Raw genomic sequence first — 84398 nt, 5'->3', positions numbered from 1 at the left:
AAACTTGACCGTGAATAAAAACCCGAACATTAATTAAAAGGCGGGTCAATTCTCGGTGGAAAAACCGGGTCACTTCTCAGCGGCAATCAACACTCCTCCCATCGCTCGCACGAAGATCTCGGCACCTCTATCTTTGTCAAAAAAGACAGCTTTCGGCGTTGGACTGACACGCATTGCTTGGGCCAGCAAGAATGTCAGAGCGACGGTCTTGCCGGAACCAGTTGGCCCAGTGACCAAAAAATGGCCAATATCGCGACGGTGAAAATTGAACCAGTATGGTGTTTGCGAGGTGGTTTCGAGTATCGTGATCGGCAAGCCCCAATGAAGATTGTCCGATTGCCCGATCGCGAAATTATGCATCGATGACAGGCCGGAGAAATTAGCCGATGACAGCATGGCCTTACGCGCACGATAGCTGTGGTTGCCTGGCAATTGCGCCCAGAAGGACGCTTCAAGATTCATATCCTCCCGCAGCCAGTTGATGTTCATATCTGTCAGGCAGCTACCGAGCTCGGAAACTGCCTTGCTCAAACCGTCAAGGTCGCGAGACAGGCAAAGCAAAGAGAAATGGTGAATGCCAAAAACAGCCTCCTGGTTCATGAGACTGTTCAGAGCAAAGTCGATATCGCTTTCGACCGCGCTACCGGATTCATCCGACGCGGCAATCTGGCGCTGAAGCCGGGTAATACGCTCTTGCGCAATCGGCTTGTCCGAGATTGTGAAGCTTTGCGTCAGTATAAACTCGTGATTTACCTGTAGCAGACCGTCCAGCATTCCCGGACCGGTGTACGGCGGATATTCCTTTATGGAGAGCATTGCGCCAAAGCGATTGTCTTCATCGACAGCAGCTTGTGTTTGCATTGCTCGCTTGCCGAAATGCAGGCGTGATGTTCCGACGTAATTTCGAATCCCCATCCGCGGCAGTCGCATTTTGCGCGGTACACCGCAGGTAAGGATTGTATTGATGAGTTCGCACGGTTCAGAATATGGCTCCCCATCGCGATAGGTGATACCAAGCTCGCGTGCGCCATACTTTTGCAGCTCACGGGTCATATTGGCGACGAGCTCTTCGAGCTCGGTCACTATTTCCCGCGTTTGCTGATCTCGAACCTCAGCCCCGCCGGAACGCGTGAAAGCACGGCTTACCACGTCGCTGAGGCCGAGGGCGCCGCGCATATTGGTTCGCACGATGGAGAGGTAAATTTCGTTGGCGAACATGCGTTTATGGCGCAACTGGCTCATATACCGGCTGTTTAGTTGATCGCAAAACGGGTCATCGAAAGCGCCACCAATTTCGGAATCGACCTGTCGGCGAATTACAGTCGACCAGACAGAAAAACGGCTCGATCCAAGCGCTCGAATGATCGTATTCTGAACATTCGAGCGCATATTGAGTTCGGCTTGATCTTCCGTTTGGAAAAAGAGGCCATCTAGCTTAATGACCGACATTAGAGCGCCGTTTTCCAAGCCAATCACAGTATCGGACAGATGCCGCAGATACGGGATATGTGTTGCCATAGGCCGCTCATTGTGAGCGACCTTGCCAAATCCGAGTTCTTCCCTGACGACTTTCAACATTTGCTATGGTCCGTACGAATTAGTTCCCCAGAAGGACTTGTTGCGTGTGCGGGGCGTTTTGCGCGCGGTGACTTCGAGAACATCGAGGATTTTGTTGTCCCAGGCGCAAAGGGAGAACAGGACCACATAGCTGATCGGGGCCAGCAGCAGCGTCCAGAAGGACTTGCTGACCAGCCATGCTATGATTGTGATCCCGATAACAACGACGACCGCCATATACGGAACACCCCACATGGTAGGAGATCGGGTAAGTCCGATCACCAACGGGGTCAGTTGCGGCTTTACATCCTCGTATTCGGCCATCGCTAGTTTCCGACCGTGCTGATCAGCTCGTCGACGATTGACGGAGCGCCGAAAACCAATCCAATGCCGAGGATGACACCGCCTGCAAGAAACCAAGACAGTCGGCCTGCAAAGGCGAGGAAACCGAGCGCCATGACGGCTATGATTGCAAACAGGCGTCCGATAGGGCCGCTAATGAAATCAACGATAGCTTGGAACACGGTCTGAACCGGCGCGAAGGCACCGCCAACGCCACCTGATTGTGCCATCGCCAAATCTGCCCCGGCAATTTGCGCCGCGGCCAGCAAACCAAGGCAAATAGCCAGCTTTGAAGCGCTGATATGCCAAACCTTATTTTGTTCGTTGATCATCCTTCTCTCCTTTAAAAATGCATCACGCCACCAACGAAGGTGCCGGTTTTCTTGACTGCAATGACCCCGGATTCAGTTTCGCTCGCTATGACCGGCGAGGATCTCCGACCGACGCCAACGGGCTTCTTTTTCGGCGCTGGCATAGCCACGCCGAGTTGGTAATTGACGACCTTGGCCACGTAGCCAACTGTTTCCTTGAAGGGTGGAACGCCGCCATACTCATAGATGCGGCCTTCGCCTGCGTTATAAGCGGCGGCAACAAGCAGCGGGTTTTGGAACTCGTCCAAAAGTACACGTAGGTACCTAACGCCGCCTTCAATATTCGACGCCGGATCGCAGACGTCGCGGACGCCGAAACGCTCAGCGGTTTTCGGCATGAGCTGCATCGGACCGCGAGCGCCCTTGTCTGAATTGCGAGAACGGTCGAATTGGCTTTCCGCCCAAGTGATTGCCGTCGCAAACAGAACGTCAACTTGATGTCGACGAGCAGCCTGTTCGACGAGTGATTTGATTTCGTCAGGCGTTAGGGGGGAGGGGCCGCATTCCGGGACGGATATTGCGGCCTGTTTATCGAGGGATAAATTACCGAAACGGGACGATTCATTCGGATTAGAAATATCCGTATTGGTAATCTCTGATAGAGAGCCAGTGGAAAAATAGGCGCTCTGTATATTGCCAATATGATTACTCGTTTTGGGCTCGTTTCCGCTTTTATCCTCGATGGCGACGACGCCATCGGCGCCCACAACAAATTCTTTGCTTTCGCTTGGCCAGCGGCGATTGAAAACCGTCAAAACAGATGGCGATCCGGATGCATTCTGAGCGGACGACTTGTCGCCATTATCTTGCACAAATGGCGCAATTCCGCCGGTTTCTTCTGCGCAAGCGGCGGCAATCCCGAGCGGAGCGTACAGTGCGGCGCTTAGTAGTAGCGCTTTGATTGATAACTTTTCCATTCTAGCCCTTTAGCGCCTGTCGCAGGCCTCAAAAACGCTGTTGAGGTTGCAGCGAAAACAGATTAAGTTCGCAAGAGTATAATACCGATTTGGCTAAGTGATACATTCTTTTTTACAAATCACAAACCCCTTTTGAGTAAGGTAAGAAAATTATCAATATGGTGAGATCTACAAATTGAAGAGAACCATAGCAATCGCAATGAGCAGTTGTTTGTTGGCGACAGCTGCAATCGCAGCGCCTGCAATCAATAAGGATTACATCAAGTCGATGGCATCGCCGGGGAAGTCCGTGCTTGTCATCGAGTATTATGACGGAGACGGAAAAGTTTCGGCTCGAAAGGGGTTTGCATCGGCTTCCGGCTATAAGGCGACTTCACCGACCGAATTTAGGGTTGATGATAAGACCGTACTTAATCTGTACGGGCTAGAAGCGTGCAAAGGCGAAATGGTGAACCGCAAGGATGATTTTGCTGGTTCTTGCGCTGACTACGCCACGCAGCAGCTTCAGATCATGTTGCAGTCGCCGAAGGTGCTGTTTTGTCGGGCATTTGTAAGTGAAGACCGCGCGCCCAAACAAAATGTGACGTGCTTCGGCTATTACAATTACCCCGGCAGCCTTGACACCGTTGATATGCTCGAAGAGCAACTGCTCTCTCTCGGCGCGCTCCGTATTGCGAAATCGAAAGATGGGAAGCTAGAGCGTCCCGATATGGAGAAGGCGCAGAAAATTGGAGAAGACGGCTTCTATGGAATGTGGGCCGATCCTCGGGTGAAGGGCCAATGAAGCCATCCCTAGTATTGCTATGCATGGTCCTTTTTTCGCCAATGGCTTTTGCAGCACCGGAGGGATATTTTGACTTCCAGCCGGGCGTCACTTTGGAATCTGGCGATACATGGGTCTCAGAAGGTCAGCGCTATCGTCTCTATGGTTTACAGTCATGCCTTCGTGGAACTGCTTTCACTGATACGACCGGAAGAAAGAAGGACTGCGGCGAGGCATCGCTTGCCGTATTCGCCGCTTATGTCAGAGACACCAAACCTGTGTGCGCTCCCGTAGCGCAAACTGCCGATACTTCCTACGTTATTTGCTACGCGACAATCGGCGGAAATCGCCTCGATTTATCGACGGTGTTGATTACGAGCGGCTATGCCTTTGCCGCGCTGAAGGCTGACGGGCTTCCCTACTATCCAGCATACGCAGTGGCCGAACAGGAAGCTCGTGAGAAGCGGGCAGGCCTCTGGCAATTCGAAGACGTTCAGCATCCTGCCATCCTGTTGAGCAAATCGGCAAACGAACGGACGAGGAATGCCCAACAATGAAATATCTGATCGTAGCAATGTCATTTGCCGTCGCATCGACACCAGCATTCGCAGCTGATGCTATTAAACGCGCGCCAGCTGCCAGCGTATCGGTTCAACCTAGCCAGCCGGTACCGCTTCCAATCTTCAAGGGTCGTGTCGCGGTTATTGATGGTCGGACCCTCTGGTTTCCCACTTATGCCCAACGAGTTCGGCTCGCGGACATTGACGCGTGCGAATTGCCTCAATGGGCGCTTGATCCGAAATGGACGAACAGGGACGTCACGAAAGCACCGCCGCCTGTACCCTGTGGCCCCTTTGCAAAAGCTTGGCTCAAAAGAGCGATCGGGGCGTCCGCCGTCTCCTGCGGTGTCGTCGGCTATGATGCTGAAGGCATGGCGCGAGCGAGATGCACATCGCGGGGACGCGACCTAGCTCTCGAAATGCTTCGTGTGGGTTGGGCGAGGGTGGATTCACCCTACCTCAGCCACCCTCAATATATAGGCTATCAGCGTACCGCCATGTCGGCGCGATATGGCATGTGGGCGACCTATGTTCTGGATATGAATGAGTGGCGGCGCAAGGCCGTCGACAAAACGCTCGATCGTCAGCCTATCGCGGATTTCAACCTACTCGTAGAGCGCAAAAGCGAAATCTCTCCCCCGTTTGCCAACGCGCGCAGAAAACCAAGAAGGACAGACCGATAGTTGTCGGAAATCGCTCATATTGCGCTCAATTTCGCGCGCGATCCTATGGCCTGCTTGTTGCTGGCCATCCTGCTATCGTTTTTGCTTATCATCCCGTCGTCGAAAATCTGGTGGGTCCACGGCATAATCGCGGCCCTATTCCTCACCGTATCGCTGTTTTTCCACGAACAACGGCAAATGTCGTTCGATGCGTTCTTGATCGGCGTCTTTGCCTATCCAGCGGTATGCCGCGATATTCCAAATCAGCTCCTGGTCTATCGCATTGGAATCTAATGGTTTTCCGCGTTCACACTTATCGCACTATGCAGCTACGCGGCCGGAGATCTCATCACACGGTCCCCATTTCACGCCCGAGACATGTTGCCTACCGGGTTGGTTTCAACCGCTACAATATGAGGATGACCTGAAATGAAGCAGTTTCTGTTTGCACTCGCTGGCCTTGGCACTATCGCCGTGATGCCATCCGCTGCAATAGCGCAGGACACGGGAGGGACGCCATCTTGGGGCTGCCAGGTCCTGTTGTGCGCAGCATCATCAAATCCCTCGTGGCATGGTGTCCCTTATTGCGTTCCGCCAATGACCAAGTTGATCAAGGCCATGGCAAAACCGGGTTTCTCATGGCCCATTTGCCATGAAGCTAAGTCTGGCAAACCCGGATATCAGCCTTACGAGGATTGCCCATCTGGATTCAAGGAAGCCAGCAATATGAGTGATCGCGGCGCAAAGCTGTCCAACCGCTGCGAAAAGACAATCAACACCTGCACCAACAAGATCAGGGAACAGAACAAAGAGCTTCAGCAGTACAAGGATGTTCAATATAGAGACATTGGCAACTCGGATCGCGGAAATAGTTGTCGAAAGGTCGTCTCCATTGCCCGTCCAATGCGAAAAGACCCTTACTTTTTCGACATTCCCGATTATCAAGGTTTGAAGGGGCGCTATTGGTTCAATTTGAAACTTTAAGGAGCTCTAATGAATCAGAACGCACTTCTCGCACTGGCAGCAAGCGCCGGCATCGCTGTTGGCGCGGGCGGTACTTGGTTTGTAGTCTCCAACGCTTCGAGCAACGCAACAGCCATTGCAAAAGCCGATATCGTTGCAGCGATCAAGGCCGACCCTACACTTTGTCCCGTTCCCGATGAGCCAGCGGCGAGCGCCAAGCTCGATGTGCCAACTCAAGCTGAAGCATTGCTTGCCGTGAGGAAGCTGGAAGAAAAAAATCCGCTATTGTGGGATAGGAGTGAACTTGAAATGCTTTCCGTCTCACTAGCGAATTGTTGGCCTGTTGACGGTGCCAACGGCATGGTCGAGTGCGTTACCAACGTCAAAAAAAATCCGTCAGCGCAAGCTATTGCGAGGACGGTTGGATTTGCCAAGGATCAATCCTCTGGCGAATGGATTGCGACAGACCGCAAATAGAAGAAGCCCGCTGGCGGGCTTCCAAAGCAATCATAATTTCTTATCGACGCTTTTCAAAACTGATGCCATTTCGCCCCGTGCGAGCGTAATCCGCCCGGAGATAAGAGAAGCGGCGAGATAGACCAGTTTTCCGATGGCGTCATCCACATCTTGCGGCTCATAATCTACGATCCGGCGCGGATCTTCCGCTAGCGATGACATATCCAGCAGTCGTTTTGTCGGGCCATTGTCGCCTAGGTCAACGACATTGGTTTCATCCCGCCAATCCAATGTATCTGCAATAGCATCCATAATGGCCTCCGAAATTCATTTTCAGAAGATGGGTGATGCTCGTAAGTGCAATCCTCGAAACTGATGCCTAGTTGATAGCAGCACGATACACGATCATTAGTAGATCAATGCTTCTTACTGCCCGATGCACAGTTTCTCGTCTCCATACACCAATTTTCTGATGAAACAGTCATCCCAAAATCCAAGTGATAAAAATGTTGATTAAGGCATCCCACACGATAGGATAAGAAACACTGCGAAACGAAACGAAATCTGAGCCGCTAAGCTATTGACAAAGAATGGAAAGTTTTTTCTCCCGCCACCGAGGGATGGGAGCGACTTCAAAGAATTGTTCAAGCTCATTGTCGCCGCCGGTGCTGGTCGCCCGCTACGATCCGACGGTCATACGGCAGGTCCATGGACGCCAGAGCTTCTGGCGGAGGCCATAACGCATGTAGATCCTAAGCGGATTGGCGTCGATCTTCGAACGGTTCAGCTCTGGTTTCAGGAGAATGAAAAAGGCATAAGCACGACCAACATCGGGTTGTTGGCAAGAGTTTTAAGTTGTGGTGATACGGTTGCTACAAGCGAATGGAGTATGGAACTCAGCGCTGCACACTCTCGACTTGTCGCTAAAAGACGTGAGCAGAAGAAGACTGAAACAGCCGAACCGTCGGTGCCAGCCCAACTTGAAACCCGCCTTGCAACATCGGACTCCGCAAACGATAACGATGGTAAGCGATGGAATCTGACTAGATGGTCAGAGAAGCTTTTCGGTGAGGGGTCTCCACTGAATCTGTCTGCCTCGGTTTTTGCTGGAATGTCGGCTCTCGGGTTCCTTTCGTACATCATTGGCATTCACAACGTAACATTCACCCGATCAGATGGCGTGATCAAGCAGGTCGGATTCCTTTGGGCGGCGAACTGGACCCTCGTGTTCATGGTGTTTCTTCCGGTCTTCCTGGCCTTCGTTTCCGAACTGGTGCATTCGTGGAAGCAGGAGGAACGTCGTCGGCATTTCGATGGCACACCCGAGTACAGCGACCGGGCATGGCGTGATATTATCGACGCCTCATCGGGTTCGTTTTGGGCGGTCTTCCTAATCTGTTTGCTTTTTGCTGGTGTGTTCCAGTGGATCGGCGTTTGTCTGGTCCCTCTCATAAGTGGAGGAGGAAATTACGCAACCGATTGGGGCACAATCGCGATAGTCCGGCCCGAAATCGTGACGATACCTGTTGCGATCGGTTTTACGGCATTTGCCTATCTTTATATGAGTTTTTCATTTTATCTCTTCTTCGCCGGCCTCATACTGCTTTACTCGGTCATCAATGACCTTCGAAAGTTACGCGAAGGACCAACAGCGCAGACGAACGCAGGTACGGGCTTTAGAAGCGAGACCGCAATCTGGGTTATGCAGGGGGTTTTTCGCTGCACGGTTTTAGGCATTTTGATCGCTACCGTGATGAAGCTACAAAGCTCGTATTTAGCCTCTAACGGCGCGAGCATTGTAGCCTGGGTGATCAACGACCTTTCATCTATCTTGTACGATCAAGCGACGGCGCACAGCCGTATCAGCTATCGAATGCCCACACACTACAGCAGTCTGCTAATCGCAATATCGACCTGTTTTGTTTTCCTTTATGGAGTGACCCGCACTGGAGCAGGAAATCATTTTAAAGTCACCTTGTGGAAAATGACCGCCGTTGTGATGCTTCTATTTGCAAGCTATCTGTCAATCGACACGTTTTCTGGCTTTACAGTCTTGATGTTTGTCGGGCTCCTAATCGCTATTTATGGCTTATTTGATCCGGCCCTTGGGTCCCGGCGCGCGAGTGAGGTGAGTAATCAAAGTGTTTCATAGTTGGCTTGATCAATGGGATGAGAAACGGGCACGACGCGGAGAAGATGCTAAAAAAGTAACAGCCGTCATTCTCGATGCAGAACGTGCGTTTCCGGGCGCCCCAAAGGTTTCCACTATCGATGAATTCTGCCAGCTCGGGGTGCAGGCAGCTGCCACGCCATCGTACTTCAGAGCGCCACTCGGTAGCGATAGAGATTTTGAGCGGGCAGGGGACTACCTCAAATTTCCATCTGAAATTTCGACAGACGTTGAGGAAAACAACCAGGTCTGGGCTAAGATCACGGATAGCGGGTCACGGGACAAGGCACTGGTGATATTTCATCATTGGAACGCACGTTCCCGTAATAGTCAGATCGCACGATATTTCTCGAAAAGAGGCATTACGGTTGTCGAGATCGCAATGCCTTATCATTTTGAACGAAGCCGTCCGGGGTCCGACTACGCTGATTATATGCTTAGCGCAAATCTCGGCCGAACGATCCAATCGCTACGGCAGGCCGTGTGGGATGGACAAAAGCTCATTCGCTGGCTCAAAAGCCAAGGCTATCGAGAAATTTCCGTACTTGGAATGAGCCTCGGTTCATGGGTTGCAGGACTGGTCGCGGCTCATGATACCAATGTTAAGAAAGCTTCGCTGTTTCTCACAGCCGGAAGTCTGGCCGAGATGGTCTGGACCGGGCGCGCAACGCGCGCCATACGCGAGAGCTTTGAGCCCACGATAGACCTTTCTCATCTACACAGGGCTTGGGCACCGCTCGATCTGGGAAATTACGCCTACAGTCTCGCCCGTCCAGATTTGGATATACAGATTGTTTTGGCAAAAAGAGACAAGGTTGTATTGCCAGAATTGTCAATTGCTCTGTTGGAAAGTCTGAATAATGCTGGCGTAAATCCGAATGTTCAGCAATTAAACTGTGGTCACTATTCACTTGCCATTCCGCCGTACATTTTTAGGGCTGGAGCCAATTTGAAGCGATTTGTTGCTTCAACATCGTTGCGAGAGAATGTTCCATAATTAATATTACGCGATTTTTGCTAAGATATTGATTTTCTTATTTTTTTGTTATATAGCCTCTGCCTTCGTTGCCATTCATGCGCCCGGGATTTCCCATCACGGATAACTCCCTTATTGTTTTGCATTTATAATTGCGAAGAATGGCGTCTCCACTGTGCACTCCCACCGCCGACGATGCCATCCCACATCTTGGTTTGGTGCCCACTATGAACCGCTACAACATCGCTGAACGACGTACAATTGCGCGCTAGCGACCCCGCTCCGCTTGAAATTTATCCTGCTACGATGTATATACTCTTGTATATACAAAGGAGACCGATATGCCACAGCTCCGACACTCCGAATCTACACCAGCCCGCGAAGCAAAACTCTTCCGTAACAATAAGAGTCAGGCGGTACGCATTCCAGCTGACTTCGAACTTCCCGGCGACCGGGTGATGATCCATCGCGATGGAGATCGACTTATCATAGAGCCGGTGCGTCGCCAGAACCTGTTGGAAGTGCTTGCCGGGCTGGAACCGCTTGGGCCGGAAGATCAGTTCCCTGATATTGACGATACCCTGCTACCGTTGAAAGAAATCGACCTGTGAGCGCGCTGTACATGCTTGACACCAATGTCGTGTCCGAGCTTGCACGAAACCCCAAGGGCGCTGTCGCCAGACGCATCGCCGAGGTTGGACCAGAAGCAGTTTGCGTCAGTATCATCACGGCAGCGGAGTTACGCTTTGGATGCGCCAAGAAAGGATCGCCGAAGCTGCTGGCGCACATCGAGGCCATTCTTGGAAGTATACAAGTGCTCGCACTTGATACGCCTGCCGACGCCGAATACGGGCGAATCCGAGCCGAATTAGAAGCCGTTGGCAAGCCCATCGGTCCGAATGACCTCCTCATCGCTGCCCATGCTTATGCGCTCGGGATGGCGTTAGTCACGGCCAATACCGGAGAATTCTCACGTATCCGTGCTCTGAGGGTCGAAAACTGGCTACGCGACTGAGCGGTGCTGTTGTTCGTTCAAAGAGAATCTGCCGCTGAAGGGGCAGATCACTAAAAACTGCATTTATGATCGGTAGATTGTCCCTTTGTCTGCTCATGCCTCGGATAAAGACTGGTTTTCCGCTGAGGTCTGCTATGAATGTGGCTGTCGAATCTATACAACAAGCGATGACATGACGACTGATGACGACCGACCCGCTCCACATTCTCAAAACCATTTATGGATATGATGCCTTCCGCGGGCGGCAAGTTGAAATCATATCGCACGCGATAGCAGGCAATAATGCATTCGTCCTGATGCCGACAGGCGGCGGCAAATCGCTATGCTATCAGATTCCCGCCCTTGTGCGGCCGGGCATGGGGTTAGTGATTTCACCGCTTCTGGCGCTGATGGCCGATCAGGTCTCCGCGCTCCGGCAGGCGGGTGTGAAAGCTGCAGCGCTTAATTCCGACCTTGCTGGCGATGACAGACTGGCCTTGTGGCGAGGTATCCATGCCGGGGCGCTTGATCTGCTCTATGTCGCGCCTGAAACACTGCTCAGGCCGGATACGTTGCAACGCCTGAGCGATGTGCCTCTCTCGCTGATCGCTATTGACGAAGCACATTGCCTGTCGCAATGGGGGCATGATTTCAGGCCGTCTTATCGGCAGCTTGATGTGTTGATGGCGCAGTTTCCCAACACGCCACGCATGGCATTGACCGCAACCGCTGACGAGCCGACACGTGCCGAAATCCTGTCGCATCTGCAGATTGATGAGCGCGATGCCTTCATCGCCGGTTTCGACCGTCCCAATATTCGCTATGCGATCATGGAGAAGGACAATCCCCGCACGCAGTTGAAACGTTTTCTACAGGATCACCAAGGCGAAAGCGGCATCGTTTACTGTCTTTCGAAACGGAAGACAGAAGAAACGGCCGAATGGCTGCGCAGCCTGGGCTACGACGCCCTCTCCTATCACGGCGGTATGGAAAAGTCCGCGCGCGAGGCGAACCAGGCACGATTCCAGCACGACGAGGCGGTCATCATGGTGGCGACGATTGCCTTTGGGATGGGCATCGACAAGCCGGATGTTCGCTTCGTCGCCCATATCGATCTGCCGGGGAGCATCGAAGCCTATTATCAGGAGACAGGTCGTGCGGGACGTGACGGACTGCCAGCCGAGGCGATGATGCTCTACGGTTATGACGATATCGTCCTGCGCAGCCGCTTCATCGAGGAATCCGACGCGCCCGATCAGCGCAAGCGGATGGAGCGGCAGAAACTCGACATTCTCCTCGGGTTGGCCGAAACGGCGAACTGTCGCAGACAGGTGCTGCTTTCTTATTTCGGTGATCGATGCGAACCATGCGGCAATTGCGATACCTGCGCTGAACCACCAACCCTCTTCGATGGGACAATAGCCGCGCAGAAAATATTGTCCTGCATTCACAGAACCGGGGAGCGGTTCGGGCAATCCTATATTGTCGATGTCCTTCTTGGCGTCGACGATGAGCGCATCAGCCGCTTTGGCCACGACCGGATTTCGACTTTCGGAATTGGCCGCGAGCATGACAATCACACCTGGCGCGCGATCGTACGGCAGTTGGTCGCACAGCGGCTGATTGATGTCGACTTTGCCGGGCACGGCGGTTTGTCGATCTCGGAGACAGGCAGGCAGTTTTTGCGCGCAAAGCAGGCGCTCATGTTGCGTGTCCCGCGGAAATCGAAGCCATCACGTGGGACTGTTTCGCGTGGAAAATCGGTAACATCCGCCCTTTCGGAGCGTGATGAGGCGCTGTTTCAGGCGCTACGTGAGAAGCGGCTAGAGATCGCGCGCACGCAAAATGTCCCGCCTTACGTCATTTTTCACGATCGGACACTGATCGAACTGGCCACAGCCAGACCAGCCTCCCGCGCCCAAATGGCCGACGTGCCCGGTGTCGGCGATGCAAAACTCGAACGCTATGGCCCGGCCTTTTTGGCCGTCATCAACGCACACGGGTAAATCCGTCGCAGCTTTTGGAATTCAACAATACCGGCCTTAGAGTCTGTCAGCGCTACCCGGGATCGCCAGGTTCCGTCGGGTTTGATTTTGTGTTTCTTAAGATCATTGCTGGATTCTCATCATGGATAAATTCGTGATATCAGTTTTCTCATAACCGATCCCGACCGTTCATTCTTCTCCGGGTCAAATGCCACCGATCTTCTTTCACGGCCGTCTATCGTCAGTCAGACATTCACCCTCGGCTGCGATTTCTATCGCCCGACGCACCGCCTCCTCTGCGGCAAAGGTGGCGATTTCAGCTTCGTGCGCGGAACAAGGACGAATTCCGAAACCCCACACTGTGTACATCTCATTTTGAGCAAGCGTCGTGTTACCTGGATCTACCACTTTTAGTGCGTACTTGGTTGCCGGTGGGGTCATGGGGGCAGCTCCGTAGAAGCTCCCACTACTGACTTCGAGCTGACCGACCTGGCAGCGCACGCCGTCGAATTCTTTGAGCGCCGGCGGCAAGCTACCAGCAAGGACGATCGCATTAATTTTCGAAAAATGACCGTACAGCGAATAGCAGTATTCGGTATCCAGATCGAAAATGCGCAGCCGTGAGATCAACCGATCGACACCTGCATATTGCAAGATACAATAATACGCACACCCGTCACAAACCGGAATGTCCGCTTCATCAAGCACCTGCGCGTTCTCGCCGAATATGTCCCATGGAATTTCTTTAAACATTTCATCATCTCTAACAAGCCAATAGACATATTGTGAGACCAATCAGCCACCGGCGCAAACGGATCATGAACGCCGATGAAAATTTCTAACTGGGCGCTGAACAGTATTATGTGACTGGATAGATACGACCGTTGCGACAAGCACAATTGGCAGGTTTGGGACGTTAAAGTTTGACAAACAGCCAAGAGCGCAAACCCTGAGGCAATCGGCCGACCATCTGGATCGCGCTCGAAGAAGCCTGTCGTCACACCCGCCAGGTCTGCGACGACCGTGCTGAATGGCTGATTCCGGGTTTCACCAGACCTGACGAATTGAAGCCGACAACCCAAATAAGAAAACCGGGAGCACGTATGACGCGTGCTGCCGGTTTCATATTTCGATAGACTATGGGTTCCTAAATGGCCGCTTACGCGAGTGCCATTCTCATTTCGCCAATATATTCTCCACGCTCCCAGAAATGGCCCCATGCGGTGTTTTCGTAGTTGGCCCGGGGAAGTCTGTAGAGCGTCAACCGGACAGGACCTTGCTTTCCAAGTGCGAGCAACCGCTCGCGATAGGTTGGGGCTGCGCGACGAGCGAATTCATTCGCGAAATCGAATTCGTACTCACCATGGATATCAACGCTATCGACAAAACACTGGTTCGTGTCATCAACAATCACCACACATCCATTGAGCGTGGAATAAGCGCGACAGGCTCGCTTGAAATCATGCCAGACCGAGCCTTGTGCTGATTGATTATAGCGTTTTTCAACGGTGGCCTCATCAGCGAGGAACGAAAAATGTCCCTCCTCAAAATCCTTGAGCATACGTGCTGCGATGCCATTGCTGGCTTTGTCGATACCGTAGTCGAGTGGTGAAGTTCCAATCATTGAAAAATCCTTTCTTGAAAATGATTGTCTGTCAGCTTCAAAAAGCGCTGACTTTTATATTAGAGCACAATATCGCAATAATATCAAATGCTTATGCTGTGTCCGCCATTCAAATAGTGCCAAATATGCCCCAAAATGGCTGCATTTCGATCCGATTTAATGCCTGCTTCATGACATAATGTCGCATGTTGGGGCGCGTCAGTGGCATCCGCAATCAAATCGCGGATTTTTAATATCTGGAGAAGCCGAAAGCCCTATTTATCCGGGCAATGCCAGAAATACCCCAGACTAAAACATCGGGCTCGATGGACCTCGGCTTAGATCTGGATGCAAACACGACGTTTGCCCCTGTCCGCCAATCACCATTTTTCCTTCTCGCTCAGCGACCACGACGAAAAGCGGCCTGGAGATCGGAATGCTACCGTATCGTGGGCAAATCGATGGTAGCAGACACGAGAGGCGTTCATGTGATTGGCTTTGGCCCTCCTTTTGCTACAGACTTCCTTGTCGCCCAATACTTGTAAGCTCCTTGTCAGTCAGGATTCTGTACTGTGCAGAGGCGGTTATTCAATAGTCATCACCCAGTCCCACCGAAATCCGTTTCTACCCTGTTCCCACCTGTAACCGTAAGGGTTACAGACAATGCGGCTTCGGCCGATCTGAACGTCAAAGGCATGATGCGTATGACCACATATCCATAAATCCGGAGCCTGTTCGGAATGCAGGATGTCATTGAAAGCCTCTGCGCCACAGGCAAACAGAAAATTTGCCTCTTGCCCCGCATAAGCCGGCGGCGTGCAATCGGGATGCGGCATGTGATGGGTCAATACCACAGTGGAGCCGTCAAATGGTTCTGCCAGCTTTTGTCGGATGTAAGCTGCATCTGAACGATGCAGTTCCAGCATATCCTCCGGCGTGAACCGTTTGCCATCCTGCATGGAGATTGCATGAAAATCATTGAGCATCTGACGCGCCATCCACATTCGCTGCGGCAAATCAGACTTCACGGGGAGTTTCATCAGGAAATCGACCCATAGGCTTGCGCCAATGAAGCGCGTATTGTCGATAACCACCTCATCCGCATCAAGACAATAAAACTGTTGCGGCCATTGCAGAGAAAGCGCCTCGATTGCCTTGATCGTCTGCCTGTCGCTCTCAAGCGAACGGTCCCGGTCGTTCATCATCCACTTGTTCTGATAAAATTCGTGATTCCCGGGGACATAGATAATAGGCTTCTCGTAGCGCCTGATCAGGAATTCCAGCGTCAAATGGAGATCTGGCGCCGCATTGAGATCGCCGGCAATCATGATCAGATCACAATCCGACGCTTGTTCACGTGGTGGATAAACGACTTCCTGCAGTTCATTATGCACATCAGACCAAATCCAGAGTTTCATGCCAATCTATCCCAGCTCTATTATTCGAACAATTTTCATGTCAGATTTTCCATGACAGGTAGTCGCGCCCTTCGGCAGCAGCGCAGAAGGCATCAGACAGCTATGCTGATTGATGATCTGCGGCCTGATCAGTTGGATCTTCCTCAATTGCCGATGTCTTTCTGGCCAAGCCGGTAAAAGCGGCTGAATGTACGGGCGTAGTTTCTGTCGAGATCAAGAAGCCAGAGCTCGGACGTGATGCCATTCGGCACGATGGGGCCGAGCCGGGGATGCTCGAACAATACTCCTTCGAGGCAGGTTGCCCGCCGTGCGCTCAGCTTCCAGCTGGTGATCGCCGGCGAATTTGTCAGTTCGCGCTCATCTGGATAATGACCTTGGAATATCCGCTCGAGATCGGCGACCAGAGATTTCAGCATCCTGATTTCGAGTTCGAGCTGTTCGCGATTGTATTTTCCGTTTTTGATTATGACCGCCATGAAGTGTTCCTGATGAATGAAGAAAATGAAGGATCGTTCGGGCGCGTATCAACGCGCCCCGGAATAGGTGTTTCGTGAAATTCAACGCATCTGATTGTTATTGAGAGCAAAGCTGAATGCGTTCAGCGTGACAGATGCATCCACCCTGACTATCTGGGCAGAAGATTCTCCGCTACCTGATCTATTGCCTTTGCTCCCATCGGTTGGTCTTTAGCTCGCCGTTGAGAATGGCAGATACCCCTGTTCGTCTGCATCGCAGTGAACGTCCGCTCTACGGCATAACGGATAAGTCCGTGACACGTAGATTCACAAGCTTCGCACGACTCATCGGCTGATTGGCCCCTGTCTGCTCAGCGCAACACGTTATCCGGCGTCAAAATCTGAATCTTGGGAGTAGGCATCTGGTCGAGCGCTTCGACCGCCATCTTCGCGATCTCTTCATCAATCAGCCGCGCTTGCTCCTCTTCGGTTTTCGCGAAGGTATCGCCGAGCCAAATGACGAGCTCTTCTCGGAGAGCGTCTTGCACGCCCAACACTTTTTCTGCGACACCCGGTGCACCGATCAGTCGGTCAAGATCAGCCAGTGCCCAGACCCTATCCTGACCTTGGCTTTGGCTAAGCAGTGGGTCGATCAGAGCGAATTCACATTGCTCGACATCTATGCCGTAGTATTGTTGTGCCAGCCGCCCCCACAATGCTGAGGCGGTCGATGTTTCAATGCGCCATTGATCCAGAGCCCCTTTATGGGCGCTGATGCCATAAATCAGACTGAACACACGGAGACATCTGCGTTCCTGTTCATAGAACATCAATTCGAATGTGTAAGGGCCTGTCGGAAATTCCAAGGCGCTCCGGTCTATATCGGTTTCATCTGCGGGGGATTTCGATGCGGTAGTTTCTATGACACTATTAAAAGTATCGCGTGTCAGTGGCATAGAATGAGACGAGCGCAAATCCTTAAAGCCGGTCTTCACCGTGGCTTTCGCCAACGCTTCTTCAATAAGGCCGATGATTTTCTCGCCCTTATTCCATACGGCATAACGGAAGATTTGCTCTGATAAAGCTCGTTTCCGGCTACTTCTGTCATGAGCACGGTCAATCAAATGAAAACATAACGACAGGTGTAGCGCTGCGTTTAATTCGCGCTTGTAGCTTCGCTGCGGGAATTTGTGTTCAATGAGATCAATGTAGCCAATTACGGTTTCTGCAAACATGATTTCTCCATCTCCAAAGCGACTGTTCGTCGCCGGAGTCAAATGGGTGTGAAGGTAGGTCGCCATTGCGAGTGGCCACAGATTTTGAAGACAGCGAAGATCGTAGCGTTGCGCGCGAACGCACACGACCGGACTGACAGAATGGGAAATTGGGAGTTCGTGCCTTAAAGAGCACCGAACGCGTCAGAAGCGGAAATTATCTCCGCTAGGGAGCCGCTATGTCGACATGGAATTCTGATAGTGGATCTTTTAATCCGCCACGAATATCGATAAGAGTTGTCATAAGCTTGGCTCCTGTGTTGGCAGGCTAAGTCAGTCTCCATTCAGGTGTTACCAGCACCGGGATGGAGGCGCCTGATCACTCAGGCAAGGCGACTATTGCAGGATCTGAATTGAGCTGCAAGGATCCGGAACAAAAAAAGATCCCAATCGAGCATTTTTATCTAAGCCCCGGATATCACCGGCTTTTTTGGCTTCACCAAAACAGTGATAAAACGTAGTGGCCATCAGGCTTTTGCGCTGTGATGCATACCTGAGGAAGCCGAAATGTGGAGCTTGAAAGTTATCCACAGGCTGGCCGTAGAACCTGTTTCAGTAGCGGAATATCCTGCACATGTGTCATGAATAGCACTGACGACCCCGAGCAACCGTGTCATTTCCCTGCTTAAGCTTCGACGATATTCCGCTTCAACGCCGACGTCGAACAATCCGATTCATCTGCAAACGACGTTTCATGGAGTAATGGGGGGACGACAGACAAAAAGCACAAACTGCGTTTGTAAAATTGTCAGGTTGAAATCGGCGCAATATGGTTTGGAAAACGATCCTCAATGTTCGGTGTCGTCAAGAACCCCACCGGGCCTCAGATGCATCTTGCGACGGAAATCCCAGCCGCTTTTTGTGTATCTGACAATCAGGTCATCAATGACTTCCAATGAAGCATCTTTATCGAAGCCCTGATCCGCCAGCGCATCAAGAAGCATATCAATCAGCTTCTCCGTCCCGTCCTGATTGCCAGATTTCACCGCTTTGACAATCATAAAATGCAGCAGCACTCGTGCTATGTCGTCACGCGTCGGTTTGCGCTGTATCCTCAAACGATCGCGATAGTCCTTCTGCCGTTCGCGCTGCTTGCGCAAACGTTCCGACTGCTGCCTACTCGACGTCATGGCTTCTCCAGATTACGTGCCAGTAATCAAAGCTTGAGCTCGAAAACCGTCGGCGCAAAGCATTTTTTCACCACCCCGCGTCTGCCCGCAAATGGCGTTCATCCCTGAATCGGAAATCTCGAATCCAGCAACGTTTGTCCAGAACCCCGCAACGCGCTTCTCGAAATTCGAATCGGATTATTGCAAATTATTGCGATTTGAAATGCGTTGCTGGCAAATTGGAACGACATGTCAACACGTTGCGATGCGATACACGCAATATATGATGAATTGCCCGCACTACATATCCATTTTAGAAGCTTTATTTGCCGCTCTATGAAAGTTTATAGCCTCAAACGGCGTTTCCATCTGACACGCAAATCTGGAAAAGTGCCCGTCGACCATACTCTTCTACCTCCCGCGCCCCTGAGCTCCCTCAGATACGGCAGTCCTGCACGTGTTTCTCGGCCTTCAAACGTCGTTTGCCGATGAATCGGATATGTCCTGTTTCGTAACGGTTTTCTGGAAGCCAGCAACCTGAATCCAGAAGCTGGAATCGCAAGATTGCAAATCATCCTGACTTGATACGCTTCGTAGGCTCGCTGAAAACCGGTAGCAGCACATCACGTTGCCACACCGGCAAATCATATCAGCGCATCCCAAGGCATCACGACCCGAAATGCCCTCCCTTTACCGCCAGTCCGGAAATATGAGCGTGGCAAGTGGCGCTTCAGCCTGGTTCGCAGCCCGGGCAGGCATTTCGTCCTGTCGCGTGACCAATGCAATAAATTTCCCACACGCTCACTCACCGCACTGCGATCACATCAGCAACATGAATCAATCAGTGAGGATCGATTCATAAAATGCATTGGACGCCCTCGCCTCGATGTCGGAGTCTGCTGGTATGTCGAACCAGAACTCGTTTCCGATACATTTTCGTAAAATCCAGCCGCACAACAATATGCGGCGTTTCTATACATTATCGGTTCAGCCGAATTTATTCGGTGAATGGTGCGTCATGCGTTCCTGGGGGCGGATCGGCACACTCGGACAATCCGTGCAGCAAACAGTTCTTGACGAAGCATCGGCCACCACTCTTCTTCATCGACTTGTCGCGGTTCGTCACAAACGCGGTTATGAAGAAGTCCCATGACTTCTCATCATAGACGACCATAGATCCTTCGGTCTCAGCTTGCGGAATGCTATGGATATGTGTCCCCAAGCAGTCATTCTTGAACCGTCAGATATCCCCGGCTAGAGGGCGTCAACAGGGCAGCAGGATGCATTTGAACATTGGTTGCTCACTGGTGTGACAATCTGTCCATTTTTGAGCGGCTTTGATCACGATTCTAAGCTATTTTACTGCCGTTCTGGTGCGTTTTTGATGTGCTGGCGCGACGAAAAAACTTACAAACTATTGTTTTTATTGCAATAATATGCTTTACTGATTAAGTCAGCATTGTTTGAAGCTGACAAGCAATCATTTTACCAGAAAGGCATTTTTATGATTGAAAGTACACCAACCACACATGCCCTGAAACCTATGTCTGGCGCGCAGCTACAAGCCGCTCGCCGCGCTGCCGCAGATAGATTCTATCAAATCGGCATGTCATATGTTCCTGAAGATTATACCGTAAAATTCAGGAAAAGCTTAACCGGGGTTGCTCGTGGTCATGTCCGGCAAATTGAGGCCCCACGACCTGTCACACGCAAAAGCCTTTACATCTTTTTACACGAATGCGCCCATGCTCATCTTCACTTCGGCGGAACAAGGTTGCCACGTCACGTAGAGGAATTACAGGCTGAAAAATGGGCGCATAGCAAAATGAGAGAACACGGCATTCCCGTCCCTCGTACTATGACAGAGCGTGCCAAGAAGTATGTTGCCAGGAAGATTGTGCAAGCCGAAAAGCGAGGCGCAAAATCAATCGACCCCGAAGCCCGACGCTTCGCTTCTTCTCGCTGATTTCCACGAAAGCAGGACCAGTCAAAAAGCAGCGGTGTGAGGTGTAAAACACCGTTGCGTTTGCAGTCGTCTTACGTTGAAGATAATGATGATCTTCTCCATGATAGTCACGATTGCGCGTTAGAGCGTCGGGCGATTAATGTGCAACGCAACCTGCAGCCTTGAAATAGTTCCAGCATTCCTGCGGTGAGAATAGTCCGCAGACTTTTCCGACGGCTTTCCAGAGATCGTCGTAGGTCCTTGCCTTCGCCTTGCGCAACAAGGACTTGAGCTTTGAAAAAGCCATCTCAATTGGATTTTTGTCCGGTAAATATTGCGGGAGGAACAGGATCCAAGCGCCCTTTTCAGCGATGGCCGCAGCCGCTCTGGGGCTTTTGTGGACGTTGAGATTGTCCCAGATCACCACATCGCCCGGCGTGAGCGTCGGTGCAAGTTGGGTGCGTACGTAGATGTCGAACTTCTCGCCGTCCATGGTACCATCAACGACGAAGGGCGCGGTGATGGCATCGCATCGCAGACCGGCGATAAAGGTCTGGGTATTCCATTTACCAAATGGTGCATCAGCTTGAAGGCGTTGGCCTTTTCTGCTCCTGCCGCGTATCGGTGTCATGTTGGTCTTGATGGACGTTTCATCGACAAAGACGAGACGACCGGGGTTCTTTTGCATGGCGGGCTGGCGATGCTCACGCCACTCATCACACTCCTTGCGCACGTCGGCGCGTGCGCGTTCGGCTGCCATCAGCGTTTTTTTATAGGTAAAGCCCGCTCGGCAGAGCAGCTTCGACAGGTTCGAGGTGTCGGCCTTTAGTGCGTGATGCTCCTCCAGCCACATCGCCAGGTCAGGCATGGTGATATCCGGCTGCACTTCCACCTTGGCAATGATGACATCCCGGCAAAGACCCAGTTTACCGCTACCACCGGGCCGTCCACGGCGGGAAGGATCGACCGAGCCCGTTCGATCCAGCCGCTGCTTGAGCCGAACCGCTGTGGCGGGGGAAACCTTGAAAGTAGCCGCAGCAGCCCGCCGCGACTGGCCCTCTGATATCGCATCGACAATTCGTTGACGAAGGTCCAAAGAGTAGGCGTGAGACATGGCAAATCCTCCTGCCATGTTGAATCACAAATCTGCAGCCGATGGAATCGGCAGATTCACAAAATCAACCCGACGCTCTAGCTGAGCTTGAATCGAGAAAACCATGCCGTTTGCCCGCGGTCGAATAACCTGACATGGCAGCCCGCACTGAGAATATCTTTCAGATCATGTTTGTGAACACGTGACCCCGGCCAGTTCGATACCGACACGTTTCAACCCATGGACAAGTCCCTACCCCGCAATCTGACCGCAGAAAATTTGCGACAGAACTCCACAGTGTGATGCAGATCATTATGTCATTCGGATACCGTAAATTTCGTGGTATAAGCCTCAAATAAATCGAGGACGATGAAAATGCCAAGACCGTCAACTTTGCTGAAGAGAAATCGCAAGTTCATTCACCAACTTGCCGAAAAATATCGCGTTCGCAATCCGCGTGTATTCGGATCGATCGCGGCTGGTACAGATACGGAAGAAAGCGATATCGATATTTTGGTCGATGAAACTCCAGAAACCACATTCTTCAAGCTCGGTGGCCTTCAAATCGAACTTGAAGAAAGGCTTGGCGTCAAGGTTGATGTATGTACACCGGGAGATTTACCTGAGAAGTTCCGCCAGGATGTGATCAACAGGGCCATCGCCATATGAGCCAACCGGAATTGCGTCTGTCCGACTACCTGGCTCACATCAGAGAAGCCTGCCAGGAAGCCATCAACTTTACAGATGGCATGAAATTCGAAGACTTTACACTTGATATCAAGAGCCAGCGGGCTGTCATGATGGATTTCATCATGATCGGAGAGGCTTCGTCCCGCATAGCAAAAGAGTACCCCGAGTTTATTGCCAGCCGCTCGGATATCCCATGGATCCAAATGCGCGGCATGCGCAATCGCGTGGCGCACGGATATTTTGACCTGAACCTCAGCACAGTATGGAAATCAATCCAGGTAGAATTGCCGGAGCTCCTGACCGCTCGTTCGAAATAATCAACGACCGCCAAGAGCGCCGCGCCAGTATGATCGATATCTGCTCCTAACAACAACGCCATATCGACGGCCTATTCTTCCTTGCCTTGGAAGGTGTGAACCGTTCCGGCACCGACCTTCAGCCAATCCGAGAGTTCATCGGTTTCAGTGCAACACTTTATGAGAGACCGCTTCTTCGGGGACACACCTATCAAAGCTCAGTGTAGCTACACCGCGAATTCGAAGGGTGCCAGGCAGGCGCCGTAAGGGACGCGCACTGTCAATAGTGCGGGTACGGCTGGGTTCGCAACGATGTTGACCATGCAAGGCACTAACTCACAAACTTTCGTAAGCGGGTAGGCTACCCACGTATCTTTCGTCGGTATGATGGGCGATTTTCTGCGTGAATCATGCGGAGAATCCTATGAGCGACACTGTGAATCAGGCCCGGACATTCGAGGTTTTGACGGCGGAACCTGTGCGGAGCCGACGGCCGCCGCGTGACTGGTCGGATGACGCTGAATGCTTTGTTGGCTGCGGAAATAAAGCTGGCAGCATCATGTGTCGTGACGCCGGCGAGCCTTGCGACCTGCCCGCCTGCAAGGGGGACTTCTATCGTGGTGAAACCCAGCGTGCTGGTAATCTTTGCCGGGCCAGCCCAGGAAGAAAAGGGCGCCTGATGGTGGCTACCAAGGAAGTTGATTCCTGTGGCAGTCAGCTCCGCGGCCCATGACGCGTGACCGAGGGAACGAAGGAATACTCCCTTCCATGCGCGTCTTTTGAGCTGCTTTGGCGCTGTCATTTTTCGGCGCCTCCGCTTGCTATCAGAATGTCCTGGGTAGCGCGAAATGCGTCTTGCAGCGACTTGTGGTTATCGAGACCTTCGAGAGCATAGCTGTTGAGGAACTGGCGCCCGGCGAACAGCTTGCGGTCGACGGGGTTCAGGTCTGCTTCGTCGCAGACGCCTTGCCAGTGCTCGGCGATGGTTGTGATCTGATGTTCGATCAGCGCGGCGGCTTCGGTTTCTTTCAGGTGATAATCCGGCGCGGCGGCGAGCAGAGTGGCGAGCGTGCTGGCGCGGCTATCGCCCTTGATGAGCATGGCCTGCGTGGCTTCGTTGCCGGTACGGCCTTGCGGGCAGATGTCATAGGCAGGCGTCAGCGTCAGCATCCTGCCATCCCAGAAGGCGGCATGATTGCGGGCATGGTCGTCGGTGTTACCGCACAGCACATTGAAGCAGATCCGTCCGTAGAGCTCCTTAAGAGTGTCCTTAGGGTCAGTGAAGCGGTGGCGGATGAGTTCGGCCAAGTCTTCGTAGGAGGCATAGCGGGCCATCATCTCATCGAGGCCCAGCATGGTCAGGGCAGAAACCATGGCGTGCCGCGTCCAGCCATCTTTTGTATGCGTGCGGTCAAAGCGCTCGATAAGCAGCACGTCCTTATGGGCGGCGCGGGTCATCGACACGGGCGCTGCGCTCAGTTCGCAGGCCGCTGCCAGCTTCATCGCGATGAATTCGGCCTTCACGACGCTGTAAGTGTCGTTGGCGGCCGAGAATTTAGCGATGAATTTCTTTGCGCCGTCGTCGATGAGAGCCTTGGGGCGTGCACCACCAATCGACGTGCCGTGATTGAGGGCCTGATCGAGTGCCGGGGTCAGAGGCACGCCTTTTTCGATAAGGGCGGCCGCTTCCATGAGTTCGGCGAGCGATGCTTGTGCGGCAAGGCGGGGGACATACTCTGTGGCCGATGCCTGGAAATCGAGGGCGCCAATGCGGTCAGAGCCCGATTGGAGCAGAAAGGTCAGCTCGCTGATCTCCGGCACGCCAGCAGCGTCGGGCTTTTTGCCCGTCAGCCTATTGATGATGACGCGGCGACCCCAAGCGTCCGGCGAGGCGTCGCGAATGCAGCTTGCCATTTGTAAGCCGTTGATGGGCGCGATGACTCCTTCCTGGAGGGGGAGTTCAGGTTCATAGAGGGAAATGGCGCTCCTACGGCGCCGGTAGCTCGTACCGTAGGTAAAGAGCAGGCGTTCGCCATCCTGGTCCAGGCGGCCCGCGACGACCGGTTCCGTCGCCCCCGGCAGCCACATCCAGACAAAAGCTTCGGTAGCGTCCGCCTTAGAAGTCATCATCGATTTCCTTCACACTGTGGCGGACGCTCTTAGGCAGAAGGGTCAGTTTTTCGTCAAGGCGGGCATTGTGCATCTGGAGGGTGCGCTCGTCATAGTCGAACAGGCGTACGCCGACGATGGAGGCGACCTCAAAGGCGATGCCGATCTCGGGGCCCGGCGCGCCTTTTTCGATGCTGGAAAGGGTCGTGCGGCTGATGCCGGCGCGGTCGGCCAGTTCTTGCGCGGTCAGGCCGCGCTCGGCACGGCCGACGCGGATCAGCTTGCCGAGCATGGCGAGCGCCTGGTGTGTGACTCTGGAGTAGCTTCTCTGACGGGGCACGGTTATACCTGATTTGTTCATTTGAGTGGACGTGATGCCTTCTCATGTCCGGAATTTTGCACATTATGCCATAGGGCTGACGTCTAGTCAAGCTTTGTTCATTTGATTGATCATAAGAGTTGTTCGTGCCCAGAATTTTGTACAAACTAAAAGTCTTGCGCGCCCGCGAGCGGTCAGGCTCTAGTCTTTGCCCGGAGCCCCGCAACGGGTGGCACCGTTACCTTAATCAGAGCGTAAACATCAGCGGCGATAACAGGGTATGACGGAACCTCGCGCCTCACTTTATCACCGCCATCGTTTTCCAGCCGAAATCATCGCCGAAGCTGTGTGGCTGTATTTCCGCTTTCCCTTGAGCTTTCGCATGGTTGAAGACATGCTGGCCTACCGGGGGATTATTGTTACCCGCAAAACGGTCCGCGAATGGGCTGAGAAGTTCGGGCGAGACTATACCAACAAAATCCGTCGCCGTACCCCACGCCTTGGTGATAAATGGCACTTGGATGAAGTCGTTATTACGATAAAAGGCAAACGCCATTTTCTGTGGCGCGCTGTTGATCAGGATGGCTTTGTGTTGGAAGTTTTGGTTCAAAAACGCCGTGATACCAAGGCTTCCAAGCGTTTCATGCGTAAACTGCTATCCAGTCAGGGTGCTTCTCCTCGTATCATGGTCACAGATAAGCTTGGCTCTTATGGAACGGCCAAGCGGGAGATCGGTCTCACTCTATGTGATCATCGTCAGCATAAGAGGCTGAACAATCGGGCTGAGAATTCCCACCAGCCCATACGGCGGCGCGAGCGGGTGATGAAGCGATTCAAATCAGCACGACATTTGCAACGCTTCGCATCAGTCCACGACCCGATTTACAACCTTCGTCACTTTCCCCGCAATCAATTCAACGCCACTGATCATCGCGAACTACGACAAACCGCCACCAGCATGTGGCGTGAAATCGCATGCCTGAAAGCCAAGTAGGAACAACAATATAGGCCGAGTTACGCTCGCGCTCCGATTAAGGTAACGGTGCCCGCCCCATATTCTCACGGACATATCCGTTACATCAGAGAAAAGCGGATCACATCTGGCTTCTGCTTTATTCCGCACCCAAAACATAATCCACCCAAGCAGGCCTATGTTCCGGCATCATCAATAAAGATGCCGAGATGCCATGGCGCAACAATGCAATTAGCTTGAACGCATCATGCCAGATCGGGCAATCCATTTGCATTCCCGCGGCTCATTTCGTTTATGGTCTTACGGTAACGGGTCTTGCGACCAGTAAGGAGGACAAATGACTGTCATACTTCCTAGCAGCGGACGTAGCATAGTGACTGCCGCTGTCACGCCGTGCGAACATCTCCGATGAATTCCTCGAGTGTGATCAGATGTGGGCGCACCGCTTGTAGATAGGCGTCATGGATTCCAGCCGGGACGACAAGACGCACGCCTACTTCGGTCATTTCACGGAATTGCGCTTCTGAAACATCTTCCTGAAGGGTCAGACGATGTTTCGTTCGAATGCGTTCGACTTCATTTATAATCTGCCGCCATCTGTCCTTGCATGTTGTTTTTGCGCCAAGCATACGTAATCGATGCGCTGGAAATGATGCGTCCTCATAGGCTGTAATGTTCGGGACCAACCCATCAGATTCAATATCAGTTGCCGGGTCAATATTGACATGGACCATAACATGGACCATTTATTATGCAAAGTATGTGCGAAACACAAAGGAACATGGACCATGCGCGTATCTGTCAGTGACGCGAAAGGCCAGCTCACCGAACTGGTAAAGCGAGCTGAAGCCGGGGATGAAGTCATTTTGACCCGTCGCGGCCATGAGATCGCACGGCTTGTAGCCGTTGCGACAGCGCCCGGCCCTAAGGGCCGACGCGCACTGATGGAAAGGGTGAGGGCAACGGCGGCGGCGAAAGCATTACCCGGGGCTAATGCTGCGCGTAGTCAGGACTTTCTTTATGACGACGATGGGATGCCCATATGATCGCCGTCGATACATCCGCGCTCATGGCGATCGTCCTCAATGAGCCCAAAGGCGAAGCTTGCATGACCGCAATCGAACAGTCTGATGAGCTATTGATTTCCGCAGGAACAGTTACTGAAGCCCTCATTGTTGCTGCGCGACGTAATGTCGGTGAAGAGGTTGACGCATTGATTTCCGGGCTCGGCTTCGAAATCGTATCCGTGACAGCCGCTTCCGCACGCCGGGTCGCTAACGCTTACGCCAGATGGGGCAAAGGCATTCACCCAGCTTCGCTCAACTATGGTGACTGCTTTTCCTATGAAGTTGCTCACGAGCATGGCTGTCCCTTGCTCTATGTAGGAGACGACTTCGTTCAAACAGACCTGCGCTCGGTTCTATAATGGTTGACTCCAGCCAATGCGATATCCGGTTAACCGGCGATGCAATGTTTCTCACCGCTATGACTTCTTCGAGAAAGCAGCGTCGGTATTGTCTCGACCAAATGAAATAAGCTGGTTGCGCGCCTAGGATGCATTATTTTCCCATCGGTTCCAGAATAACGCGCCTGCTAATAACACCATTTCGGCACCAGAACCCTTTTCTTTCACGATGACTCATATCCGCATGATGCGAAGTAGTTTTGAGCATTTTGTGAATCGATATAGGCTCTAACGGTGAATGAACCGCAATACTATCCGATTCCTGGACACGCTGCCCCGGACGCCTACCAAATTCCCGATGCGTGTTTTCGGATATTGTTTCCTGCACACTTCAAATTTGAGATCGTGCTTGATAGGATCCGCCGCGTGTAAACATCACCGATAACGTGACCGGAGATGTCTGCATATCCCCGGCGGTCCGGGAAGAGCGTCGGGGATTTAAATGATTTGGGCAATTACGATGACTGTCGCAACACAGCACATGCACACCATAATGACGTATCGTACAGAAAACAGTTCGCTGAACCAATCATCGAAACGATGATCCTGTGCTGATTCCGCCTGTTCGTTGGCTTCAGTGGTGAAAAGCGCGTTTAACACTTTTGATTTATGATAATCGAGACGACCATGCATGACCCCGCTCCTGCATATTGAGAGTGGTATTTATCATAAAGTCAAATTTCGATCATCTTTGACTTTCGTTGATCGACATAAGTTTACAACCGTACCGTCGTCAAACGGTAGCGGGCTGTAAAACCGTGAACAGCGCCCCACCATCGCGGTCCAGATCCTGAATATCCAGGAGAAGCAAGCCATCGGATTCGGGCACCACGAGTTCCGTCTTTGTGGCGTTCATTGCGGCTGCAACGGCCTTTTTGTTTCCCCACGCTTTTCCACGCCTGGTCACATCCGGACCATCTTCAGGCCTAGCGATGCTGAATTCAACGCCGCCCACATCAATGCCGTCGCAGATGAGATTTCCGGTTCCATGCAATAATGTAACAGCCATCACTACTCCCTGTTTCTTAATCAAAATCATCCAAAGTTTAGCAGCTTGTCAGTTTTCAGAACCATCCTGCTTCGCTTTTAACCGCTCATTCAATAGGAGCTTGAGCCGCGCATTTTCCGCTTCCAGCTCTTCCAGTTCTTCGTCTGTCACCGGTCCGTCTTCAGGCTTGGGATTTGGCCTTTTCGCACGAGGCCGCTTTTGCGGTGATTTGAGAACGGGAGGCGAGGCTAGAATTTCATCTATCCCCTCCTCTTTCCGCTCGGGCTCCACAACAACTGGCCCTTCTTGAGGGACCTTCGGCTCTTCAGCGGACGATAACACCTCAGAAGAAGCGACGGGCTCGACCTTTGGGGCTGCTGCCTTGCCATTTATTTCATCGGGATCTGTGGTCGTAACTTTGATGGATAGTCGCGTTGGCAATATAGGTTCAGGCTGCTCAGAGCTTTCGCCGGCTGTGGGTTCAGCATCTGGCTTTTCGTTCGGCAAAGCCGACCTCTTCCGCGATCGCCAACTCTTCAACCGCGCAACGAGACGTTCCCCCAGTGACTTCATCGTGATCGACCTCCCTATCTGGTGTGCCGAGATGCTGTCAGCTTGAGCCTGACAACACAATAGTTTTGGCAACCATGGGCCCTTACACATGTCACCAGAACGCTTGAACAGATCAGTTATCGAGGCTGGCAGAGCAGTCTTAGCGATCGTTTCTCTACTGCTGTTCCAATCGTCGAAGCATTTTGAGCAACTGTCTGTTCTCCATGCGCAATCTGGCGGCCAGTTCACGTTTCAGATCGGCATTCTCTATTTCAAGAGCTGACAATTCAGCCTGAATATCGGGCTCGGCAACCACCCGATTTGCCGCTTCTTGTTTCTGTGAAGCTGATTTTTTCAAACTGCGTCGAACAGATGGCTTTTTCTTCCTGACAATAGCATCCGCCACCATGTTTGCTGTTTGCAGCTCTTCCATTGCGATTAGCGCCTCTTCAGGCCCTGAGGCGTCAATGTTGGAAAGTTCTGGCTCGCTCAGAGCCTCTTCAACTTGCTTGATGACCGGCTCAGTTTGCGGCACAGCATTTATGGTCGTGGTCTCAGATTTGCGTTCAATCGGCTTGGATAGATCAGGCTGGACCCGAACCTCCACTGGAGATTGGGGCGCATCGGCCTCCACTTGCCGGGCAATCGACTTCAGATCCAGATTTCCCCACAAAGATGACGAGCCCTTGCGAGTACGCTTGTTCTTATATTCAACGACAATATTACGGTTTGGATTTTTCATCCGTGAGTAGCTTTCCAGAGGAGATTTGAAGGTACGCTCCACGCGCGTCAAAGGGCCTTTTACCAGTAGCTACATATTACGCGGCGGATTTTCAACACTCAACAGAATGTCCGACCTGCTCGATATGTCCTGAAAGCAAGTTCATCTCATCTTGAACACATGATGTACACGGCCTTATTGTTACATCAACCATTGACCTGTATTTTTGACGCCTAAATGAATTTCCAAACATCGATCTGGAGAAGCATACCATGGCAGACGAAACCATTGTAGCAGTAAACGAGACACCAGTTGAGGTGAGAAGCGCCGAGCCTGTGGGTGCCACGAAGAAAACCCGTGCACCACGCAAAAAAGCTGAGCCTAGGCCCGCAAAGGCGGCTGCAGCACCTGCCGCTAAAACCACGAGGGCCGCATCCAGACCAGAGAAAGCGGCCAAAGCTGCTTCAAAAGCAGCACCCGCTGCAACACCACCGGTAGAGAACAAGCGCAACAAGTACACGCCGGCCCAGCGCGCCTCCATCCTTGCTTCGATCGAAAAAGCAACAAAAGACGGCAAGACCACTCTCAAGGCTGCATTGCAGCAGACTAAAGTGAGTGAGCAGACCTACTATAACTGGAAGAACGCTGCTACAAAGAAAGCGCCCGCGCCGTCGGCAGGGTCGTCCAGCGATGATCTTTCCAGCTTGGTTGCACTGGAAGCAGAGAACCTCAAGCTACGCCAGGAACTTGCTGCAAAGCTGCGTGCTGAGAATGAAGAGTTGCGTAGACGTCTGGGTCGAACCTGAGGCGAATTGCTCCGCAGCATCTGCACCAGGGTGCTGACAAAACAGATGACTTCCCACGTGTAAGTCATCTGTTGGCCTTTCGATGATGAAAATTCGAAGCCTTTGTTCTCTCCTTCCAAAGGCTCTCTAATAAGGCCAAGAGTGAGGATTACCATTCCGCACAACTTCTGGTCTGGATTAGTGCATGACGACTACCAAGCGTCACGGGCAGGATTATGCTGACTGCCAATACCAAGATGGAGTCACATCATGATTTTGGATCCCGCTCAGGCCGAGGCACTCTACAAAGCGATACAAGCCCTGAATGAAGGGGGCGGCCAGCTACTTAACGCTTCCTTTGACGCATTCGTCCTCGGTGAGGCAATCATTGATGTTTGCACCCACACTGATGATCGCATCGAACTGCGATCTGCCGACAATGTAACTGAAATACACGACGACCTATCCGCTTTCGCAGTTGCCTATCGTTTGCAAGCACTGTGATTGCTCAAGCGAAGGATGACACTGCGTTCGATTTCAGTTTTTTATCTATGAAATCTTCGTACGGACCGCTGGGCTGAAACTTAACAGAAGACAATTGAATAATGCGCTTAACCCATAGACCGGGTCATCGTCCAATGACGTGCTTTTTTGCTATTTCCAAGGCCTTCCGCGCATTGTTCTCAGCGGTCTCCTCGGTCGGCGCGACAGACTGGATTGTGAGCCTGTCTCCGCCCTCCACGACAAAAATATTCACCCCCTTCAAGCCACCGACATTCGGGAGGCGGATAAGTCGTCCAACTGCAGGGGAGACATCGATTTTCTCGATTTTAAACCCGATTTTTTCGGAATTGACGTCCAGCTCTGTGAGATAACCTTCGTCCGTTCTGTTTTCTTGCCCTTGCTCGTCGACATGGCGATCGATAGCGATCATCAAATGTTGATCGTCATCTGTTCCGCAGCAGGACATCCGAAAGTTAGTCGGTTCTTCCGCATGATACGCAGAGGCATCGAAAATCGACCAGAACTCCTGCTTGATGGGCGTGAACTCGTGGATTTTGAAACCGTCGGCCCGCACGGGGACATTAATTCCGGCAAGTGCAATCGCGATGACGACCGCTATGAAAGATCTATTTTTCATTCAGGGCACCATTACATTAAGTTAAGCACGACCACAGTGAATCTGGACCGCTACGCTTGATAAAATAGTCAAAACTTGCGTCATGATAGCGTTCATGCAGCCAAATCAGTTCAGTCACAGTGGTCCGGCGCAGGACAGCTCGACGCGGACATCTTTACCTGCAATCAGATTCTGATCGGATGCGAGGATCAGTGTTCTGTCGCCCTCTCGTGCAAGCGAAATGATGCCTTGCTGCAGTTTCTGGCGTATGCCGTTGATGTCCACGCTGGCGGTGTAATTGACCAATGCAGACATGCATCCACACATTCCGATCGACCGGTGCAAATTCAACCTCGCGTCGAAGGAAACAATGTTTGCCTGCCTCTTCACCTGCCCGGGCTTCAGATCGGCGCAGGCCGATAGTCCGTTCTGCAAATCAATTTCGACGGCATCGCTGGAAGCTGCTTGTCCCGCGGAGATAGCGCAAAGGAACACAGCCACGAATGATCTGAATAAGGACCTTCTTCTCCGTGCAGAAATCCTGATGACCTCGTCTGCTTCAGGAAGCATTTGACCCGAAACACTAATCATTTTTCGTTTTGATCCGTTCGTCGTTAGCCTCATCTGTCTTTAACGGAGCAATGTGCTGTTTCAAATTGCCGATCAAACCAGTTTCTCGCCCCGCATCTTTTTCTGATTTCGGTCCGTCGTCGATTGCCAACGCACTTAGGAGCGCTCTGGTCTCATAATTTCCAGCATGCGCATCTCCTGTAACCAACACTGTTTTTCCTCCGTGAGACGCAGCGTCCCTTAGCGCCTCGAGCCGATTGATTTCCATCATAAATGCCATGGCGTCGGCATCTGTCAGTGTCGTATCTGCTCGAAAGGCCGCAAGGGCTCTCGCATTGCCTTCTGCGATAATGCTACGACTGGCTGCGATCCCCCGCGCCGTAATTGACATCGCAGCAGCAGAAGCCTCCGCACTCTTTGTCCGCTTTATCTTCTCAGCCTCCCCATCGTTGTGCGCCGCTTCCAATCTGCGCTGAGACGCAAGCACTTCGTTGAAGGCTGAAATCATCTCCGGCGTTGGCCGTGGATCATCAATCAACACGGCACGGATCTCATAACCATATGCATTAATAGCTTCGTCCAGAGATTCACGGACAGTACGCGTGAACTCATCGCGATCGGTATAAAGTTGGTCGAATGTTCTCGCCGCCGCGACGGCGCGCGCATCTGTTGCGACGTAGGATTCGATTTGCTCTTCTGGATTATGCAATTCGTAAAAGGCCGCCTCTACCGCGGAAGGAATAACCCGATATTGCAGGCTGATCGGCATGGTGACAAAAGCATTGTCTTTGGATTTGACGCCAAGTTGAAGAGATATCTGTTTCGTCTGCAAGGAAAACGGCGAGCGGGCGCGCTGAAATGGCCAGGGAAATTTGATCGACAGACCCGCTTTACGATAACCAGTGAAGCGCCCAAACGTTTCAACAATTCTCACGTGCTGCTGAGGCGTCATGACAAAGAAGCTCTTAAGCCAACGCAATCCCAGATATATCGCCAGTATGACAATGATAACCGAAACAGGCGTTGTAATAAAGGAACTAGAAAATTCGAATCCGAGTAAATTAAACATTCCAATCCTTCTAACTTTCGACTTCACTATTTTCAGTTGCTCACTGAAGGGCGCAGTTCCTCATCGTTCAACGCAGAACATTATAATTGGCGGCATTCGCTATTCTAACCAAAGCTCTTTGACTGGCAAGACGCTCTGGTATGTGTGTCACCGACAGTAGCCTGCTTCATGCGATAAATGACCTTATGGACTGCAGAAAGCTGCTCATTCCCACCGAGTGGGTGCCACAGGCTGCGACATATATTGAGTTTGGACAATTATGCTGGCGACGCGGACAAGTATATGGGCGCGCCAAACTCTATTCACATTCCCTCAATAGGACAGCGAACTACCAGAGTGCAGGGATTAGGAAAGGGAAACTCAAAAAGGGTGCAGAATGTCCGTATTGCGGAAAACTTTTCGGCCCTGGAGCAGATGTCCCTGATCACATATATCCGGTCGCACGCGGAGGCTTATCAGTAGCAGAAAACATGGCTTACATCTGCGCACGCTTTAATCAAAAGAAGAGCAACCGCACGCTTAATGAATATATTTACGAATATCGATTAGACATGAAGGATATACATATTAGATTGAGAAAACGAGGGAAAATCTTTTGATATCGTTTTCCCCAGAGCGACGGCTATTCTAAAAATCCAGCTTACTAAACATCAACTCTTTTGTTTTAGACGAAAAGTCAATTATTTGCTGTCGATCAGCAAGTTGGGATATATTTACGGACATGGCAACGCTGGTTATGCTGCCATCAAGCTGTGTAAATATCTCACCATCGGAATCCAAAGGTGGCCGTTCTAAGCTGCGCCAAACATCCTGAAACCAGGTTGAGCCACCTGGATACTCACTATCGCATTTCCATGCCCACTTCTCGCAGATTTCTGGAATTGTGCGATAGCAAACTGGCCCTTCTCGGCCCTCAGATCTCGTCAACGATGCTGACGATCCTGCCATCCTCGATACGGAACGACGACGCACCGGAGAAGGCCAGTTCCTGCCCAGCTTTCCATCCGTTCGGAAGGTCAATCGCCACCACAGCGGAATATGCGATCTCAACTAGTGTCGTGTCCGCGACGGTGATTGCGTTTGTGACGGTCTGCCGCCGCGTTTCAAACGCCGATGCTCCGAATTTCGCCATCTCTTCAAGGCTCTGCTTGTCCGATGTCTCGGCCGTAACCTGACCACCCGAAATGTTCCGGAAAGACACTTTGTCGGAGAGGCAGACTAGCATCCCGTCGACATCCTTGTTGTTGTAGGCATTAATATAGGCTTGGATTAGGTCGGGCAGGCTTGCCATAAATCACACTCCATCTGCATCGGCATTTGTATAATCACCGTTCCCGTCGCAAAAGTCCCAAAACTTGCGACGCTCAAGAGTATGACACCGGTAAAATATCGTATCAAAAAAGCAATTTGGGTGCGGAACAAGATTTAACGATCAAGGCAAAGATTAAAACAGATCCCCGACCCAATCTTCAAATGCATGACGTACCCGAATTACAAAAACTGTTCCGTCTACTTCAATTTGATAAATAATGAGGTGGGCTTTAAACGGGTGCACCCGCACAGGTGGAGAAATTTCTTCCCGTGCACGTGCCATTTGTGGGTTCTTTGCAATTAAATCCAGAGTGTTAAACAACTCTGCATGATAGCGTTTCGCCTGCACAGGCCCAAACATTGCTATACCCTGCTCGGCGATAGCAATGATATCGTCTTCCGCAAGACCAGAGAGTTAAATTCCATCAGTTGCGTTTCAGAGATTTTTCGGTGTTAGCGAGTGCCACTGCGAAGAGTTCGTCCTGTGAACGACTTCCTGGGCCACTTTGTAAACCCTCGTCAACAAAGCGCTGCATCGCTGCGATCTTATCGCTGCGCATTTGATCTTTACGGATCAAATCGCGTACATAGTCACTCGCATTCGAATAGCGTCCCGTTTTGGCCTGAGCCTCAACCCATTCTTTCATAGGATGAGGGAGCGATACGTTCATCGTTACCATCAAATTCTCCCTTCACTGCAATTAAAATCGCAGATTGGCAAAGTTTGTCAATGTTATTATCACTACCTGTCCATTTAACATTCTCGGCCAGACCGTTGATTATGATTGCCAGTCAACAACGGGCCTTCGCAACCATCCGGTGTTCAATATCGTGTGTGTTAAACGTGGCCCCGCCGGCTCTAAAAAGTGCTGTACAGATATTGGGCAGTAAACAGATCGAGATGCCCGCCACCGACATTCTTGTAGACCGTGATCTGGCGATCATCGCTGCGGCCCGGATGTTTTGACTGACATAGCTCAATCAAATCAGCTTCGATCTGCTCAAGCTTGATCAGTCCAGTGGCGAGCGGAATTCCGAGTTCGCCCGAACCATCACAGCAATGGCGCGTATCAACAAATACCCGTCCGGCACGACGGAACACGTCATCATCGGCTTCACGCATGTCCGGCATATAGGCACCGATCAGATCGACATGAGCGCCCTCTTTGAGGAGTTTACCCTTAACCAGCGGATTGGTCGACATGGTGACACACGATATGATGTCCGCCATCGATACTGTGTTATCGAGATTCTCCACGGCAACGATGTCGACGCCAGCAATGTCAAGTCGGCTGGCAAGTTTTTCCGCCCTGTCGAAGTTGCGGTTCCAGATAAAGACTTGATCGATCGACGGTCGGCTGGCGCAATGAGCCTGCACCACATGGGGCGCTAGCCCCCCGGCACCAACCACCAGCAAGGTACGGGCGTCCTTGCGCGCCAGCAGGCTGGCGCCAAGTGCCGAATCTGCCGCCGTCTTCTTGAAGGTTTCAATGGCGCCATCACAGACCATGAGTGCTTCGCCGGTCTGACCGCTGAACAGCGTTACCGTGCCTTGGATCGAAGGTTGGGCCACAGGAAGTTTGACATTCGCAGGGAAAACACCGACCAGCTTGACGGCAACCGCCTCCCCTTCGAGCCAAGCTACCAGGGACACAAACTGGTTGTCTGCGCTTTTCCGATCCTGAAGCACGGTAGTGTCGCTTTGCGGTCGTTTGCCGCTCGCATGCGCTTGACGCAAGGCTTCGATCAATCCCGGATAATCGAGCGCGGCTTCGGTTTGCTGTGCATTGAGAATTATCATCATTCGTTCCTGTCACGCCACGCGCTTCAAAAAACTTTTAGTACGCGGATGTTGTGGATTGCCCATAACCTTTTTAGGCGGGCCGGATTCAACAATCACGCCACCATCCATGAAAATCAGGTGGTCGGCGACTTCGCGGGCGAAGTTCATTTCATGCGTGACGACAATCATGGTCACGCCGTCTTCGGCCAACTGGCGCATCACCGCCAGAACCTCACCGACCAGTTCCGGATCAAGAGCTGATGTGGGTTCATCAAAAAGCATCAGCCGAGGCTGCATGGCCAATGAACGGGCAATCGCCACGCGTTGCTGCTGCCCACCGGAGAGCTGGTCGGGATAATAATTCGCGCGCTCGGTAAGGCCGACTTTTTCCAGCAACTTCATCGCCGCAGCAATGGCCGCCTGACGGCTAATCTTACGCACGATCATAGGCGCCTCGATGATGTTTTCCACCACGGTCTTATGGGGGAAGAGATGGAAGCCCTGGAACACCATGCCCATTTTCTGGCGCTGGCGTGCCAGTTCGTTGAAGGACATCGTATAAAGCCGCTCACCCTGCCAACGCATGCCGATCGGCTCGCCTTCCAGCAACACGGCACCCGAATCCGGCACTTCGAGATAGTTCAGACAGCGCAGCAATGTGCTTTTGCCGGAGCCGGATGGGCCGACAATGCAGGTCACGTCCCCCTTTTCCACCGTTATGTCGATGCCGTCGAGCACCCGGTGATTGCCAAAAGATTTGGTCAGTCTTTCCACCTGCAGCAGTGGCAAGCTCGCGGGCGTTTCATTCATTTTTGATATCCAAGCGCAAATTTGAAGGGCAGCAGTCTGGACAGGAATGACGCGGAACGGGTGATCTGCCGGGATTTCAGGTGGTTCTCGATATGGTGTTCGATGATAGTCAGGGCGGTTGACAGGATGAGATACCAGATCGTAGCCACGATCAGCAGCGGAATGGTCTGATATGTGCGCGAATAAATCATCTGCGCCGAATAGAGCAGATCGGGCAAGGCAAGCACGCTGACCAGCGACGTGAATTTCAGCATTGAAATGGTGTCATTGCCGATCGGCGGAATGATAATACGGATTGCCTGCGGCAGCACGATGCGCTTCATGATCTGAAACCGCGTCATGCCAAGTGTCGCGGCGGCCTCGGTCTGGCCCGGATTGATCGCCTGGATGCCAGCGCGGATGGTTTCGGCGGCATAGGCGCTTTCTGTAAAGGACAGGCCAAGCAGTGCTGCACTCATCGGCGTGATCAGCGTGTTCATGTCCCAGGACCACAATGTCGGCCCGAACGGAATGCCAATGGTCAGATTGGGAACCAGAAGCGCCAGATTGTACCAGAAAATCAGCTGAACCAGGGGTGGAACGCCGCGAAAGAACCATATCCACAGCCAGCTTGCCCATTGCAGCACCGGATTGGCCGAAAGGCGCATCACGGCCAGTATGATGCCGATTGCAAAACCGAAGATCATTGCGGCAAAAGTCAGGAACAGCGTGCGCGCCAAGCCAGCGAGAATGTCGGGATGAAACATGTAGCGCACAACAATGTTCCATTGCAGGTTCTCATTGGTCGCCAGCATATTGACAAAACTCAATGCGATCAGAATGAGCACGGCGCCGGTGATCCATCGAGACGGATGGCGCACGGGTATCGGTTTGACACTATGTATATCCGGCCGGTGCGCGACCGTCTTTGCTGTTCTTGCCATGATTTACTCCAGACTACCGTATCGTGTTTAGCGAAATTCGTATTCGAACTTACCAAACCCGCCGGCCCGTGTTCCGGGCCGGCCCTTGCGTAATGGACCGCGGCTGTATTCGCACCGCCGCCGGCTGACGGGCGTTCTCCTTCAATCGGCCCTGACTATTTTGGCTCCGGATTGTCCTTAGTAACCAGAACCGCCTTTTCCAGGGTGCCGGCGCCATCAACGCCCCACTTTGCCATGGTTTCCTTGTAGGAGCCGTCATCGATCATGGACTGGATGGCATCACGGAAAACTGGCCCAAGCGCATCACCCTTGCGCACGCCAATGCCGTTGAAGACCGGATTGCTGACCAGTTCAGATACGCTGAAGCGCCCCGTAATCTTGGCCATATAGTGCATTTTTGCCGATCCGGCCGCCACCATCTCAACACGCCCCGAGGACACAGCCAGTTCGGCGGCGTTCTGGGTGGTGAATTGCTGCAGGTTAATCGGCTTCTCACCGGCGGATTCGCACAATTCCGCGCTCTTTTCCTTCAGATATTGGTAGTCCCAGGCACCTGTCATCACTGCAACGCTATGGCCGCACAGATCTTTTTCCGACTTGATGGAAAAATCCTTGCCTTTCAAGAAGGCATAGGCGGTGCCTTCCTTGCGCTGAGGAATGAAATCAAGCGAATCAAGCCGTTCCGGCGTCACACCGAAGGAAGAAAATCCGGCGTCAAAACGCTTGCTGGCCAGGCCCGGAATGATGGCGTCGAAACTGGTTGCGGTAAATTCGAATGGTACGCCAATGCGTTCCGATATGGCTTTGGCCATGTCGATGCTCCAGCCTTTCAGGACGCCGTCTTCGACAAACTCGTCCGGTGGCCAGTCATTGAAGGCAGCAATCTTGACGCCCTTCCTATAATTCTCCGGCACAGCGTCCTGTAGTGCCTTGATCGGTGCGGCATGCACCGAGGTGATGCTGGCGGCCGTGGCCAGCGCCGCCAGCGCTACCATCATGCGCCGGGATGCGGTTTTGCGACGATTGGTCATTTATCTCCCCTTTGATTGGAACTTTATCCCCGTGCGAGGCTCGTCTTCTACTTGCGTTGCTGAAAATGATATGCGAACGTTCTCACAATATAGCCATTGATTGATCGCATCCGTCAAGTTGAAAGTTGAGATCAGGCCCATCATCGCCTATGAAACGGTACAGGTATTGAGCAGCGTGAAACTGCTTGGAAGGAACGCGCAGACATGAGTGAACGACGCGCCGACAAGACGACCATTGCCGATGTGGCGCGCCTGGCCGGCGTCAGCACCGCGACCGCCGGACGTGTATTGGGCGGCTATGGCTATACCAGCGAAGAAATCCGCGACAAGGTGAAGAAATCCGCTGATATGCTGGGCTATCGCCCCAATCTGCTGGCACGCAGTCTTATCACCGGGCGCAGCAAGACCATAGGCGTTGTCGCGGGCGACATGCAAAGCCCGTTTTACGCCAGTATTCTGCGCGGTATTTCCGATGTGGTTCGTGCGCGCGGCTTTGGCTTGATCGTCACCAACAGCGATGAATCGATCGATCGTGAGCTGGAGGCAGTGGATCTTCTGCGCGAAAAGCAGGCCGACGGCATCATCATTGCGCCCTGTGATATTCTCAAGGCGCAGCACTTGCACGATGTCGTTGCCAGCGGCTGTCCGGTGGTTCAGATCGATCGCCGCGTGAAGGGATTGAAGGCGGATTCGGTGACCGTCAATGGCCGCCAGGCCGCCCACGCCGCAGTGACCCAAATGATTCTCGACGGCCATAGTCGGATTGGCGTACTGGCGGAACTCGAGCATGGCCGCTACAAGAATCTCAACGCATTTCTTCACGACCGCCAGCACAAGAAAATCGATATTTCATCGCTTTATCCGAGCTGGCAACGTCTGCTCGGCTATATCGAAGCGCATGAGGAAGCCGGGATCGCCTTTGATCCGAGCCTCGTTGCCCAGGTGGGCAGCTATTCGATCGATATTGCCCGCCAGCACGCCATCGCGTTGCTGACCCGGGAAACCCCGCCTTCAGCGCTGTTTACCACCGATGGATTGATGTCAGCCGGCGCCATGCTGGCAATCAGCGAACTCGATATTTCCATTCCGCAGCAACTGTCCGTGGTCTGCTTCGACGATCTGGACTGGATGTCGTTCTTTACCCCTAAACTGACGGCAATCCGGCAGCCGCTGCTCGAGGTTGGCGAAGCCGCGGCTCGTCTGGTCCTGGAGCGGCTCGATAGCGCCGATCGGGCGCAGCAGGATATCGTGCTGCATGCCGAATGGCAGCCGCGCTGTTCGCTCGCCCGCCATCCCGGTTGATCTGGCCGGTCTTAACCTCAAAAAGACACGCGCAGCGAGCTCAATCCTGCAACTCGGCTATAGGCTCGCCGAGATCAATCGGCGCGGCATGACCTGTACCACCATATTGGCCACATGTCGCCGCAGCAACGCGTGACGCCGCCTGTAGCAATGTTGCGGGCGCCTCGCCTTTCACCAGGCCATAAAGGGTGCGGGCGATGAAACTGTCACCAGCGCCTAACGTGTCAACCGCCACAATCGGTGTTGCTTCGGCATGGAAAACCCCTTGCGCACCGGCAAGAACTGCGCCCTTGGTGCCGCGGGTGATCAGCACCCAATCCGCGCCGCTCTCGCGCAGGCAGGCAATGGTCGCCGTAACCTCGTCCGGCGAAAGCTCACCGCCCGAAACAGCGGCTAGAAAGCATTTCGGGCCGATGCGTCGATAGTGTTCCACGTCGCGACGGGTGGAGAAATCATAGGACAGACGTTGCGGCGCAATGGCATCCAGCCAGCCGTCAAGGCCGCTCGACTGACCGATATGGACGGCATCGAACCGGCGCGCAAACTGAATATCGGCGGCGCTCGGCTCAAACATAGACACTCCGAGATCAAAGCGGATGAAATAGCGATCATTGTTACCGCGATGACCAATGATGCAATAGGCCGTCTTGCCTGTGGCCTCCATGCGCAGATGCGAAGTATCGACGTCCTCGTCGCGCAGTGCGGCCTGAATGACCCTTCCGGCCGCATCTGCGGCAACCACGCCGATATAGGCCGCCTCGGCCCCAAAACGGCTCATATGGATAGCGACATTGACACAGTTACCGCCCGGAAACATTTCCCGACGCGAAATGTAACAATCGACGACATTATCGCCCATCGCCGCGATTTTGATCATTCTTATTTTCCCAATTGACAAGATGTGAGAACGTTCGCACACTAAAGTAGAACTGTCAACGTATCGCGGGGTTGGTACCGGGAAATGTTGCACTGGACCGGAACGGCTGCCGATCGGCACAGCCGGGCTCTTCAAGACGCTGAAAAGAGGAATAGAATGCCCAAACAACTTCCTACCGATATTGCTGAAACCTTGAATGCGCTTGCGCAGCGGGATTTTTCGCATGTGTTTCTGGTTGCCTGCGGCGGATCGCTGTCAATCATGCATCCGGGCAAGTATTTTCTGGATCGCCATTCGGGACTGCTGACCTCTGATGTCTATAATGGCGACGAGTTCGTCACACGCGACCCGCGTCGCCTCAACAGCGATGCCATTGTCATTCTGTGCTCCCAGACGGGCACCACCAAGGAAACGGTGCGGGCGGCAGAACATGCCCGTCGCCGGGGCGCCTGCGTGATCTCCCTGACGCTGGATCCGCAATCGCCGCTCGCCGCCGCCGCCGACCACGTGCTGCAATACCAGGCGTCCTACACCACCGGCATTCCGATCGATGGTGCCGACAGCAATTACAGCGTGCTTTACATGTTGCTGGCGGGCATTGTCGATTTACGCGACAAGACCAGCCTGCTGCCCAAACTGCTGGAAAGCCTGCCGGCACTGCAACCGGCCATTGAACGCGGTCAGCAGCATTTTGATGAAACCTTTACCAGATATGCAGAGCGCTATGGCCGCGAAAAAGTCGTGTACACCATGGCTAGCGGTCCGGTTTATGGCGCAGCCTATTCATTCTCCATCTGCGTGCTCATGGAAATGCTGTGGATCAACTCGCAAGCTATCCACGCCAATGAGTTCTTCCATGGCCCATTCGAAGTCGTCGATAAAAATGCCTGCTTCGTCGTCATGATTGGGCTCGATGAAACGCGTGCGCTGGCCGAGCGTGGCCGGGATTTCCTGTACCGTTTCGGCGAGCCGGACAATATGTTGGTGCTGGATGCAGCGAAACTCGATCTCGCTGACATAGATGACACTTTCAAGGGATATTTCGTGCCGTTGATTTTCTTCGATGCTCTTTGGAAATTTGCCTATAAGTTGGCGGCGAAACGTGAACAGGTCATGCTGGACGGTCGCCGCTACATGAAAAAGATCACCGATTACTAAGCAGCCCTGAGCGCCGGTCCATCTCTGTTGAAGCTGGGCCGGCGCTGCACTTAATTCTCACGCGATTACATGATAGGGTGACGTCACGTTGCACTTGATGTTACCTTGAAAATTCTATCAAAAATTCCATGCTGCAAAGTCCTTGAAGCCATGACCGGTTACGATGCAAACGACAACCGCATCCCGCGCGATATGCCCTTGGGCAAATAGTCTGCGCACAGCAGCAAGCGAAGTTGCCCCAGTTGGCTCGCAGAATATTCCGGTTGTTCGCGCGAGATCTTTCATCGCTTCAAGGATAAATTCGTCCTCAACACCTATTGCCATCCCCCCAGTCGCGCGAACAAGCGAAAGCGTATGACTTCCTTCCTGAGGGTAGAATTGCAATGGATCGGATATCCCCGACGCGACAGTTTTCGGTTGTTCCCAAGGCTCAACATTCATTTCACCCGCTGCAAAGGCACGCGCAATAGGCGCACAGCCCAACGCCTGCGCAGCAACAAGCCTGGGCAGGCATCCGGCTGCATCCTTAAACCCGGTAAAAACTCCTTTCACCAACGGCCCGGAACTGGTTGGTACGCTGACCCAATCCGGTACATCGTCACCCAGTGCGTTATAAATCTCCTGTCCCACCAGACGCAGCGCATCAACACCATAGGGATTGAGATAAGTGGTTGTGACATTGACAAAGCCCGTCTTGCGACAAATATCCAAAGCGTGGGCAAAAGAATTGCCATAGTGTCCGGGAATTTTTTCCAGACGAGCACCATAGGCCATTATCTGCGTGAGTTTTCCCTCCGGTGTCAGTTCAGGACAGACAATGACTGCGGGCAATCCCAGGTGCGCGGCATAACGGGCCGCCGCTGCACCCGCATTGCCGCTGGATGCGCAAACGATGCCGCGGGCACCGAATGACATCGCCTTGCTAATCGCTGCGGCGACCAGTCTATCTTTGAATGAGCCGGATGGATTGCCGGTTTCATCCTTGATATAGAGCCTTCCACAAAAGGCTTCGTGCAGCAATGTCTCCGGAACACGACGCAGAGGCGTGTTTCCCTCACCCAGCGTTACCTCCTCATCCACGAAATCACTTGTTGCCCAATAACCGCTTTTTTCTTCGAGGTGCTGAACTTCTAGAATGCCTTCGCACTTATCGCAGCGATAAACGAGCGAGGCCGCCACTCTTGCTGCACATTGCGTGCACTGCAACGCGATCGATGCGAGTCGGTTTTGGTTAGCCAGACTGCTACGTTCAATATTCATTGCATCATTCCCCGCGCGGCGACTGGGAACACGCATTCGACGCGCCCTTTTCGTACACCGACATACCAATCGTAACGATCCACTGTCGGATCGCAATGTCCCGGCACCAAACGAAGCTTTTCGCCGATCTGCAGTCGCTCTCCATCCGCATGAACTATGAGTGCACCGTGTTCATCGGATGCACCGGCATAGGTGACGTTGCGGTGACCGTAAACCAGCGGCAGGCCGCTATCGACCGCAATGCCCTTATGGCCGCAATCCAGCACAGCCAGATCTGGACGCGGAGCGCTCATGACGGTACTCAAGACAAAAAGCGACTGGCTGAAAGGCGGCATGGGATCGTTGCGGCTGTAGTCGGCATCCATGAACAGATAGGAGCCAGCCTGTAATTCTGTATAGACTTGGCTTGCCGCCTCATATCGGAAGGTGCCGGTACCGCCACCCCCGACGATGTCGCATGAAAGTCCGCGCTTTCGTATTGCCGTGATCGTCGCTTCGGTCTTCTCAACCGCCTGTCTTATGGCCTCAAAGCGCTCTTCTTCGCTGCGAAAATGCTGAGCTGCGCCATGATAGGACTGCAGTCCACCGAATATGAGATGTTTGCTGTTCGCGATTGCTGCGGCAAGCTCCGCCGCCGGTTCGCCCGGAGCAATTCCGCAGCGCATTCCGCCGACATTGATCTCAACCAGAACCCTGAAACGTTTGCCGCTGTCAGCCGCAACTTTCTCGACCAAATTGACGACTGATTCATTGTCGGCGCAAACCGCAACATCGCTCATGCCAGATAAAGCCAGCAGGCGCGCAAGCTTACGTTCGCTTACGACCTCGTTCGACACCAGAATGTCGGAAACACCGCCCCATGCGAGCACTTCCGCTTCACCGGTTTTCTGAACGCATTGACCGACAGCGCCGCGCGCCATCTGCCAGTGCGCAATGACCGGTGACTTGTGTGTTTTTGCATGCGCCCTCAATCGAATACCTGACGACGCGCAATAGGTTGCCATACGATCCAGATTGTCTTCCATTTTGTCGAGATCGATGATCAGCGCGGGCGTATCGATATCCGCCTCTCTCATTCCCGGCTGAGCCGGCGGAACCTGTAGCATTCTCAAATCCTCTGGCAGAAATCGGCTGTTTGCTACCCTGCCGACAGATCGTTGTCGGCAGGGTAAGGGTTTCATGCCGCGATGGATGTTTTTTCCGTCGTGGTAAGGGTCGCGAAATTATCCCTGATATATTCAGCGGCCCGCAGCGCCAAGGCCGATATCGTCGGCGTGGGATTGACGACACCACCGGTTGCTAGCACGCTTCCGTCAACGATGAACAGATTTGGGACTTCCCAGGTCTGGTTCCATTTATTAACAACCGACGTTTCGGGATCGCTTCCCATGCGACATGTGCCGATCATATGCCAGGCAGGTGTCCGATAGACGCCATTCTTGTCACGATAATCATGCAAGCGATACTCAAACGCACCACATGCCTTTGCCAGATCTTCCAGGCGATCAAGCATATAGTTCATCATGCGCTTGTCATTTTCGCCCGGTGCATAATGGGTGCGGGCGGCTGGCACTCCATCGGAATCGGTCAATTCCGGATCGAGTGTCACCCGGTTCTCGGGATTTGGCAGATCGTCACCGATGGCAAAAACCCCGATCGAATGACCAAAATGCTTCTGGAACCAACTGTGATGGTTTTTACCCCAAGGAGCTCGCGCAGAAGTAAACCAGCCTGCGGCCAGTTCTCCCGCGGATGGCGAAGACGTGATACAGTTGAAATTGAAGCCATTAACGAAACCACGTGACGGATCGGTTTCCGCAAACTGGCGTGAAATCAGCGACGCGACATAGCCAGTCTGGCCATCAACCGGCTCATTCACCCACATTTCACAAGCGACAAGCGTATGGTGTAAGAGATAACGGCCAACCTGATCGTTGCTGTTCGCCAGATTGTCGGAAGCAAGCAGAAGGCGCGGCGTTCCGATTCCATTGGCGGCAACGATAACCAAGCGAGCCTTTTGGAATCGCTTCAAACCGGTATTGCGGTCGACATAAAGCGCGCCGGTCGCCCGTCCGTCACTATCCTTTTCGATACGCAGCACGCGCGCGTGGATACGCAACTCGCAGCCGGCATCAAGTGCCTTGGGCCAGATCGACATGGAGTACTTGCTCATTGAGCCGCGCGGACAACCGTTGCAGACACCACAATTGTTACAGGCTGGACGCCCGTCATAATCCTCGGTGATGGCTCCTGCTTCTACCGGCCACCAATGCCAATCGAGGTTGTCGAAACCGGAAGAGAGTCGTTTGGCCACTTTCGACACCGGCATGGGACGGGTTGGGCAGGGCTCCCGATCAGGCATGGCCGGATCACCCGCCAACCCGGAGACACCAACCAATTTATCCGCCGCTTCGTAGAAGGGCGCCAGGTCTTCATAGGAAATCGGCCAATCGGGTTGTAACCCATGTTCCGTCCCTTTTCGAAAATCGGATGGACGGTATCGCGGCCAGATGGCGCCATACACATTCGTCGATCCACCAACTCCGTTCCACATCAGTATTTGCGAGGAATCCGAGTTGACCGGAAAATCGTCCGGATGGGACCTCTTATTGACATCCGGGCTCCAATTAGTGCGCCGCTGCCAGGACCAATCCGAATGAAGATGCGGGTGATCTTCAGCCTCAACCCAGGAGCCCTGCTCAAGGCAAACCACATCAAGTCCGGCGTGTGCCAGTACCAGTGCCGCGAGAGAGCCGGTTGCACCGGCACCGATAATCAAAACGTCGCAAGTCCGATCCGCAGTCATCGTGCAACTCCCCAGTTTTCAGTTTTCTGCGTTTCAAGCGCCAGTTCGGAAATATCGACAGGCACGACAGCGTCCGTCGCGAGATAATGACCGCGATTGTGAGTGGGGATATCCTTGCTGAAGTCAAACGGCTCCATCGGATAGCCAGATAGATGAGGACGGATGGAATAAGGTCTGCCGCTTTGCTGGATAACCGATACGACAAACGGCGTCTCGTAATAGGCAAGCACGGTTGCGATGTAAATTTTGTCAAAAAGATCGGGATCACGAACTTCGAACGCAGCAACCGCTTCAGTCCGCTGCATTGGTTCGTCGCTCGATAGGCTGCCATTGAGCCAGCCAATCAAATCGGCAAATTTTTCAAGAGCTGCAGTGTCCCATGATGAAAGCAACCGCAGAGCAATAATCCCGTGGACGCCTGCCGCAGAAGCCGACGGCCAGATTGCATCGCCCGGTATGAGTTCATCAACAAGCGCCGCAATCATTCTCGCCTCTTCGTCCGCAGACAGCGCGAAATTGACCAGCCGTTCGTCCTTTCTCGATACAGATTCCATCCTATCGCTCCTACCTGCGATCCAGAGTGATCGTAATCATCTTGAGTTCCGTCATGGCCTCCATCGTATGCAGCCCACCAAGGCGCCCGATACCGCTCTTGGTGTTCGTACCACCGCCGAAAGGCAGATGGATTTCCCAATAGGTGCTGCCGGAGTTGATGTTCACAATGCCTGCCGGAATAGCTTTAGCAACCGACAGACCGCGTTGCATGTCCTTGGTAAATACGCCCACCGACAGTCCATATTCGCTGTCTAGAGCAAGTTCGAGAGCCTCGCTGTCATTTCGGAACGTCAGCACTGGAACGACAGGTCCGAATGTTTCCTCTCGATTGATCCGCATATCGCGCGTTACACCGGCAATGACAGTTGGCTCAAAATACAGGTCACTCCCCAGATCGGGACGCGCCTTGCCTCCACAAAGCAATGTTGCACCACTCGCCACCGCATCATCGACATGTTCTTTCACCTTGACCGCAACCTTGGCATTGTTGAGTGGCCCCATCGTCGTGCCTTGCTGAAAAGGATCGCCTAGCACATGGCGCTCGGCATGCTGGACAAGCTTTTCACAGAGCGCATCGGCCACGGTTTCATGGACGAGTACGCGCCCAGTCGCGGCACAAACCTGCCCCGCGTTAAAGAAAGCCCCACCAGCGGCAGAAGAAGCAGCAGCCTCGATATCGGCATCCTCAAAGACGATAACCGGCCCGTTTCCGCCGAGTTCCAGGAGAAGTGGTTTGCCTGCTCCACGTTCGGCGATGCGCTTGCCCGTCGCAGCACTTCCCGTGAAACCGATTGCCGCGACATCGGGATGCACAACAACGGCATCACCCACGGTAGCGCCCTCACCGATCACCAGATTGATAACACCGTCAGGCAGCCCCGCCTGTTCGATGACTTCCATCAGAGCACAGGCGATCAAGGACGTTGAAGGTGCAGGAACCCAGACTATGACATTGCCCGTCGCTATACCCGGCGCGAGATACTCGACCGGAATGTTGACGGGAAAATTCCATGGTGTGATCACACCATAGACGCCACGTGCCTGGCGAATTGTCATTGCCAGCTTGGTCGGGTCCTCAGTGGGCAGAGTTTCTCCCCCCATCTGTTTGACAAGTTCGGATGCTAGACGAAAACCGTCTGCAGCCTTGCCGACTTCTCCCATCGCCTCAGAGAGCGGTTTACCCTGTTCCCCGGACAAGATACGTGCGAGCTTTTCCCTTGACGCATCAATCGCCGATCCGATTTTCACGCAAAGAGCCGCTCTTTCAAATATCGGCGTCGATGCCCAGGAAGAAGAAGCCGTCTTGGCTGCCATCACCGCCCTGTCGACAGTCGCAACCGTCGATTTCGGCAACAGCGCTATCTGCTTGCCAGTCGCCGGATTGATCGCTGGCATGGTTTCGGGCTCTGTCTCCCAACCGCCTGCGATATAATTTCCGATTTTAGCGGATGTGTAACCACCATCCATGATCTTCCCTCCCATTCATTCTGCTGCGTTTGCGAACGATTGGCTGTCCATATCCATTTCACGCCCGCCAATGACGAGACCGGCAGCGAACAAGCGCTGTGATGCCGTCACCACTTCACCACGCACATCCTCAAGCGGGAACGTGCCGGCACGCAGGTCGAGAACACTGGCGTCTCCTACAGCACCTGGTTTCAAAGTCCCGAGCTCAGGCCGTTGGACAGCAAGCGCCGGATTGATCGTCGATGCTGCGATAACGTCGCTGATCGGCATGCCGAGCGCCAGAAACTTGGACAATGTCGTCACCTGATCATAGGCCGGCCCGGTGATGCACAGCGCATGCACGTCGGACGAAATCGTATCGGGCATAAAGCCCTGCCCCATCATGGCCCGAGCGGTTTTCCAGGCGAATGAACCCATGCCGTGACCGATATCGAAGATAACCCCTCGTTCACGCGCTGCCAGAACTTCCGGTTTGATATTGCCCTTGCCATCGATCGGTGCATTGGGAAACGGACGGAAACAATGCGTGAGTACATCGCCCTTGCGAAGACGCGATACGACCGCTTCATAGGAAGGCGGTGGCTCGTCGATATGCGCCATTAGCGGAAGGCCGGTTTCATCGGCCACCTGAAGCGCCACATCAAGCGGCTGAATACCGGCGGGACCAGATGCATGACGTCCGATGCGAACCTTCACACCGACGATCACATCACGGTTTTCATTGATGACTTCGACTGCCTCGCGCGCGGCCAGAAGGCGAATGTCATGGCTTTCACCCAGCATGATGTTCTTGGCAAAACCATAGATACCCGCAAAGGATATATGCAGATAAACCAATACACGCGCCGTGCTGCGTTCGATGACATGTTTGCGAAAGCCCGGGAAATTGCCGGGTCCGGCGCTGCCGGTATCGACACATGTAGACACCGCGCTCTTGCGAGCGAACAGATCGGGGTCCACCCCGAGCGAAGTGCCACCCCAATACACGTGGGTGTGCAGATCGATCAGACCCGGGGTCACGATCAGGCCCGAAACATCGCGCATTTTTGTGCCTGTCAGTCCCTCTCCAACCGCGGCAACCCTGCCATCCTTGAAGGCCACATCCGTCACACGGTCAATGGCTTGCGAGGGATCGATTACCCGGCCATTCTTCAATACCAGATCATACGACATGAATTCTGCTTTCCGGTTCCTTTAATTGCTGATTGATGCGCGCGCCGCTGTCGCTCGAAAAGAAACGCACTGCTTCCGCGCTCGCGTTGAGGATAATTCTCGATCCAGGAGACAAACCGCTGGCATCGGTACAGGTGGCACGCACCGCGTGGTCCCCGATTGCGACATCGAGAAATTGGTAGGGCCCGGCTGGTTCGACGAGAACCAGATCCCCGGACAAATTCAGCCCGCCTGCCGCCCTTGGTACGGGCTTAAGATCGTGGGGACGAACGCCGATGATTTCACCCTTGGACCCGCCACACAATTCCGCAGGAAGAAAATTCATCTGCGGACTACCGATGAACCCGGCGACAAACTGGTTGGCGGGACTGGAATAAACCTCCATGGGACGTGCAAACTGTTGCAGCACACCATCCTTCATCACCGCAATACGATCAGACAGAACCATCGCCTCCTCCTGATCGTGGGTTACGAAAATGACCGTGATCCCAAGCTCCTTCTGCAAGCGCCGGATTTCCGTCCGCATGCGCACGCGCAGAGAGGCATCAAGGTTGGACAGGGGTTCGTCCATCAAGAGAACGGAAGGATTGCGGACAATGGCCCGCCCCACAGCGACGCGCTGTCTCTGACCGCCGGAAAGCGCAGCCGGGAGCCGGTCAAGCAAAGCTTCAATACCCAAAACTTCGCTGGCCCAGCCAATCTGCCGATTGATTGTCGCTTCATCGACTTTCTGTCGGCGCAGCGGAAATGCAATATTGTCGCGAACACTCATATGCGGATAGAGCGCATAATCCTGAAAGACGAGCGCGATATTGCGATCTCTGGGCGACAGATCCGACATCTCCTGACCGTCAAAGCGGATCGATCCCTCGCTGATCTCCTCCAGCCCCGCTATACAGAAAAGCAACGTTGACTTTCCGCAACCCGACGGCCCGAGAAATGAGATGAATTCGCCATCATCGATCGAAAGATCGAGGTTTTTCAGGATGTTTAACGCACCATATTGTTTGTTCAGGCCTGCGATCTGAATTGATGCCATAAGAGTTTCCTTTCAGCCCTTGACCGCGCCTGAAAGCGCACCCTGAACGAGGTATTTTTGAAAGAAGAAGGCGATTGCCACCGGAGGAATAATCGCCAGCACGCTCGCCGCGAATAGCGGGCCATATTCATTGAACCTAGCCTGGCTGAGAAACCCGGCGATAACCACTGGGATAGTCTGAGTTTTCGGCGTGGATGTCAGGATCATTGCGAAGAGAAATTCATTCCACGAAACCAGAAAGCAGAATATCAGTGCCGCGATAATTCCCGGCTTTACGACAGGTATCAGCACCTTGCGGAACATCTCGAACGGTGTGCATCCGTCGATCAGTGCCGCCCGCTCCAGACTGAGCGGTACATTTTCGAAGCTGGTCTTCATCATCCAAGCGGAAAGCGGCATCAGGATCGTTGAATATGCGATCACAAGCCCCAGATGTGTATCAATGAGGCCCAATATGCGAAACAGCACAAAAAACGGCAGGACGAGAGTGAGCGCCGGAACCATGCGCGTTATGAGAAGCGCCCACAAACTCACCGAAAAGAACCTATGCGAGGCATAACGGGCAAATCCATAACCGGCGAGAGTTCCCAGAGCCACATTGATAACCGAGACGACGACGCCGATACCAAAGCTGTTGAGCAACGATAAAGGTACGCGTGCCGCCTGCACACTTGTCGTACCACCACTTGGCATCAGAACAGCCCGGTAGTTATCGAGCGTCAATGCCGAAGGTATCATGGACGGTGGTGTTCGTATGAGATCCGTTGTTGGTGACAGACTGATGAGAACAAGCATGGCAACCGGGAGGAAGGACCACAGGAAGACTGTGATAACGGCAGTATAAAAGCCGATCGTGGTCAAACGCTTCGCCGTCTGCGGTTGGACAAGGCGACGTCTTGAGAAAGCAGGCAAGATTACCATGAATGCTCTGGTACGCGGCGCTGACGATAAGACCTCGGTCATGGCGTCCTGTGATGGTTGTTTCTGTTTTTTGGGAGACAGGAAAGCGAAATAGACCAGTGCAAGCAAAAGGCTAAGCATCATCAGCAAATATAGAAGTGCTGCCCCTTCTCCGAATTTCAGGAATTGAAACGACTGAAGATAGCCAAGCCAGGATAGCGTCGTGGTTGCCGCACCCGGACCGCCTCGGGTCATGATCCAGATAATATCGAAAGTCATCAGCGCATTGATGGTGGCAACGATCATCGCAAATAACAACGTGGATTTCAGCCATGGCAGGGTGATCGCCATGAAGCGCGTTACCGGCCCGGCCCCATCAAGCTCAGCTGCGCGATGCAGGTTGGAGGGCATGGATTGCAGGCTTGAGAGGAGCATGAGCGTCATCAGTGGCGCTTGGTTCCATATCTGGGTCAACGTAACGAGATTGAGCGCTCGAAAGCCGTCGCCAAACCAGGGACGTGCCAAATGCCCCATACCGATGTCATTCAGTAAACCGTTCAGCAGACCGAAGTTGCCTGCGTAGACGAAAGACCACAATACACCGATGGTTACCGGAGCCATTGCCCAGGGAATGAGGACGACACTGCGCAGAAATCCCCGGCCCGAAAAGTGCCTGTTCAGCACCAATGCCATGGCAGTTCCGACAACCGTCGTCCCCGCGACGGACAAAACCGAGAAATAAAGCGTTCGCCCCAATGCCGCCCAGAAGTCATCGTTGGAGAAGATGCGAGTGTAATTGCCTAAACCGACAAACACCCACTTCTTGGTAATGGGGTTCACACTTACAAATGAGAGATAGAAACTGTAGAGGAGCGGAATTCCGACGATAAGGATCATCAGGAAAAGTGTTGGTGTCACCGAAACATAGGCAAATGCCGGAAGCCGGAATAGTTGGCGCCGGTCTTTCGTGGGTATATGCGCTGAGCGACTGTCTATCGTAAGTGTCATCACGACCTCACACTCTTCGCCCGGCGAAACAGCCAAAAGCAGTCACCACCAGACTGGGAAACGGAAAGGGATAGACGGCGGTGGCCGGAGCGCTTCCAGCCAACAGCCTTATTGATACTGGGCCTTCAGCTCAGAAGCTTTCGCGGCAAGCGCGGAAACAAAGGCATCAGTCGAACTGCCTGAACGGATATATTCCTGGAGCTGCTGCATCATGAACATATCCCACTCCGGGAACCAGATCGCCTTGCCGATGGCGCGTGAGGTTGCCATGCCGAGTTGCTTGGCCGAGATGTCGAGGTCGCGCCACTTGGAAAAGCTCGCGACGATATCCGGGTCAGCCATCACTTCGCGATAAGCAGAACCCAGACCGAACTCGAGCGCCCAACGCTTGATGACATGGTACTGGCCATCCGAGGCCTTACCACCAAAAAACTGCAACAGATTCCAAACGCGCTGGTCGTCAACGGGCTGCGCGCCCATCAGATAGGCCGCGGTCCATGCCATGGTCGATTGGGTAGCACCTGGCATTAGTGCATTGCGCACTTTACCTGCGATCTTGGAAACGGCCGGATCGTTGACGACCTTGTGGTTGTAGTCATGCACCACCATGAATGTATGACGGCCGGAAGCATAGCTCGGCACACCTTCACCCGGCAGTGTCATGATGTCTTCCACAACGAGCTTTTCCTTGTAGACCGTCTGGAAAAATTCCAGCACTTTTCGAAGTGCCGGCTCATCGACGAAGTCGCCCTTCTCATCAAAGATCTTGGCCCCTTCGGAATACCAGCACGCAAAGATGTTCCACGACAGATCGGACCATTGCTGCTGCCACATGCCATGGAAGGGAGCATCGCTGATACCATCGGTTTTGAGCTTCCGGCTTAGCTCCAGCACTTCATCCCAGGTCTTGGGCACATCCGCCTTTGCTTTGGATAAGTGCTCCTCATTATAGAGAAAAGTATTGTATCCCGCATAATAGGGCAAACCGCACAATGGGCCACCATTCGGCAAGGATAATGACTGCACACTCACAGGAAACATGCCAGCCTTGATATCGGCCACACCCGGCAATGAATCTAGATCGCGGATCCATTCAGCAGCATGCCAGCGAGCGATATAGTTTTCCTCTGAGTAAAGCATATCCATATGCTGTCCGCCGGTCAGCTTGGTCTCTACGACGGGATGATAATCGCCGGTCACCAGCTCATACGCGACATTTTCATCATAGAGCTTTTTGAAGGTCTCTACATTTTCAGCGACAATCTGCGGCTGGTACTGCCAACCGATGAATGCCATGGCCGTGGACGGTGCCGCCATCGCCCGTTTGCCAAGCATTCCTGTGGCCGTAAAGCCAGCCATGCCCGCCAATACCTGTCTTCTAGACAGCAAGTATCGATCCAGCGCATTATTCATGCCAGTTCCCCATTTTATTTATTTTTGATTGCAAGAATTCGAACAATACGAACCCTAAAGAGAAAACTATAATCAACGCCCCTCAGGCGTTGATTGTCATCTTGGCATTTCAAATCTTATTTATGGTGCCAGTATGCGTGAAAATTATTCTCTGTCCAATATTTTTTTCATTTTTATGTCATTTTTTGACTGAAATCGCTTAGTTGCTTATAAAAGAAGCAAAATTTGATCCAAAAGTAAAATTTCATCAATCAATTGACTATCAATCGCACAAAGGCTGCGTCCGATCACTCCCCCGAACATTGGCGAGCTGCTGCTTGATGCGCCGCATCTTTTCACGACCAGTCTCGTTCCGCTCGATGGCAACTCCATAAGCAATGACATCGATACACATGAGGTAGGCGTAACGCATAGTTGCTGGCGACAGAATATCCTCGTCGGGAGGATTATCGACAGCGAGATGCAGATCGACTGCCTTGGCTATAAGACTATCCGAAGGACACAGGGCTATAGCTTTCGCGCCATAGCCTTGCGCAACAGTGACCACCCGCTCAAGCTCTCTGTTGTCGCCAGTCAACGAACAACACAACAATGCGTCGTCTCGTTCCACGGTGGAAGCCAGCATCAATTGCATCGTCTGATCGTCACTCGGAACAACTCGGATACCGAGCCTGAAAAAGCGGTTTTGTAACTCACCGATAAGCCATGACGACACGCCGCCACTGCCGAAAGCATAAAGCGTATGGCATCGACTGATGATTTTGATGATCTGTTCGGCTCGATCGAGATCCAGCGCGTGGTGCATATCCGAAATGGTCTTTTGCGCCCGCTGGCTGACACGCTCGGCTATTTCCCCTACCGAGTTCGGCGGAGTATCCGGCTCCATATATCGACGACCGACGCGAACGGAGCCCATGATTTTCAGTTTGAGATCCTTCAGCCCTTCGCAACCGACGGTACGCGCAAATCTGGTAATCGTCGGCGCAGAAACATCGAGCCAATTGGTCAACTCTTCGATTGGCAGCTCGACAAAGCGATGCGGTTCTCCAAGGATGCCCGCCGCAATCCGCTGATTGGATTTCGAAAAGCCCGATTGCATATCGACAATGATACCGATGACATCTCGAGGGTAGCGACTATCACGTGATGTTTGCTGTGTTTTGCCGACCCTCGTCGCGTTTTTCAATCCGATCTCCTCAGCCATAGAACCCCCTCCGCATCTCCAGGGAAGTTGCCAGAAAGTTCCATCATGTGTCAATCCGATGGAAAACGACGCGCCAGATAGCGCGCGCAACTTCGAGTCGTCTCGGAAAATCCGAACTGACAGCAAAGGCGGCGCTCGGATTGCAAAAAACCTCAAAGCTTCGTTTTGTTTATTCAGCATGCAAGGCACATATTGAACCGCAGCGTCCGAATTACTGCCGTAGCCTGAAACTGAGCGACGACCGTCGAGTGCTCAGTAAGAGCACGACCGTTTAGTCGTCCCGACAAGGAGAGAACTATCTAGGTTGTGATCGCATCAGCACTAAGCTTTCGATGAAGTTTGCGCCTGATTGCGCCCCCATGTTGTGTGGCCCCTATGATCGCCTACTTCTTCACCCTGCTTTTCAAACCATGTGCTGACGATTGCAGCGTCGACATAGCCTGGAACATTTGGTTCGAAAACAGACTTGACTTACAGTTCATAACGATCTGCGCAAAGTCCCAGCAATATGCGCCGTGATGGACTTGGTTGCGATTTCCCTGTCTGAAGACCATCTTCTGCGCAGTCGTTAATATTAAAGGCTACAAGCCGTTTCCCTCCTATTAAGTTGCGGTGCAGCGTCAGGAACCAGTTTTCAGACAACTGTTCCCACTCCGCTGCTGGTCGTGCCATCTGATTGCCAGTCAGAATCCGTGAGCACATCAATGATGAAACCGTTCCGTTTCCACCCCTATCATAGTTGTGCTCAACCTTTTTGGCGATCACCCAAAAGCGGCAGCGATAACCGTATCTGACTAGTCCTCGGGAGTATCAACCTCGCAGCCCACTCCTTGGCAGCCGATGTAATTGCCTTGGGTATCGAAGTTCGGATTACCGTCCCGGTCAAATTGTGGCCGGTCGTCGATCTGGCTTTCTGCGCGGCGTCGACGTTCCTCACCTACCCGGCAGTCGCGATCCCATTGCCGTCTTTCATCGTCGGCACGAGCACTTTATACAATAATAACATCTTGAAATTGGCCACCTGTTGTTTTTTTGTGAAGCCTACCAAGTAGGTGAAGAGATGGTATATATGATGCTATTTAATTAAATTACGAATTCTATTCACGTGGAATCGATATTTGTGCAATAATTCCAACCTTTGCTATTTCTCGGCGAAAAACACTCGCAAGCAACCCGCGTGTTCAAGCCAACCGTTGTTCGGCGGGAAACCAACGTGATGCCCTCAATCTGAGCGCGGTTAGCTGGGTTCCTACCCGGGAACAGAATGTTCCACTGAATGCAGCCAGTGCTGTGGTCGCGCCTTTTCCGAGACAGGAAGGCTTTGCTTTAATCAACCCGCCGATTTACCCATAAAAGGTAGACCGAGTGGCGGTGCACTGTATCCAGTCGCTCCCCTGCCCTTTTCAGCAGCCAGAAGAATATTCTAAATGTTTCAGACGATATTCACGGAGTACATCATGAAACATGAAGTCATTGAAATTCCTGTCATTTCCGACGCCATCCGTAAACTCGGCGCACCAACCTCCGCTTTGACGCGTGTTGGCGATCTTCTCTATACCTGTGGCATGCCTCCGATCGATCTGAAGACGGGCGAAATCGTCAAGGGCGATATATCGGTCCAGACGCGCGCATGCATGGAAGCACTGGCTTTCACACTGCGCCATGCGGGGTCTTCGTTCGAGAATGTCTTCAAATCGCTTGTTTTTATTACAAAAAACGAATTTTCCGCGGACATGAATGCGGTCTACCGCGAGTATTTTACGGGTGCTTTTCCGGCGCGTAGCTGCGTGACAATCAAGCCGTGGACTCATTTCGATATCGAGATCGAATGTATAGCTACTGTCCGATGACAGGTCTTATCCCACAGAAAAAAGCACAACGTGTCATAGGCCAGCACAATGTTTGCCATTGGGTATGTCTATTTGCTTAAAAGCTGCTCCGCTGCCATGGATGCCTAGAATAAATGCAAAAAATGAGGGTGATATGAAACTGGGCATCTCCAAATTCTCTCGTGGCCTCGCCGCGACGGTTCTGGCAGGGATCGTGGGACTTTCTGGTCCTTCGGTCGCAATGGCCGAGACGACCATCCGTTTGGGCCATGTGCTTGCCGATACGCATAGCTGGCACAAGGCATCTGTTGAGTTTGCCAAGGAAGTCGCCGAAAAAACCGAAGGCCGTGTCAAAATCGACATCTTCCCGTCTGGCCAGCTTGGCACGGAAAAGGAAGTCATCGAGGGCATGCAGATCGGCACCATTCAGGGCGGTCTGATCGGCAGCGGGTCTTTCCAGTTCGTAGAGCCGAAATTCGGCATTATCGAGATGCCCTATGCATGGACCAGCCGTGAGCAGGCCTTCGCCGCATTGGATGGCAAGCTTGGCACCACACTTGCCGATCTTCTGCGTCCGAAGGGCATCGAGGTGCTTGGCTGGTGGGAAAACGGCTTCCGCAATATCACGAACAACAAGCATCCAATCGTCAAGCCGGCAGACCTTGCCGGTCTCAAGATCCGCGTGACGCCGGACAAGGTTCGTCTCGCGACGTTCGAACTTCTAGGTTCGCAACCGGCGCCGCTGGCATTTGGGGAATTGTATTCGGCCTTGCAGCAAGGCGTTTTCGACGCTCAGGAAAACCCGCTTTCGATCATTGACGCCTCTTCGTTCTACGAAGTGCAGAAATATGTTTCGATGACGGGCCATATCTGGGGCGCGGCCTGCCTCACCGTATCGAGCATGACCTGGGCACAGATTTCTCCCGAGGATCAGGCCATTGTAAAGGCTGCTGCCGTCACTTGGGGAAAAGCCCAGCGCCAGATGGTGGCCGACAACGAGGTCGCACTTATCGAAAAGCTGAAGTCCAAGGGTATGAAGTTCAACGAGGTTGATAAGGCTGCATTCGTTGAAGCCCTCAAGCCGATTTGGGATAGCGAGAAGGACGTTTTCGGTCCTGAGCTGCTCGAAATCATGGATAGCTATCGCAAGTGATAGCCCGCGCTCCGCTCGCCATCGGCAAGCGGAGCGTTTTGAACGCTTCGCGTCCGTATCCGTACTAGCGAGATTTCCATGCAAAACAAGCCTTTGCCGCAGTCGCAGATTTCCAACACCATAGATCGGCTGGCCAGTTCCATTGGCGGATTGGCCATTGCCGCATTCACGTGCATCATCGTATATGTCGTCGTGTGCCGGTATGTCTTTTCCTTTACCCCGCGCTGGTCGGAGGAAATTCCTCGGCTTCTGTTGGTCTGGGTGACGTTCATCGGGGCAATCTCTGCGCTTATCCGCAATACGCATCTTTGTGCGGGATTGACGGATCTGCTTATCTCGCCGGGTCGGTTCCGTTCACTTCTAGCTTTGGCTGCCCGGATCGCGTCACTCCTGTTCCTGATCGTTGTTCTCTGGTCTGGATGGAAGATAACCGGTTTGACCTGGTCACATGAAACGACGGTGCTGAGCTGGCCAGCCGGTCTTGCTTACCTCGCACTGCCCGTTACGTCGACCGCTGCGTTGATTGCTCTCATTGCTCAGGGACTGCGCAAATGAGCCTTGCTCTTCTCGTTCTTTTTGCCGTTTTCGTTCTTCTGCTTTTAATCGATGCGCCAATTGTTGTTGCACTGACACTTTCGTCTGTAGCCTATTTGCTGGTAGGCGATGTCCTGCCGGTCATGGTTGTGGCACAGCGTATGGTCGCCGGTGTCGATAGTTTCACGCTGCTTGCAATTCCACTCTTCCTGCTTGCTGGTCTTTTGATGGTCCACGGCGGCCTCGCTCCCCGGATCGTCAATCTCTGCGCTGCTGTTGTCGGGCAACGGACGGGCGGCCTTGCAATCGTCATGATTGCGGCTTGCATGATGTTCGGGTCCCTCTCGGGCTCGGGTGTCGCGGATGTTGTGGCAATCGGCTCCATGCTGCTGCCAGCCATGAAGGAGCGCGGTTATCATCCTGGCTTTTCTGCCGCAGGTCTTGGTTGCGCCGGCTCGCTTGGCACAGTCATCCCGCCATCCATCGTGTTGATCGTCTATGGAACCGCAACGGGCACCTCCATTGGCCAGTTATTCATCCACTCCATTGGTCCGGGGCTCTTGCTCGGGCTTGGCCTGATGGTTGTTGCATGGTGGATATCCCGCCAGAACGGCTGGAAAGGCGGGGAGCCATTTAGCTGGTTACGGCTCGGCTCGGCTTTTCGTGAAGCCTTGCTGGCACTGCTGGCACCGGTCATCATTGTCGGTGGCATTCGTTTCGGCATCTTCACGCCGACAGAAGCGGCGGGCATTGGCGTTGCCTATGCCTTGGTCGTTGGCACCGTGATCTATCGTAACCTCACTTTCTCCAAAGTGTTCAGCCTGCTGCGCGACACAACGGAGATGACCGGCTCGATCCTGATCGTCATTGCCGCTGCTTCCGTCTTCGGCTGGATTTTGACGGTCGAACAGGTGCCGCAGCTTGTGGTGAATTCCATTACCGGTGCCACCGAAAGTGCAACGATCGCATTGATATTGATGATGGCGGCAGTTCTCGTGCTTGGTACGTTCATGGAATCGATTGCCATCATCCTCATTCTGGCGCCAGTTTTCCTGCCAGTCCTGCGCGCCTACGAGATCGATCCGGTTTATTTCGGCGTTCTGCTGACCATCAATCTGGCCATCGGTGCGAATACACCGCCGCTGGGCATCGACCTGATGGCCGCGTGCCGGACGGGTGGCATACCGATGTCGGCTTCTTTCCGCTATCTGCTGCCGTTCATTGGCGTCATGACGCTCATCATGTTCCTACTCGTGCTGTTCCCGAGCCTGATGACCGTGCTGTCTTTCGGCATGTGAGTCGCTTATTTAAAATTGCATTTGAAAGGTGAACCATGTCGTTCATATCGACCACCCGCGCCAATATCGACCGTTTCTGGTCGACGATTGAAAGCTCTGCCGAGATTGGACAAGGCCGCCCTGGAGGCCTCGCTCGATTGACGTTGACAGATGACGACCGGCGGATGCGGGATCTCTTCGTCAACTGGTGCCGCGATGCCGGATTGAGCGTCGAAATCGATGAGCTCGGCAACATCTTCGGTCGCCGCGAAGGAACCGATCCATCACTGCCACCTGTGCTGATCGGCAGTCATCTCGATACGCAGATCAATGGCGGTCGTTTCGACGGTATTGCCGGTGTTCTGGCCGGGCTGGAAGTGATGCGCACGCTCAACGATGTTGGTCATGTCACGCGACGACCGATCATCGTGGTGGATTGGACAAATGAAGAAGGCGCACGTTTTTCCCCGCCGATGGTTGCATCAGGCTGTTTTGTTGGGGCCTATGATGTTGACTGGGTCAAAGCGCTTATCTCGGATGACGGTGCCCGCTTTGGCGCCGAACTGGAACGCATCGGCTACAATGGAAACAAGCCGTGCCGGGCTGGCGACATTGATGCCTATTACGAACTGCATATCGAGCAAGGCCCTATTCTCGACCTTGAGCAGCGCGATGTCGGCGTGGTGACCGGTGGCTATCCGAGCTATGGGATGCGGGTGCGCTTTACGGGCAAGACCGCGCATACCGGTCCGACACCGATGGATCTGCGTCGCAATGCCCTGATCGCCGGTGCGCGTTGGCTGACTGCCGTTGACGATATCGGTTGGGATTTTGCCATTGGCGACGGTAAGGCGACGGGTGCACGATTGGCTGCATGGCCGAACAAGCCCGGTATCCTGTCCGATACCGCGCAAGCGATCTGTGATGTGCGCCATCCAGATCCTGCCACGGCGCGGGTCATGGGCGAAAAGATGCGCCGGGCGGTGTTTGAAAGTGCGGCGCGCGCTGGCTGTGACGCGGTTATTGAGGACGAATGGTTCTGGGGTGGCGATATCTTCGACCGCAGCATGGTGGATGGTATTCGTACCGAAGCGGCGCGGATGGAGTATGACTGGCGCGATATCCAGTCTCAGGCCGGGCACGATGCCTATTTCATGGCTCGTCATTGCCCGACGGCCATGATTTTCACGCCCTGCAAGGGCGGTGTGACCCATAACAATGATGAGAACTGTGACCGCGACGATATCGCTCCGGGTCTCAACGTTCTGCTGCACGCCGTTGTGGCGCGTGCTGACCGTTAATTGAAAAGATTGGGGACGCCGTCGCTTGCCGACAGCGTCCTCACTACATATCCGGCAGCAGAGCGCACAGTTCCAGCACGATGTCGATGAAATGCTGCTCGGCGCGGGAATATTCGCAGTCCGGATGGCTTACCAGAAAAACATCGGCGCCGAGCGGATAACCTTTGATCTCAAGTGGCCACAGCAGGCCGCTGGTGACCTCGTCATGGACCGCTGTTAACGGCAGAATGCCGATACCCAGCCCTGCCACGATCATGCGGCGCACTTCCTCCAGATTGGAGCTCTGGCCACTGATGCGTTCGCCAAGGCCGAGGCTTTCGCTCAGAACGGACATGGGTTCGAGCCCCAGTCCTTCGGTGGCGCAGGTAAAAGACACGAAGGATTCCTGTCTGAGCTCCCGTTTTTCCACCTCCTTGCGACCGAAAAACGGATGTTCAGCACCGCAATAGACGCTGAACTCTTCCCGGAAGAGCAACTGACAGTTCAGACTGAAAACTGGGCGGGACAACAGACATAAGCCAAGCCCGCATTTTTCCGTCTGAATACGCTTGATGGTATCCTGGCTGTTGCGAACCTCGATGACCCATGTCACCGACGGATAACGTTGGTGATAGAGACGCAGGGCCTCGTTGATGAGCGGCGATTCCAGATTGGAGATGATCTGGATGCGAACTTCGCCGAATTCTTCGATGGTACGTTCCTGAGTCAACTGCCCGATGCGCTCCACCGAGCGGAAAATCTCGCCGCATTCTTCATAAATTTTTTGCCCCCGCGCCGTCAGCTCGAATTTTCTGCTTCCGCGCAGAACCAGTTGACATGAGAGCTGTTCTTCAAGGCGTTGGAGCGCCTGGCTGACGGAAGGTTGGCTCATATTGAGACGAGCCGCGGCCCGCGTCAGGCTCCGCTCTTCAGCAATCATGAAGAACGACCGGAGGAGATTGAGATTGAGATCTGTCAACATGTCGCAATTCTAGAGCATTATCAGCAAAACAGCACGCTTGAGGGTTATGTCGCAAATTTTTCATCAGGTTAAAAGCGGCCTGATCTTCAGACGCAATTATGCTGCAAGCTCCGCAAAGACCTCGAATGGCGAGCGGTTGTCATTTGCGAACTGCTTCTTGCGGATCATATGTGCTACTTCGATGCCCGCGATTGTCGCTGAAGCCGAATGAAATGCCTTGAAGCTCAACATGTATTTGGTAACTCGCTTGATAAACCGGTGATCCTGCTCAAGGATGTTGTTGAGATATTTAACCTGCAGGATTTCAATCATCTTGCTGTGACCGGTTTTTTTCAGGATTGTGTTTACAGCTTGTGCTCCGGCCAGATTGGCTCCGCTTTTATCAATGACAATTTTGTCTGGAACACCGTTGGCTGCGATGGCTTTCTTGAAGAAACGCCGTGCAGCACCGAGATTTCGGCGTTCGGCGAGCATGAAATCAAGCGTTTGTCCGTCACGATCAACGGCTCGGTACAGATAGGTCCATTGACCACGAACCTTGATATAGGTCTCGTCAACACGCCATGACGCAAGCGTTCGACGTTTACGCTTCTGTGCCTGATCTGCGATCTGTGGCGCGTAACGGACAACCCAACGGTTCAATGTTGCATGGTCAACGTTCACACCACGTTCGGCCATAATTTCCTGCAAGTCACGATAGGAACCGGGATAGCGCACGTAAAAGTAAACGGCGTAAAGGATGACACTTTTAGGAAAATGAGCCCCTTTGAAATCGATTGCCATACCCTGTCACCTCACTCAATTATGCGCTCCGAAGGGACAGTAGCGGAGCAGAAGTGAAGATTTCGCGACAGAACCCGCTGGATCGCGTCGCCTTCTACATCGCCAAGGCGCATTTTTACGACCGGTTCAGGGGAACGTTCAATCCCCGTCAGGAGAAAGTCATTGCGCGTCTGTTCGAGGCAGGACCGGAGGGTTTTATCGGTGGCCTCAGTGCCGACAACTATCTGGCCATAACAAAGACCTCACGCGCAACCGCCACCCGCGATTTGCAGGATCTGGTCGACAAGGGCGCATTGACGCGCAGTGGTCAGCTTCGATTCACCCGATATGCGTAAGCGGAGCAAATTTGGTGGCCAAGACCCTGTTTCTGATTCCAAGTCAGAAATATTAAACACTGTGCATATCGTAAGTTCCGCATCGATATTTCATGGCTATGGGATTCCTGATTTTGGCAAATCATGATTCTCTTTTGCGATGCCGAAGAGAATGCTTCCCTCGCCCAAGCATGCTGACACGCTTTCACTGAACGCGTTGCGCAGTCTGGTCACGGGTTTGGTTGAGAAAACCGAACGTGCAGAGGCTCGGCTTGAAAAACTGGAAGCTGAGAATACAGCACTCCGTAAGGAGAATGCCGAGCTCCGTCTGGAAAACACCCGGCTTAAAGTTGAGAACCAACTCCTTCGCGATGAAATTGCGCGGCTGAAAAACCTGCCGCCACGGCCGCCGTTCAAACCGTCGGGCATGGATAAGTCAACGGACGCGAAAGCTCAGGACAAGCAGGCGGGCAAGAAGAAGCCGCGTGGACCGAAACTGGATGTCGAGCGCGTTGATCGGGATGTGGTTTTTCATGCCCGTGTTCGGGACGGTTCACGCTTCAAGGGCTACAAGAGCTATTACGTGCGCGATATAGTTTTGCGCGCTGAGGTTATTCACTACCGGCGCGAATGCTGGGTTGCTCCGAACGGTAAGACTATTCTTGCGCCGCTACCTGCCGGAATCGTCGGTGGTTATGGCCCAAACCTCAGGCGGCTCTGCCTGATGCTGCATGCGCAAGGTCAGGTCACAGCGCAACGGTTGTCGACCCTGCTTAATGACATCGGCATGGACATCTCCAAACGCCAGGTTGTGCGTTTGCTCACTAGGGGGCTGGATGGCTTTGTTGCTGAGGATGCTGCCGTTCTGCATGCTGGCCTGGTGTCGGAAGCCTATGTAACGGTCGATGACACCGGGGCCCGTCATGCGCGTGATAACTTCTATACCACCCATATTGGCGGCGAGCATTTTACCGTCTTTCGCACCACGAGAACAAAATCCCGCCTGAACTTCCTGTCGCTCTTGCGCGGCAATTACCAGGATTATGTGCTTAACGATGCTGCTTCTGATTATCTGAAGACGCGACATGGCGTGGATCCGACAGTCATCGCCAGGCTGCAAACACGCACACCTCAACGCTTTTGCAACCAGGTCCCCTTTCTGGAACACCTGGCGCAAAAAAGTGTCGACATCTTCGATAAGGACATGGTTCGGGCCGTCGCGGAAGCGGGCATCTGGGGTTCTGTTCGCCACCACGGCCTGCTGGGCAATGCCGTCATTATCTCCGACGATGCCGGCCAGTTCCGGGTTGGCAATCATGCGCTGTGCTGGGTGCATGCGGAGCGACTGCTGCAAAAGCTGATGCCGGCGACGCCACAGCACGTCCGGTGGGTGGAAAATATACGCGATCTCATTTGGAGCTTCTACAGGGCGCTCAAGGCATTCAGGCAGAAGAGCCCCTCACCAGGATCAATCAGCGCTTTCCGGCAACGGTTTGACCGCATCTTCTCTATCCGGACGGGTTGTGTGGAGCTGGACAAGCTGTTGGCACGCCTGCTACGCCGCAAGGAAGAACTGCTCAAGGTTCTCGAACGCCCGGAAATTCCGTTGCACACCAACGCGTCCGAGCGATCTGCGCAGCTGCGTCACCAAACGCAAGATCTCGGGTGGCACAATGAGCAAAGAGGGGCGCATTGCCCGCGATACCATGCTGGGCCTTATGAAGACCTGCAAAAAGCTTCGGCTTTCCTTCTGGCATTATCTCGGCGACCGGCTTGGTATATCCAGTCAACAAACAGCCATTCCGGAGCTTGCAGGCCTCATTATCGCCAAGGCCTGATCCCACTTACTTCCGACTGTCAGGCTTTGAGAATGGCACCACCCGACCTGCTCTTGTTGGTGCTTCATCCATAATATGACCACCCGTCAAGCTCAGTAATGACGGTGAAACATTCCACTGATTGTCGTCATCCGTGTGCACCGTCACCGTCTTGCGATTGCGACGAATAACAAAGCCTCGAACCATCGTACCATCTGGCCCTTCAAACATCACGCCACTGCCGATCTTAATCTCCTGCAGCACAGCGGCTGTCTTTTGTTGATGGAGAAACTGCAATCGCTCAACGATGTGCCGGTTCAATTCCATCAGCGTGGCTTCATCAAGACTATCAATATCGAGCTCGGTAATCGGAGTCTTCTTCATCGTGCAATCTATACGACCTTCTTGGGCAAAAGGAATTATGGTAGATTGCAACTCACCGTGCAACTGCACAACAAAATGGCACCGCCAACGGATATGCCCCGCTTACCCTTCGAATTGACGAGCAGATTCTCGTTCATCGCGGTTTTTAGAGCATATAAAAACAATGACTTAACATCGATTTGTCAACCTAAATGACGCTTAGATTTCGTTACATCGAGGGTGTTTTTCTTTGCCTTTCACCATCGATAAGTATAGGTTATCGGAGGTGATTGATTTCAGGCCGCAAATCAGTGAGAATCGGAGCAAAAGCAGCGCACGAACCAAGCGCTTTCGACCCTTTAGAGGACAGGTTTTTGAGCGCAACATCCAACTCAGCTGTCGAACGCCGCGCCGAAACACTCGACACGATTGCCGCCGTGTTGCCGATGCACCGGCGCGATATGCTGGCAGGTATTCTGAGCGATGAAGATGTCGCAACGCTCCGGCATCTCGTCAATGAGGGCATGGGCGAAAACACCCTGCGCGCACTGACTTCAGACCTGGCCTATCTTGAAGCCTGGTCACTCGCTGCAACCGGCAGCCCCGTCCCCTTCCCCGCACCCGAAGCCCTGTTGCTCAAATTCATCGCGCATCATCTTTGGCGTCCGCAGCAACGCGAGATCGAACCCGATCATGGCATGCCGGCCAACGTGGAAACAGACCTGCGCCGAGGTGGCTTTCTGCGGGTATCTGGACCGCATGCGCCTGCCACCGTCCGCCGTCGTCTGGCCAACTGGTCGACACTCACCCGTTGGCGCGGCCTGGAGGGTGCGTTTTCATCGCCGTCCGTCAAATCGGCCATCCGGCTTGCGGTGCGTGCCGTGAACCGGCCACGCAGCCGCAAGAGTGCCAATGCGATTACCGGCGATATTCTGGGCAAGCTGCTGGCAACCTGTTCCGGCGAGGATCTCACCGCCTTGCGTGACCGGGCCATCCTGATGGTGGCCTTTGCGTCAGGCGGGCGAAGGCGTAGTGAAATCGCCGGTTTGCGTATAGAACAGCTCGTCAAACATACGCCCGTCACCGATGAGGACGGTTCTCCCCTACCCTCACTCGGCATTCATCTCGGTCGCACCAAAACCAGTGGTGCCGATCACGATGAAATCGTCTATCTGACCGGTCGGCCCGTTGAAGCTCTTACCATCTGGCTGGAAGCAGCCAGGATCGACAAGGGCTGTGTGTTTCGAAAAGTCGATCGCTGGGGCAATGTGTCCGCGCGAGCGCTCGAACCCAGCGCCGTCAACCGGATCGTCAAACAGCGCGCGCAAATGGCAGGGCTGGATGCCACAGAGTTCTCCGCCCACGGTCTTCGCTCCGGCTATCTCACCGAAGCCGCCAATCGTGGCATTCCGCTGCCTGAAGCCATGGAACAATCACGTCATCGCTCCGTGCAACAAGCATCCGACTATTACAACAATGCCAAACGGCGCAGCGGACGGGCGTCACGGCTGCTATGATGTCCGATGCTTAATCAATGATCGACCTTGAGGAGCGCGATGGCCAGCGACTGCTGCGTTAAGACCGTTGGACAGGAATTCATCATACCACGAGATCATGTGACCAATATTCTCATTTGCAGGGTGGGAAGCATCTGCAACAATCAACTCAGCGCTGATATGAGCCATGGAAACTACAGAACGGGCGGTCTCCGGCACGTAATGCAATTCTTCCCCGGCTTCATGGCGCGCGCGTATGATTTGATATCAAATATTTTCCGGAGAAGTCGACGTACTCGCAAACATCAATTGCCGCATTCATCATGCTCCTTATCAGATTCCAATTCCTACGCATGCAGACTCCGTCGATATTGAGCAATGTTATGCTGATCGTATGGTCGAATGGCTTCAAAGCAACGCTATAACAACAATCATTCCTTTCGCCTGCCTCCAATTATTGCGGACGATCTGCATGTCTGAATAGTGTTGGAAGCGGTCGTTGCGATGGTCACCATAGAAGGGCTGCATTGCCGACGAAGCGGACGTTGAACGGACCTGTAAGTTGGTGCTACGGTCGCGCAGGGATTTCGTTACAATAACCAAATCTTCTGAGGAGAATGGGCAGCATGATAGGCTACGTAACCGTTGGCGCTGACGATATCGCTCGCGCGAGAAGGTTTTACTCTGCGTTCCTGCCAGCGCTTGATTACGAGCTGACTGAGGGGACCGAAGGCCTGAGCTACGTGCTACCCGAACAGCCGGGCCCGTCAGCCGCTCTGCCGGATTTCTACGTCAAGCCTCCCTTCAACGGGCGCCTGGCTTCAGCTGGCAACGGTACAATGATCGCATTCCAGGCTCGCAGTCAAAAACAGGTTCGTGACCTTCACGCCGCCGCGCTTGCCGCAGGGGGCGTTGACGAGGGCCAACCGGGCTTCCGTAACTCATACGGTCCTAAATTTTATGTCGGTTACCTACGCGACCCTCAGGGCAATAAGATCGCCCTGTTTTCCAACGATCCAAACGAACCCGGGAGAGACGATTAGCGCGAGTACCTCGGGCGACATAGGTCATTTTCGTCCGGCTTGTAAAAGGTCCGCAATAAGGCCCAACCTGTCATTGCAAGATTGATTTGCGTATGTCTGCAACGGGGGTGGAAAGCTGACTGGCCGCTTTGCGATCGAAAAAGGAGAATCGTACGAACGTGGCAACACTCAGCCGGATGCTCAATTTGCGATCAAACGAGGTCGGGCTGTGAATCTGGAATGTCCAAGTTATCCGCGCCCTGCTCTCCAATATTGCCATCGGTAGCTTCCCACCAATCGCCTAACGCATCGATGAGCGGCACCAGTCGCTCTCCGGCAGTTGTCAGGTCGTACTCGACGCGAAGTGGATAGCCCCCGAATTCGGTACGGCGTACAATACCAGCATCCTCGAGCTTCCGCAGTTCGAGCGTCAACATCTTGTGAGAGATTGTCGGATTGTCCCGGCGAAGATCACTGAACCGCTTCGTACCTTCCTGCAGATAATAGATCAGCAACGTCGGCCAACGACCGCTGAGAATCAGCATGACCTCTTCGATAGGGCAGCGGGAAATAACGTCTTTCATCAGCAGCTCATGGTAACAAAAAAGTGCGTAATTTACTTGGCGAAACCGCCTGCTAAGGTTCGGCTTCGCTGCGCAGCGTGATCAGAAGAAATCATGGAGAACAAGAACATGGAACCCATACTCTTATACGGCTTTCCGGCGGGAAGCTCTATGGGACTCGTCGCCGCTCTCGAATGGATGGGCAGGCCCTATAAGCTCTGCCGCGTCGACATGCTCGGCGAGATGCGTGATCCATCCTACAAGCGGATCAATCCGCGCGTTGAGACACCCGCGTTGGTAGCAGATCAAGGTGACGTACTCACCGAAACCATGGCTATCGCTGCGTGGCTGGAGGCCCGAGACACCGAGCGGCGCATTAGCTTCGATCCACTGTCGCACGAAGCCGACCGGATGCATCAGTTGATGGCGTTCATCAACACCGGATTCACCGGAGTGTTTGGCCCCCTTTGGGCTGCGATGGAAATGCAGCCCCCCAACCCGGCGATGCAATCGGCCTTGAAAGAATGGGGCAGCGAAGGCGTCATCGAACGCCACGACCGGCTTGAGGAGATGATTGCAGACTCTCGATTTCTGATCGCCGATAATCCGACACTAGCTGACGGCATTCTGATCGGGGTCGCCCGTTGGCTCGACTTCCATCAAGTGGCCGACATGGCGCGCTGGCCAAAACTTGCTGCCCTTAGAGGACGCATCGAAGCCGATCCGGCCGTCGTTTATGCGACATCGCTGGAGAACGGTGAGATATCGCCAGGCAATGGAGCTTGCCGAGGCCATGTCGATTTGACGGAAGTTATCGACCAGTTCGGCTTCAAATAGCCCCAAGATGCGCGGCCTACGATCATCTACGCAGGGACGCGGAAGAGCAACGTTTGAATTGGTTTCCAAAAAGACAGCTGGCTTGTCGCGAATATCAGGAGTTCCGCGTAAAAAACTCGTGTTCAAGCAGCCCCATCATTACGTCGTCGTGCCAGGTACCATTTACAAACGCCGCCTCTCGTTCCCTGCCTTCAATGACGAATCCGCATTTTTTATAAGCTGGGATTGCACGTTGATTGTAAGCAAGCACCCGGATTCCTATTCGATGAAGCTGCAAGTCAGCAAAGGCGTGTCGCAGAAGCAATAAAATAGCTTCGCTGCCCAAGCCTTTGCCCAGCAATTGCGGATCGAGAATTCCAACCGCCATCGACGCACGCCGGTCGTGTAAATCAACATTATCCAGCCTGATTTCGCCGATCAGTCTGCCGTGAATCTCGATCACCCAGGCATGCGGATGATCGATGAGCCTCTGGACCCATCGCGTCGCACCGTCTCTTGTCAACGGAAGTTGGAGGCCCCGACTCACTCCAAACATCTCTATTATTTCTGCGTGATTACCCAGGGAAAGGCGAGCTTCCACATCCTCAACGGACGCTTGCCGGAGCCGAAGGTTTCTTCCTTCCAATATTGCCGTCATAGCTTCCTCCAAACGTTCTGCAAGAATTTCCAATCAAGCGACAAATCTGCATCGGTTTATGTGACTAATACTCCTCACGGCACCGGTCATGAGCAAGGTCCGCGTTCCAGAGTGCTGAAGATGACCACGAACGGCCGAGATCAACATCGAGAATGGTCGCTCCACCGATGGAGCCTACGTCCCCGCCGTGCCGACCAAGTGTGGTGCCGATCCGCGCAGTGGCAGCCGATCTTGACTATACAACAATGCCAGTCGGCACAGTTTTTCAAGGCTGCTTTGAAGTCAGGCAATCTGGTGCATTTGTCTAAAGCTTCTCCCATGCGCTAGTATCTGGATACCTGTTGCAACAGACTTTTATCGGGAGGATGCCACGCCAAACGTTATCGATAGCCGTCTCGTCAACGCTTTCCTTGATAATGCAAGCTTGTCGGAAACCGATCTTTTGCCGGATACAATCTCTGGTCAGATTGATGAGCGTCGTCGTAGGCAAGGTGGATTGTGGGTAGGGGGCAAGTGCGAACTGACAGCCGCCACTCTGAGTTTCCGCCTAAACGACATGAACCGGGCATTGCATCCTCATCCTGACGAATTGAGTGTTGAAATACATTTGGAGGACATCGTCGGGATTTCAGTTCACCGCAGACTGATTACAGACGCCATAACCGTCAAATTTGCTACCGGAGTACTGAAAATCCGATGCTTTAGGGCCAAATCCTTTACTGCGGCAATCGAGGCTGCGCGACTGGCCATGCATGAACAGGCCGTCAAAACGGAGCAGGGACAGCCCAATCGATAGAGACACGATCAGGAAGACCAGACCGGAAGGGTGCTCACAACAGTGACCCCTCCCCTTGTTGACAAAAGAAAAGCCGTTGAGTTTCTGAAACACCCCCAACGCGGAGATGGCATTCATCAGGGTGCGGCCAAAACGCAGGCCCTTACCTATGCTCTCGAAGCAATAATCGAAGAAAGCCTTCTTGAGAATTTCAGGTACAGGGAAAGTATGGCAAGAGGAGCGGTGGTCTTTTCGTTGGCGAGTAGAAAACGGACGGACGCCATGGCATTGTCGCGGCTATGACAGATGAACCCAGTTTGCACTTTAGCGGCTTTTCGCTTTGGATAGATGGACGCCAGTTCCCGGATGTGTTGGACTTCTGGGATGGGAATTGGCTGATGGTTCGCGCGCGCATGGAGGCTAACGGCGCACATGTCGAATGTGCAGGGCCAATCCTGATGACTACGGACATCAGGAAATTCCGCGGTCAACTAGATGTATTGGCGACCTCTTTGGCAGGCGAAGCCACACTCAAGGGCTTGGAACCGGAAATCAATGTCGTTCTGAGAATGCAGAAGTTGGGTCATGTTGAAGCGGTGATTGAAATTACTGCTGATCACATCAATCAATATCATCGTTTCATCGTGGAGGGAGACCAGTCCTACCTGCCCGGACTTATCCGTTCATGCGATGCCATTCTCTGCAAGTTTCCTGTCATCGGAAAGGAGAGTGTCTGATCGAAAGACAACCAGCCAGTTTAGCTATTACGAACTAAAACGGCCGGGTTGAGGTGGGAAACGGTCAGTCGGCTTGCAGGTAGGGAGGGTAGAAGCGGCAAGTAGTGCCGCAAAAATCTGCCGTGCAAGTCGGACTTTCACGTCCGACTATCGCGACAAAGGTTCCCGTGAGAATTCAAAGTTAGCGCGTCCCGATGCAAAGTTCAGGATTTCCGAGACAAGTTAGCCGCATACCGCACGGAGTTCGGCGATCATGCCGGTGAGAAATCCATCAGATGGCAGAATCAAACAACTAATTTTGCGGCGAACGGAGGAGGCAGAACTCTTCGCCCCGGAAGCGAAGTGCAACATAGCTGCATTGGTTCATATGATCGATCAAACAGGCTTGCTCCGGCGTTGCCATTTCTTCCATCGTGCAGCGCTCTTGCGCACATACCTTACTATAAATCTGACCGGTGGGAACATACGCCACGAAAAGCGAGGTCTTCGGTCCTTTCGGGTTGAGGGTTTCATATGCGGCTGTTAACCTCTCGAAAGCCGCAACATCTTCCCCCACAGGGTCACGGTCGATCCCCATCTCGCCAACCTCACCGACCATTTTCATGTAGCGCAGATGTTCTGATTGAGAACAAACTAGTCGATCAGCCTTTGCGGGGATCGAATACGCCAAGATAATGGCACTGAGGATAACCGCCAACTTCCGTATCATTTCGCGTTTCGTCTGTGCTTGAGGGCCGTATAAAGTTTTTGGTTTTGCTGTCAATTTCCTGTCTCTCTTGACGAGTCAACCTAAAAAACTGCGCCAACTCCAGCCATCCTAGTGTCCATTGCAAGGAAAGTCATTCATAACGACAAGGGTCGCAATGAGGTCCAAAAGCCGACAGTGTCGAACGCACAAGAGAGCGATAGGAATTTGGCGCAAAGCTGCCGACCATTTCGGCAACAAAGCACAAAAATAAGGCTACATCTAGAGCGCGTTGCGACACCAACGAATGGAACAAATATTATGGCCACTTTTATTCTGATACCCGGGGGATGGCAGGGCGGGTGGGTCTACCGGAACTTAGCAGACATATTGACAAGGCACGGGCACAACGTCGTGCCGGTAACGCTTTCGGGACTGGGCAATGTTCCTGCTCCCATGACCAACCTTGAAAGCCACATAGGTGAAGTCGCCGAACTCGTGCAGTCGCAAACCTGCGATGACCTAGTTCTTGTCGGGCAATCCTATGGCGGGATGGTCATGAGCGGCGTCGCAGACATCAATCCGACGCCAATCCGGGCCCTGATCTACGTCGATGCCTACGTACCCGATTCAGGAGACTCTGTGTGGTCGCTGACAACACCCCGTTTTCGGGACATGTTTGTCGCAGGTGCAGCGGCTGACGGGTTGAATTGCGCGCCACCACCCAGTCTCGACTCGAGATGCCGCCCACATCCGATCGGAACGTTTCTCCAATCAATTACACTCACTGGACGCTGGCGAGATGTTCCGCGCAAGACATTCGTAGGCGCACATGGCTGGGAAGGAAGTCCTTTCCTTGAGCTTTATCGACGCCTGAGCCACCAGCCGGACTGGACAACCTTTTCGCTCAATTGCGGACACAACGTAGCACGCCTGGAGCCGAAGGCCTTAAGTCGAATATTGTTGGAACAGAATTGATCGGCAAACCACCGCAGGTCATCTGAGATGTCTCGGGATGACTGAGGCCCGCCACACCTGGTCTACCCGTCCACATCGACCCCAGCATGCTTCGAAGCGACTGCTGTCGTTGACTATCCGACTAAGATAAGTTGACCTGCTAAAGCTCGATCACAATTTAAAGAGTTCATGAAAGTAAGAAGCCTGCGCACGAAAATGCTGGTTTTCAAAAACTTTATCCTCTTGCCTGCTTTACATTCTTCCTGTTTGCATCAACAAGTGAATAATCGGCACCATAATCGCCGTGATAAACAAGCACTTTGTTTAGATAAATTTGTTTCTGATAGCCAATACGAACAGCTATGCCATCACACGCGCCATGTAGTGTATTTATGCCCATTTCTCCATTACGATTTTAATCCAAAAACAAAAGCCCCCTCCGCTCTCCGCTAAATTTTCAACTTAAATCCGTCCTCATAGCTAGGAGTTGTCGGGCGACAACTCCTTTAATCTGCGTCCAACTCTCATTAACCGATCATTAACTTTAAATATGTTGAGCCTCGCTGGGAATCGGGGTATTCATAGACGGAAATTATCTGTGTTTACGCAAAAAAGCGTGTCTACATTGGAGCGTGACTTGGAGTCGAACGCAAAACTTAACAAAGCTATTCACAAACTAATCGCTACTCATGCGAAAGACTTGTCTGCGCAGCTACAGAAGCATCGCATTCAGTTATACCCCCCGGAAGCTCGTAAAAGTTTGCGTTCATTTAGTTCCACTGAAGCTGCAAAACTCATCGGCGTGAACGACGGATACCTACGCCACCTCTCTTTAGAAGGCAAAGGGGTCCAGCCCGAAGTTAGCGCGAATGGTCGCCGATCTTACAGTGCTGAAGCAATCCACGAGCTACGTAAATATCTCGATGAGAACGGCAAGCACGACCGCAGATATCTTCCTATCCGGTCGAAACACGAACATCTCCAGGTAATAGCTGTCGTAAATTTTAAGGGCGGCTCCGGCAAGACAACCACCGCTGCACATCTTGCACAGTACCTGGCTCTCCATGGCCATCGCGTTCTTGCTATCGATCTTGACCCGCAGGCATCTCTATCCGCTCTTCACGGTTTTCAACCAGAGTTCGATGTAGGCGACAATGAAACTCTGTATGGCGCTGTCAGATACGATGGCGAGAGACGACCTCTCTCGGAGATCATAAAGAAGACTTACATGCAGAACCTCGATCTTGTTCCGGGTAATCTGGAACTCGTCGAATTCGAGCATGACACCGCTCGTGTTCTTGCACGCAACGATCATCAATCCATGTTTTTCACGAGAATGGATGAAGCCATTTCATCCGTTGCGGATAACTACGATGTCGTTGTTGTAGACTGCCCACCCCAGCTCGGCTTTCTGACGATGTCAGCTCTTTGTGCAGCAACTGCAGTATTGGTGACTGTCCATCCGCAGATGCTCGATGTCATGTCGATGTGTCAGTTCCTGCTCATGACATCGGAACTGCTGTCGGTTGTCGCTGAAGCTGGTGGCTCGATGGACTACGATTGGATGCGATATCTAGTCACCCGCTACGAACCTGGTGATGGTCCGCAGAACCAGATGATGTCTTTCATGAGAACCATGTTCGGCGATCACGTTCTTAATCACCCAATGTTGAAATCTACTGCAATTTCTGACGCTGGCATCACTAAGCAAACCCTTTACGAAGTCCCAAGAGAACAGTTCACAAGAGCCACTTATGACCGTGCCCATGAGGCTCTGGACAATGTTAATTCGGAGATCGAAAAGTTAATTCACACAGCTTGGGGGAGATCGTAATGGCTCGCAAAAACCTGCTTGAAGGCTTGCTTCCTCAAAAGTTGTCGTCCGACAACTCTGCTCCCGATGAAGTTCAAACTCCTGAACGCGCATCTGCTGCGTTCTCACACAAGGGCGCAATCGGCGCTGTTTCCCGTTCCATTCAGCAACTGAAATCTAGCTCAGTTTCTGAGATCGAACCTGATCTTATTGATGAGCCATTTGTCTCAGATCGTCTTGAAGAGAGCGATGAGAGCTTCGCAGAGTTTGCAGCTCAAATAAGGGAACATGGACAACAGGTCCCCATTCTCGTTCGCCCCCATCCAGATAAAGAAGGTCGTTATCAGGTAGCCTACGGTCGCAGACGACTTCGCGCAGTGAAGGAAGCTGGAAAGCTCGTAAAGGCGACCGTTAAGCCTCTTTCCGATAACGAACTCGTAGTTGCTCAGGGACAGGAAAACAACGCCAGGCAAGACCTTTCATATATTGAGAAGGCTCTCTATGCGCTCCAATTGGAGGGCAGGGGCTTCAAGCGTGATGTTATCATGTCTGCGCTTGCGATCGATAAAGCCGCGCTTTCACACCTTATTTCTACAGCTGAACGTATTCCAGACGACATCATTCGCGGTATCGGATCCGCGCCAAAAGCAGGCAGAGATCGATGGGTGAAGGTCGCCGCTTATCTTGCAGAGGCAGGCAATATATCCTACGTACGTGAACTCTTAGACGGTGAACTTAAAGCACTCTCATCGGATGAACGGTTCGTTCGTGTTTTCCAGCTTCTAAAGCCACTTACCAAAAATAAAAAAATGGTGCCGGTTAAGTCCTGGAGATCCAAAGATTCCTCAGTTACGTTCTCAATAAATCGGATGCCTAAAAAGACATCAATCGAACTCACTGACGCTAATGCTGGTGATTTTGGTGACTGGATATCTGCTCGGTTAGACTCTCTTTATGATGAGTTTGAGCAATCAAAAAAGACACAAACTGGAGATTAAACCGCAAAAGAAAAGCCCCCACAAACAAAGTCTGTGAGAGCCGATCTGTAATCCTAGCAAATTACGAATCGCATTTCTCAGAATCTTTGTCAATGTTTTTAACGTCATTTTGGCGGGTGGATTTCTTTTGCCTTTTGAAAGGTGAGAGGGAATGCAAATTCTGAAGACTAACACGTCCGCATTTCGTGGACGAATGAAGGCTTTTGCCCAAAATGCTGACCCGCAGGAAAAGCCTGAGCAGGGGAGAGGCGTAAACAGATGGGCGCTCTACAAACAGCTTTGCCTCACTAAGGCTGAATTCGGTCTGAACGATCGTTGTCTTGCCGTGCTGAGCTCACTTCTGTCATTTTTGCCTGATGATGAATTGCATGAGAAAAGCGGTCTTGTCGTTTTCCCATCCAATCGACAGCTTTCGCTGCGCGCCCATGGCATGCCGGAATCGACACTGCGCCGTCATCTGGCGTCCCTGATTGACGCTGGGATCATTGCGCGCAACGATAGCCCGACCCGCAAACGCTATGCTCATAAGGATAGGGAAGGCGGCGTCGAGCTTGCTTTCGGCTTTTCCTTTGCGCCCTTGCTCGATCGCGCGTCTGAAATTGCTGCTATCGCAGATAAGATTCTCGCCGATCAGAAAGAACTGAAGCGTCTTCGCGACGAAGTGTCCGTCATGCGCCGAGATATGGCGGCAGCTTTTGCGGATAAGGCCGAAGAAACAGGTGAGCGTGGCGCGCGTCTCGAAGCGTTGTTCATTTGCTTCCGCGCCATTGTCGACGCTATTCCTCGCCGCGCATCTCTTGATGAACTGTCCGCGATCAGGGCCAATTTTGAAGCCATTCGTGGTGAAATGGCTATCGTGTTGAAACCAATAGAGATTGTTCCGGAAATGAGCGGCAGCGTCGCTCATTATGAGCGGCAGCATAATGAATCCCTGTCAGAATCCCTTTTTGAATCTCAAAATAGCAAAAAGATTGATTTGAAAGCGCCTTCTGCAGAAATACCAGTTCCCGTGAAAGCTGAAAGCGAAACTTCTGCCGAGTTAACGCCATCCATATCTCTCGACCAGGTGCTTCGATCCTGTCCGGATATCTGCGAGTATGGTGTGAACGGAATTGGCACATGGCGTGAGCTTCTTGATGCCTCGCGTATCGTCTCGGGCTTTCTCGGCATCAGTCAATCAGCCTATCAGGAAGCTATCCGTTTCATGGGGCCAGAAACCGCTTCAACCGCTATTGCGTGGATTTTGCAGAAACTGTCGGCCATCAACTCGCCTGGCGGATATCTACGGTCTCTGACACAGAAGGCGAGGGGAGGGACCTTCTCAATCCGCCAACTCCTGTTGTCGGGAATGAAGGCAAGTGGGTGTCTCGTCTCAGTATGAGACTGCTTTGACCCGTTTCTTAAGGCACAGCCATGAGTTGGAAACGTCTATCGCGGATAAGCCAAATTCTGGGCTCGGGCCTAGTCGCGGGATTGCTTTGTTGGCTGGTCTGGGCCGGTGCGCAGGGTCTCGTTGGGGTCATACAGAACGGGAGGATCGTCAACAGACGAGGGTCGGACATTTATATGAGCGATAACCCGATCATATTTTGGGCTCTCAGTGGATTTTTCACGCTCGGGTTAATTCTCATGGCCGGTCTGGCGTTGATTTGCTTATCGCACTGGTTTTCCCTTTTTCCGACGTTCGAACCGTTAGGCGAGGGGCTTCCTAGGGGTAACCGGTATCGCGGACGGCAACCAAAGAAGATGGGCGTCTCGGCTCCGGTTTTCAGCAAAGCGCGCATGGAATACCGCTGATTAAGGGAGATCGGAAATATAAGTGTAGGCCGCTCGTACGAAGACCATCGCCGCCAGATTGCAGCGATGGACCTGGCGACAAGTCTGCGGGATGCCGATTCAGATCGGTCGAACGTTTTCCGCTTTGGCTTTGCCGGTCTTACGATCCTGGCCGATTTCGTAGCTGACTTTCTGGCCCTCTCCGAGCGATCCGCCTGCTTGGGCTAAGCCGGAGACATGCACAAAAACATCACTGCCGCCACTTTCTGGCGTGATAAAACCGAAACCTTTGTCAGAATTGAAAAATTTTACCGTGCCCGTTGCCATATGGATCCTCTTAAATGGAGCGACGTTTGCTTTGCCGATGGACACTATTGAATGCGCAGGGGACGCGCAACTGCCGCTTATCGCGGCTACCCGATCGATTGATCATTGAACCAAGTCCCCGCTGGCCATATGACCAGTATGAGTTCTTGTGAGGAGGCGCAGACTTGAGTGTTATATTCCTGAACGGGTCAGGCAGTTTGATTTGTGACGGCATTGATGCTGGCCAGATTGAATTTAGTATTGCGGAGCCTGCCGACAGTCCGGATACGACTAGGCGTGGAAAACTCTGGGGGAATAAGCAGGCTATTGCTGTGGCGATGGATGCCCAGAAAGTGGAACTGAAACCTTCCGATGCTCATGATCTCTTATCTCTGGATGTAGAAGATACTGATCGGCAGGGCGGCATATCATTCAGTGTCCTGTAACAGGCTAAGCGAAGGGACCTTGTTGGGATCAGCCAAACATTTCATTCGACGACGCGTCTTCTGAAAGGATGGCGCGCTCAGATGTGCTTGATGCGAGGAGGCTGTAAGCAAGCGTCGTGACCCCGACAAAAGCTATCAACATGACAACAACGGCGACCAATAGCCGGATGCATTGTCGGCGTTTGAAAGATGATTGGCCAGTCCAATCGATTATTGACGAAGGGTAATTGTCGTTCATAAGTCGATACTGCGCATAAAATTGTAAACAAGCCTTTGATTGAAAGCTGTGCTTACAAAATTTAACTGTGCGGTAGCGGCTGAGATAGCATGAATACTCTCTACATCGCCATAGGGTGCCCGTCTTTCGAAGAGGCCTGACGCTTTTTGATGGCTTCAGTTGGCTTTTAAGCGCTCAATCGTTTTTTCGCGCCAAACCCGGAGTTGACCGAAGGAATTAAATCCCGGTGCTCTTCCCAAAGACACCGGGGCCGTTCAACACAATCTGGTCACGTTCATTCCGCTTTGAACGCCGAAAATATAATTGCCTTGAATTCAGATTCCAACCCGTCTGTGGCGCGACAATTTAGATAGGAAGCGCGACAAACCGGATGAAGATTTTGGTGCTCGCGATTTAATGAAGATGTACCGAGTATCTGTGTGTTGCAAGGACTATTTTTGGTTACTTGACGCAGAGCGACATAAGTTTGATTTGGAGATTGACGCTGCGCGACAATCTGGATGACTTATATTTGTCGCTCAGGTCCGCAAAAAGTCGGCCCGTTTTAATCAGGCCGACTTTGATTGCGCGACAATCTACATTTGCGTTTGTTTGTCGCGGCGCGTCACTGAGCTGGAACGAGAGCCGGAGGTAATGCATCGGCTACGTCGGATGCTTCATTCTCCCCCAGTGTTAGACGTGTGATAGCGGTTTTGCGCCTGTAGCTTTCCACATTCATCTCGAAGATGGTCGCGTGATGAACCAGTCTGTCGATGGCAGCCAGCGTCATGGCTTTATCGGGGAAGACCTTGTCCCATTCCCCAAAAGGCTGATTTGCAGTGATGAGAATTGATCGTCGCTCGTATCGTGCACTGATGAGTTCAAAGAGCACACTGGTTTCAGCCTGATCCTTGCTCACATAGGCCATGTCATCGAGTATGAGCAGATGATACTTGTCAAGCTTTGCTATTGCACCTTCAAGATCGAGATTTCGTCGCGCGGCCTGCAGCTTTTGAACGAGATCGGTGGTGCGGGTAAACAGCACCCGCCATCCATTCTCGATCAGTCCTACGCCGATAGCCGCCGCAAGATGCGACTTGCCGCCGCCCGGTCCGCCAAACAACATCAGATTAGCCCCATTCTTCAGCCAGACATCGCCTGCGACCAATGCCATTACACGGGCTTTTGAGACCATCGGGACGGCTGTGAAGTCGAATGCATCGAGGGTTTTCCCCGGAGGAAGACGTGCTTCGGTGAGATGGCGCTGCATGCGCCGTGTTTCGCGCTCGGCAATCTCGAACTCGGTAAGAGCCGCAAGCAACCTGGCTGCAGGCCAGCCTTCGGTGTCAGCCCGTTCAGTGAAGCTATGCCAGGCCTATGATATCCCTGGGAGCCGCAGATCAGTGAGCATTAAAGACAGGCGCGCAGTATCGATTTGATCGTTGGACCTCATGCCATCACCTGCCTATGCGTGCTGATCAGCTGATCGTAATCGACCAGCTTGCCCAGATCGACATTAACCTGGGGAACGCTGGCCGGGTTGGGTGCGAACCTGACGCGCATTTCATCAATTGTGGGCAAACTCCCGGCATTAAGCGTAGTCTCAATGGCATCCGCCAATGCAGCCTCGACATTGCGCTCATGAGCGAGGCTGAGCAATTCTACCGTTAGACGGCAGGCATCGCGTTCGGGCAATGCTTCCATGGCGGCGTGATAGAGTTTGCGATAAGCGTCCCTTGGGAAGAGCTGATCGCGATAGATAAGTCGCGGCAAAGCTCCCGGCTTTCGGCGAAGCGAATGAATGACATGGCGGTAGTTTACAACATGCTGAAGAGGACCAAGCTGGCCGCGCACTCGCGGAAGCGTCATCACATGAGTGCCACCCAGAAACAGTTCGATGTGCTGCTTGAAGAGCCGTGCGCGCAAGCGGTGTCCGATCAGCCGTGATGGAACAGTGTAAAACACCCTGCGAAGGGTAAACCCTCCGCTGCTGGTGACGCGAACAATCTCATCTACGCCCTCCGGCTGGCGGTCGCGCGGTAGCAGTAGCAGGCTTTCGCGCTCAGCGGCAATCTCTTTGATCCGGCGGGCATTTCGCTGACCGACAACGCCATCAAGAAAGGCAGCAAAACTGGTGACGTCGGGAAAGTCGCGCGTTCCGCGCAGCAAAAGCGCATCTTCCAGTTCCCGCTTCAGATCGCCATGAGAACCTTCAACTGCTCCATTCTCATGAGCGACGCCGCGATTGTTGCGACTGGCTTTCATACCGTAATGGGCACAAAGGGCTTCGTAGCGATCCGTCATATCGCGAGCGCTATCAGCATTGATATTACGGAATGCAGCCGAAAGACTGTCTGTACGGTGGTCACGCGGTGCGCCACCCAGCGACCAAAGAGCATTTTGCAAACCAGTAGTTAGCGCAGCAAAACTTTCACCGCCTTCAACAATCTGGGCATGCTCAAAGCCACTATATGCAAGACGGAAGTGGTAGAGTAGATAATCCAAAACTACCCCTGCGATTGTAACCTTAAGACCCGGCGCATGGGTAAAGTCCGAAAGCCCCATATGTCCCGGCTCATGAACCTGCCGGAAGATGACTTCCTGGTCTTCTCCATGGAGCGCACGCCATGCGCTGATCCGTCGTTCAAGTGTGCGGCGGATGCCAGCTCCGAGTTCAGGGTGGCGTTTGCGAAGTTCCCGAAGAATGCCAACCGGCCGCAGTCCTGGTGCGCTTTGCAGCATAGGAACAACTTCTTCTATGAATATCCCGGCCAATGGATCAGGTCGACGGCGTTCGTGTTTGACCTTCTTCTCGCTCGGCAGGCGAGGATCTGTTTCAATCCGATAACCCGTTGATGCGCTGAACCCTGACTTGGCGGCTGCAACAGGAACACTGTGCTTCTCGCGATTTTGCATGTAAAGCCTCAATTGTTGATCTGTGATGTGTCTGCCGGGCATGCATTCTTCCTTTGTGAGAAAAAGAAAAATGCACCCAACACATCGCGATCACCAGACGGCGTGAACCCAACCGGGTTTGCGCCGTCGCGATGAACGTCCCTGCGGTCGGGCAAGCCCTCCCTACGGGACGCTCATCGCGACAAACTCATCTAGATTGACGCCGTTCCCACGTTGATTGCCGCTCTACACCCGTCGCTTATATGAAAACATCGAAGACCCTTCAGTAGAATCCTGATCTCGGGGTAATCCGTTTTGGATCTTCAAACAATTTTAGTGCGCCATTTGCGGTGAGAGCGTAGCGGACGCCGCCGGCCGGAGGCACCCGCGCTCCCATATCGCGCTGTAGGGTTGCCGGAGGCCCATTAAGAGAGGCGAGATGGCTTCGGTTAATAGAATGGGTAAGTTTGATGCAGATTACCGAAAAGGTAATACGGAAATACCGGTTGGATGACTCATAAGGGTAATTATGGTCCTAAATTCTAAATATAATGGCATCTAAAGCGCACTTTTCAGGCAGAACGTCTGTTTATGGGTTGTCGGAATGAACCAAATCGGTAACATTCATTGCCGTCGAATACCAAACTTTGAGGAGAATGTGACCGGGTAAAAAAGAAAAACCGCTCCCGAATAAATCCGGAAGCGGGGTGCAAATTTCAAACCTTCAGTAAAAGTAGAATCGCACTCCCATCTTCCAATGTCAAACAGAAACGCTTTTCGGCGAACGGGAAATCTTTGCCTGGTCCTCAGTGAGGAGATGAGGAGTATGGGGGAAGCCCTACAACCTGTGCGGCGAGTCGGCCGTAAACAGACACCACAACGAACCGAGTTTCGTCGAATGGCTCGGTTCGCAGAGATGGGAACTGTTACACGCGGCCAGCTGATCGGACTTGCGCAGTCACTCCCTTGCCTTGGCCTCATTAATGGCACAGAGGCGCACTTGCTTGTTACACTGATCAATACGGCTCCAGCAGAGAGCTATGACAAAGGCGGCCGACCGATCGTGTTCAAATCCAATGCGGCGCTTGCCTTCGAGATTGGACGATCCGAGGGACGTGTGAGCCGTATGTTGTCACAGCTCTTCGATGCCGGTTTAATCACCATGCAGGACAGTGGTAATTATAAGCGCTATCCGGTCCGTAGCGGGGACGGCAGTATTGCCGAGGCTTGCGGCATCGATCTGCGCGTTCTCATCGCCCGCTTCCCGGAACTCGATGGGATGGTCCGACAGACAAAGGCGGAAAAGAAAGCACTCAATGCGAACCTGCGTCGCTATCGCGGCGCCGTTCGCAATCTACGTAACGCGCTCGCCACTATGGAGGACATCCCCGCTCGGCTGCGCTCAATAATCGAGAAGCGTTTCGAGCGTGTTCTCGATGCAGTAGGCATCGCGAGCAAGGCATCAAGTGCTGTTCTGCGTCGCGCAACAGGCTTGATTGAATGGATCGTCGAGCGGGTAATGCAGCTCCCTCACCGTGAGCAGCCGTCCGATAGAAACGAAGATTCGACATGCCCGTATGCCGAAAACGACATGCACAAACAGATTACAAACCCCTATTCCCTTGAAAGTAGTAGTGATGAAATGCGTTCGGCTAGCGCCGAACAACTCAATTTTTTGATGACCGGCTTCGCCGGTAAGAGGGCTTTCGAAAAAAGCCTGGGGCGCAATTCGGGTAAAAACAATCGACCGCACCACCCGCCACAAGCGTTAGTGGCCCTACAGGATGTGTTACGGGCAATACCGGCGCTAACCACTTATGGAATGTCGCTCCCCCGCAACTGGGCTGAATTAGCCCGGCTCGCCCCACAAGTCTGCCGCTTGGCGGGTATTTCCGAAGATGCACGCCGTCGCGCGGTGGATCAGATGGGGGAACAGGCCGCCGCAATTGCCATCGCCATTACACTGCAGAAGTTCGACCAACAGGAAGTGAAGTCGCCGGGCGGCTATTTGCGCGCCATGACAGCGCGCGCAGCCGCCGGCGAACTGCATCTTGCCCGCTCGGTTTTCGGGCTTGCTGCCCGTCATGGAATGGAGGGGATACATTGATCTTTCGCTCCGTTTTCGCCGCGCGGTTGCCATACGGCCTGGTTGCGCGCAGGGCAGGCCGAAGCGATGTCACGCTACTTGCCGCAAAACCACGGCATCGACATTGCCGAATAAGGGTATGCCGAGAACGAAGCACGCGCACGTTTGCTTGGAATTTGGGCAATGGATGTGGAGAGCCCGCATCTCTATCGACGGCCCCATGCCTCCAGATAAGCCCGGCCTGTATAGCCATATTGGCATTGTCGAGTGATCCGGCGCAGAGAACCGTTCCGGTTATCCATATTTGCCAAGATTACACGAGGACCGTTGAAAAAGCATTCTATCCGTCTATCATGCATTGCAATATCGGTACCGTATAAACGGTCTATGCCGACGAGATGGGTTGCCATATTGGCGCATAGAATACACCTCTAATCCGGTTGCTTTTGACGCTCGTTCGCACGTCGACGCGGTTGCCGCAAAGCCGGAAGCCTGAAAAATTTCCCCGCCTGCGGCTCCTCGCGCGACAA

Annotated in this window: 86 protein-coding genes and 5 pseudogenes; 41 read left to right on the top strand and 50 right to left on the bottom strand. The window is 53.0% G+C overall.

All coding sequences use genetic code 11. The features are described 5' to 3' along the window. Positions 1 to 93: 93 nt before the first annotated feature. The 4 genes and pseudogenes from FGI60_RS22875 to FGI60_RS22860 form a co-directional block, all read right to left on the bottom strand. Positions 94 to 1578 (bottom strand): annotated as a pseudogene (locus tag FGI60_RS22875) (VirB4 family type IV secretion/conjugal transfer ATPase); the annotation flags it as partial. A gap of 3 nt (positions 1579 to 1581) precedes the next feature. Continuing rightward, entirely contained in the window at positions 1582 to 1881 is a 300-nt protein-coding gene (locus FGI60_RS22870) for a type IV secretion system protein VirB3 (RefSeq protein ID WP_011982849.1), read from the bottom strand. A gap of 2 nt (positions 1882 to 1883) precedes the next feature. Then, entirely contained in the window at positions 1884 to 2231 is a 348-nt protein-coding gene (locus tag FGI60_RS22865; RefSeq protein ID WP_011982848.1) for a TrbC/VirB2 family protein, read from the bottom strand. 11 nt (positions 2232 to 2242) lie between these two features. Beyond that, positions 2243 to 3187 (bottom strand): lytic transglycosylase domain-containing protein, encoded by a 945-nt coding sequence (locus tag FGI60_RS22860; RefSeq protein ID WP_138787132.1) that lies wholly within the window; start codon positions 3185 to 3187, stop codon positions 2243 to 2245. A gap of 175 nt (positions 3188 to 3362) precedes the next feature. Here FGI60_RS22860 and FGI60_RS22855 point away from each other — a divergent pair, with 175 nt between their 5' ends. From FGI60_RS22855 to FGI60_RS22830, 6 genes are all read left to right on the top strand, one after another. Beyond that, positions 3363 to 3971 carry a hypothetical protein gene (locus FGI60_RS22855; RefSeq protein ID WP_138787131.1) on the top strand — a complete coding sequence of 203 codons (609 nt, stop codon included), beginning with the start codon at positions 3363 to 3365 and terminating at the stop codon, positions 3969 to 3971. Beyond that, on the top strand, positions 3968 to 4507 hold the full coding sequence (locus tag FGI60_RS22850; RefSeq protein WP_138787130.1) for a thermonuclease family protein: 540 nt from the start codon (positions 3968 to 3970) through the stop codon (positions 4505 to 4507). The genes FGI60_RS22855 and FGI60_RS22850 overlap by 4 nt, the downstream gene beginning before the upstream one ends. After that, positions 4504 to 5193, top strand: coding sequence for a thermonuclease family protein (locus FGI60_RS22845; protein ID WP_094574640.1), 690 nt, complete (start codon positions 4504 to 4506; stop codon positions 5191 to 5193). Before FGI60_RS22850 ends, FGI60_RS22845 begins: the two co-directional genes overlap by 4 nt. Next, complete coding sequence (locus FGI60_RS22840) at positions 5194 to 5466, top strand: hypothetical protein (protein ID WP_235818717.1); 273 nt, start codon at positions 5194 to 5196, stop codon at positions 5464 to 5466. A 135-nt stretch (positions 5467 to 5601) separates the two neighbouring features. Further along, positions 5602 to 6156: a hypothetical protein gene (locus tag FGI60_RS22835; protein ID WP_094574638.1), complete on the top strand. Its 555-nt coding sequence runs from the start codon at positions 5602 to 5604 to the stop codon at positions 6154 to 6156. Between the two features lie 9 nt (positions 6157 to 6165). Continuing rightward, on the top strand, positions 6166 to 6612 hold the full coding sequence (locus FGI60_RS22830) for a hypothetical protein (RefSeq protein WP_094574636.1): 447 nt from the start codon (positions 6166 to 6168) through the stop codon (positions 6610 to 6612). Between the two features lie 30 nt (positions 6613 to 6642). On the opposite strand, the gene FGI60_RS22825 is transcribed toward FGI60_RS22830, so the two are convergent. Beyond that, the gene (locus FGI60_RS22825) at positions 6643 to 6903 is read right to left on the bottom strand and encodes a hypothetical protein (RefSeq protein WP_094574634.1); all 261 of its coding nucleotides are present in this window, start codon (positions 6901 to 6903) and stop codon (positions 6643 to 6645) included. A 268-nt stretch (positions 6904 to 7171) separates the two neighbouring features. On the opposite strand from FGI60_RS22825, the gene FGI60_RS22820 reads away from it, so the two are divergent. From FGI60_RS22820 to recQ, 5 genes are all read left to right on the top strand, one after another. After that, on the top strand, positions 7172 to 8743 hold the full coding sequence (locus FGI60_RS22820) for an RcgA family putative transporter (protein ID WP_094574632.1): 1572 nt from the start codon (positions 7172 to 7174) through the stop codon (positions 8741 to 8743). Beyond that, on the top strand, positions 8733 to 9758 hold the full coding sequence (locus tag FGI60_RS22815; RefSeq protein ID WP_094574630.1) for an RcgR family putative quorum lactone hydrolase: 1026 nt from the start codon (positions 8733 to 8735) through the stop codon (positions 9756 to 9758). Before FGI60_RS22820 ends, FGI60_RS22815 begins: the two co-directional genes overlap by 11 nt. Before the next feature lie 320 nt (positions 9759 to 10078). After that, positions 10079 to 10348: an antitoxin gene (locus FGI60_RS22810; RefSeq protein WP_138787129.1), complete on the top strand. Its 270-nt coding sequence runs from the start codon at positions 10079 to 10081 to the stop codon at positions 10346 to 10348. Beyond that, positions 10345 to 10752 (top strand): type II toxin-antitoxin system VapC family toxin, encoded by a 408-nt coding sequence (locus tag FGI60_RS22805; protein WP_138787128.1) that lies wholly within the window; start codon positions 10345 to 10347, stop codon positions 10750 to 10752. Before FGI60_RS22810 ends, FGI60_RS22805 begins: the two co-directional genes overlap by 4 nt. A 182-nt stretch (positions 10753 to 10934) precedes the next feature. Next, positions 10935 to 12737, top strand: a complete 1803-nt coding sequence (gene recQ / locus FGI60_RS22800) for a DNA helicase RecQ (protein ID WP_138787127.1) — start codon at positions 10935 to 10937, stop codon at positions 12735 to 12737. 204 nt (positions 12738 to 12941) lie between these two features. On the opposite strand, the gene FGI60_RS22795 is transcribed toward recQ, so the two are convergent. The 6 genes from FGI60_RS22795 to FGI60_RS22770 form a co-directional block, all read right to left on the bottom strand. Continuing rightward, on the bottom strand, positions 12942 to 13469 hold the full coding sequence (locus tag FGI60_RS22795) for a hypothetical protein (RefSeq protein ID WP_138787126.1): 528 nt from the start codon (positions 13467 to 13469) through the stop codon (positions 12942 to 12944). Between the two features lie 406 nt (positions 13470 to 13875). Beyond that, complete coding sequence (locus FGI60_RS22790; RefSeq protein ID WP_138787125.1) at positions 13876 to 14340, bottom strand: hypothetical protein; 465 nt, start codon at positions 14338 to 14340, stop codon at positions 13876 to 13878. A 563-nt stretch (positions 14341 to 14903) separates the two neighbouring features. After that, complete coding sequence (locus FGI60_RS22785) at positions 14904 to 15737, bottom strand: metallophosphoesterase (RefSeq protein WP_138787124.1); 834 nt, start codon at positions 15735 to 15737, stop codon at positions 14904 to 14906. Between the two features lie 143 nt (positions 15738 to 15880). Beyond that, positions 15881 to 16213 carry a hypothetical protein gene (locus tag FGI60_RS22780; protein ID WP_138787123.1) on the bottom strand — a complete coding sequence of 111 codons (333 nt, stop codon included), beginning with the start codon at positions 16211 to 16213 and terminating at the stop codon, positions 15881 to 15883. 350 nt (positions 16214 to 16563) lie between these two features. Beyond that, positions 16564 to 17427: a hypothetical protein gene (locus FGI60_RS22775; protein ID WP_138787122.1), complete on the bottom strand. Its 864-nt coding sequence runs from the start codon at positions 17425 to 17427 to the stop codon at positions 16564 to 16566. A gap of 827 nt (positions 17428 to 18254) precedes the next feature. Next, the gene (locus FGI60_RS22770) at positions 18255 to 18566 is read right to left on the bottom strand and encodes a hypothetical protein (protein ID WP_138787121.1); all 312 of its coding nucleotides are present in this window, start codon (positions 18564 to 18566) and stop codon (positions 18255 to 18257) included. A 913-nt stretch (positions 18567 to 19479) separates the two neighbouring features. On the opposite strand from FGI60_RS22770, the gene FGI60_RS22765 reads away from it, so the two are divergent. Further along, the gene (locus FGI60_RS22765) at positions 19480 to 19728 is read left to right on the top strand and encodes a WGR domain-containing protein (RefSeq protein WP_138787120.1); all 249 of its coding nucleotides are present in this window, start codon (positions 19480 to 19482) and stop codon (positions 19726 to 19728) included. A 306-nt stretch (positions 19729 to 20034) separates the two neighbouring features. Next, on the top strand, positions 20035 to 20541 hold the full coding sequence (locus FGI60_RS22760) for a hypothetical protein (RefSeq protein WP_138787119.1): 507 nt from the start codon (positions 20035 to 20037) through the stop codon (positions 20539 to 20541). 136 nt (positions 20542 to 20677) lie between these two features. Here the strand turns inward: FGI60_RS22760 and FGI60_RS22755 are convergent, their stop codons facing one another. Beyond that, positions 20678 to 21634 carry an IS630 family transposase gene (locus FGI60_RS22755; RefSeq protein ID WP_138787118.1) on the bottom strand — a complete coding sequence of 319 codons (957 nt, stop codon included), beginning with the start codon at positions 21632 to 21634 and terminating at the stop codon, positions 20678 to 20680. 348 nt (positions 21635 to 21982) lie between these two features. On the opposite strand from FGI60_RS22755, the gene FGI60_RS22750 reads away from it, so the two are divergent. After that, a complete protein-coding gene (locus tag FGI60_RS22750) occupies positions 21983 to 22282 on the top strand; it encodes a nucleotidyltransferase family protein (RefSeq protein WP_374844040.1) in 300 nt (99 codons plus the stop codon). Then, on the top strand, positions 22279 to 22620 hold the full coding sequence (locus tag FGI60_RS22745; protein ID WP_138787117.1) for a HepT-like ribonuclease domain-containing protein: 342 nt from the start codon (positions 22279 to 22281) through the stop codon (positions 22618 to 22620). Before FGI60_RS22750 ends, FGI60_RS22745 begins: the two co-directional genes overlap by 4 nt. Positions 22621 to 23397: 777 nt before the next feature. Here FGI60_RS22745 and FGI60_RS22735 read toward each other — a convergent pair. Continuing rightward, entirely contained in the window at positions 23398 to 24726 is a 1329-nt protein-coding gene (locus FGI60_RS22735; protein ID WP_138787135.1) for a type II toxin-antitoxin system HipA family toxin, read from the bottom strand. After that, a complete protein-coding gene (locus FGI60_RS22730; protein WP_168436837.1) occupies positions 24716 to 25000 on the bottom strand; it encodes a helix-turn-helix transcriptional regulator in 285 nt (94 codons plus the stop codon). Before FGI60_RS22730 ends, FGI60_RS22735 begins: the two co-directional genes overlap by 11 nt. A 307-nt stretch (positions 25001 to 25307) precedes the next feature. Between FGI60_RS22730 and FGI60_RS22725 the strand changes: the two genes are divergently transcribed. Next, positions 25308 to 26021, top strand: coding sequence for an IS6 family transposase (locus FGI60_RS22725; RefSeq protein WP_138787116.1), 714 nt, complete (start codon positions 25308 to 25310; stop codon positions 26019 to 26021). Between the two features lie 365 nt (positions 26022 to 26386). Here FGI60_RS22725 and FGI60_RS22720 read toward each other — a convergent pair whose 3' ends face one another. After that, entirely contained in the window at positions 26387 to 26746 is a 360-nt protein-coding gene (locus tag FGI60_RS22720) for a type II restriction endonuclease (RefSeq protein WP_138787115.1), read from the bottom strand. A gap of 42 nt (positions 26747 to 26788) precedes the next feature. On the opposite strand from FGI60_RS22720, the gene FGI60_RS22715 reads away from it, so the two are divergent. Further along, complete coding sequence (locus FGI60_RS22715; RefSeq protein ID WP_138787114.1) at positions 26789 to 27046, top strand: type II toxin-antitoxin system Phd/YefM family antitoxin; 258 nt, start codon at positions 26789 to 26791, stop codon at positions 27044 to 27046. Next, entirely contained in the window at positions 27043 to 27426 is a 384-nt protein-coding gene (locus FGI60_RS22710; protein ID WP_112591076.1) for a type II toxin-antitoxin system VapC family toxin, read from the top strand. Before FGI60_RS22715 ends, FGI60_RS22710 begins: the two co-directional genes overlap by 4 nt. A 477-nt stretch (positions 27427 to 27903) precedes the next feature. Here FGI60_RS22710 and FGI60_RS22705 read toward each other — a convergent pair whose 3' ends face one another. From FGI60_RS22705 to FGI60_RS22690, 4 genes are all read right to left on the bottom strand, one after another. After that, positions 27904 to 28098 (bottom strand): hypothetical protein, encoded by a 195-nt coding sequence (locus FGI60_RS22705; protein ID WP_138787113.1) that lies wholly within the window; start codon positions 28096 to 28098, stop codon positions 27904 to 27906. Positions 28099 to 28198: 100 nt separating this feature from the next. After that, positions 28199 to 28504, bottom strand: a complete 306-nt coding sequence (locus FGI60_RS22700) for a hypothetical protein (protein ID WP_138787112.1) — start codon at positions 28502 to 28504, stop codon at positions 28199 to 28201. Positions 28505 to 28522: 18 nt separating this feature from the next. Then, positions 28523 to 28960 (bottom strand): hypothetical protein, encoded by a 438-nt coding sequence (locus tag FGI60_RS22695; protein WP_235889905.1) that lies wholly within the window; start codon positions 28958 to 28960, stop codon positions 28523 to 28525. 220 nt (positions 28961 to 29180) lie between these two features. Then, positions 29181 to 29747, bottom strand: coding sequence for a hypothetical protein (locus FGI60_RS22690; RefSeq protein ID WP_138787110.1), 567 nt, complete (start codon positions 29745 to 29747; stop codon positions 29181 to 29183). A 251-nt stretch (positions 29748 to 29998) separates the two neighbouring features. Here FGI60_RS22690 and FGI60_RS22685 point away from each other — a divergent pair, with 251 nt between their 5' ends. Both FGI60_RS22685 and FGI60_RS22680 read left to right on the top strand, forming a co-directional pair. Then, positions 29999 to 30532, top strand: a complete 534-nt coding sequence (locus FGI60_RS22685) for a transposase (protein ID WP_138787109.1) — start codon at positions 29999 to 30001, stop codon at positions 30530 to 30532. 249 nt (positions 30533 to 30781) lie between these two features. Then, positions 30782 to 31015, top strand: coding sequence for a hypothetical protein (locus tag FGI60_RS22680; protein ID WP_235889904.1), 234 nt, complete (start codon positions 30782 to 30784; stop codon positions 31013 to 31015). 124 nt (positions 31016 to 31139) lie between these two features. Here FGI60_RS22680 and FGI60_RS22675 read toward each other — a convergent pair whose 3' ends face one another. From FGI60_RS22675 to FGI60_RS22665, 3 genes are all read right to left on the bottom strand, one after another. Further along, complete coding sequence (locus FGI60_RS22675; protein WP_138787108.1) at positions 31140 to 31652, bottom strand: hypothetical protein; 513 nt, start codon at positions 31650 to 31652, stop codon at positions 31140 to 31142. Between the two features lie 114 nt (positions 31653 to 31766). Beyond that, positions 31767 to 32132 (bottom strand): DUF2195 family protein, encoded by a 366-nt coding sequence (locus FGI60_RS22670; protein WP_171058838.1) that lies wholly within the window; start codon positions 32130 to 32132, stop codon positions 31767 to 31769. 82 nt (positions 32133 to 32214) lie between these two features. Continuing rightward, positions 32215 to 33270, bottom strand: a complete 1056-nt coding sequence (locus FGI60_RS22665) for an SPFH domain-containing protein (protein ID WP_138787106.1) — start codon at positions 33268 to 33270, stop codon at positions 32215 to 32217. A 140-nt stretch (positions 33271 to 33410) separates the two neighbouring features. Between FGI60_RS22665 and FGI60_RS26840 the strand changes: the two genes are divergently transcribed. Beyond that, entirely contained in the window at positions 33411 to 33869 is a 459-nt protein-coding gene (locus FGI60_RS26840; protein WP_138787105.1) for an HNH endonuclease, read from the top strand. Between the two features lie 314 nt (positions 33870 to 34183). Here FGI60_RS26840 and FGI60_RS22655 read toward each other — a convergent pair whose 3' ends face one another. The 7 genes and pseudogenes from FGI60_RS22655 to FGI60_RS22625 form a co-directional block, all read right to left on the bottom strand. Continuing rightward, positions 34184 to 34561, bottom strand: a complete 378-nt coding sequence (locus FGI60_RS22655) for a nuclear transport factor 2 family protein (protein WP_138787104.1) — start codon at positions 34559 to 34561, stop codon at positions 34184 to 34186. A gap of 153 nt (positions 34562 to 34714) precedes the next feature. Beyond that, a pseudogene (locus FGI60_RS22650) lies at positions 34715 to 34996 on the bottom strand (type II toxin-antitoxin system RelE/ParE family toxin); the annotation flags it as partial. Between the two features lie 10 nt (positions 34997 to 35006). Continuing rightward, a complete protein-coding gene (locus FGI60_RS22645) occupies positions 35007 to 35261 on the bottom strand; it encodes a type II toxin-antitoxin system ParD family antitoxin (RefSeq protein ID WP_021586553.1) in 255 nt (84 codons plus the stop codon). Positions 35262 to 35440: 179 nt separating this feature from the next. Further along, positions 35441 to 36382, bottom strand: coding sequence for an ornithine cyclodeaminase (locus tag FGI60_RS22640; protein WP_312196800.1), 942 nt, complete (start codon positions 36380 to 36382; stop codon positions 35441 to 35443). Positions 36383 to 36394: 12 nt separating this feature from the next. Next, positions 36395 to 37174 (bottom strand): amino acid ABC transporter ATP-binding protein, encoded by a 780-nt coding sequence (locus FGI60_RS22635; RefSeq protein ID WP_036586995.1) that lies wholly within the window; start codon positions 37172 to 37174, stop codon positions 36395 to 36397. Next, a complete protein-coding gene (locus FGI60_RS22630; protein ID WP_051517825.1) occupies positions 37171 to 38097 on the bottom strand; it encodes an amino acid ABC transporter permease in 927 nt (308 codons plus the stop codon). Before FGI60_RS22630 ends, FGI60_RS22635 begins: the two co-directional genes overlap by 4 nt. Positions 38098 to 38252: 155 nt before the next feature. Next, complete coding sequence (locus FGI60_RS22625; protein WP_138787101.1) at positions 38253 to 39128, bottom strand: ABC transporter substrate-binding protein; 876 nt, start codon at positions 39126 to 39128, stop codon at positions 38253 to 38255. A 204-nt stretch (positions 39129 to 39332) separates the two neighbouring features. Between FGI60_RS22625 and FGI60_RS22620 the strand changes: the two genes are divergently transcribed. Beyond that, on the top strand, positions 39333 to 40430 hold the full coding sequence (locus FGI60_RS22620) for a LacI family DNA-binding transcriptional regulator (protein ID WP_036586993.1): 1098 nt from the start codon (positions 39333 to 39335) through the stop codon (positions 40428 to 40430). 40 nt (positions 40431 to 40470) lie between these two features. Here the strand turns inward: FGI60_RS22620 and FGI60_RS22615 are convergent, their stop codons facing one another. Next, complete coding sequence (locus tag FGI60_RS22615; protein WP_255447027.1) at positions 40471 to 41532, bottom strand: PfkB family carbohydrate kinase; 1062 nt, start codon at positions 41530 to 41532, stop codon at positions 40471 to 40473. Between FGI60_RS22615 and FGI60_RS22610 the strand changes: the two genes are divergently transcribed. Further along, a complete protein-coding gene (locus FGI60_RS22610) occupies positions 41464 to 42465 on the top strand; it encodes an SIS domain-containing protein (RefSeq protein WP_036586989.1) in 1002 nt (333 codons plus the stop codon). The two genes, FGI60_RS22615 and FGI60_RS22610, sit on opposite strands and share 69 nt — an antisense overlap. Before the next feature lie 117 nt (positions 42466 to 42582). Here FGI60_RS22610 and FGI60_RS22605 read toward each other — a convergent pair whose 3' ends face one another. From FGI60_RS22605 to FGI60_RS22560, 10 genes are all read right to left on the bottom strand, one after another. Then, the gene (locus tag FGI60_RS22605) at positions 42583 to 43725 is read right to left on the bottom strand and encodes a pyridoxal-phosphate dependent enzyme (protein ID WP_138787100.1); all 1143 of its coding nucleotides are present in this window, start codon (positions 43723 to 43725) and stop codon (positions 42583 to 42585) included. After that, on the bottom strand, positions 43722 to 44831 hold the full coding sequence (locus FGI60_RS22600; RefSeq protein WP_138787099.1) for a DSD1 family PLP-dependent enzyme: 1110 nt from the start codon (positions 44829 to 44831) through the stop codon (positions 43722 to 43724). Before FGI60_RS22600 ends, FGI60_RS22605 begins: the two co-directional genes overlap by 4 nt. 71 nt (positions 44832 to 44902) lie before the next feature. Beyond that, positions 44903 to 46531: a GMC family oxidoreductase gene (locus FGI60_RS22595; RefSeq protein WP_138787098.1), complete on the bottom strand. Its 1629-nt coding sequence runs from the start codon at positions 46529 to 46531 to the stop codon at positions 44903 to 44905. Beyond that, entirely contained in the window at positions 46528 to 47016 is a 489-nt protein-coding gene (locus FGI60_RS22590) for a gluconate 2-dehydrogenase subunit 3 family protein (RefSeq protein WP_138787097.1), read from the bottom strand. Before FGI60_RS22590 ends, FGI60_RS22595 begins: the two co-directional genes overlap by 4 nt. Positions 47017 to 47095: 79 nt before the next feature. Next, positions 47096 to 48568, bottom strand: a complete 1473-nt coding sequence (locus tag FGI60_RS22585; RefSeq protein WP_235889903.1) for an aldehyde dehydrogenase family protein — start codon at positions 48566 to 48568, stop codon at positions 47096 to 47098. Beyond that, positions 48569 to 49726 (bottom strand): amidohydrolase/deacetylase family metallohydrolase, encoded by a 1158-nt coding sequence (locus FGI60_RS22580; protein ID WP_138787096.1) that lies wholly within the window; start codon positions 49724 to 49726, stop codon positions 48569 to 48571. Then, positions 49716 to 50765 (bottom strand): ABC transporter ATP-binding protein, encoded by a 1050-nt coding sequence (locus tag FGI60_RS22575; protein WP_138787095.1) that lies wholly within the window; start codon positions 50763 to 50765, stop codon positions 49716 to 49718. The genes FGI60_RS22580 and FGI60_RS22575 overlap by 11 nt, the downstream gene beginning before the upstream one ends. Positions 50766 to 50777: 12 nt before the next feature. Further along, positions 50778 to 52673: an ABC transporter permease gene (locus tag FGI60_RS22570; RefSeq protein ID WP_138787094.1), complete on the bottom strand. Its 1896-nt coding sequence runs from the start codon at positions 52671 to 52673 to the stop codon at positions 50778 to 50780. Positions 52674 to 52781: 108 nt separating this feature from the next. Next, positions 52782 to 54086, bottom strand: a complete 1305-nt coding sequence (locus FGI60_RS22565) for an ABC transporter substrate-binding protein (RefSeq protein ID WP_138787093.1) — start codon at positions 54084 to 54086, stop codon at positions 52782 to 52784. Positions 54087 to 54348: 262 nt separating this feature from the next. Further along, entirely contained in the window at positions 54349 to 55470 is a 1122-nt protein-coding gene (locus tag FGI60_RS22560) for a MurR/RpiR family transcriptional regulator (RefSeq protein WP_138787092.1), read from the bottom strand. A gap of 1277 nt (positions 55471 to 56747) precedes the next feature. Here FGI60_RS22560 and FGI60_RS22555 point away from each other — a divergent pair. From FGI60_RS22555 to FGI60_RS22535, 5 genes are all read left to right on the top strand, one after another. Continuing rightward, complete coding sequence (locus FGI60_RS22555; RefSeq protein ID WP_109366782.1) at positions 56748 to 57140, top strand: Rid family hydrolase; 393 nt, start codon at positions 56748 to 56750, stop codon at positions 57138 to 57140. A 133-nt stretch (positions 57141 to 57273) separates the two neighbouring features. Further along, a complete protein-coding gene (locus tag FGI60_RS22550; RefSeq protein ID WP_138787091.1) occupies positions 57274 to 58272 on the top strand; it encodes a TRAP transporter substrate-binding protein in 999 nt (332 codons plus the stop codon). Between the two features lie 78 nt (positions 58273 to 58350). Beyond that, entirely contained in the window at positions 58351 to 58827 is a 477-nt protein-coding gene (locus FGI60_RS22545; RefSeq protein WP_109366784.1) for a TRAP transporter small permease, read from the top strand. Next, a complete protein-coding gene (locus tag FGI60_RS22540) occupies positions 58824 to 60104 on the top strand; it encodes a TRAP transporter large permease (protein WP_109366785.1) in 1281 nt (426 codons plus the stop codon). The genes FGI60_RS22545 and FGI60_RS22540 overlap by 4 nt, the downstream gene beginning before the upstream one ends. 35 nt (positions 60105 to 60139) lie before the next feature. Next, on the top strand, positions 60140 to 61384 hold the full coding sequence (locus FGI60_RS22535) for a Zn-dependent hydrolase (RefSeq protein ID WP_138787090.1): 1245 nt from the start codon (positions 60140 to 60142) through the stop codon (positions 61382 to 61384). 43 nt (positions 61385 to 61427) lie between these two features. On the opposite strand, the gene FGI60_RS22530 is transcribed toward FGI60_RS22535, so the two are convergent. Together FGI60_RS22530 and FGI60_RS22525 are read right to left on the bottom strand one after the other, a co-directional pair. Next, positions 61428 to 62345, bottom strand: coding sequence for a LysR family transcriptional regulator (locus FGI60_RS22530; protein ID WP_109366787.1), 918 nt, complete (start codon positions 62343 to 62345; stop codon positions 61428 to 61430). 96 nt (positions 62346 to 62441) lie between these two features. Beyond that, positions 62442 to 63128, bottom strand: coding sequence for an IS6 family transposase (locus tag FGI60_RS22525; RefSeq protein WP_138787089.1), 687 nt, complete (start codon positions 63126 to 63128; stop codon positions 62442 to 62444). Positions 63129 to 63202: 74 nt separating this feature from the next. On the opposite strand from FGI60_RS22525, the pseudogene FGI60_RS22520 reads away from it, so the two are divergent. Further along, a pseudogene (locus FGI60_RS22520) lies at positions 63203 to 63463 on the top strand (DUF4172 domain-containing protein); the annotation flags it as partial. Positions 63464 to 63602: 139 nt separating this feature from the next. Then, positions 63603 to 65280: pseudogene (locus FGI60_RS26570) on the top strand (IS66 family transposase). Between the two features lie 6 nt (positions 65281 to 65286). Here FGI60_RS26570 and FGI60_RS22505 read toward each other — a convergent pair. After that, on the bottom strand, positions 65287 to 65643 hold the full coding sequence (locus FGI60_RS22505; protein ID WP_138787088.1) for a hypothetical protein: 357 nt from the start codon (positions 65641 to 65643) through the stop codon (positions 65287 to 65289). 425 nt (positions 65644 to 66068) lie between these two features. Between FGI60_RS22505 and FGI60_RS22500 the strand changes: the two genes are divergently transcribed. After that, positions 66069 to 67139, top strand: coding sequence for a site-specific integrase (locus FGI60_RS22500; RefSeq protein ID WP_374844136.1), 1071 nt, complete (start codon positions 66069 to 66071; stop codon positions 67137 to 67139). A 605-nt stretch (positions 67140 to 67744) separates the two neighbouring features. Continuing rightward, complete coding sequence (locus FGI60_RS22490; RefSeq protein WP_094574735.1) at positions 67745 to 68161, top strand: VOC family protein; 417 nt, start codon at positions 67745 to 67747, stop codon at positions 68159 to 68161. A gap of 191 nt (positions 68162 to 68352) precedes the next feature. Here FGI60_RS22490 and FGI60_RS22485 read toward each other — a convergent pair whose 3' ends face one another. After that, positions 68353 to 68724 carry a winged helix-turn-helix transcriptional regulator gene (locus FGI60_RS22485; RefSeq protein ID WP_094574732.1) on the bottom strand — a complete coding sequence of 124 codons (372 nt, stop codon included), beginning with the start codon at positions 68722 to 68724 and terminating at the stop codon, positions 68353 to 68355. Positions 68725 to 68832: 108 nt separating this feature from the next. Between FGI60_RS22485 and FGI60_RS22480 the strand changes: the two genes are divergently transcribed. Then, a complete protein-coding gene (locus FGI60_RS22480) occupies positions 68833 to 69540 on the top strand; it encodes a glutathione S-transferase family protein (protein ID WP_094574730.1) in 708 nt (235 codons plus the stop codon). Positions 69541 to 69634: 94 nt separating this feature from the next. Here FGI60_RS22480 and FGI60_RS22475 read toward each other — a convergent pair whose 3' ends face one another. Both FGI60_RS22475 and FGI60_RS22470 read right to left on the bottom strand, forming a co-directional pair. After that, positions 69635 to 70177: a GNAT family N-acetyltransferase gene (locus FGI60_RS22475; RefSeq protein WP_094574728.1), complete on the bottom strand. Its 543-nt coding sequence runs from the start codon at positions 70175 to 70177 to the stop codon at positions 69635 to 69637. 628 nt (positions 70178 to 70805) lie between these two features. Further along, positions 70806 to 71090, bottom strand: a complete 285-nt coding sequence (locus tag FGI60_RS22470; protein ID WP_138787086.1) for a hypothetical protein — start codon at positions 71088 to 71090, stop codon at positions 70806 to 70808. A gap of 161 nt (positions 71091 to 71251) precedes the next feature. On the opposite strand from FGI60_RS22470, the gene FGI60_RS22465 reads away from it, so the two are divergent. Further along, entirely contained in the window at positions 71252 to 71689 is a 438-nt protein-coding gene (locus FGI60_RS22465) for a WapI family immunity protein (RefSeq protein WP_094574722.1), read from the top strand. Positions 71690 to 71981: 292 nt separating this feature from the next. On the opposite strand, the gene FGI60_RS22460 is transcribed toward FGI60_RS22465, so the two are convergent. Then, positions 71982 to 72452 carry a hypothetical protein gene (locus FGI60_RS22460; protein ID WP_128094906.1) on the bottom strand — a complete coding sequence of 157 codons (471 nt, stop codon included), beginning with the start codon at positions 72450 to 72452 and terminating at the stop codon, positions 71982 to 71984. Between the two features lie 243 nt (positions 72453 to 72695). Here FGI60_RS22460 and FGI60_RS22455 point away from each other — a divergent pair, with 243 nt between their 5' ends. The 5 genes from FGI60_RS22455 (at position 72696) to FGI60_RS22435 (ending at position 77939) form a co-directional block, all read left to right on the top strand. Beyond that, a complete protein-coding gene (locus FGI60_RS22455) occupies positions 72696 to 73352 on the top strand; it encodes an alpha/beta fold hydrolase (protein ID WP_094574718.1) in 657 nt (218 codons plus the stop codon). Between the two features lie 616 nt (positions 73353 to 73968). Further along, on the top strand, positions 73969 to 75165 hold the full coding sequence (gene repA, locus FGI60_RS22450) for a plasmid partitioning protein RepA (RefSeq protein WP_138787085.1): 1197 nt from the start codon (positions 73969 to 73971) through the stop codon (positions 75163 to 75165). After that, positions 75165 to 76142: a plasmid partitioning protein RepB gene (gene repB / locus FGI60_RS22445; protein WP_094574714.1), complete on the top strand. Its 978-nt coding sequence runs from the start codon at positions 75165 to 75167 to the stop codon at positions 76140 to 76142. Before repA ends, repB begins: the two co-directional genes overlap by 1 nt. Before the next feature lie 151 nt (positions 76143 to 76293). Continuing rightward, a complete protein-coding gene (gene repC, locus FGI60_RS22440; RefSeq protein ID WP_138787084.1) occupies positions 76294 to 77523 on the top strand; it encodes a plasmid replication protein RepC in 1230 nt (409 codons plus the stop codon). Between the two features lie 185 nt (positions 77524 to 77708). Next, positions 77709 to 77939: a hypothetical protein gene (locus FGI60_RS22435; RefSeq protein ID WP_138787083.1), complete on the top strand. Its 231-nt coding sequence runs from the start codon at positions 77709 to 77711 to the stop codon at positions 77937 to 77939. Positions 77940 to 78038: 99 nt separating this feature from the next. On the opposite strand, the gene FGI60_RS22430 is transcribed toward FGI60_RS22435, so the two are convergent. Then, positions 78039 to 78245, bottom strand: a complete 207-nt coding sequence (locus tag FGI60_RS22430) for a cold-shock protein (protein ID WP_094574707.1) — start codon at positions 78243 to 78245, stop codon at positions 78039 to 78041. A 164-nt stretch (positions 78246 to 78409) separates the two neighbouring features. On the opposite strand from FGI60_RS22430, the gene FGI60_RS22425 reads away from it, so the two are divergent. Further along, entirely contained in the window at positions 78410 to 78670 is a 261-nt protein-coding gene (locus FGI60_RS22425; protein WP_094574704.1) for a hypothetical protein, read from the top strand. Between the two features lie 842 nt (positions 78671 to 79512). Here the strand turns inward: FGI60_RS22425 and istB are convergent. Both istB and istA read right to left on the bottom strand, forming a co-directional pair. Further along, positions 79513 to 80340, bottom strand: a pseudogene (gene istB, locus FGI60_RS22420) (IS21-like element helper ATPase IstB). Beyond that, complete coding sequence (gene istA / locus FGI60_RS22415) at positions 80337 to 81845, bottom strand: IS21 family transposase (protein WP_094574699.1); 1509 nt, start codon at positions 81843 to 81845, stop codon at positions 80337 to 80339. The pseudogene istB and the gene istA overlap by 4 nt, the downstream one beginning before the upstream one ends. A gap of 763 nt (positions 81846 to 82608) precedes the next feature. On the opposite strand from istA, the gene repC (FGI60_RS22410) reads away from it, so the two are divergent. Further along, a complete protein-coding gene (gene repC, locus FGI60_RS22410; RefSeq protein ID WP_094574697.1) occupies positions 82609 to 83889 on the top strand; it encodes a plasmid replication protein RepC in 1281 nt (426 codons plus the stop codon). Positions 83890 to 84398: the final 509 nt, after the last annotated feature.

Source organism: Brucella haematophila (assembly GCF_005938105.1).
Taxonomy (GTDB): Bacteria; Pseudomonadota; Alphaproteobacteria; order Rhizobiales; family Rhizobiaceae; genus Brucella; species Brucella haematophila.
Note: the sequence above shows the minus strand (reverse complement) of the source record. Positions and strands in the feature narration are given on the sequence as shown.

Excerpts from the sequence above, each read along its gene's own strand:
- FGI60_RS22870 (WP_011982849.1), bottom strand. The coding sequence starts at position 1,881 with ATGGCCGAATACGAGGATGTAAAGCCGCAACTGACCCCGTTGGTGATC.
- FGI60_RS22865 (WP_011982848.1), bottom strand. The coding sequence starts at position 2,231 with ATGATCAACGAACAAAATAAGGTTTGGCATATCAGCGCTTCAAAGCTG.
- FGI60_RS22860 (WP_138787132.1), bottom strand. The coding sequence starts at position 3,187 with ATGGAAAAGTTATCAATCAAAGCGCTACTACTAAGCGCCGCACTGTAC.
- FGI60_RS22850 (WP_138787130.1), top strand. The coding sequence starts at position 3,968 with ATGAAGCCATCCCTAGTATTGCTATGCATGGTCCTTTTTTCGCCAATG.
- FGI60_RS22845 (WP_094574640.1), top strand. The coding sequence starts at position 4,504 with ATGAAATATCTGATCGTAGCAATGTCATTTGCCGTCGCATCGACACCA.
- FGI60_RS22835 (WP_094574638.1), top strand. The coding sequence starts at position 5,602 with ATGAAGCAGTTTCTGTTTGCACTCGCTGGCCTTGGCACTATCGCCGTG.
- FGI60_RS22830 (WP_094574636.1), top strand. The coding sequence starts at position 6,166 with ATGAATCAGAACGCACTTCTCGCACTGGCAGCAAGCGCCGGCATCGCT.
- FGI60_RS22825 (WP_094574634.1), bottom strand. The coding sequence starts at position 6,903 with ATGGATGCTATTGCAGATACATTGGATTGGCGGGATGAAACCAATGTC.
- FGI60_RS22810 (WP_138787129.1), top strand. The coding sequence starts at position 10,079 with ATGCCACAGCTCCGACACTCCGAATCTACACCAGCCCGCGAAGCAAAA.
- recQ (WP_138787127.1), top strand. The coding sequence starts at position 10,935 with ATGACGACCGACCCGCTCCACATTCTCAAAACCATTTATGGATATGAT.
- FGI60_RS22795 (WP_138787126.1), bottom strand. The coding sequence starts at position 13,469 with ATGTTTAAAGAAATTCCATGGGACATATTCGGCGAGAACGCGCAGGTG.
- FGI60_RS22790 (WP_138787125.1), bottom strand. The coding sequence starts at position 14,340 with ATGATTGGAACTTCACCACTCGACTACGGTATCGACAAAGCCAGCAAT.
- FGI60_RS22785 (WP_138787124.1), bottom strand. The coding sequence starts at position 15,737 with ATGAAACTCTGGATTTGGTCTGATGTGCATAATGAACTGCAGGAAGTC.
- FGI60_RS22780 (WP_138787123.1), bottom strand. The coding sequence starts at position 16,213 with ATGGCGGTCATAATCAAAAACGGAAAATACAATCGCGAACAGCTCGAA.
- FGI60_RS22775 (WP_138787122.1), bottom strand. The coding sequence starts at position 17,427 with ATGTTTGCAGAAACCGTAATTGGCTACATTGATCTCATTGAACACAAA.
- FGI60_RS22765 (WP_138787120.1), top strand. The coding sequence starts at position 19,480 with ATGTCGAACCAGAACTCGTTTCCGATACATTTTCGTAAAATCCAGCCG.
- FGI60_RS22755 (WP_138787118.1), bottom strand. The coding sequence starts at position 21,634 with ATGTCTCACGCCTACTCTTTGGACCTTCGTCAACGAATTGTCGATGCG.
- FGI60_RS22750 (WP_374844040.1), top strand. The coding sequence starts at position 21,983 with ATGAAAATGCCAAGACCGTCAACTTTGCTGAAGAGAAATCGCAAGTTC.
- FGI60_RS22745 (WP_138787117.1), top strand. The coding sequence starts at position 22,279 with ATGAGCCAACCGGAATTGCGTCTGTCCGACTACCTGGCTCACATCAGA.
- FGI60_RS22735 (WP_138787135.1), bottom strand. The coding sequence starts at position 24,726 with ATGACTTCTAAGGCGGACGCTACCGAAGCTTTTGTCTGGATGTGGCTG.
- FGI60_RS22730 (WP_168436837.1), bottom strand. The coding sequence starts at position 25,000 with ATGCTCGGCAAGCTGATCCGCGTCGGCCGTGCCGAGCGCGGCCTGACC.
- FGI60_RS22725 (WP_138787116.1), top strand. The coding sequence starts at position 25,308 with ATGACGGAACCTCGCGCCTCACTTTATCACCGCCATCGTTTTCCAGCC.
- FGI60_RS22720 (WP_138787115.1), bottom strand. The coding sequence starts at position 26,746 with ATGGTCCATGTTATGGTCCATGTCAATATTGACCCGGCAACTGATATT.
- FGI60_RS22715 (WP_138787114.1), top strand. The coding sequence starts at position 26,789 with ATGCGCGTATCTGTCAGTGACGCGAAAGGCCAGCTCACCGAACTGGTA.
- FGI60_RS22710 (WP_112591076.1), top strand. The coding sequence starts at position 27,043 with ATGATCGCCGTCGATACATCCGCGCTCATGGCGATCGTCCTCAATGAG.
- FGI60_RS22705 (WP_138787113.1), bottom strand. The coding sequence starts at position 28,098 with ATGCATGGTCGTCTCGATTATCATAAATCAAAAGTGTTAAACGCGCTT.
- FGI60_RS22700 (WP_138787112.1), bottom strand. The coding sequence starts at position 28,504 with ATGATTTTGATTAAGAAACAGGGAGTAGTGATGGCTGTTACATTATTG.
- FGI60_RS22690 (WP_138787110.1), bottom strand. The coding sequence starts at position 29,747 with ATGAAAAATCCAAACCGTAATATTGTCGTTGAATATAAGAACAAGCGT.
- FGI60_RS22685 (WP_138787109.1), top strand. The coding sequence starts at position 29,999 with ATGGCAGACGAAACCATTGTAGCAGTAAACGAGACACCAGTTGAGGTG.
- FGI60_RS22680 (WP_235889904.1), top strand. The coding sequence starts at position 30,782 with ATGATTTTGGATCCCGCTCAGGCCGAGGCACTCTACAAAGCGATACAA.
- FGI60_RS22675 (WP_138787108.1), bottom strand. The coding sequence starts at position 31,652 with ATGAAAAATAGATCTTTCATAGCGGTCGTCATCGCGATTGCACTTGCC.
- FGI60_RS22665 (WP_138787106.1), bottom strand. The coding sequence starts at position 33,270 with ATGTTTAATTTACTCGGATTCGAATTTTCTAGTTCCTTTATTACAACG.
- FGI60_RS26840 (WP_138787105.1), top strand. The coding sequence starts at position 33,411 with ATGTGTGTCACCGACAGTAGCCTGCTTCATGCGATAAATGACCTTATG.
- FGI60_RS22655 (WP_138787104.1), bottom strand. The coding sequence starts at position 34,561 with ATGGCAAGCCTGCCCGACCTAATCCAAGCCTATATTAATGCCTACAAC.
- FGI60_RS22645 (WP_021586553.1), bottom strand. The coding sequence starts at position 35,261 with ATGGTAACGATGAACGTATCGCTCCCTCATCCTATGAAAGAATGGGTT.
- FGI60_RS22640 (WP_312196800.1), bottom strand. The coding sequence starts at position 36,382 with ATGATAATTCTCAATGCACAGCAAACCGAAGCCGCGCTCGATTATCCG.
- FGI60_RS22635 (WP_036586995.1), bottom strand. The coding sequence starts at position 37,174 with ATGAATGAAACGCCCGCGAGCTTGCCACTGCTGCAGGTGGAAAGACTG.
- FGI60_RS22630 (WP_051517825.1), bottom strand. The coding sequence starts at position 38,097 with ATGGCAAGAACAGCAAAGACGGTCGCGCACCGGCCGGATATACATAGT.
- FGI60_RS22625 (WP_138787101.1), bottom strand. The coding sequence starts at position 39,128 with ATGACCAATCGTCGCAAAACCGCATCCCGGCGCATGATGGTAGCGCTG.
- FGI60_RS22620 (WP_036586993.1), top strand. The coding sequence starts at position 39,333 with ATGAGTGAACGACGCGCCGACAAGACGACCATTGCCGATGTGGCGCGC.
- FGI60_RS22610 (WP_036586989.1), top strand. The coding sequence starts at position 41,464 with ATGCCCAAACAACTTCCTACCGATATTGCTGAAACCTTGAATGCGCTT.
- FGI60_RS22615 (WP_255447027.1), bottom strand. The coding sequence starts at position 41,532 with ATGCGAAAAATCCCGCTGCGCAAGCGCATTCAAGGTTTCAGCAATATC.
- FGI60_RS22605 (WP_138787100.1), bottom strand. The coding sequence starts at position 43,725 with ATGAATATTGAACGTAGCAGTCTGGCTAACCAAAACCGACTCGCATCG.
- FGI60_RS22600 (WP_138787099.1), bottom strand. The coding sequence starts at position 44,831 with ATGCTACAGGTTCCGCCGGCTCAGCCGGGAATGAGAGAGGCGGATATC.
- FGI60_RS22595 (WP_138787098.1), bottom strand. The coding sequence starts at position 46,531 with ATGACTGCGGATCGGACTTGCGACGTTTTGATTATCGGTGCCGGTGCA.
- FGI60_RS22590 (WP_138787097.1), bottom strand. The coding sequence starts at position 47,016 with ATGATTGCGGCGCTTGTTGATGAACTCATACCGGGCGATGCAATCTGG.
- FGI60_RS22585 (WP_235889903.1), bottom strand. The coding sequence starts at position 48,568 with ATGGGAGGGAAGATCATGGATGGTGGTTACACATCCGCTAAAATCGGA.
- FGI60_RS22580 (WP_138787096.1), bottom strand. The coding sequence starts at position 49,726 with ATGTCGTATGATCTGGTATTGAAGAATGGCCGGGTAATCGATCCCTCG.
- FGI60_RS22575 (WP_138787095.1), bottom strand. The coding sequence starts at position 50,765 with ATGGCATCAATTCAGATCGCAGGCCTGAACAAACAATATGGTGCGTTA.
- FGI60_RS22570 (WP_138787094.1), bottom strand. The coding sequence starts at position 52,673 with ATGACACTTACGATAGACAGTCGCTCAGCGCATATACCCACGAAAGAC.
- FGI60_RS22565 (WP_138787093.1), bottom strand. The coding sequence starts at position 54,086 with ATGAATAATGCGCTGGATCGATACTTGCTGTCTAGAAGACAGGTATTG.
- FGI60_RS22560 (WP_138787092.1), bottom strand. The coding sequence starts at position 55,470 with ATGCTGAATAAACAAAACGAAGCTTTGAGGTTTTTTGCAATCCGAGCG.
- FGI60_RS22555 (WP_109366782.1), top strand. The coding sequence starts at position 56,748 with ATGAAACATGAAGTCATTGAAATTCCTGTCATTTCCGACGCCATCCGT.
- FGI60_RS22550 (WP_138787091.1), top strand. The coding sequence starts at position 57,274 with ATGAAACTGGGCATCTCCAAATTCTCTCGTGGCCTCGCCGCGACGGTT.
- FGI60_RS22545 (WP_109366784.1), top strand. The coding sequence starts at position 58,351 with ATGCAAAACAAGCCTTTGCCGCAGTCGCAGATTTCCAACACCATAGAT.
- FGI60_RS22540 (WP_109366785.1), top strand. The coding sequence starts at position 58,824 with ATGAGCCTTGCTCTTCTCGTTCTTTTTGCCGTTTTCGTTCTTCTGCTT.
- FGI60_RS22535 (WP_138787090.1), top strand. The coding sequence starts at position 60,140 with ATGTCGTTCATATCGACCACCCGCGCCAATATCGACCGTTTCTGGTCG.
- FGI60_RS22530 (WP_109366787.1), bottom strand. The coding sequence starts at position 62,345 with ATGTTGACAGATCTCAATCTCAATCTCCTCCGGTCGTTCTTCATGATT.
- FGI60_RS22525 (WP_138787089.1), bottom strand. The coding sequence starts at position 63,128 with ATGGCAATCGATTTCAAAGGGGCTCATTTTCCTAAAAGTGTCATCCTT.
- FGI60_RS22505 (WP_138787088.1), bottom strand. The coding sequence starts at position 65,643 with ATGAAGAAGACTCCGATTACCGAGCTCGATATTGATAGTCTTGATGAA.
- FGI60_RS22500 (WP_374844136.1), top strand. The coding sequence starts at position 66,069 with ATGCACCGGCGCGATATGCTGGCAGGTATTCTGAGCGATGAAGATGTC.
- FGI60_RS22490 (WP_094574735.1), top strand. The coding sequence starts at position 67,745 with ATGATAGGCTACGTAACCGTTGGCGCTGACGATATCGCTCGCGCGAGA.
- FGI60_RS22485 (WP_094574732.1), bottom strand. The coding sequence starts at position 68,724 with ATGAAAGACGTTATTTCCCGCTGCCCTATCGAAGAGGTCATGCTGATT.
- FGI60_RS22480 (WP_094574730.1), top strand. The coding sequence starts at position 68,833 with ATGGAACCCATACTCTTATACGGCTTTCCGGCGGGAAGCTCTATGGGA.
- FGI60_RS22475 (WP_094574728.1), bottom strand. The coding sequence starts at position 70,177 with ATGACGGCAATATTGGAAGGAAGAAACCTTCGGCTCCGGCAAGCGTCC.
- FGI60_RS22470 (WP_138787086.1), bottom strand. The coding sequence starts at position 71,090 with ATGAATGCCATCTCCGCGTTGGGGGTGTTTCAGAAACTCAACGGCTTT.
- FGI60_RS22465 (WP_094574722.1), top strand. The coding sequence starts at position 71,252 with ATGACAGATGAACCCAGTTTGCACTTTAGCGGCTTTTCGCTTTGGATA.
- FGI60_RS22455 (WP_094574718.1), top strand. The coding sequence starts at position 72,696 with ATGGCCACTTTTATTCTGATACCCGGGGGATGGCAGGGCGGGTGGGTC.
- repB (WP_094574714.1), top strand. The coding sequence starts at position 75,165 with ATGGCTCGCAAAAACCTGCTTGAAGGCTTGCTTCCTCAAAAGTTGTCG.
- repC (WP_138787084.1), top strand. The coding sequence starts at position 76,294 with ATGCAAATTCTGAAGACTAACACGTCCGCATTTCGTGGACGAATGAAG.
- FGI60_RS22435 (WP_138787083.1), top strand. The coding sequence starts at position 77,709 with ATGAGCGATAACCCGATCATATTTTGGGCTCTCAGTGGATTTTTCACG.
- FGI60_RS22430 (WP_094574707.1), bottom strand. The coding sequence starts at position 78,245 with ATGGCAACGGGCACGGTAAAATTTTTCAATTCTGACAAAGGTTTCGGT.
- istA (WP_094574699.1), bottom strand. The coding sequence starts at position 81,845 with ATGCCCGGCAGACACATCACAGATCAACAATTGAGGCTTTACATGCAA.
- repC (WP_094574697.1), top strand. The coding sequence starts at position 82,609 with ATGGGGGAAGCCCTACAACCTGTGCGGCGAGTCGGCCGTAAACAGACA.